We start from the raw sequence: 115,343 nt of genomic DNA, 5'->3' as shown, positions 1-115,343 counted from the left end.
CCACTGCCCTGCAGATCGCGTTCGGTACGGCCGAGCGTCGGCAGGATCAGGGCGCGCGCGCCCGTGACCACGTGCGAGCGGTTCAGCTTGGTCGACACGTGCACGGTCAGCCGGGCGCGCCGCATGGCCGCCTCGGTGACCTCCGTGTCGGGGGAGGCGGCGACGAAGTTGCCGCCCATCGCGAAGAACACCTTCGCCGCGCCGTCGCGCAGCGCCCGGATCGCCTGTACGACGTCGAAGCCGTGCTCGCGCGGCGGCGCGAACCCGAACTCCTTCTCCAGCGCGTCCAGGAAGGCCGGGGCGGGCCGCTCGAAGATGCCCATCGTGCGGTCGCCCTGCACGTTGGAGTGGCCGCGCACCGGGCACACGCCCGCGCCCGGACGGCCGATGTTGCCGCGCAGCAGCAGGAAGTTGACCACCTCTCGGATGGTCGGGACGGAGTGCTTGTGCTGGGTCAGGCCCATCGCCCAGCAGACGATGGTCCGCCGGGAGGCGAGCACCATCCGCAGGGTCTCCTCGATCTGCGCGCGCGTGAGGCCGGTCGCCGTGAGCGTCTCGTCCCAGTCGGCGGCCTTCGCGGCGCCGGCGAACTCCTCGTACCCATGGGTGTGTTCCTGCACGAACGCCTCGTCGACCGCGCCGTCCGTCTCCAGGATCAGCTTGTTCAGGAGGCGGAAGAGGGCCTGGTCGCCGCCGATGCGGATCTGCAGGAACAGATCGGTGAGCGCGGCGCCCTTGAGCATGCCCTGCGGGGTCTGCGGGTTCTTGAACCGCTCCAGGCCGGCTTCGGGCAGCGGGTTGACGCTGATGATCTTCGCGCCGTTGGCCTTGGCCTTCTCCAGTGCCGAGAGCATGCGCGGATGGTTCGTCCCCGGGTTCTGCCCCGCGACGATGATCAGGTCGGCCTTGTAGAGGTCCTCCAGCAGGACGCTGCCCTTGCCGATGCCGATGGTCTCGGAGAGCGCCGAGCCGGACGACTCGTGGCACATGTTCGAGCAGTCGGGAAGGTTGTTGGTGCCCAGCTCGCGCGCGAAGAGCTGGTACAGGAACGCAGCCTCGTTGCTGGTCCGCCCCGAGGTGTAGAAGACGGCCTCGTCGGGGGAGCCGAGGGCGGAGATCTCCTCGCCGATGATGTCGAAGGCACGCTCCCAGCTGAGGGGCTCGTAGTGCTCCGCCCCCTCGGGGAGGTACATGGGGTGCGTGAGCCGCCCCTGCTGCCCCAGCCAGTAGCCGCTCCTGGTGGCCAGGTCGGCGACGGAGTGCGCGGCGAAGAACTCGGGTGTGACCCGGCGCAGGGTGGCCTCCTCGGCCACCGCCTTGGCGCCGTTCTCGCAGAACTCCGCCTTGTGCCGGTGGTCCGGCTCCGGCCAGGCACAGCCCGGGCAGTCGAAGCCGTCCTTCTGGTTCACACGCAGCAGGGTCAGCGCGGTGCGCTTCACACCCATCTGCTGCTGGGCGATGCGCAGGGTGTGCCCGATGGCGGGCAGCCCCGCCGCCGCATGCTTCGGCTCCGCGACCTGCGGCGCGTCCTGAACCGGATCACCCGTGGGCGGCTTCGTCGCCATCGCACGCTCCCCTTCGACTGCGTGTGAGTAGTACGGTCCCGATCCTCCCACGGGCCACCGACAGGCCGGGGTGCCGGGCCGACCCCGGCAGGGGCCGCCGCCGACCTGGAGAGGTGGGCCTGTCCTGCCGGGGCTTCAGGGACGGGCACGGTGGGCCTGCTCTGCCGGGGCTTCAGGGGCAGGAGCGGTAAGCCTGCCCTGCCGGGGCTTCACGCACACGAGCGGTGGGCCTGCCTTGTCAGGGGGCGGAGCGTGGCCGCTCCTTTCTTCCCCGGTGCGGGCGGGGGCGCGGCACCAGGTGCCGTCAGGCCGGCTGCGGCTTGTGGCTGTCGAGCAGCTTGGCCATCAGGGCCTGGAGTTGCTGCCGCTCGGTGGTGTCGAGGCCGGCGAGGAGTTCGTCCTGGACGGCGTCCTGCGCAACAACTTCTACATGCAGAACCTCCTCATGCCGGCACCCGCGATCGCGGCGACCGGCGGCTTCGGCTCCTCCGCCGGTGCCGGGCAGGTCGGCTTCGTCGACACCCGCGACGTGGCGGCCGTGGCCGCGCGGATCGTCGCTTCGCCCCGCCCGCACCTCGGGAGGACCTACCTGCTCACCGGGTCCGAGCTGCTGTCCTATGCCGACGTGGCGGCGGCGCTCGCGCGGGTGCTCGACCGTCCGATCGTGTTCAGCGAGCGCACGAGAGAGGAGGACGAGCGGGCGATGATGAGCGTGGGTGTGCCGGAGGCGACGGCCGCGATGAACGCCCACGCGGTCAGCCTGATCGCCGCGGGCGAGGCGGCCTGGCTGTCCGGGGACCTGCCGGCGATCCTCGGCAGGCCGGCCCGGACGTTCGCGCGGTTCGCCGCCGACCACGCGGCCGCGTTCTCCTGAAGCCCTGCGCCGCCTGCGCTGCCTACTCCACCCGTTCCGTCTGCTCTGCTCGTTCTGCACGGTTCTGCCCGTTCCGCAACGCTCGCTCTTCCCGGACCGCCCGCACTGCCCGGACCGCCTGCACTGCCCGCACCGCCCGCTCTGCCGAGCTGCATGTGCAGAAGCTCCACGGCCCGGGCGGAGCCGCCCGCACCGGAGTGTCAGTGGGCCGTGGCAGGATCGGGGGCGTGGCAGAGACAGCATCGAAGAAGACCGACAAGACCCCCGGCGACACCCGACCCCGGCTGATGCTCATGGACGGGCACTCGCTGGCCTACCGCGCGTTCTTCGCGCTGCCCGCGGAGAACTTCACGACCGCGACGGGCCAGCCGACGAACGCGATCTACGGCTTCGCGTCGATGCTGGCCAACACCCTGCGTGACGAGGCGCCCACCCACTTCGCGGTGGCCTTCGACGTCTCCCGCAAGACCTGGCGCTCCGAGCAGTTCACCGAGTACAAGGCGAACCGCTCCAAGACCCCGGACGAGTTCAAGGGCCAGGTCGAACTGATCGGTGAGCTGCTCGACGCGATGCACGCACCGCGCTTCGCCGTCGAGGGCTTCGAGGCGGACGACGTCATCGCCACGCTCGCCACCCAGGCCGAGGCCGAGGGGTTCGAGGTGCTGATCGTCACCGGCGACCGCGACTCCTTCCAGCTGGTGACCGAGAACACGACGGTGCTGTACCCGACGAAGGGCGTCTCCGAGCTGACCCGCTTCACCCCGGAGAAGGTTCTCGAGAAGTACGGATTGACGCCCACCCAGTACCCGGACTTCGCGGCCCTGCGCGGCGACCCGTCCGACAACCTGCCCGGCATCCCCGGGGTCGGCGAGAAGACCGCCGCGAAGTGGATCAACCAGTTCGGCTCGTTCGCCGAGCTGGTCGAGCGCGTCGACGAGGTCAAGGGCAAGGCCGGGCAGAACCTCCGCGACCACCTGGAGTCGGTCAAGCTCAACCGCGTCCTCACCGAGCTGGAGCGCCAGGTCGAGCTGCCGAAGACGGTCACCGACCTGGAGCGGGCCGCGTACGACCGCAAGGCCGTCGCGATGATCCTGGACACCCTGGAGATCCGCAACCCGTCCCTGCGCGAGCGGCTCTACGCCGTCGACCCGGGCGCCGAGGAGGCCGAGGTCGCCCCGGTCGCGGCGGACGGCGTGGAAGTGGACGGCGAGATCCTCGGCAGCGGCGAGCTGGCCCCCTGGCTGGCCGAGCACGGCACCGGGGCCCTCGGTGTCGCCACGGTCGGCACCTGGGCGCTGGGTACCGGCTCGGTCGCCGAGGTCGCCCTTGCCGCGGCCGGGGGAGCGGCCGCCTGGTTCGACCCCGCCGAGCTGGACGAGGCCGACGAGAACGCGTTCGCGGCCTGGCTGGCCGACGCCGCCCGGCCCAAGGTGTTCCACAACGCCAAGGGCGCCATGCGCGTCTTCGCCGAGCACGGCTGGAGCATCGAGGGCGTGGGCATGGACACCGCGCTCGCCGCCTACCTGGTCAAGCCGGGCCGCCGCTCCTTCGACCTGGATGCGCTGTCCCTGGAGTACCTGCACCGCGAGCTGGCCCCCGCCGCCGCGGCCGACGGCCAGCTGGCCTTCGGCGCGGACGACGGTGCGGAGGCCGAGGCGCTGATGATCCAGGCCCGTGCCGTGCTCGACCTGGGCGATGCCTTTGCGGACCGCCTCCAGGAGGTCGGTGCCGCCGATCTCCTGCAGGACATGGAGCTGCCCACGTCCGCCCTGCTCGCCCGCATGGAGCGCCACGGCATCGCGGCCGACCGCGCGCACCTCGAGGCGATGGAGCAGATGTTCGCCGGGGCCGTGCAGCAGGCCGTGAAGGAGGCGCACGCCGCCGCCGGCCGCGAGTTCAACCTGGGCTCGCCCAAGCAGCTCCAGGAGGTCCTCTTCGGCGAGCTGGCCCTGCCCAAGACGAAGAAGACGAAGACCGGCTACACCACGGATGCCGACGCCCTGGCCTGGCTCGCCACCCAGACCGACAACGAACTGCCGGTCATCATGCTCCGCCACCGTGAGCAGGCGAAGCTGCGCGTCACGGTCGAGGGTCTGATCAAGACCGTCGCCGGCGACGGCCGTATCCACACCACCTTCAACCAGACGGTGGCCGCGACCGGCCGCCTGTCCTCCACGGACCCGAACCTGCAGAACATCCCGGTCCGCACCGACGAGGGCCGGGCGATCCGCCGCGGCTTCGTGGTCGGTGAGGGCTTCGAGTCCCTGATGACCGCCGACTACAGCCAGATCGAGCTGCGGGTGATGGCCCACCTCTCCGAGGACGAGGGCCTGATCGAGGCGTTCACCTCGGGGGAGGACCTGCACACCACGGTCGCCTCGCAGGTCTTCTCGGTCGGGCGGGACGCGGTGGACGCGGAGATGCGCCGCAAGATCAAGGCGATGTCGTACGGCCTGGCCTACGGCCTCTCCGCCTTCGGTCTCTCCCAGCAGCTGAACATCGAGGCGGCGGAGGCGCGCGCCCTGATGGACACCTACTTCGAGCGTTTCGGCGGCGTACGGGACTATCTGCGCCGGGCCGTCGACGAGGCGCGGGCCACGGGCTACACGGCGACGCTCTTCGGGCGCCGCCGCTACCTCCCCGACCTCAACAGCGACAACCGCCAGCGCCGCGAGGCGGCCGAGCGGATGGCCCTGAACGCGCCGATCCAGGGCACGGCGGCCGACATCGTCAAGATCGCCATGCTCCATGTCGACCGGGCCCTGCGCGAGGCGGACCTCAAGTCCCGCATGCTCCTCCAGGTCCACGACGAAATCGTCCTGGAGATCGCCCCCGGCGAGCGTGCGGCCACCGAGGAGATCGTCCGCCGCGAGATGGCCTCCGCGGTCCACCTGAGGGCCCCCCTCGACGTCTCGGTGGGCGTCGGCCCCGACTGGGAGTCTGCGGCGCACTAGCCTCCGGCAGCCCGCCGAAGGGCGTTGTCCCACCCCGGGACAACGCCCTTCACCACCCTGCGCCCGACCCCGCGCCCCACCCCGCGCCCCCGGGCCCTGCCGTGCGCACGGACAGGCACCGAGGTGCTCCTCGCACACCGGCCCGTACCTCTCCGCCGCGACGGCGATCCGCCCCCACCCCACATCCCGGCGGCGCCGAACCCACGGCACCACCCGGCGTTATTCACCACCCAGCGATCTTCACCAACGGGCGTTCCTCACCACCCGCCGCTCTCCGGCACCCTCCGCTCTCCGGCACCCGCCGTTCTCCAGCCCCCACCGTTCTCCAGCCCCCGCCGCTGGTCACCACCCAGCGCTCTTCAGCATCGGGCGCCGGCCACCACCCGGCCTTGCTCACCACCCCGCGCCCACCCCCGAACCGGCCGAACCCCCAGAGGGCGTGTCACTCACGTGGCCCCCGCCAGAACGCCTCCCGAGCCCCGCAGCCGCAACACTGCGGGCATGGGTATACGCATGCTCCACCGCCGGACGCCCGAGGCACGCAACGGCCCGCCGGCGTGGGCGGACACCGCCTCGGCCCAGGCCACGCCTGCCTCGCCGGTCCCGCCGCTCGCGGCCGACGCAAGCACCGCCCGCATCCCCGTCGACCTGGCCACGACGGCCCGCAGGGCCATGGCGGGCCTGCGGCGCCGGCTCGCCGCCCGGGCCGCCTGGGCCGCCCGGGCCACCCGGGCGGGGGGCGCCGCCCCCGACTGGCGCGTCCGGGCGGACCTGGCCCGTGGCTACCTCGCGCTCCTGCTCACCCTGATCCCGAGAGCCCGTCCGCGGCGCACCCTCACCGTCTTCGTGGCCCCTGTCCTCGCGGCTCCCGTCACCGGGCCACCGGCCGGCCCCGCTCCGCACCGGCCACCCCGCCGGGACCGCCCGGAACCGGGGCCGGGCGCCACATCCTGACCCCGGCGGCGTACACCAGGACCCCGAGGACCAGCCCGGTGCCCACCCCGAAGCACAGCGTGGGCACCAGATCCCACGGCCGGGCGTTCGCACCCCGGTACTCCCACCACTGCGACGCCCGCTGCACCGCCCCCGCCAGGGCGCAGCCGCCGATCACGGCGACGGCCCGCCACCGGTCTCGTACGGACAGCACGGGCACCCCCGCCGGCTCACCGCCAGGCGCCCGCCGCAGCGCAGCTGACAGCCACACGGCGATCACCACGGCGGCCACCGCGGACGTGCCGTACTGCAGCCACGAGTACAGCGGCATGCCCGCCGGGCTCCGCCGGAGGGCCGGAACCAGCCGCGACCCCCACCGGTCGTGATGCGTGAACGCGTCCCACACGGCATGCGTCAGCGCGCCGAGCACCGCGGAGACGTACCAGCGCAGCACGGAAGCGGCCCGTACGGGCGTGCGTGGCGCACCGCAGCGCAGCAGTGCCGCCGGACGCCCCTGCCCGGCCCGGGGCAGCAGCGCCACCAGCGGCTCCCGGACGAGCAGCCACAGCCCCACGAGCGCCCAGGAGATGAGCACGTCGACGCCCACCACACCGGCGAAGGAGTGGGTGACCGTCCCGAACTCCATCCCGCCCGGCAGGACACTCGCCGCGTAATAGGTCATGTCGGGCGCGAAGGAGCCCGCGACGAGCACGGCGGGTGCCAGCAGGCCCCGGCCGCGGCCGTCCTGCCGGATGGCCGGCAGGACGGCCGCCGCATGGCTGAGCGTGAACGGCAACAGGGCCCCCTGGAACACATCGCCGGCGTCGTACCGGAACCGGTGGTCACGTCTGTCCAGTATGCGTGCGTGCCGCCCCCGGACGGCCGGAGCAACGGAAGTTGGCCAATCGGTGAAAACCGGGCATGAACGGGTCCCCATGCACGGCAAGTTGTCGTAGGGTCACCTGGGTTGCCGGCCCGGACGCACGGCCGGATGCATGTCACACGGATACAAGGACGGCACAGGGGCAACCAGAACGCCTGGTCGACCGTCACACCAGGGCGAAGCATTCGGACGGAGAAGGACGCCACCGCGTCCACGGGAGGGTTCACTCTATGGCGGCGCAATTCGGCAGGCGGCTGCGCAAGGGAGCGGCGACCACCGCCGTGGCCGCAGCGGCGGTCGCGGCTCTGTCCGCGTCCCAGGCTCCGGGAGCGACCGGCGAGGACCACGGCAGACAGGCGCCGGCCGGCGCCAGCAGCGCCCCCGTGCCCGACGCGGCCTCCGACGGCAACGCCACCGGCAACTCGCCGTACTACACGGACCTCCCGCCCCTCAACAGCCCCAACCCCAGCCCGTCGCCCACCATCAACACGCCGGTCTCCCGGGGTCCGGCCGAGGCCGGAATCCCTGCCACGGTCCTCGACGCCTACAAGAGGGCCGAGGCCGAACTGCGGTCCTCCAAGCCGGGCTGCAACCTGCCCTGGCAGCTCCTCGCCGCCATCGGCAAGGTCGAGTCGGGTCAGGCGCGGGGCGGCCGCGTCGACGCGAACGGCACGACGCTGGGCCGGATTCTCGGCCCGCAGCTCGACGGCAACGGCTTCGCGCTCATCAAGGACACCGACCACGGCGAGTACGACGGCAACAGCAGCTATGACCAGGCCGTGGGTCCGATGCAGTTCATCCCGTCCACCTGGGCCTGGGCCGGCCGCGACGGCAACGGGGACGGCAAGGCGGACCCCAACAACGTCTACGACGCCGCGCTCGCCGCCGGTCACTACCTGTGCCGCAACAACTGGGACCTGTCCGGCGAAGCCGGTCTGCACAGCGCGATCCTCAGCTACAACAACTCGCAGGACTACCTGAACCTGGTCCTGAGCTGGCTGGAGTACTACCGCAAGGGCACCCACACCGTGCCCGACGGTACCGGCGGCGTGCCCTCCCACCGCAGCGACAACGGCACTCCGAAGCCCTCCGACCCGCCGAATACCGGGCCGAACCCGCACAAGCCGGGCGGCGGCAAGCAGACCCCCGCCCCGAAGACGCCGAAGCCCCCCAAGACGCCGAAGCCTCCAAAGACGCCGAAGCCGCCGGTCCCCCCGCAGACCCCCTCCGACACCGTGGACCACCTGGAGGACGCGGGCACCGCGAAGCTCACCGCGATGGCCGGTGACACCTTCGGCCAGCGGATCGGCACCCGCGCGGAGACCAAGGCGGGCAAGGCCGTCGGCAAGGTCAGGATCCGGTTCACCATCACCGGCGACACCGACGCCACCTTCGCGGGCGGCGAGACCATCGCCACCATCGCCACCGACGCCAAGGGCGTGGCGCTCGCGCCGGCCCTGCAGGCGGGCGAGAAGACCGGCAGCTTCAAGATCACCACCGCCGTCGTCGGCCGCAAGACCAAGGGGGTCGACTACGCGGCCACCGTCACCGCACGCGCCGCCGACACCCTCGCCCGCACCAGCGACACCCCGCTGACCTGCGCCCCGGGCGGCGAGTTCGCCGACCAGGTCCAGGTGAAGGCGACGTACAAGGGTGCCGTCGCGGACAAGGTCGCGGCCACCGCCACCCTGATCAAGGCGGCCGACGATGCCACCGAGAACGACAAGGGCCCCTACTTCAAGGACGCCGACGGCAAGACCGTGCGCACCCTCACCGGCCTGCAGACCGACGACAAGGGCCTGCTCACGCTGCCGAAGCTGTACGCGGACGACACCACCGGCACCTTCCTGCTCCGCATCACCACCCCCGGCGGCGCGACCCTCACCGTCGAACTGACGGTCGCCGCGGCCGACACCTCGGCCGACCCCTCGCCGAGCCCGTCCGCGACCTCCTGACGGCACGGACGACACCCAGGGCCACAGGGCGCCCCCTCCGCCGCGGAGGGGGCGCCCTCGTCCGTGTGCGCAATCTGTTCTCATCTCGGCCGCCCGTTGCTACGGTGCCCGCCTCGCCTGACGAACCATCAGGAACCATTGGAACCGTCCGCCTGGAGGCCCCGCATGCGTGCCCTGATCGCCGCCGCGACCGGTCTCGCCCTCGCGCTCGCCCTGGTCCTGGCGATGACCGCCATGGGCGCGCCGACGGGCCGGACGTCCCCCAAGCCGCTGCTGACGACGGTGCCCTCGCACCCGTAGCAGCGCCCGTCCGGGAGGGAGGCCGGAATGCGCCGCAAGGCAAGCCTGGTCCTGCTCGCCTGCGCCGTGTTCTTCGCGGCGCTGTCACCGTTGCTGCGCTGGTACGCCTTCCCGCGCCTGGCCAGGATCCCCGCGAACCAGTACCAGGACATGGTCCTGGAGGCCAAGGGCGCCACCCTCCTCGACTACGGCACCATGCGCGCGAAGAAGGTCTCCAAGGTCACCATCGTCCAGACCCTCAAGGGCGATGTGGAGGCCGCCAAGAAGATCGAGAAGACCGCGGGACGGCCCGTGGTCGTCTGGGACGGCCTGTCCTACGTCCAGGGCCCGGACGGCAAGATGGTCTCCCGGATCCCCGAGCGCTACATCTTCGACGCCCACAGCCAGGATCCCGTCCACGCCAGCGGCGAGGCGGTCGACGGCGACCCGGTCAAGCGGGACGGCATCGAGTTCAAGTGGCCCTTCCTGACCCAGAAGCGCGACTACGAGTACTTCGACGCGCAGACCCGCACCACCAGCCCCATCCACTACAAGGGCACCCGGACCTTCCGCGGCGTGAAGGTCTACTACTTCGAACAGACCATCCCCTGGACCAGGGTTCCCTTCCCGAAGGCCATGCCGGTCCAGGGCATCACCCCCGAGTCGGTGGCCAGGACCGGCACCACCCGCTGGTACAGCACGGTCCGCAGGTTCTGGGTCGAACCGGTCACCGGAGCGCCCGTGTACGGCGAGGAACTGCACAAGGAGGAGCTGCGCGGAGGCACCCTGCTCGGGGGCCGGGCCAAGGTGACGGCGTTCGCGGGCGACGTGAAGATGCGCGAGGACTACATCGAGCACACGGTCGCCCTCGTCAAGCACAACCGCACCCTGGTCCTGATGCTCACCTCGTACCTGCCCTGGGGCTCCCTGATCCTCGCCCTCCTGCTCCTCTCGCTCGCCCTCTACCTGGAGGCCCGTGGCCGCCGTCCCGGGGACCCGGCCCCCACGGAGGCGGCAGAACCCGAACCGGTCAGCGCCTGAGCCGCGCATTGGTGTGCCGCGTGGGCTCGGCCGTCGCCGGGTCCTCTGGCCAGGGATGCTTCGGATAGCGCCCGCGCAGCTCCGCGCGCACGCCCTTGTAACCGTCCCTCCAGAAAGAGGCGAGATCGGCCGTGACGGCGGCGGGCCGCCCGGCGGGGGACAGGAGATGCACGAGCAGCGGCACCCCTGCCACGGCCGGTGTCTCCCGCAGCCCGAACATCTCCTGCAGCTTCACCGCGAGGAGGGGCCGCTCAGGATCCCCGTAGTCGATCCGGATTCTGGACCCACTGGGTACGGTGATCCGTTCGGGCGCCAGCTCCTCCAGCCGGGCGGCCTCCCCGCTCGCCCAGGGCAGCAGCCGCGCGAGTGCCTGCCCGGCGTCGATCCGCCCGAGATCGGCCCGCCGCCTGGCCCGGCCCAGCTCCGGTTCCAGCCATTCGTCCACGCGCGCGTGCAGCGCCTCGTCCGACACGTCCGGCCAGGGCTCCCCGAGATGCGCGCGCAGGAACGCCAGCCGCTGCCGCAGCCCCTCCGCCTCCGGCGACCACCGCAACAGCCCGAACCCCTCCTGCCGCAGCCCCTCGATGAGGGCGCCGCGCACCAGACCCGGATCCAGGTCCTTCAGGGGCCGTACGGCCAACTCGACGGCCCCCAGCCGCTCGACACGCCGGGCGACGACGTCCCCGTCGGCCCAGTGCACCTCGTCCCGCTCCGCCAGGAGCGGAGCTGCGGCGGCCCGCGCCACCTCCTCGTGCACGGCCGCCGCAAGCCGCACGCGCGCGTGCCCCTTCCCGCCGGGCCGGTCGGCGACGGCGACGACGATCCACGGCGCCCCGCGCAGGGCCGACCCCTCGGACAGCTCGGCCCGCGTTCCGGACACCATCAGATACGACCCGCCGTCGAGCCTGGCGACCCGCTCGGGAAAGGCGAGAGCGGCGACGAGCCCGACGATCCTGTCGTCACCGGAGCCAGGCCCGGTCTGGACGTCTCCCGGTGGCCGACGGCCATCGGCGGCCGGGCGGGCAGGCTCCGAGGAGACGGCCCGCAGCCGCCGCACCTCGCCGCGCCACCGCGTGCCGTAGGCGTCACCGCCGTGCCGGGCACGCCGCAGAGCGCCGGAGAGATCATCGCCGTACTCCCGCGGCACCTCCTCCGACAGCAGAGCGACGACCTCGGCGCCCTCACCGGAAGTGCTCAGCAGGGCCCGCCCCAGCCGGGGGTGCAACCCCAGCCGGGCCAGCCGCGCACCCCGCTCCGTCGCCCGTCCGGCGGAGTCCACCGCCCCCACGGCCGTCAGTACGTCCCGCGCCGCCGCCATCGCCCCACCGGGCGGCGGATCCAGCAGCGCCAGCCCCGAGGCGTCCGGATCTCCCCAGCAGGCCGCCTGAAGGGCGAACGCGGTCAGGTCGGCCACCTTGATCTCCGGCGCCGGGAACGCCGTCAGACGACCGTCCTCGGCCTCGGCCCAGCACCGGTACACCGCACCCGGTGCCTCACGCCCGGCCCGCCCCGCCCGCTGCCGGCCGGCCGCGCGCGACGCCCGTACCGTCGCCAGCCCGCTCAACCCGCGCGCGTGATCCACCCGCGGCTCCCGCGCCAGCCCCGAGTCGACCACCACCCGCACCCCGGGCACCGTCAGCGAGGACTCCGCCACCGACGTCGCCAGCACCACCCGGCGCCGCTGCCCGGGCACCAGCACCGCGTCCTGCACGGCGGCCGGCGCCCGCCCGTGGACCTGGAGCACGTCCACCGCCCCCAGACCGCCGAGCTGCCCCGCCACGCGTGCGATCTCGCCGGTACCGGGCAGGAAGCACAGCACGTCACCCTCCCGCTCGGCCAGCGCCCGCCGCACCACCGATGCCACATGGGCCAGCAGTGCAGGATCGACCCACATGCCGTGCGGTGGCCGCGCGGGACGCACGGGCGGCGCCCACAGCACCTCCACGGGGTGCGAGACACCCTCGGCCTCGACCACCGGAGCATCGCCCAGCAGCCGCGCCCAGCCCTGCGCGTCCGTGGTCGCCGACGCGGCCACCAGCCGCAGCTCCGGCCGCAGCGCCTGCCGCACGTCGCACAGGAACGCGGCCGCCGTGTCGGCGTCCAGATGCCGCTCGTGGCACTCGTCGAGCACCACCGCATCGACACCCGCCAGCTCCTGGTCCCGCTGCAGCCGCTGCAGCAGCACACCGGTGGTCACGACCTCCACGCGCGTGTGCCGCCCCACGACCCGCTCTCCGCGCACCGTGTACCCGACGCTCTCGCCGGCCTTCTCGCCCAGCAGCCACGCCATCCGGCGGGCCGCCGCCCGGGCCGCGATCCGCCGCGGCTCGGCCACCACGACCCGCCGCGCGGGACCGCCGCCGACCAGTCCCGCGAGCACCAGCGGCACCAGCGTCGTCTTGCCGGTGCCGGGCGGCGCCACCAGGACGGCGGCGCCGTCCGCGTCCAGGGCTTCGGCGAGTGCGGGCAGGGCGGCGCGCACGGGGAGCGCGTCCAGAGCGTCGTAACGGATCACGCCCCTAGTGTCGTACGAGGGGAACCAGCGTCGTACGAGGGGAAAACGCCCTTCACGCGCGCGTGCACGCACTTCCTTCGGCGTGCACGAACTTCCGAGTCACGCGGTTCCTTCCGCTCCTTCCGCGTACGTGCACGCGCGCGTGCACGTACGCGGAAGGAGCGGAAGACGAGGTCAGTCCCGCTCGCACACGAAGATCGCCGTACCCGGGATCAGGTTTCCGCGCAGCGGGGACCAGCCGCCCCACTCCGCGGTGTTCCAGGCCGGCCACTCCGGCTCCACGAGATCCACCAGCCGGAAGCCGGAGGCCACGACGTCCCGGACGCGGTCGCCGAGCGTCCTGTGGTGCTCGACGTACACCGCGCGGCCCTCCTCGTCCTGCTCCACATAGGGCGTGCGGTCGAAGTAGGACGAGGCCACCGACAGGCCCTGCGGACCGGGCTCGTCCGGGAACGCCCAGCGGATCGGGTGCGTCACCGAGAACACGAACCGGCCGCCGGGCCGCAGCACCCGGCCCACCTCGCGCAGCACCAGCCGCGGGTCGGCCACGAACGGCAGCGCCCCGTACGCGGAGCACGCCAGGTCGAAGGAGCCGTCCGCGAAGGGCAGCGCGGCGGCGTCGGCGCAGACGAGGGGAAACGATCCGCCGATGCGCAGGGCGTGCTGGAGCTGGCGGTGCGAGACATCCAGCGCCACCGGGCGGGCGCCCTGGGCGGCCAGCCAGCGCGAGCACTGCCCCGCGCCCGCGCCGATCTCCAGGACGTCCTTGCCCTTCAGCTCCTCCGGCGGACCGAGCAGCTCGGCCTCCACCTCGTCCAGGCCCTCCGGGCCCCACACGAAGCGGTCGTCGCCGAGGAACGTGCCGTGCTCGGTCTGGTACTCGTCGGCGTTGCGGTCCCACCAGCCACGGTTGGCCCGGGTGCTCTCCGCGACCCCGGCCTCACGTCGGGTGGCTTCCGGCTCGAATCCCTCAGGGTCGAGCGGTTCCGGCTCTTGGATGATCGGCTCCCTCGTCGTACTCTTCCGTCCAACCCGCCGGGCGTGTGTCGCGGAAGGGGTGCCGCAGCCCTGCGGGGCCTTCTGGGGCGAATCTTGTGCCGGGTATGCGGCGATCCGCCCCGGGTGTGCGCCTTCGCGCATTGACCCTGTCCGGCTGCCCCCGTATGCTACAAGTTGCGCTGCGGGCCTGCGCACCTCAGACGTAGCAGGCTGCGCTCGCATCTGTTGTATGTCCCCTCGGTTGTCGAGGCGCCATCACCAGTTTCTGGTGAGGCGCTTCCTTGGCTGTCCGGCTTCTTCAGAGCGATACGGGCTCCCGGCGTAGCAGTACCTACGACTTCAATGTCCGTACCGGAGCCCTTTCCCACATGACGAGCAGCACCGAGACCACCGCCACCACCCCGCAGGTTGCGGTCAACGACATCGGTAACGAGGAAGCCTTCCTCGCCGCGATCGACGAGACGATCAAGTACTTCAACGACGGCGACATCGTCGACGGCGTCATCGTGAAGGTCGACCGGGACGAGGTCCTGCTCGACATCGGTTACAAGACCGAAGGTGTCATTCCGAGCCGCGAGCTCTCGATCAAGCACGACGTCGACCCGAACGAGGTCGTCAAGGTCGGCGACGAGATCGAGGCCCTGGTCCTTCAGAAGGAGGACAAGGAAGGCCGCCTGATCCTCTCGAAGAAGCGCGCCCAGTACGAGCGTGCCTGGGGCACCATCGAGAAGATCAAGGAAGAGGACGGCATCGTCACCGGTACCGTCATCGAGGTCGTCAAGGGTGGTCTCATCCTCGACATCGGCCTCCGCGGCTTCCTCCCGGCCTCCCTGGTCGAGATGCGTCGCGTCCGCGACCTCCAGCCGTACGTCGGCAAGGAGCTCGAGGCCAAGATCATCGAGCTGGACAAGAACCGCAACAACGTGGTCCTGTCCCGCCGTGCCTGGCTGGAGCAGACCCAGTCCGAGGTCCGCCAGACGTTCCTCACGACCCTCCAGAAGGGTCAGGTCCGCTCCGGTGTGGTCTCCTCGATCGTCAACTTCGGTGCCTTCGTGGACCTGGGTGGCGTCGACGGTCTGGTCCACGTCTCCGAGCTGTCCTGGAAGCACATCGACCACCCGTCCGAGGTTGTCGAGGTCGGCCAGGAGGTCACCGTCGAGGTCCTCGACGTCGACATGGACCGCGAGCGCGTCTCCCTGTCGCTGAAGGCGACCCAGGAAGACCCGTGGCAGCAGTTCGCCCGCACCCACCAGATCGGCCAGGTCGTGCCCGGTAAGGTCACGAAGCTGGTTCCGTTCGGTGCGTTCGTCCGCGTGGACGAGGGCATCGAGGGTCTGGTCCACATCTCCGAGCTGGCCGAGCGCCACGTGGAGATCCCGGAGCAGGTCGTCCAGGTCAACGACGAGATCTTCGTCAAGGTCATCGACATCGACCTCGAGCGTCGTCGCATCAGCCTCTCGCTGAAGCAGGCCAACGAGGCCTTCGGTGCCGACCCGGCCACGGTCGAGTTCGACCCGACCCTGTACGGCATGGCCGCGTCCTACGACGACCAGGGCAACTACATCTACCCCGAGGGCTTCGACCCCGAGACCAACGACTGGCTCGAGGGCTACGAGACCCAGCGCGAGGCGTGGGAGCACCAGTACGCCGAGGCGCAGACCCGCTTCGAGCAGCACCAGCAGCAGGTCATCAAGTCCCGCGAGGCCGACGCTGCCGCTGCCGCCGAGGGTGGCGAGGCTGCCGCTCCGGCCGCTTCGGGTGGCGGTTCGTACTCCTCCGAGGGTGCGGACACCTCCGGTGCCCTGGCCTCGGACGAGGCCCTGGCCGCGCTGCGCGAGAAGCTGGCCGGCGGCCAGAGCTGATCGCGGGCCGCTGGGCTTAGCCAGTAGCTGACTGAGGGGCCGCACCTTTCGAGGTGCGGCCCCTCAGACTTTTTTCGGGACTTGCGATCACTTTTCGGATGCAGGCCGCCGGTGGCTTGCCGCGCAGCCCCAGGGGCGTCGCCCCGTCGCCCCAGGGATGCCGCTCCGGTCCTTTGCAGGAAGTGACCGGGACGCCTGCCCCCTTCGGGAAACGATCGGGGTGTCGCCCCGTCCCTTCTCAGGAAGTGACCGGTCTCAGGAAGTGTCCGGTCTCAGGAAGTGTCCGGTCTCAGGAAGTGTCCGGTCTCAGGGAGTGAGCGGAATGTTCGTCAGGCCCTTGCCGCCCGTCACCGTGTTGCTGCTGTAGACCGTCGTCCTGCAGCCGGAGCCGTTGTCGGTGACGTCGATCGCCAGCCGGGTCGAGCCGGTGGCGCCGGTCAAAGTCGACTTGTTGTTCTTGAACACCGTGCCGCAGCCCCAGCCGGACTGCTGGGTGTGGGTCTGGTAGCCGTCGTTGCTGGTGTTCGTCCCGGTGTTGCCCTGGACGAGGACGTCGTTGCCCTTCACATCGACCCAGGAGTCGTCGTAGTTGGCGCCGGTCAGCCCGCTGCCGTCGAAGGTGTTGCCGACGATCTGCGCGCCCGTCGTGCCCTCCTTGATGTCCACGTTCTCGCCGCCGACGCCGGGGCCGATAGTGTTGTCCAGGATCTGGATGCGGTCGCTCCTGTCGGACAGCGTGTTCGCGGTCCCCACGTGGACGCCCTCGCCCATGCCCCGGCCGTCGCGCCCGGTGTCGTAGATCCTCGCGCTCCTGATCACGCCGTCCGTGCTGGAGTCGCGGAAGTGCACGCCCTCCATGTCGAGGCCGTGCACCGTCACACCGTCCACCACGACACCCTCGGCCGTGTCGATCACGATGCCCTTCTGACCGCCGGTCACGGTCAGCCCGCTGACCGTCCAGTAGGACGCGCCGTTCAGGTGCAGGCCGTAGCCGCCGCTCGCGGAGAGCACGGCCTTCGGCGAGCCGGTGAGGGTGATACGGGACCCGGCCGTGGCCGGCGCGGTCGCCTTGAAGTTGCCGGTGTACGTGCCGTCCGCGAGGTGGATCGTGTCTCCCGGCTCGGCGCTGCCGAGCGCGGACTTGAGCTGGGCCGCGGTGCCGACCTCGATGGTCGAGGCGGCCGGGGCCGGGCTCGCGCAGAGGAGCAGGCCGCCGGTGGCGGTGGTCGCGGCGAGCAGGGAGGTGAGCAGCGTACGCGTGCGCATGGGGGGCCTCCTGTCGTACGGACACTGAATCCCATACATGAACGATGTATGTGGATGTGAACGCCAATCTTCGTGAAGGTACGGACCGGATGACGGGGCGTCAAGGTGCGCGGCACGAGAGGCCTGATCAGCGGCACGACGCGGGAATGCGCGCGCCGCAAGGCACGTTGTGAAGGAGGAACACGAGGAGGAGCGGTCACAGTGCTTGATCCGCAGGGTTTGTACGCATGGGAGCCGAAGGGCCTGGCCGTCGTCGACATGGCGCTCGCCCAGGAGTCGGCCGGACTTGTCATGCTCTACCACTTCGACGGATACATCGACGCGGGTGAGACCGGCGACCAGATCGTCGACCGGCTCCTCGACTCTCTGCCCCACCAGGTCGTGGCGCGCTTCGACCACGACCGGCTCGTGGACTACCGGGCCCGTCGCCCGCTGCTGACCTTCACTCGGGACCGCTGGACCGAGTACGAGGAACCCAGCATCGAGGTCCGGCTGGTCCAGGACGCGACGGGGGCGCCCTTCCTGCTGCTGTCCGGCCCCGAACCGGACGTGGAGTGGGAGCGCTTCGCCGCGGCCGTAAGGCAGATCGTGGAGCGGCTCGGCGTGCGCCTGTCCGTGAACTTCCACGGCATCCCCATGGGCGTCCCGCACACGCGCCCCGTGGGTCTCACCCCTCACGGCAACCGCACCGACCTCGTCCCCGGCCACCGCAGCCCCTTCGACGAGGCCCAGGTGCCCGGCAGCGCCGAGTCACTGCTGGAGTACCGCCTGATGGAGGCCGGGCACGACGTTCTGGGTGTCGCCGCGCACGTCCCGCACTACATCGCCCGCTCCGCGTACCCCGACGCGGCGCTCACTGTCCTGGAGGCCGTCACGGCCGCCACCGGCCTGGTGCTGCCCGGTATCGCGCACTCCCTGCGCACCGACGCACACCGCACGCAGACGGAGATCGACCGGCAGATCCAGGAGGGCGACGAGGAACTGACCGCGCTCATCCAGGGTCTTGAACACCAGTACGACGCCGCCGCGGGCGCCGAGACCCGCGGCAACATGCTCGCCGAACCGGTCGACATCCCGTCGGCCGACGAGATCGGGCGGGAGTTCGAGCGGTTCCTGGCGGAGCGGGAGGGCGACAGCTAGGGCGCCAGTCCGGCAGGATCCGCCGGCCCCGCCCCGCCCCGCCCCGCCCCGGTCCCGGGACCGGCCGGCCGGGCCGGACGGCACCGGCCGGTGCCGGGGAGGGCCCTGTCCGTGCCAGGGCCTAAGCTTCCGCTCATGCTGAAAGTGGGCCTGACCGGCGGCATCGGTGCCGGCAAGAGCGAGGTGTCACGGCTGCTCGTGGAGCACGGGGCCGTGCTGATCGACGCCGACCGCATCGCGCGTGAGGTCGTCGCGCCCGGAACACCCGGCCTCGCGGCCGTGGTGGAGTCCTTCGGCCAGGACGTCCTCGCCGCGGACGGCAGCCTGGACCGGCCGAGACTCGGCTCCATCGTGTTCGCCGACCCCGGAAAGCTGGCCGTCCTCAATGCGATCGTGCATCCCCTGGTGGGCGCCCGCTCCCAGGAGTTGGAGAGCGCCGCGGCCGACGACGCCGTCGTGATCCACGACGTCCCGCTGCTCACCGAGAACCGCCTGGCACCGCTGTACGACCTCGTGATCGTCGTCGACGCGAGCCCCGAGACCCAGCTCGACCGGCTCATGCGGCTGCGCGGGACGACCGAGCAGGACGCACGCGCGCGTATGGCGGCTCAGGCGACCCGTGAACAGCGCCGGGAGATCGCCGACATCGTGATCGACAACGACGTACCCCTGGACGCGCTGCGCAAGCGCGTGGCGGAGGTCTGGGACCAGCTCGTGCGCCGGGCACATGCGTCCCGGACGGCAGCGGAGGGCGGCCCGTAGGGCGACGGTGGAGCGTAGCAGCAGGCCGGCATGCGTCTCGGACGGCAGCGGAGGGCGGCCCGTAGGGCGACGGCGGAGCGTAGCAGCAGGCCGGCACGCGTCCCGGACGGCAGCGGGGGACGGCCCGCCGGGCGGCGGCGGGCGCGGAATAGCAGGCCGCGTCAGGGCGTTGAACCCTCGCAGTGAGGGAAGGACTCTGCCGTGCCCGAGACCAGCGGTTCGACCGGACGTACTCCGGAGACGCACGTCATCGATTTCCGCGCCGCCGAGCAACTGCTCAACGCGCGGGATCCGCGGGGCGCGGTGAAACTGCTCGACGGAGTCATCGCCGCCCACCCCGAGAACACCGCGGCCCGTCTGCTGCGCGCGCGTGCCTTCTTCGCCGCCGCTCAACTGCGGCCCGCCGAGCTTGAGTTCACGATCGTGCTGGAGCGCGAACCGGACAACGCGTTCGCCCACTTCGCGCTCGCCCGCACCTACGAACGCCAGGGCCGCCCCGACCAGGCCAAACGCCACTTCCGGCTGGCCGCCGCGCTCGACCCCAACCCGCGGTACCTGAAAGCGGCCCGCTTCGACTCCTGACCGACGGCGAGCCCGTGCCGGGTCAGGGGTGGCGGTGCCGCGGCGGCCCCGGAGGGGGCGGACCGCTGTCCGGCGGCCGATACGGCGGCACGTCCCGGCCCGGCTGATAGTGCGGACCCTGCCGGATATGCCGGAGGATCATGGTCATGTCGATGGTGATCACCACCCACAGCACCCCGCAGGCGGCCGCCCAGCCGGGGCGCCCGACCAGTGCGAACGCCGCCGTGCCGAAGATCGCCCAGACCAGCCCCCACACACTCAGCCACAACCGCGCCCGCAGTGCACTGCGCGCGGTCGCCGGCTCACTGCCCGTACGCATCGGATCACCACTCCTCCCTGCAACGTACTCTTCATCGAGGGCATGCACCAACGACGTTCGTCCAAGGGGGGATGCACCGTGCTGCCGGACGCCGACGACCTGCCCGAAACGCTCCTCGACCTGGCCGTGCCGCACGAGGACATCAACGAACTGATCGCGCTGCGGCGCACGGTGACGGGTGACCCGGGCACGCTGAGGCTCCTCGAGGAGTGCGTCGAGGAACTCCTCCGGGACCAGGGGGAGACCGAGCGCACGCCCCGCCTCGGCGAGCTGCTGGCGTCCGCCCCGGCCGCACTGAACGGCATCTTCGCCGTGTACGTCTTCCTCGCCGCTCTCCCGCACACGCTCGCCCGCCACCGCGAACGGGGCATCCCGCCCGAGATCTCCCGGCGCACCCTGGCCGACCTGGGCCGTCACCTCGCGGTGCACCGCAGGCGGCACGGCCGGGCCGGTGTGCAGTCGCCGCGCTGGCTCGCCCACCACTTCCGCGGGGAGCTGTACCAACTCGGACGGCTCCAGTTCGAACGGGCGCGGCTCGGACAGCACACCGCGCCGGTGATCACGGCGGCCGGCCTGGACGCGGCACCGGGCACGCCCTGTCTGAACCTCCACATACCCGACTTCCACGGTCCGCTGACGCCGTCCGCCTGCGACCGTTCGCTGGACCTGGCCCGGGGGTTCTTCGCTTTGCACTTCCCCGAGGAGCACGTCGAGGCCGTACTGTGCCATTCCTGGCTGCTCGACCCGCAGTTGAAGCAGTACCTTCCCGCCCGGTCCAACATCGTCCGCTTCCAGGAGCGGTTCCGTCCCGCCCGGCAGGACACGGAGCCGGCCGACACCGAGTCCGTCCAGTTCGTCTTCGGCGACCCCGATCTGCCGGTCGCCCAGCTGCCGCGGCGCACGTCCGTGGAGCGTGCCGTCGGTGACCATCTGCGGGCGGGAGGGCACTGGTACATCGGGCACGGATGGTTCCCGCTGTGGGGTGAATGACTCGAACGGGTGAACCGGGGCCGGGTGGGAACGGGCGTGCGGAGGCTGCCCGTTGTTCGGGCATGACAGTCGAAATGCGTGAGGGACACGACGGAACAGGACCCGGTGCGATCACCCCGGACGGTTGCGCGGTCGACCTGTACACGCGGCTACCGGTGGGCGACGAGCCGGACGTCATCGCCGCAGCCGTGCCCGCTGGGGCGCACATCCTGGAGCTGGGCAGCGGAGTGGGCCGCGTGACCCATCCCCTGCTGGAGCGCGGCTTCACGGTCACGGCGGTGGACGAGTCCGCCGAGATGCTCGCCCGCGTCCGCGGGGCACGGACCATATGCGGCCCGATCGAGGACCTGGACCTGGACGAGAGATTCGACGTGGTGATGCTCGCGTCGTTCCTCGTGCACAACGGAGACCTCCAGGTGCGCCGGGGCATGTTGCGCACCTGCGCCCGTCATGTGGCGGAGGGCGGCTGTGTACTCATCCAGCGGGAGGGCGAGGACCATCACACCGACGTACCGAGGGAGCGGGTCGATCCGAGCGGTTTCACCGTGCGGATCGAGTCGTCGGAGCCGGTCGGCGACGGGGTCCACTCGGTACGCGCCGAGTATGTGTTCCCGGACGCGGTCTGGACGCAGACATTCCTTGCCCGGCCCCTGACCAAGAAGCAGTTCGAGGAGGCACTGGCGGAAGCGGGACTTCTGGTGGACGCGTATCTGACTCCGGACGGGATGTGGGTGAGAGCGGTACCGGCGGGCTGAGGGGCGATGCGTTCCCGGGGCCCGGCCGGTCCCCCTCGGTGACAGCAAGCGGGACCGCTTCCCATAGGAGACCCTCATGTCCGAGACCACCGCCGCCCCGCCTCTCCCGCTTCCCCAGCCGCCTCCGGGACCGACCGCCGTCCCCCCGCCCGGATCGCCCGGCGCACGGCGCAGGTGCTGCTCGCGGGAGGGTGCGGAGCCGGGGATGCGGTGGGATGCGCGCCAGGTCCTGCCGTCTACCGGCTCCGGGGCCGCCTGCCAGGCCCGCCGTGTCCTTGCGGCCCGCCCGTTCTGCCCACTCCGCCCTGCTCGCCCGGCCCACCCGGTCCGTTGGGCCCACCCAGTCCGTTCGGCCCGCCGAGTCCGCCCGGCCCACCCAGCCCGCTCGGGCCGCGCAGCCGCTCCAGCTCGCGGCGGTCCCGCTTGGTGGGGCGGCCGGTGCCGCGGTCGCGGAGACCGGCCGGGGCCACGGCCTCGCGGGGCGGGGGAGGCGGGGAGTTGTCGATGTAGCACTGGACGGCCACCGGAGGGCCGACGCGCTTGCGGATCAGACGCTTGACGATCACGACCCGTTCCCGGCCCTCGTGTCGCAGGCGCACCTCGTCGCCGACGCGTACGGAGTGGGCGGGCTTCACACGGTCGCCGTTGACGTGGACGTGCCCGCCACGGCAGGCGGCGGCGCCCAGGGAGCGGGTCTTGATCAGGCGGACGGCCCAGATCCAGCTGTCGATCCGTACGGTCTCGCCCTGGCCCGGCCCGGCGGCCTCGGCGGCAGCCGCTGCGGCGGCCCCGGGACCGGCCGGCTGGGCGTCGGCGGGCCCGGAGTCCGCGGCGTCCCCGGTGTCCCGGGCGTCCCAGGCGTCCCGGGCGGGGATGGTGCCGTCCGGGACGCCGGTGTCACGGTGAACGTTCTCGTCCGCATCCTCGGAAGCCATGCCCCGACCTTAACCCGCTGGGCCGGGACGGCCGGAGGATTTTGGCGGGGGCTGCTCCGGCCCTGAGAGCCGCCGCAGTGCGCCCGGCCCACAACCACGCCGACACCCGGGAAGCCGCCGCGCTTCCGCTCCCTCCCGTGTCACGGTTCGCCCTGCTCCCGGCCTCTCCCTGCTCCCGGCCTCTCCCTGTTCCCGGCCGCTCCCCGTTCCCGGTTCACCCTGTCACCGGTCACCCCGCTCCCAGGTCACCCCGCTCCCAGGTCACTCCGCTTCCCGGGTTCACTCCGCTCTCAGGTCACTCCGCTCCCAGGTCGACCTTGTCTCCTCCCCGGTCGATCCCGCCCCCGGTCCACCCCGCTCCCGCGGGTGCCCCGGCATACGGTGGCGTCATGGACGACAGCAGTGCCCTCGACCGGCTTGACCGGCTCGGTCGGCTCGACCGGCGCGTGGCGGGCTGCCGGGCCTGTCCCCGGCTGGTCGAGTGGCGCGAGGAGGTGGCACGGACCAAGCGGGCCGCGTTCGCCGAGTGGACGTACTGGGGGCGGCCGGTGCCCGGCTTCGGACCGGTCGACGCCCGCCTGGTGATCATCGGGCTGGCGCCCGCCGCGCACGGTGGCAACCGCACAGGCCGCATGTTCACCGGCGACCGCTCCGGAGATGTGCTCTACCAGGCGCTGTACGACGTGGGGCTGGCCTCGCAGCCGACGTCCGTCAGCGCCGACGACGGTCTGCAACTGTACGGAGTCCGGGTCACCGCGCCCGTGCACTGCGCGCCGCCCGCCAACAAGCCCACGCCCGGCGAGCGCGACGCATGCCGCCCGTGGCTGGTCCAGGAGCTGAGGCTGCTGCGTCCGGCGCTCCGGGCCGCCGTCGTGCTCGGCGCCTTCGGCTGGCAGGCCGCACTGCCCGCGTTCGCGGAGGCGGGCTGGCCCGTGCCCCGGCCCCGCCCCGTCTTCGCCCACGGCACCCGAATCGCCCTGGGGGACCTGGACGTCTTCGGCTGCTTCCACGTCAGCCAGCGCAACACCTTCACCGGCCGGCTCACCCCCGAGATGCTGCGCGAGGTCCTGCGCACGGCGGCCGACGCGGCCGGACTGTCCCAGGTGCGCTGACGAGGCACCTTCGGCCGGAGCGGGCACCAACCGCTGGACGGAGCCTGACGGTATGCCGCCGGAGGCGATCGCCGACTTGTACAACGCGCTTTGCTCGATGAGGAGTTGGGGCACGGCACGTACTGCCGGGCGTGGGGGCGCGGCCGGGGTCGTCGGCCGGTTGCACGCCGGAGATCAGTAGCCGGAGCGACTCAAGTCCGTCAGGGCCGCCACTCGTGTCAGGGCCTCCGCATGCGGCAGAGCTGTCACCCGTGTCGGGACGGCCGCATGCGGCAGGGCCGCCCCACCTGTCACGGTCGCCACGCGTACCGCACGTCCGGCTCCCGCTCCTCGTTGCCGCTGCCGTCCGTGTGCTCGACGGCGACGAAACCGTGCCGCTCGTAGAAGCGGTGGGCGGGTGTGTTGACCTGGAAGGTCCACAGGTCGAGCCCGCCCGGACTGCGCTCCTTGGCCAGCGCGACGAACCGGTCGCCGACGCCCCGGCCACGCCAGTCCGGGGCGAGGTACAGCTGGGACAGCAGGTCCCCGGCGAGCACCATCATGCCCACGACGCCGTCGTCGGCCGCCTCCGCCACCCAGGTCTCCCGCGAGGGCACCACGACCTCCCGGATGTAGTCGCGGACCTCGTCGTCGGAGTGTGCCCTGACGACCGTGGGCAGGGCGGCGGCGTAGGACCGCAGCCAGACATCGGCGACGGCGGCGGCATCCGGACCGGTGGCCCGGCGCAGAGCCACCTCCGTACCGGCTCCCGCGCTCACGGACGGGCGGCCTCGGGAACGACCGCCGTGGCCGTGATCTCCACCAGCTGTCCCGTGTACCCGAGGCAGGCCACACCGAGGAGGGTCGACGAGTGGGGTCCGGCACTGAGCCCCGACGCCTCGACCACCTCCCAGACGGCGGAGAGCACCGCGGGCTCGCTGCTGACGACATACACCTCGGTCGACACGACGTGTGCCAAGTCGCTGCCGACCGCGTGCAGTTGCTCCCGCAGATTGCCGATCACCTGCTCGGCCTGCCGCACGGGGTCCCCGACACCGACCACCTCCCCCTTCTCGTCGAGCGGCACGGCCCCGGCGAGGAAGGCGAGCCTGGTGCCGGCCTCGACGACGGAGACGTGCGAGTAGGTTGGCGGCGGGAAGAGAGCGGGGGCGAGTACGCGCTGGATCATGGAAGCTGCTCCTACGACGCTCAGAGGACAACTTCCTGATGATCCGCCGCGTCCGGCTCCGACCGCACCCGATTTATCGGGCGCAGCGGGTGCAGTGGGAGCAGCGGCGGCAGCGGGAGCCGCTCCTGCCGGTCCTACGGGCCGATAATCCCTGGGATTCCGTGCGTTGTCGCTGCTACCGTCCCCGGCGTGGCGAAACTCAACCAGATCATCGCAGTCGAGAAGGGCGTCAAGTCCAAGGCGCAGCAGGACCTGACGTCCGCTCACCAAGGCTTGCAGAAGCCGGCTCTGCTGGCCGGTATCGCGAGGACGTACCAGCCGAAGGACGAGGAGGGCGAGCAGCTGCCGCCCGAGTCCACCCGGGTGCAGGTGAAGGCCGAGGACGTGCTGCGCGAGACCGCGACGATCCTGACCCGGCTCTTCGACGTGACCGCCACCAAGGACTGGGCCAACTGTGCGGCCCGCGCCGATGTGAAGGTCGAGGGCCGGGTGCTCGTCGCCGACGTACCGGTGTCGTACCTGCTGTTCCTGGAGAAGCAGCTCGCCGACCTCAACACCCTGGTCCGCAGGCTGCCGGTCCTGGACGCCTCGGAGTCCTGGGTGCAGGACCCCTCCACCGACGCGTGGAAGACCGAGTCCGTACGGACGCTGCGCACCAAGAAGGTGCCGCGCAACCACGTCAAGGCCGAGGCCACGGAAAAGCATCCGGCGCAGGTCGAGGTCTACTACGAGGACGTGCCGGTCGGTTCCTGGACCACCGTGAAGTTCTCCGGAGCCCTCCCGGCCCGCCGTGTCAATGAACTCCTCGACCGCGTGGAGAAGTTGCAGCAGGCCGTGAAGTTCGCCCGTGAGGAGGCGAACGGCGTCGACGTCGTCGACCAGCGGGTCGGTGATGCCGTGTTCGGCTACCTCTTCGGATGAGGACGACTCCGCTATCCTGAAGACTCCCCGGTCCTTGGTGACCGGGGTGCGCGAGGAGCGCAAGCTGAAGCTGAAGCTTGTCGTGATGGGCGGTCCCCCGGCTGAAGGGCGGACCGCGTTCAATCTCAGACTCTCGCTCCAGACTCAGCATTCGCCGCCGATCGCCGGAACCACCGGGCCCGGACCCCGGTACGCCGAGATGCTGGTTCAAGTCCAGTCCGCGCAGCTCGATGCGTGGTGGTCCAAAGGCAGGACGCGGCGTCATGAGACTGATCCGGGCTCTCCGACGGGCCGGCGTGCGTACATGGGCGGCATCACAGGGCCCGGGGGCAGGCTACGCCCCCGGGTCCGCTCCCGTTTTCGGCCCGGAAGAATTGCGTTCATAAAGAAACCACCCTCCCCGGCACCTTTCACCTCCCCGAAACGTGATCGCTGCGTTTGCTCAAGGAACGCGATCTATCGTGGGCGGCACACCCCACAGCCCGGCCACCGTCGTCCGAAGGCCCACCCCCGCCCTCGTATGAAGCAGGAGCCCCGTGTCGCGCCCCGCCGCACCGTCACTGCCCCCCTGGCTCGCCCACGCGTTCCGCACCCAGCGCGGGCCCGTCCCCTGGAGCGCGGTGACCCGTGGCGCGCTCGCCGCCGGGCCACTGCTGCTCGCCGGTGTGCTCGGCGGCCGGGTCGCCGACGGTGTCCTCGCCGCCATCGCCGCGATGCTCGCCGGCATCAACGACCGGCCCGGCAGCAGGCGGGCCTCCGTCAGGCGGCTCGGCATGCCGGCGACGGCCGGGGCCCTGGGGCTGCTCGTGGGGTCGTACGCCGGGCAGCAGCTTTCCGCCGTACCGCTGACCCTGCTGCTCACCGTGCTCGGACTGGCCGCCGGAGGCATCAGCGCTGTCGGGCCCGTCGCCTCCGCCGCCGGGACACAGCTGCTCGTCACCGCCGCCATCGGCGCGGGGATGCCCGCGGCCGAGAGCGGCTGGCAGCGGGCCCTCGCCTTCCTCGCCGGGGCCGGCTGGCTGCTCGCGCTGCGGCTGGTGCTGCCCACGCCCGGTTCGCTCGCGGGGGGATTCCGGTTCGACGGGGAGCGGGAGGCGGTCGCCGATGTGTACGACGCCGTCGCCGCGCTGCTCGATGCCGTGGGCGGCCCGCGGGCCACCGCCCGGCGAGCCGCGCTCACCGCCGCCCTCGACCATGCCCAGGACGCCCTCGCCGGACCCCGGCTGCGCCGGTACGCAGGCTCCGCCGCCGAGCGCCGGCTGCACGCCCGGTACGCGGCCGCGCTGCCCCTGGCCGAGGCCGCCACCGCCCTCGCCTGGGTGGGCGAGCCGCTCTCCGCGCGGTCGGCGGAAGGGCCCCGGCGGCTCGCCGCAGCGGTCCGCGGCAACAGCGGCACCGGTCCGCTGCCCGCCCCCAGCCGGTCCGTTCCCGCCCTGCGCGCCCTCGACGACGCCCTGCTGCGCGCCGCCGAGGCCTTCGACCGGGCCGAGGCCGGCGACCACCGGCCGCTCGTGAAGGATGCCGCGCGGGCCGAGGCCGGCGACCACCGGCTGCTCGTGCGGCGGCTGGATGTGAAGGACGCCGTGCGGGCCGCGCTCGGCGCCGGCGGGCGCGAGTACGGGCTGCGCGTGGCCCTCTGCTTCGGAGCCAGCGCCGCCATCGCCCAGGCCCTGCACCACACCCGCTGGTACGGGCAGCACCAGCACTGGTACTGGCTGCCCGCCACCGCCGTCTTCCTGGTCAAGCCCGACCTCGGGCCGCTCGCCTCACGTGTGCTGTGCCGGGCCGCCGGGACCGTGCTCGGTGCCCTGGTGTTCGCCGGGCTCGCCGTGCTGCTGCCCCGCCCGGAGGGGCTGATCGTGCTGGTCGCGGTGTGCGGGGCGCTCGTCCCGGTCGCCACCCGGAACTTCGCCGCCCTGACCGCCGTCGTCACCGTCCTCGTCCTCGCCCTGGTCATGGCCGGCGGCGAGCCGCAGGCCTCCGTCAGCCGGATCGGCGAGACGCTGCTGGCCTGTGCGATCGTGCTGGTCGTCGGACATCTGCCGATGCCGGGGGAGCGCGGCGGCGGGGTGCGCGCCCGGCTCGCCGCCGCCGGGAGCGCTGCCCACGTCTACCTCGTGCACGTCCTGAGCGAGTCCGGCGACCGTGCCGAGCGGTGGGTGCTGCGCCGCGACGCCTACCGCACCCTCGCCGAGGCCCGTGCCGCCATCGCGCTCGCCGCCGCCGAACTGCCCGCACTGGCCCGGCACACCGAGGGAACGGACGCCGTCGCAAGCGTCCTCGAAGGGCTGGTCGACACCGCCACGGCCTGCGCCGTGCACCTCGACGACACCGGCGGCCTCACCCCCCGGCACACCCGGCAACTGCAGGAACTGCTCGGCGAGCTGGAGAAGCGCCGCGCGTGGGTCGGAGCGCCGGCAGCCGCATGACACCCGGATACGCGGACCGGCTCACGCCGCGGCCCGGCACCGTCGTACGTTGGGTCCCATGAGCGCCTCTCCCGCCGAGCCCATGAGCGCCTCTCCCGCCGACCTCGTCATCAGCGGCTGCACCGTCCTCGTGCACGACGAGGAGGAGCGGATCGCCTTCCGCGAGGACGCCGCCGTCGTCGTGTCCGGCGGGGTGATCGCCTCGGTGACCACCGCGGCCGCCGCGGCGGGCCTGGCGGCCGTGGAGCGGATCGACGCGCGCGGGCAGGTCGCCATGCCCGGACTCGTCAACTGCCACACACACGCGCCGATGGCCGCCCTGCGCGGACTCGCCGAGGACCTGCCGACCGAGGAGTGGTTCAACGACGTCGTCTGGCCCGTCGAGTCCAACCTCACCGAGAAGGACGTGGAACTCGGGGCCCGGCTCGCCTGCGCCGAGATGATCCGCGGCGGGGTCACCTGCTTCGCCGACCACTACTTCCACATGGACGTGGTCGCCGGTGTCGTCACCGAGTGCGGACTGCGCGCCCATCTCGGCGAGGCCTACTTCTCCACCCAGGGCCCGCGAGGGCGGGAACGCTCACTGGAGTTCGCCCTGAACCACCGAGGCGCCGCCGACGGGCGCATCACCACCGCCCTCGCCCCGCACGCCCCCTACACCGTCACCGACGCCGACCTCGCCGCCACCGCCGACCTCGCCCGCGCCCACGGCCTGCCCGTCCACCTCCACGCCGCCGAGAACCGCGGCCAGACCGACACCAGCCTCGCCCGGCACGGCGTCACCCCCGTGGAAGTCCTCGACCGCACCGGACTCCTCGACACCGACCTGCTCATCGCCCACGGCACCGGCATCATCGAGCGCGACCTGCCGCTCCTCGCCCGCACGGGCGGCCGTACGGCGGTGGCGACCGCGCCGCGCGGCTACCTCAAGTTCGCCTGGCCCGACACCACCCCGGTACGGGCCCTGCGCGCGATCGGCGTCCCCGTCGGACTCGCCACGGACGGCGCCGCCTCCAACAACTCCCTCGACGTGTGGGAGTCGATGGCCCTCACCTCCCTGATCCAGAAGTCCACCGAGGGGGATCCGCGCTGGCTGACCTCCCGGCAGGCCCTGCACCACGCCACGCTGCAGAGCGCCCGCGCGGTCGGCCTCGGCGCGAGTGCCGGCAGCCTCGCACCCGGCAGGCGCGCCGACATCATCCTGGTCGACCTCACCGGCCCGCACACCCAGCCGGTCCACGACCTCGCCGCCACCCTCGTGCACAGCGCCCGCTCGGCCGACGTGCGCACCACCGTCGTGGACGGCCGCGTACTGATGCGCGACCGCGCCCTGCTCACCCTCGATGTGCCCGAGATCGTGGGGGAGTTGGGGCGGAGGCTGCCCGGCCTGGTCGACCGGAGTCATGGGCGGCGCATCCAGGAATACGACACCTGAGTCCGCGTAGGCTGCCTGCCATGGATCTCGCGGACGGCCTCACCGACCACCCCTACGACGTCTACCGACGCCTGCGTGACACCGCCCCCGTGCACCGCTTCACCGGACCGGACGGCACCCCCGCCTGGCTCGTCACCCGGTACGAGGACGTCAGGGCCGCGCTCGCCGACCCGCGGCTCTCGCTCGACAAACGGCACGCCGCGGCGGGCACGTACAAGGGGTTCTCCCTGCCGCCCGCCCTCGACGCCAACCTCCTCAACATGGACCCGCCCGACCACACCCGCATCCGCCGCCTGGTCGGCCGCGCCTTCACCCCGCGCCGCGTCCAGCAGCTCCGCACGCCGATCCGGCGCACCGCCGACCGGCTCCTCGACGCCTTCGGCCCGCACGGCACCACCGACCTCGTCGCCTCCTACACCGCTCCGCTGCCCATCACCGTCATCTGCGACCTGCTCGGCATTCCGGAGGCGGACCGGCTGGACTTCCGGCAGTGGACGGACGGCCTCACGGCCCCCGACCCGGCCCGCCCCCAGGCCGCCAAGGAGGCGATGGCGGCCATGCTCGACTTCCTCACCCTGCTGGTCGAGGCCAAGCGCCGGGCGCCCGCCGACGACCTCCTCTCCGACCTGATCGCCGTACGCGACGAGGGCGACCGGCTCGACGAGCACGAGCTGTTGTCGCTGGCCTTCCTCATCCTCTTCGCCGGGTACGAGAACACGGTCCAGCTCATCGGCAACTCCGTGCTCGCCCTCCTCCAGCACCCGGACCAGCTCGCCGCCCTGCGCAGGGACCCGGGGCTGCTCCCCACCGCCGTCGAGGAGTTCGCCCGCTACGACGGTCCCATGCTGCTCGCCATGCGCCGGTTCCCGGTCGAGGACGTGACGATCGCCGGGATGACCGTCCCGGCGGGCGAGACGGTCTGGGTGTCCCTGTCCGCCGCCGACCGCGATCCCGACCGCTTCCCCGACCCCGACCGTCTCGACCTCTCCCGCGACGCCTCGGGCCAGCTCGCCCTCGGCCACGGCATCCACTACTGCCTGGGCGCCCCGCTCGCCCGCGTGGAGACGGAGATCGCCCTGGCGGCCATGCTCGAACGGTTTCCCGGACTCGCCCTGGCCGACGCGGAGTTGCGGTGGCGCCGCTCGCTGCGGGCGCGAGGGCTGGTGGCACTTCCGGTGACCTACTGAGGCTCGGGCCGGGGCGGCCGGAAACCATCGGCGAGGGGCCGCCTCGAAGGTGCGGGGAAAAGTGACGGGAAAGAATCTCCGCGCGCAGCGATGAGTTCCGTATCCAACGACGGTCACCACCCCGAACCGACCGTCGACAGGAGGGCCCATGTCGCTTCCGGAGATCGTCTCGCGCGAGCAGTGGTGCGCGGCGCGCGAGGAGTTGCTGCGCAAGGAGGAGGCGGTCAGCAGGGCGCGGGACGTACTGAGCGCCGAGCGGCGGCGGCTGCCGATGGTCGAGGTCGACCCGGAGTACGTCTTCGAGGGCGGCGACGGCAAGGCCACCCTGCTGGACCTCTTCGAGGACCGGGTCCAGCTCGTCGTCCACCACTTCATGTTCGCACCGCACTGGGAGACGGGCTGTCCGTGCTGCGCGGCCTTTCTCGACCAGGTCGGACACCTCGCCCATCTGCGGGCCCGGAACACCTCGTTCGCGGCCGTGTCCCGGGCGCCGTTCACCCGGATCCTGCCGTTCAAGGCGCGGATGGGCTGGACGGTGCCGTGGTACTCGTCCTGCCACAGCGACTTCAACCGCGACTTCGAGGCCACCGTGGAGCGGGACGGGGAACCGGTCGAGCGGCCGGGCCTCAGCTGCTTCCTGCGGGAGCGCGACCGGGTCTTCCACACCTACTCGGTCCACGACGACGGCCTGGACGGCCTCGGAGCCACCGCCGGCCTGCTCGACCTGACCGCGCTCGGCCGCAGCCCGCAGGGCAGCGACCGGCTCCGGTATCACGACGAGTACGACGACTGACGCGGCATCGGCACGGACGGCTGACGCGCATCGGCACGGAAGACTGAGGCGTATCGACGCATACGCCTACGCCACGCACACGCACAGGTGCGAGGACGGCGACCGAAGCGGCGAACGCGTGTCAGCAATGTCTCAGTCCCGTCACCGGGCGAGCCGTTTCCCTGATCCAGAGCGTTGTCTTCCACAAGCACGACGTTTTCTGGAGGTGCGAGATGGTGAACGGGCGAACCGTGCTCGAGTGCTTTCCCGCCGGTGGCCCGCGCGGATCGTGGCCCGCGGAGGAGTTCGCGCACGCGCGACGACTCGAAGGACTGCCCGCCGAGGTCGTCATGGATCTCGCCACGGACAGGTTCCTGGTGATCGTGCGGGGCGGCGACGGCGCGGAATGAGGCGGCTCAGGCCGGCTTCGGGGCCGGGACCTTCGCCGTGAACTGCTCGGCCTGGAGCGTGTACAGCTCCGCGTAGACACCGCCCCTGGCCAGGAGTTCGTCCGGGGTACCGGACTCCACCAGCCGTCCGTGTTCCAGTACGTGCACCAGGTCGGCGTGGCGGACCGAGGCCAGCCGGTGGGTGATCAGGACCACGGTCTGACCGCTGCCTGCCAGCGCCCGGATCCTCTCGAACACCTCCAGCTCGGCCCGTGCGTCCAGTGCCGCGGTCGGCTCGTCCACGATCAGGATGCGTCCGCGCCGGTAGGCGGCCCGGGCGATGCCGAGGCGCTGCCACTGGCCGCCGGACAGCTCATGCCCTCCGCTGAAGTGACGGGCCAGCAGAGTGTCGAGGCCGCGCGGCAGGTCCGCGACCACCTCCTCGGCCCCCGCCTCGGCGACCGACGCGGCCAGGCGCTCCTCGGTCAGGGGTGCCGACGAGCGGCCGACGGCCACGTTCACCCGGGCGGTGAAGGGCCAGCGCTTGAAGTCCTGGGCCACCATCGCGATGCGCTCGGCGAGCAGCCGCCGGTCGGCGCTCGCCGTGTCGGCGCCGTCCCACAGGATCCGGCCCCGATCCGGGGTGTACAGGCCCGCGAGCAGCTTGACCAGGGTGGTCTTGCCCGAGCCGTTCTCGCCGACGAGCGCGATGATCCGGCCGAGAGGGAGGGAGAGCGTCACGTCGTCGAGGGCGGGCCGGGTCGACTCACCCGGATAGCTGAACGTGACGTTCTCGAAGCGGACCTCCGCAGGGTCCTCGGGCAGCGCCAGGCCGCCCGCCGGGATCGCCCGTTCGGCCGCCTCGGTGTACAGCCGCTGCAGATCGCCCACGAACAGGGCCTCCTCGTGCAGCTGGTTGATCTCCAGCACCAGCGTGTCCAGACTCGCCGAGCCGGTCCGGATCGTGATCACCGCGGTTCCCGCCACCGACAGGGCCATGGCGCCGGCCAGCAGGAGCACGCCGAGCGTGGCGTACGTCGCGAGGGTCGCAAGACCCGTCCAGGCGGCCGCGATCAGGCCGGTTCGGGCGGCCAGCCCGGACAGCCTGGCCTGTTCCGCCTCCGCGGTCTCCGACATGGACCGGAAGTGCCGCAGCAGGAACGGGCCGACGCCGTGCACCCGGATCTCCGGGGCGGCGGCCGGCTCGGTCAGCAGGCTGCCGATCAGATGGCCGGCGCGGGCGTGCTGCACCCACGTGTGGAACGACTCGTAACGGCGGCGCGCGTTGGTCAGGGCGCCCCAGGCGCTGGGCAGGGTCATCGTGACCAGCAGTGGCAGCAGCGCCGGGTGCAGCGCGGTCAGCACGCCGGCGGCCGCGATCAGGGAGATCACCGCGTTGATCACCCGGGCGCCGTACGTGATCATGCGGCGGGCGGACTGGGCGCCGTACTGGGCGGTGTCCAGCAGCTTGTGGAAGGCGTGATCCTCGATCGCGGCCAGCTCCACGTTCGCCGCCCGCTCCAGGTACAGCTCGGTCGCCACCCGCTCCACCTTGGGCTCCAGCCGTCCGGTGGCATAGGTCGAGGCGGCCCGCAGCAGGGCTCCGACCAGCATGACGGCGGCCATGACGGCCAGGGCGGGTGCGGCATCGCGCAGCCGCTGCCCGATGCCGGGCCCGGCGAGCAGTTTCCCCAGCGCGCTGTTCACGGCCAGCAGGCTCACCGCCTGGGCGGCACCCCGGCCCACCTCGGCGGTCAGCACGATGCGCGCGGCCCGCGGGTCCGCCTTCCGGGCCAGCCGGAGGCTGGACGCCAGCATGCCGGGCAATCTGACCAGCATCGCCCGGAAGCTCAGCTCCAGAAAGGCGTCCGCATGCTCGTTCCAGCCCATGTCGTACCGCAGCGGCCCGCCGAACAGCAGCCGCTCCGACGCCGAGACCTCAGGCTCGCCCGCCTCGCGTCCCTTCCCCACCGCACACCCTCCCCGGGCCATGACCGAACGGCCACTATCCCGGGCGGTGCGGTGGAGGGGCAGGGCGCGAGAGGGGGTATTGAGGGGCGCGAAGGGGGTGCGGCGTCCGTCGAAGATTGCTGTGGCCCACCCCACCTCACGGGTGAGACCGGCGCAGCACGGGTGTGAGACAGGCGCAGCGGCGGGTGTGAGGCAGACGCAGCACGGGCGAGACAGGCGCAGTGGCGGGTGTGAGGCAGGCGCAGTACCGGGTGCGAGACAGGCGCAGCGTCACGCAGGGACGGCGTTGGACCAGTCCGGTGCGGTGCCCGTCACCCGGCACAGGGCAAGGTACAGCGGGATCGGCGGGGTGTAGGGGACCGTGCCTTCGGGGCGGTGGATCAGGCGGGCGGTGGTGGGAACCAGAGCGCCGGGGGCGTAGTGGGAGGGGGCCGGCCAGGGGAGGGCGTAGTCGGAGTCCGACGGCACGATCCACCACCAGTGCGCGCCGTCGGCGTACACGCATCCCACCCGCGGCAGCCGCGGCAGGATCAGCGGTCCGAGGCGGTCGGGCACGGCTACGGAGTCACAGCCGAGCGGCGCCGTCATGCCCTCGGGGACCGGCAGCCGGCGGACCGTGTCCGACGTGTGCCGGCGGCGTCCCAGGTGGACCAGGGTGTCCAGGCCGAACGGCCGGGCGGAATCGCCGACGCCGCTCACGGCCGCTCCCCTGTGCGGTGCTGTTGTGCAGGTCCCGCCCCGTGCCGGGCCTGCCCGTAGCGCTGCTCCACCGGTCCCGTCGCGTTCCGGGCCTGCTCGCGGCGCTGCTCCACCAGTCCCGCCGTCCCGTTCCGGGCCTGCCCAGGGCGGTGTGACTCCGGTCCCGTCCCGTTCCGGGCCTGCTCGCGGCGCTGCTCCACCAGTCCCGTTCCGTACCGGGCCTGTCCGTGGCGCTGTGGCTCCGCTTCCGTTCCGTACCGGGCCTGTCCATGGCGCTGTGGCTCGGCTTCCGTCCCGTGCCGGGCCTGTGCTTCCTCCTCCTCGCCCGGACCGGGCGTGGGGCCCGGTTTGGAGCGGGCGCCCCAGCCCAGGTCGTTGCGCAGCTCGACGGTGCCCTGGGCGGCGTCGGTCTGGCGGGCCAGCTCGGCCCAGACCAGCAGTCCCGGGCCGTGCTCATGGGCTCCCCAGGCCCGGCACAGCGCATCGACGAGGAGCAACCCCCTCCCGTGCTCCTCGTCGGGGCGCTGCGGGGACGGGTGGGGCTCTCCGGGGGCACAGCCCTCGTCGTGCACGGCTATGCGCACCATGTCGTCGTGGTCGTGCAGCTCACAGACGACGCGACTGCTCGCGGTGTGCACGATCGCGTTGGTGACCAGCTCGGAGATGACCAGAGCCGCGGTGTCGCAGGTGTCCGCGCACACCGACCAGCCGGTCAGCCGGGCGCGCGTCAGACGTCTCGCCTGAGCGGGGGAACCCGGATGTGCGGCCAGCTCGAAGCGGAACCGGCGCTCGGCAACGCCCCCATGAGGGGCTGTTCCCGTAGCGGCACCGAGACCGGGACGGTCTGCGGCGGCGTCTGTTCCTAAGGGCGCGGACGGAATCACGCTTGCCACTATCTCCCCGCCGCGAACACTTGGCAAGTGTCACTCTGAAAAATGCAGAGTGCAGTGTGACTCGGTCAAAGGCCGTGGCACACTGCTCGCAACAGCACCTCGAGCGGCGCCAATTGGGACAGTCGGTGATCCGGCCGGATCTTCGAATACGTCTTCGAACGGCGCCGCAGGGCTGTCGGGATTCTTTTGCCGGAGCGGATTCTTATGTCGGAGGTGGAGCGTGAGCGAACCGCGGTCCGCGCCGACCGTGGGCCAGGTGGTCCTCGGCCGGCGCCTGCTGGACCTGCGGGAACGCGCCGGGCTCAAGCGTGAGGAGGCTGCCCGTGTGCTCCGCGTCGCCCCCGCCACCGTCCGCCGCATGGAGATGGCCGAGGTCGCCCTCAAGATCCCCTATGTGCAACTGCTGCTGAAGGCCTACGGGGTTCCCGAGGACGAGGCCGGCGTCTTCGTCCAACTGGCCGAGGAGGCCAACAAGCCCGGCTGGTGGCAGCGGTTCCACGACATCCTGCCGGGCTGGTTCTCCATGTACGTCAGCCTGGAGGGCGCGGCCGGCCTCATCCGCTCCTACGAACCGCACTTCGTCCCCGGCCTGCTCCAGACCGAGGACTACGCGCGCGGAGTGCTGAAGTCGGGTGCCATCGGCCAGACGAGCCCCGACGACATCGAGCGCCATGTCGCCCTGCGCATGCAGCGCCAGGAACTGCTCACCCGTCCCGATGCCCCCCGTTTCTGGGCGGTGATGGACGAGACCGCCCTGCGGCGCCCGGTCGGCGGCCCCGAGGTGATGCGCGCGCAGATCGACCGGTTGCTCGAGGCCACGAAGCTGCCCCATGTGACGCTCCAGGTCGCCCCGTTCGCCAACGGGCCGCACCCGGGGACGTACGGACCGTTCGTGCTCTTCCGGTTCGCCATGGCGGAACTGCCGGACATGGTCTACAGCGAATACCTGACCGGCGCCGTCTACCTGGACGCGCGCTCCGAAGTGGCGACCCATCTGGAGGTCATGGACCGTATGGCGGCGCAGGCCGCTACGGCACAACGCACGAAGGAGATCCTCCAGGATCTCCGCAAGGAGCTGTGAATGGATCGCATCGAGCCGCGCGGCCGTGTCTACAACGGCATGCCCGCGCGGGAGTTGGGCAGCGAGGGCTGGCACAAGCCCTGGAGCGGCGGCAACGGCGGCAACTGCCTGGAGGCGATGAAGCTGGCCGACGGCCGGATCGCCGTACGTCAGTCGACCGATCCGGACGGACCGGCGCTGATCTACACCACCGACGAGATGACCGCCTTCATCGAGGGCGCCAAGGCGGGGGAGGCCGATTTCCTGCTCTCCTGAAGTGCCGGTGCCCGGTGTTGCCCACTCGCGTTTCCTGCCGTGATGCCGACTTGCTTGAGTACTTGTTCATTCATTGCGCCGGCCGCCTGCAGCGGGGGAGGGGCCCAGCCGCCGGCGACCACGGCCACCGCAGCGCGTGCGCACGTCGCCGCCGCCGGCCCCGGTCCGGTCTCTGACCTCACGCAGGCGGGAGCACCCCGCACAGCGCCTCCAGAGCCGCTCCGTAAGCGTGTTCCGGGGGTGTCGCATACCCGACCACCAGACCGTCGGGGGCCGGCATCTCCGTAGCCGGGTGCCGGAAGGCGGCGAGCCCGTCCAGGGCGACCCCCTGCCAGGCGGCCGCTTTCACCGCGGACCGTTCGGTGCCTGACGGCAGCCTGAGCACCGCGTGCAGCCCGGCCGCGATGCCGGTCACCTCGACGTGCGGTGCGTGCGCGGCGAGCGCCGCTGTCAGCCGGTCACGCCGACGCCGGTAGAGCTGCCGCATGCGCCGCACATGACGGTCGTAGGACCCGGAGACCACGAAGTCCGCGAGAGCGAGCTGGTCCAGCACGCTCGCCCACCCCTCGCGCTCGCCCTTGGCCGCGAGTACGGGTCCGACATACCGCTCGGGCAGCACCATCCAGCCCAGCCGCAGCGCCGGGGACAGACTCTTGCTGACCGAGCCGATGTGGATCACCCGCTCCGGGTCCAGGCCCTGGAGCGCGCCGACGGGTCTGCGGTCGTACCGGAACTCGCCGTCGTAGTCGTCCTCCAGGACCACCGTCCCCCGCGCGCGTGCCCAGTCGATCACCGCCGCCCGGCGCTCCGGGTGCAGCGGGCCTCCGGTCGGGAACTGGTGCGCGGGCGTGAGCAGCACGGCCCGCTCCCGCCCCAGCCCGTCCACCCGGGCCCCGTGCTCGTCCAGCGGTAGCGGTACGGTCCGCACGCCCGCCGCGGCGAGCAGCCCCCGGTGGAAGTCCAGCCCGTACGCCTCCACGGCCAGCGGACCGCGCAGCACACCCCCGCCGCCCTGTCCGAACAGCAGCCGCAGCGCGTGCGCGAAGCCGGAGCAGACCACGATCCGGTCCGGCTCGGTCCGCACCCCCCGCGCGCGTGCCAGGTACTCCGTGAGTGCCTCCCGCAGCTCCCGGCGCCCGGCGGGAGCACCCGGCCCGAACGCCTCGCTGGGTGCCGACTGCAGGGCTCTGCGGTACGCCGCCGACCAGGCCGCCCGCGGAAAGGCCGATGTGTCCGGCGTGCCCTGCCGCAGGTCGTGCCGTGGTCCACGCGCGCGTGGCGGTGCCATTCCGGACGCCCGCTCCGCTCCGGATGTCCGCTCTGCTCCGGACACTCGCTCTGCTCCGGACACTCGCTCCGCTCCGGACACTCGCTCCGCTCCGGACGCCCGCTCCGCTCCGGCCGCTCGCTTCGCAGGGGGCAGCGGCTCGGCGCGGTCGGCGACCCGCGTCCCGGAGCCCTGCCGCGCGGTCAGCCAGCCCTCCGCGACCAGCTCCGCGTACGCGTCCGCGACGGTGTTGCGGGCCACTCCCAGGTCGGCGGCGAGCGAACGGTACGGCGGCAGCCGGGTGCCGGGCGCCAGCCGCCCGCTGCGCACGGCCTCGCGCAGCGCCCGGATCAGCGCCGCCCGCCGCCCACCGGGCCCCGACAGTTCGAGGTGCAGGTCGGCACCGATGCGCTCCGCAGAATTGACCCATGATTCCGGCACGAAAATGAACCCTACAGCCGGTCTTTCGAACTCGTAGGTTGGAGCACATGACGACGAAGAACACGATCGACACCGCGACCGCCGCCACGTTCACCACCCTCCCCGCCGCCGGCACCGACGCCGCGATCGCCGGGGCCGGCACGGCCCGCACCCGCCTGGACTTCGGGAAGACGGCCCCGAAGGCCTTCCGTGCCCTGATCGGCTTCGACGCCGCCGCACGCGAAGGCCTCGACCCGGCCCTCGTCGAGCTGATCCAGATCCGCGCCTCGCACCTCAACCACTGCGCCTACTGCCTCCACATGCACACCAACGACGCCCGCAAGGCGGGCGAGAGCGAGGACCGGCTGCACATGGTCGCGGTCTGGCGCGAGGCCCGGCACTTCTTCACCCCGAAGGAGCAGGCCGCACTCGCCCTGACCGAGGCGATCACCCTGGTCGCCGACGCGGGCGTCCCCGACGCGGCCTACGAGGAGGCGGCCGCCCACTTCGAGGAGTCGGAACTGGCCCACGTGCTCGCCCTGATCCTCGCGATCAACACATGGAACCGCGTGGCCCTCGCGACCGGGAAGGTGGCGGGCACGGACGAGCGCCGCCGCTGAGCCGCCGCCGCTGGGTCTTCGGGTCGGCGGGCGAAGGCTCATCGGTTCCGCGCCGATGTCCCGACTCCTGGCGACTCCATACGCCCCCTGGAGACTCCTTACGACCCCGGGGACCGCTGACGACGCCCGTCGGCTTCTCTCGGCTCCCGTCGGTCACACGGCCATCGGGCGGTCGTACGGCGAGATCGGCGCCGGCAGCCGTGAACTCCCTGTCAGGTAGTGGTCCACGGCTGCCGCCACCGCCCGCCCCTCCGCGATCGCCCAGACGATGAGCGACTGACCGCGGGCCGCGTCCCCGGCGGCGAACACGCCGACGACGTTGGTCGCGAAGCCGCCGTCGCGGGCGATCGTGCCGCGCGGCTCCATCATCAGCCCCAGCTGATCCACGAGCCCGTCCTCCCGGTCGGGCCCGGAGAAGCCGAGTGCGAGCAGTACCAGGTCGGCGGGCAGCGTCCGCTCCGTGCCCAGCACCGGCTGCCGCCGCTCGTCGACCTCGACCAGGTGCAGGGACCGCACATGCCCATCGTCGTCCCCGGTGAAGTGGAGCGTGGACGCCGCGAACAGCCGCGCGTCCGCGTCCGCCGCCGGGGCCGTCCGCAGGTCCCGTGCCTCCTCGTGCGCGGCGGACAGCCGGTAGATCTTCGGGTACGTCGGCCACGGCTCGGTGTCCTCGTCGCGCCCGGCACCGGGCTGTGCGTAGATGTCCAGCTGGGTGACGGACGCGGCCCCCTCGCGCACCGCGGTGCCCAGACAGTCGGCCCCGGTGTCCCCGCCGCCCACGATCACCACATGCCGGCCGGCCGCGGACAGCGGTGAGACCTCCAGATCCCCCTCACACACCCGGTTGGCCAGCGGAAGGTACTTCATCGCCTGGTGTATACCGTCCAACTCCCGGCCCGGCACCGGAAGTTCCCGCCACGCCGTCGCACCCGTGGCCAGTATCACCGCGTCGTAGCGCGCCCGCAGATCCGCCGCCGGAACGTCCCGCCCGACCGCCGTCGACGTGCGGAACTTGGTCCCCTCGGCCCGCATCTGCTCCAGCCGTCGTTCCAGATGCCGTTTCTCCATCTTGAACGCGGGGATGCCGTAGCGCATCAGCCCACCGAGCCGGTCGTCCTTCTCGTACACGGCGACGGTGTGCCCCGCCCGGGTGAGCTGTTGCGCCGCGGCGAGCCCGGTCGGCCCCGAGCCGATCACCGCGACGGTCTTCCCGGAGAGCCGATCGGGCGGTCGCGGCGGGGTGAAACCTTCCTCCCAGGCCCGGTCCGCGATCGCGCACTCGACGTTCTTGATGGTGACGGCCGGCTGGTTGATCGCGAGCACGCAACCGGCTTCACAGGGCGCCGGACACAGCCTTCCGGTGAACTCGGGGAAGTTGTTCGTCGCGTGCAGCCGGTCGCTCGCCGCCCGCCAGTCCTCACGGGAGACCAGGTCGTTCCACTCCGGGATCAGATTGCCCAGCGGGCAGGCGTCGTGGCAGAAGGGAACGCCGCAGTCCATGCAGCGGTCCGCCTGCTTGCTGATGATGGGCAGCAGCGCCCCCGGGACGTAGACCTCGTCCCAGTCCCGGACCCGTTCCTCGACGGGCCTCCGCGCCCACTCCTGGCGCGGCGTGGTCATGAACCCCTTGGGATCGGCCATGGTCGTCTTCCTCGCGTACGGGTACCGGGAGGTACTGGCTGTACGACGGGCCGTGCCTCATCGGGCGGCACTCTTTCGGCCACGATACGTCGCCGCCGACACCCGCGCAGAGGGGCGGACAGCGCTTTCCGAAGAGCGCTCTCCTCAGAACGGAGCTTGCCGCCCCCTGCCGGAGTCGTGTGGTGCCGGGGCGTGCGGTGCTGTGGCCTCGGGGCGTCGGGGGCGTGCGGTGCTGTGGCCTCGGGGCGCCGGAGTCCTGCGGTGCCGGAGTCCTGCGGTGCCGTAGTCGCGGCGTGCCGGAGTCCTGCCGAGCCGTGGAGCTCGGGACCGGAGGCGCCGTACCTGCGCGGTCTTCCGCCGGCGTCCGCGCTCAGCCGACGTCGGCCGTCTCGCCCCACGCTCGCAGTACGCTCTCCACCGTCCCCGCTATCCGCCGCCGTGCCTCGTACCTCGGCACCCCCCTCATCAGCAGCTGGTCGTACGGCGTGTCGACATGCCGTACCGCCGCGACGACCGCGGAGATCACCGCCCCCTCCGACAGCGCCCGCCCGGCCGCGCTGCGCCCGACCCGCCCGCTGCCCCGCACGGACGCGTGCGCCGCGATGGCCCGGGCCCGCTCGTGCGGACATCCGGGGTAGAGCCTGAGGATCTCCGCCGCGAACGCCGCCGCGAACCGCTCGTCCTCCGCCGCCCTGCGCCGCGCGTCCCGCGCCCTTCGCCGACGCCTGGCCTCGGCGTCCGCCAGACACCGCGCCTCCGCCCGGGCCAACGCCGGTTCCTCCACGAGCACGCCCTGGCGTTCGTACCGGCTCCTGCGCCGGTTGAACCGCACCACCACCACCGACAGGGTGCTCTCCTCCCGTGCCCTGCGGGTGAGCGCCGTGTCACCGCGCGGCAGGAACACCAGATGCGCCAGGTCGGTGCAGACGAGGCAGCGCGGTGCCCCGTCCTCGAGCATGAGCAGCGACAGCGGTCCACGCCGGCACCCGGCACAGCGCTTGCTCCGCAGAGGCTGCACGACGACAAGTCCGCCAGGAAGGAGGGGAGTTGCGTAACGCGCCATACGCGGTTCTTTCCCCGTCACGGCCCCCGGCTCCCACGCCGGCCCACTCAGCCTTTTCGCCGGTCTGTCTCTCCGCTCCCGCCCCTTGCTCTCCCCTTTGATCTGCTCCTTGTCCGTCTCCTTGTCCTTGTCCGTCTCCTTGTCCTTCTCCTTCTTTCCTCCGCGTCCGCCCGGTTTCCTCCGCGTCCGCCCGCCGATGTTGAGCACCGGCGCCCGCGCGCGGTGCCGCACCGGCGTGGCGATCTCGTCCGTCGCTGCCACCGCCACTACCGGCGCCGCCACCGCGGTCTCTTGGGCGCCGCTCGGCCCTGGTACCCCCCTCGCTGTCCTGTTCGTGGCCCGCCGGGCCCAGGGACACCACCCCTGACCACGGTCCATGCCCGGCGTCGCCGTCCGGAGTCCGGTCGGCCGTCGTTCCCGTGCCGCGGCAGGGCCCTCCTGCGGTGGCCCACCGACCCCACCCGGCATCATGGGCGTTGTGCGACTGGAAGCGATCACCTGGGACCGGCTCGCCGAGCTGCTGGCCGACCGGCTGCTCGAACTGAAGCCGGCCGACGGGAGTGCCTGGCCCCGCGTCGGCTTCGACGGGGCGCCGGCCGCCGGCCCGGGCGACCTCGCCGAACGTGTCGCCGAAGCGCTGCGCGTGCGGGGCAGGCCCTCGCTGGTCGTCGACGCCGAGGGCTTCCTGCGCCCCGCCTCGCTCCGGCTGGAGCACGGGCGCCGGGACGCGGAGTCGTACTACAGCGGCTGGTTCGACACGGGCGCCCTGTGGCGCGAGGTCTTCGGCCCGCTCGACCCGGGAGGGAACGGCCGTGTCCTGCCCGATCTGTGGGACCCGGCGACCGATCGCGCCACCCGCAGCCCGTACGTCCTACTCCCGCCCGGCGGAGTCCTGTTGCTCCACGGCCCCCTCCTCCTGCGCCACTGGTTCCCCCTCGATCTCACCGTCCATGTCTTCCTCTCCCCGGGCGCCCTGCGCCGCCGCACCCCGGAGGCCGACCACTGGACGCTGCCCGCCTTCGAGCGCTACGAGGCCGAGACCGATCCGGCCGCCGTGGCCGACGTCCTCGTACGCGCCGACGACCCGCGGCACCCCGCCTGGAACGGCTGATCCGACGGATCCCTGCTTCCCGGCGTGCGCGGTCAGAGCCAGCCGTTGCGCCGGAAGCCCCGGTACAGCGCGAGGCAGCCCGCCGCCATGACGCCCATGACGAGCGGATAGCCGAACCGCCAGTGCAGCTCCGGCATGTGGTCGAAGTTCATGCCGTAGACCCCGCACACCATCGTCGGCACGGCGATCACCGCCGCCCAGGCCGTGATCTTCCGCATGTCCTCGTTCTGCGCGACCGTCACCTGGGCGAGGTGTGCCTGCAGGATGGAGTTGAGCAGTTCGTCGAACGCGGCTATCTGCTCCTTGGCCCGCATCAGATGGTCGAGCACGTCCCTGAAGTAGGCCTGGATCTCCGGGTCGACCACGCGTATCGGCCGGGTGGCCAGGTCCTCAACCGGGCGGCCGAGGGGCACCACCGCCCGCTTCAGTTCGAGGAGTTCACGCTTCATCTGGTAGATGCGCCCGGGGTCGGCCCGCGCGCCGTTCTCCGAGAAAACGTCCGCCTCGACCTGGTCGATGTCGGCCTGCACCGCGTCCGTGACGTTCAGATAGTCGTCCACGACGTGGTCGGCGATCGCGTGCAGCACCGCCGCCGGCCCCTTGGCGAGCTGCTGCGGGTCCGCCTCCAGCTCCTCGCGCAGCGGACCCAGTGAGCCGTGCCGCCCGTGCCGTACCGTGATGACGAAGTCCTCGCCGATGAACACCATGATCTCGCCGGTGTTGACCACCTCGCTCGTCGCCGTCAGCTGTTCGTGCTCGACGTAGCAGACGGTCTTGAACACCGCGAAGAGCGTCTCCCCGTACCGCTCCAGTTTGGGACGCTGGTGGGCCTCCACCGCGTCCTCCACCGCCAGCGGGTGCAGGTCGAACAGCTCGGCGATGCCGGCGAACTCACGGCCCGTCGGCTCGTGCAGTCCCAGCCAGACGAACCCCTCGCCGCTCTTGCGCACCTTCTCCACGGCATCCACGAGGTCGGCGCACTCCGGCACCCGGACGCCGTCCTGGTAGGTCACGCAGTTCACGACCGAGGAACCCAGCGGCGACCGGGCGGGGTGGCTCAGGTCCACGCGCGGCCGCCGCCGGGCCAGCCGCGCCACCTTGCGCAGGCCGCCGACCCTGCCCAGCCCCGTGACCTTCCGCAGATTCCCTGCCATGGACATCTGGATCTCCTCGCGTGGATCGCCTCGCGCAGCGCTTCCGCGCCTTGACCGGCAAGTGTGCCAGCCGGGTGCAAAGCGCGGGTAAGCCTGTGGGAACAGCCTGTTCCGCTTTGTTCCTGCCTGTGGACGACGAGCCGGGCGCTCAGGACGACCGGGACGACCAGGACGACCAGGACGACCGGGATGACCGGGATGACCGGGATGACCGGGACAACTGGGATGACCGGGACCACTGGGATGATCGCCGTATGACGCAATCGGACGGGTATCTCCTGGACAACCGGCAGACCGAGGCGGGACAGCGCTTCGACGCCTTCGCCTCTCTCTTCGATCCGACGACGTTCCGGCATCTCGAAGCGCTCGGGATCGGGCCGGGCCGGAAGTGCTGGGAGGTCGGGGCCGGTGGAACCTCGGTCGTGTCCTGGCTCGCCGAGAAGGTCGGCCCCACGGGCAGGGTCGTCGCCACCGACCTCGACACCTCGATCCTCGCCGGCGTGGCCCGTCCCGCGGTCGAGGTGCGCGTCCACGACGTGGGCACGCAGGAGCCGCCCGGGGAGGGCTTCGACCTGGTGCACGCCCGGCTGGTCCTCGTCCATGTCCCGGACCGTGCAAAGGCCCTGCAATCCATGATCAAGGCGCTGCGGCCCGGCGGACGGCTGCTGATCGAGGACGCCGACCCGGCCCTCCAGCCCCTGCTCTGCCCCGATGAGTACGGCCCCGAGCAGCAGCTCGCCAACCGGCTGCGGCACGGCTTCCGCAAGCTGCTCGCCGACCGCGGCGCCGACCTGTCGTACGGCCGCAAGCTCCCGCGTCTGCTCCGCGAGGCCGGGTTGCAGGAGGTGGAGGCCGACGCCTACTTCCCCGTGACCTCGCCCGCCTGCACCGCCCTGGAGTCCGCCACGGTCCGGCAGATCCGCGGCCGGCTCGTCACCGCGGGCCTCGCCACCGACGAGGACATCGACCGCCACCTGGCCAACGTGGAAGCGGGCGCCATGGACCTCGTCACCGCACCGATGATCTCGGCCTGGGGCCGCAAGGCCTAGAGGGCCGCATCCGGGCGGCGGGCCCGGCCCCGCACCCGGTCGTGGCCCGGCGCCCGGCTGTCGCTCTCCCGGTGCGGAGGTCTGCCGCCCACCCGTTCCACCGCCCGGGCACCGGCCCCGCACCCCCGTGCCGCCGCCTCCTCCGGATCCGCACCGGCAAGCAGGGCGGCGAGGAACGCACCGGTGAACGCGTCACCGGCGCCCGTCGTGTCGACAGGCGTCGCCGGTGTGGCCGGAACCCGGGCGACGACGGCCCCGGAACGGGCCACCAGCGCCCCGTCCGCACCCGACTTGGCCACCACCAGCGGGACCAGCCGGCTCAACTTGGCCGCCGCGTCCGCCCAGTCGGGCAGACCCGTCAGCAGGCACGCCTCGTCCCGGCTGGGCAGCAGCGCGTCCAGTCCGTCCGCGAACGCCAGGAACCGGTCCACCCCGAGCGTCACGAGGAAGCCCGCCGACGCCGGATCCAGGCTGACCGGCACGCCCCGGGCGCGTGCCGCCGCGAGGGCCACCTCGGCGAGCGCCCGGCTCGGCTCCGAGAACAGCAGGTAGCCCGACAGATGCAGCCGTGCGACCCCGTCGAGCAGCGCGTCCGACCAGTCGGCGGGTTCGAGCCGCAGGGACGCCCCGCTGTCGGTGAGAAACGTCCGCTCGGCCGCCGCGCCCGCGTCGACGAGGCAGATCACCGTCCCGGTGGCCGCCTGCGGGTCGACCACCAGCCGGGGCCGCACCCCGGCCGCCAGCAGCTCCCGCTCGTGCCACTCCACGGCGTCCGCACCCACCCGGCCCAGCAGCCGTACCTGCGCACAGCCCGCGTGAGCCGCCCAACAGGCCACGTTGGCACCCGCACCGCCCGGCAGGGCCCGGATCGAGGCGGCCGTGTCGGTGCCGGCCGCCAGCGGCCCCCGGTGCCGGGCGACGACGTCCGTGACGACGTCCCCGACGACCAGCAGCGCCCCGCCCCGGCCGGAGGTCACCCCCGGGTCCACGCCGTCGCGATCCGCGCCGCCAGCCGCACATTGCCGCGCACCGCGGCCAGATTGGCGCTCAGCGAGGCGCCGTCCGTGTGCCGGACCAGGTGGTCGAGGAGGAACGGCGTGACCGCCTGGCCGGTGATCCCCTGCTCCTCCAGGGCCCGCAGTGCGTCGCCGAGCACGCGCGCGTGCAGTCCGGGATCGAGCTGCTCCTCCTGCGGTACGGGGTTGGCGACGATCAGCGCCGATGCCGCGGCGCCGAGCGCGTCCTGCGCCCGCATGACGTCCGCGACCTGCTCCGGGCTCTGCAGCGTCCAGTCGACCGGGTGTCCGGAGTCGGACAGATAGAAGCCGGGGAACCGGTCGGTGCGGTATCCGGCGACTGACACGCCCAACGTCTCCAGCCGCTGCAGGGTCGCCGGAACGTCCAGGATCGACTTCACGCCCGCGCACACCACCGTGATCCGCGTCCGTGCCAGCAGGCCCAGGTCGGCGGACTCGTCCTGCGTCACCGTCCACTCCCGGTGCACACCGCCCAGCCCGCCCGTGGCGAAGATCCTGATGCCGGCCAGCGCCGCCAGCTGCGCCGTCGCCGACACCGTGGTCGCCCCGCTCACCCCCGCCGCCACGGCCGGCGGCAGGTCACGGTGGCCCAGCTTGCGGATGCCGTCCTCGTTCGCGACCCGCTCCAGCTGTTCCTTGTCCAGGCCGATCAGCGGGTGCCCGTCCAGTACGGCGATGGTCGCGGGCACCGCGCCCTCCTGCCGCACCGCGTCCTCCAGCTCCAGCGCCACCTGCAGATTCCGCGGACGCGGCAGCCCGTGCGCGATGATCGTGGACTCCAGGGCCACCACCGGCCGCCGCGCGTCGATCGCTGCCCGGACTTCTTCCGACACCACCAGCACCACGTGCCCGCCTCCTGTCCGTCGGTCCTTCCTCATCTCTGGCGGGCGGCACGCCCGGCTAAACGCTTGCGGTCTGTGGGGGACACCACCAGCCTGGGCCGCATGACGAACCACATCATGCGTCTCGACCACGTCGTCCTGTGGGTGTCCGACCCGGTCGCGGCAGCCGGCTTCTACGAGAACGCGGTCGGCCTGGAGCCCCTGAGGGTCGCCGAGTTCACCGAGGGAGAGGTGTCGTTCCCCTCCGTCCGCGTCAACGAGGAGACCATTCTGGACCTCGCGCCGCGCGGCATCGCTGAGCGCATGAACATGCTCCCCGGCTCGGCCGACAGCGCGGGCCACCCCGTCAACCACGTCTGCCTGTCCCTGTCGTCCGCCGACTTCGACGCCCTGCTCGCCCGCCTGGACGCGCACGGCGTCCCCGTGACCGACATCGGCCACGACTCCTTCGGCGCCCGCGGAAAGGCCACCCGCAGCTTCTACTTCCGGGACCCGGACGGAAACGTCTTCGAGGCCCGGCACTACTCCTAGCCCGCTGTCAGAACAGCGGCTCGGGCAGCACACCCTCCAGCGCGAGCAGCTTCCGCTTGGTCTCCAGGCCACCCCCGAAGCCGCCGATGCCGCCGCCGCTCTCCACCACCCGGTGGCACGGCACGACGACCGGCAGCGGATTGGCGCCCATCGCCGCGCCCACCGCCTGGGCCCCGCCCGGCTGCCCGACCCGCCCGGCCAGATCGCCGTACCCGACCACGGTGCCGTACGGGACGCCCGAGGCCAGCTCGCGCAGCACCTGACGGTTGAATCCCGAGATCAGCGACCAGTCCAGGGGCAGGTCGAAGTCGTGGCGCTCGCCCGCGAAGTACGCCTTGAGCTGCCGTATCGCCTCTGCCAGCACGGGCGAGTCCGGGTCCTCGGCGGGCTCGGAGCCCAGCCGGGCCGCCAGTCGCTCCAGCGTCCGCTCGCGCACCGCGTCCGTGGCGTGGAAGACGACGTTGACCAGTCCGTCTCGGGTCGCCGCCAGCATCAACGGGCCGATGCCGGTGTCCACGACGGCCCACACCACCTGCTGCTCGCCCTGCCCATGGCTGTCCATGTGCCCACCGTACGACCCGCCACTGACAGCGCCCTCCGCACCGGGAGCACGCTCAGTTCGCCCCCAGCGCCGCACGGACCACGTCGGGCTTGTTGGAGATGAGCCCGTCGACGCCGTAGCCCGCGACCTTCCGGGCGCCGGCCGCGTCGTTCACCGTCCAGGCGAACACACCGAGCGGCCTGCCGTGCGGTCCCTCGACGGAGTGCACGCCGCAGACGTAGACCTTGGAGATCGAGCCGTACGACGGATTGATCAGATCGGTGAAGCGCGCGTACTCGTGCAGCTGCGCCACGGACGGCTTGCCGAGGTAGGCAGTGGTGAGCGCCGGCTTCAGCTCGTGGACGGTGCGCACGCTGTCGGCGCTGAAGCTCTGCACGATCAGCCGCGCGAGGTGCTGCCCGTCCAGCCAGCCCTCGTTGCCGAGGAGCTTCAGCGTCTGCTGTTCGATGCCGGGGTACAGCTCCGGGTTCTTGATCTCCAGGAGCAGCTTCTCGTGGTTGTGCTCGACCCGGCGCATGTACTGCTCCAGGGTCGGCACGCGCGTACCCGCGTAGGCGGGGGAGAACCAGCTGCCCGCATCCAGCCGGGCGATCTCGGCCGCGGTGAAGTCCTTCACTTTCCAGGGCGCCCGGCCCGGGAAGACGTCCTTGACGTTCGTGGTGCGCTCCAGGCTGTCGTCGTGGATGACGACCAGCTCGCCGTCCTTGGTGCGCTGGACGTCGTTCTCCACCCAGGAGAAGCCGAGCCTCGCGGCCTTGTCGATGGAGGCCAGGGTGTTCTCCGGAGCGTAGGCGGAGGCTCCGCGGTGGGCGATCACCGTGGGCTGGCCGGACTCGCCCGCCCGGGCGACGGGCGTGGGGCTGAGCAGGGCGGCCGCCCCCAGGACCGCCGAGGCGATGGCGGCGACTACGCGCGCGTACATGCGTGCTCCTCGCGTCGAGCGAATACCGACAGCACCAGCTTGACAGCAGAGGGTCAGCTATACCCGGGCGCAGGACGGCCACACATTGCATGGAGATGTCCAGGTCCGTTCACCGATGCCGCACAAGTGGGGCAAGGCCGTGTTTCTTTGCCGGAAAATCGTTCGACCATTCCGGTGGGGGTCATACTCTCTGCGTCAACCCCGACCGCCGCCGCGGTCCTGGGACGGGGGCGCATTTCAGATATTCCGGGACGCAAGAGGGCGGAAGGGCAGCCGCGCATGCAGGGCACGGTCGATGGATTCAGCTACGGGGTCGTCACCCCGTTGGTGGCCTTTGTGATGGCCTGCCTCGGTGGCGCCCTCGGCCTGCGCTGCACCACCCGGTCCCTGCTGGTCACACACTCCCGGCGGCCCGCCTGGCTGGCCCTCGGCTCGGCCGCCATCGGCTCCGGCATATGGACCATGCACTTCGTCGCCATGATGGGTTTCACCATCGAAGGGGCGCCGATCCACTACGACGAGCCGATCACCTACGCGAGTCTCGGCCTCGCCATCGTCATGGTGGGCGTCGGCATCTTCATCGTCGGTTACCGGGGCGCCACCGGCACCGCCCTGTACACCGGTGGCACGATCACCGGCCTGGGCATCGCCTCCATGCACTACCTCGGCATGGCGGGCATGCACTTCGACGGGCGGTTCACGTACAACACGTTCACCGTCGCCGCCTCCGTCGTCATAGCGGTGGTGGCCGCCACCACCGCCCTGTGGGCCGCCGGACGCGTCCGGGGCTTCCTGTGGAGCGTCGGCGCGAGCCTCGTGATGGGTCTGGCCGTGAGCGGCATGCACTACACCGGCATGGCCGCCCTCGACGTCCACCTCCACGGCACCTCGGGCGCGGGCGCCAGCGGCTCGCCGGCCTCGGCACTCGTGCCCATGCTGATCGGCCCGCTCGTCTTCCTGCTCCTGGCCGGCGTCGTCGTGCTGTTCGATCCGCTGATGGTCATGGGCAGGACCGCCGGAACCGGCGTCGAGGACAAACCGGGCGTACCGGCCGCCGCCGTCGCCTCCCACCACGACCGTCACCCGCTCCACTCCGGTGCCCGGCCGCTCCGCCACCCGGGGTACCACGAGTCCCGCACCCCGCAGAACCGCTGATCGGGACCCACTGTCAGTGGGGGGTCGTACGGTGGATGGCATGCGGCCCGTTTCCCACATCGAACGCACGGTGGCGCCCTTCGAGGTCGTCAGCCCCTACCAGCCCAGCGGCGACCAGCCGACGGCCATCGCCGAGCTGGCCAAGCGCATCGAGGCAGGTGAAGAGGACGTAGTCCTGCTCGGCGCGACCGGTACCGGCAAGTCCGCCACCACGGCGTGGATGATCGAGAAGCTCCAGCGCCCCACCCTGGTGATGGCGCCGAACAAGACCCTGGCCGCCCAGCTGGCCAACGAGTTCCGCGAGCTCCTCCCGAACAACGCGGTCGAGTACTTCGTCTCGTACTACGACTACTACCAGCCCGAGGCCTACGTCCCGCAGTCGGACACCTACATCGAGAAGGACTCCTCGATCAACGAGGAGGTCGAGCGCCTGCGCCACTCGGCGACGAACTCGCTGCTCACACGCCGTGACGTCGTCGTGGTCGCCTCGGTGTCCTGCATCTACGGCCTGGGTACCCCGCAGGAGTACGTGGACCGGATGGTCCCCCTCAGGGTCGGCGACGAGATCGACCGCGACGACCTGCTGCGACGCTTCGTCGACATCCAGTACACACGCAACGACCTTGCCTTCACCCGGGGCACCTTCCGGGTCCGCGGCGACACCATCGAGATCTTCCCGGTCTACGAGGAGCTGGCCGTCCGCATCGAGATGTTCGGCGACGAGATCGAGGCGCTGTCCACGCTGCACCCGCTCACCGGCGAGATCATCAGCGACGACCAGCAGCTGTACGTCTTCCCCGCCTCGCACTACGTCGCAGGGCCCGAGCGCATGGAGCGGGCCGTCAACGACATCGAGAAAGAGCTGGGGGAGCGCCTGGCGGAGCTGGAGAAACAGGGCAAGCTGCTGGAGGCCCAGCGCCTGCGGATGCGCACCACGTACGACATCGAGATGCTCCGCCAGATCGGCAGCTGCTCGGGCGTGGAGAACTACTCGATGCACTTCGACGGCCGCTCGCCCGGCTCCCCGCCCAACACGTTGATGGACTACTTCCCGGACGACTTCCTGCTCGTCATCGACGAGTCCCACGTCACCGTCCCGCAGATCGGGGCCATGTACGAGGGCGACGCCTCCCGCAAGCGCACCCTGGTGGAGCACGGTTTCCGCCTGCCCTCCGCGCTGGACAACCGGCCCCTGAAGTGGGAGGAGTTCCAGGAACGCATCGGGCAGACGGTCTACCTGTCGGCCACTCCGGGCACCTACGAGCTGTCCCGCGGGGACGGCGTCGTCGAGCAGATCATCCGCCCCACCGGCCTCGTCGACCCGGAGGTCGTGGTCAAGCCCACCGAGGGGCAGATCGACGACCTGGTGCACGAGATCCGCAAGCGCACCGAGAAGGACGAGCGCGTCCTGGTCACCACGCTCACCAAGAAGATGGCCGAGGACCTCACCGACTACTTCCTGGAACTCGGCATCCAGGTGCGCTACCTGCACAGCGACGTCGACACCCTGCGCCGCGTGGAGCTGCTGCGCGAGCTGCGCGCCGGCGAGTTCGACGTCCTGGTCGGCATCAACCTGCTGCGCGAGGGTCTCGACCTGCCCGAGGTGTCCCTGGTGGCGATCCTCGACGCCGACAAGGAGGGGTTCCTGCGCTCCGGGACCTCGCTGATCCAGACGATCGGCCGCGCGGCACGCAACGTGTCCGGCGAGGTCCACATGTACGCCGACAAGATCACTCCGGCGATGGAGAAGGCCATCGAGGAGACCAACCGGCGCCGGGAGAAGCAGGTCGCCTACAACAAGGCCAACGGCATCGACCCGCAGCCGCTGCGCAAGAAGATCAACGACATCGTCGCGCGGATCGCCCGCGAGGAGGTCGACACCGAGCAGCTGCTCGGCTCCGGCTACCGCAAGCTGAAGGACGGCAAGGGCGCCAAGGCCCCCGTCCCGTCGCTCGGCGGCAAGGCGGCCAAGGGCGCGAAGGCCGGCAAATCCGCCAAGGGCAAGGCGGACGCCGCGGTCCCCACGGACCGCCCGGCGGCCGAACTCGCCGCACAGATCGAGGAGATGACGGATCGTATGCGCGCCGCCGCGGCCGAGCTGCAGTTCGAGATCGCCGCCCGGCTGCGCGACGAGGTCTCCGAGATGAAGAAGGAACTGCGCCAGATGCGGGAAGCAGGCCTCGCCTGAGCCCTCACGACCCTGCCGGACCTCGGCATATGCGCCCAGTGTTGCAACACCGACACAAAGCGCGGGCCGGGGTTCGGCACTGTCGGTGCCCCTGCGTAGGGTTCTTGACACCGCGCAGTGCGCGACAACAGGGGAAGACCGAGAGGGGAACCAGCCGTGTCCGTCAACTTGACCAAGGGTCAGGCCATCAGCCTGGAGAAGAAGGACGGGGCCGTCCTGACCGCGGTCCGCATGGGCCTCGGCTGGCAGGCGGCGAAGCGGCGCGGCCTGTTCGGCTCGCGCACCCGTGAGATCGACCTTGACGCCTCGGCGGTGCTCTTCGCCGAGAAGCAGCCGGTCGATGTCGTCTTCTTCCGTCACCTGGTGAGCGACGACGGTTCCGTGCGCCACACCGGCGACAACCTCGTCGGCGGCGTCGGGCAGGGCGGTGACGACGAGGCCATCCTCGTGGACCTGCAGCGCGTCCCGGTCCACATCGACCAGATCGTCTTCACCGTGAACTCCTTCACGGGCCAGACCTTCCAGGAGGTGCAGAACGCCTTCTGCCGTCTCGTCGACGAGACCAACGGCCAGGAACTCGCCCGCTACACGCTGGCCGGCGGCGGCGAGTACACCGCGCAGATCATGGCGAAGGTGCACCGGGCCGGCTCGGGCTGGACGATGACCGCCCTGGGCACTCCGGCCAACGGCCGCACGTTCCAGGACCTGATGCCGGCGATCCTGCCGCACCTGTAGGACGCCCACTCGACCGGGCAGGCGCGCACGACAACACGACACAGGGGGCGACGGCGATGACGGCCGAGCTGGTGCGGGGACAGAACCACCCGCTGTCCCAGGTCCGGTTGGAGGTCCGGATCTCGGCCGCAGTGCCGGTCCTGGCGGGTGCCACGCTCGGCGACGAGCGTGGCACCGTGCACGGCGCTCCGTGGGTGGCCCACCCCGGCGCCCCCGCTCTGCCCGGCATCGAGGTCTCCGGGCAGGCCGCCACCGACCACCGTCTGGCCGTCGATCTGGCCGCCCTGCCCGAGGCGGTCCACCGTGTGTCGGTGCTGCTCGCCCTGCCCGAGCGGCCGGGGGGCCCGCTGCGGTTCGGCGCGGTCGCCGCTCCGACGACGGTGGTCACGGGCCTCGACGGCACCGGGATCGCGCGCTTCACCCTCACCGGTCTGGACGCCGAGTCGGCTGTCGTCGCCCTGGAGCTGTACCGCCGGCAGGGCGCCTGGAAGGTACGCGCGGTGGGTCAGGGCTATGCCGGGGGTCTCACCGCGCTCCTCGCCGACCAGGGCCTGCCCGAGGCCGGCGAACTCGCGGCGCACATCCAGGAGGCGGTGACACGGAGCCTGGCCCGCGCGATACCGGCACCGCCACCGCAGCACGTCCCGGACGCCGCGGCACCTGCGCCGACGCCGTCGTACGACACTCCGGACACGCACGGCGTACCGGCCTCCGGCAGCCCGGTCGACTACGCGCACCCCGCCCGCCGTACGCACACCGCCCCGCCCACGCCCCCGCCCACTGCGGGGCCGGCCCCGGACGGGCAGCCCGCCCAGCCTGTGGCGGGTGACGCGGTGGGCTGGTCGATGGAGGAGCGGCTGTACAACCAGATCTGGGGCATGTTCGAGGACCTGGCCCGCACCACGGCCGCCTACCGCAGCGCCGTCGACTTCGCCGACTCCCGGCTGGAGAAAGAGCTCGACCAGGTCCTCACCGACCCGCGCAGCCGGCTCGGCGCGGCGGGAGACTCCGCCCGTGAGGCGGCTCACGCCCGGCACGCCCAGCTGGTCGACCAGGCCCGGGCGGCACTCGACCGCGACCTCGCCCAGCTCACCGCCGAGTCCGAGGTCGTCGAGCCCGCGCTCCCGCCGGCGTTCGCCCGCTGGGACAACCCCGTCTGGCACGGCTACCGCGCACCGGCCGAGCCGCCGATGGCCCTGCGGCTGGGCGATCTGCACCTCCCCGAGAGCGTCCCGCTGTGCATCCCGTTGCTGGTCAGGCTGCCGCTGGAACGGGGTCTGTGGATCGACAGCGGCACGCCGGCGGGCCCCGACGACACCGTCCAGGACCCCGCTGAGCTGCGCCTGCTCGCCATGGAGGCCGCGGTGGCGCTGGTGGCCCGGCTGCTCGCCGTCCACCCGGCCGGGGACTTCGCCGTGCAGGTCATCGATCCGGCCGGCGCCGGGTCCCAGGCGCTCCAGCCACTGATCCGGGCCGGGGCCCTGGTGGGGCCGCCCGCGACCGGCGCGGCGGGCGTGGCGGACACTCTGGGGCGGCTCACCCGCCATGTCGACCTGATGCAGATGGCGCTGCGGGGCGGCGCGGGCGAGTCGCTGCCGCCCGGCATCGACACCGCGCAGCAGCTTCTGATCGTCCATGACTTCCCGCACGGGTTCGACGACCGGGGCGTGACCCAGCTGCGCTATCTCGCCGACGAGGGTCCCGCGGTCGGCGTGCACCTGGTGATGGTCGCGGATCGCGAGGACGCCGAGGCCTACGGCCCGTTGCTCGACCCGCTGTGGCGTTCGCTCATGCGACTCACCCCCGTACCCGACGATCACCTCGCCGACCCCTGGGTCGGCCATGCCTGGACGTACGAACCCTCGCTGGTGCCGTCCGGGAGCAGCGTCCTTCAGCAGGTGCTCACCGAGGTGGCAGCAGCCCGTACCAAGCGTAAGTAAAGCGCCCCCGACCTGCTAATTTGGAAGTTTCTTTACTTATCACTTTACCTTTCCTTGGTCATTGGGGTATGGTCTTCCGTACGGAGGGGAGTACTCCCTGACTGCGACGCACCCGTCAGTACGGATCGACGAGGATCCCGGGACGTCGGCCCATCGCGGGTGGAAGAGACCTCCGGCAGCGACAACCCTGATGTTTGCCGTTACGTAATGCCGGAGGTGCAGTGGAAGTCTCCATGACCCTGTGGGGCCTGACCGTCGTGGGGCTGGCCGCCTTGATCGCGGTCGACTTCTTCATCGGGCGCAAGCCCCATGACGTGTCGATCAAGGAAGCCGGAATCTGGACCGTCGTCTGGATCGCCCTGGCCGGGCTCTTCGGCCTCGGCCTGCTCGTCTTCGGCGGCGGTCAGCCGGCCGGCGAGTTCTTCGCGGGCTTCATCACCGAGAAGTCCCTGAGCGTCGACAATCTCTTCGTCTTCGTCCTGATCATGGCGAAGTTCGCGGTGCCCTCGCAGTACCAGCAGCGGGTCCTGCTCGTCGGTGTTCTCATAGCCCTGGTCCTGCGGGCCGTCTTCATCGCGGCCGGAGCCGCCATCATCGCCAGCTTCTCCTGGGTGTTCTACCTCTTCGGCGCCTTCCTGATCTGGACCGCCTGGAAGCTCATCCAGGAGGCCCGCGTCGACGAGGAGGACGAGGAGTACGAGGAGAACAAGCTACTGAAGGCCGCGGAGCGCAGGTTCGGTGTGGCCGACCGGTACCACGGCACCAAGTTGTGGATCCAGCAGAACGGCAAGCGGGTCATGACCCCGATGCTGGTCGTGATGCTCGCCATCGGCACCACGGACGTGCTGTTCGCGATGGACTCCATCCCCGCGATCTTCGGCCTGACCCAGGACCCGTACATCGTCTTCACCGCCAACGCCTTCGCGCTCATGGGCCTGCGTCAGCTGTACTTCCTCATCGGCGGCCTGCTGAAGAAGCTGGTCCACCTGTCGTACGGCCTGTCGGTCATCCTCGGCTTCATCGGCGTCAAGCTGGTGCTGCACGCGCTGCACGAGTCGGGTGTCCACGTCCCCGAGATCAGCATCCCGGTCTCGCTCGGCGTGATCTGCGCGGTCCTGGTGGTCACCACGATCACCAGCCTGATGGCCTCCCGGAAGCAGGCGGCCGCCGAGGCTGCGCCCGGCGGGAGCGGCAGCGCCGCGAAGGACGGTGCCGACGCCCGGCCGTAGGGGACGCCTGCCCGGCCGCCCGACCCTGCGAGGCCCCGCCGCTCCGGCGCCGGGGCCTCGTGCAGAAAGGATGAGAAGGGATCAGGAAAGAACGGAATGCGAACCCCGTACGTGTCTGTAACCATCGCTGCATGATCACTCGGCTCCGGTCGCTCACCACGCAGTGGACGTTCCTCGTGCCGGTGCTCGCGGTCGTCCTGCTGATCTTCACCTGGGGCCGGGATCTGCCCGGCGCGGTCGTCGCGCTGGTGACCCTGGTCCTCGCCGGGGCCGTCCTGGCCGCGGTGCACCACGCCGAGGTGGTCGCCCACCGCGTCGGCGAGCCCTTCGGCTCGCTGGTGCTCGCCATCGCCGTCACGATCATCGAGGTGGCCCTGATCGTCACCCTCATGGCCGACGGCGGCGACAAGAGTTCCACCCTGGCCCGCGACACCGTCTTCGCCGCCGTGATGATCACCTGCAACGGCATCGTCGGACTCAGCCTGCTCGTCGCCTCCCTGCGCCACGGCACCGCCGTCTTCAACCCCGAGGGCACCGGAGCCGCGCTCGCGACGGTGGCCACCCTGGCCACGCTCAGCCTGGTGCTGCCGACCTTCACCACCAGCAAGCCCGGGCCCGAGTTCTCCACCGTGCAGCTGACGTTCGCGGCACTGTCCTCGCTCGTCCTCTACGGCCTGTTCGTGGCCACCCAGACCGTGCGGCACCGTGACTACTTCCTGCCGATCACCCGGCAGGGCGAGGTCATCACCGTGGACGACCATGCCGAGCCCCCGTCCGCGCGTGCCGCCTGGACCAGCCTCGGCCTGCTCGGCCTCGCCCTGGTCGGCGTGGTCGGCCTGGCCAAGGGCGTGTCGCCCACCATCGAGTCCGGAGTGGAGGCGGCCGGCCTGCACCAGGCCGTCGTCGGTGTGATCATCGCCCTGCTCGTGCTGCTGCCCGAGACCATCGCCGCGCTGCGTTCCGCCCGCCGCGACCGGGTCCAGACCAGCCTCAACCTCGCCCTCGGTTCGGCGATGGCCAGCATCGGTCTGACCATCCCCGCCGTGGCACTGGCCTCCGTCTGGCTGTCCGGACCGCTCGTCCTCGGCCTCGGCGCGACGCACATGCTGCTGCTCCTGCTGACCGTGGTGGTCAGCTCCCTGACGGTGGTGCCGGGCCGGGCCACGCCCCTGCAGGGCGGCGTGCACCTGGTGCTGTTCGCGGCCTACCTGGAACTGGCGGTCAACCCGTAGCACCGCCCGCCCGTTCAGCCCGTGGCCGGCTCCGCCACCGGCACGGGCACCGGCCGCGTCTCCGGCAGCAGCGCGAAACAGCCGAGGCTCAGCAGCGCCATGCCCGTCAGATACACGCCCACCCCCCAGGGGACGCGTCCACCGTGCTCCGCGAGGGCGGTCGCCACGATCGGGGTGAGCGCGCCTCCGAGGACCCCTCCGAGGTTGTAGCCGACTGCGGCACCCGTGCAGCGCACCCGCGCTTCGTACAGCTCCGGGAGATACGCGGCGGTCACCGCGAACATGGTGATGAAGGCGATCAGCGCGCCCAGGATGCCGAGGAACATCAGCAGCGGCTCGCCGGTCGCCAGCAGTGCGACCATCGGCAGCATCCACAGCGCGCACGCCGTGCATCCCGCCATGCACATCGGGCGGCGTCCGTAGCGGTCGCCGAGCAACGCCATGAGGGGCGTGAGCGCCCCCTTCACCAGCACGGCCGCCATGACGCAGGTCAGCATGACCGTGCGGCTCACTCCGAGCCGTTCCGTCGCATAGGCCAGCGACCAGGTCGTCACGGCGTAGAACACCGCGTACCCGACGGCCAGTGCCCCGGCCGTCAGCAGCACCAGCCGCCCGTGGTGCCGTACGACCTCGACGAACGGCAGGCGCGCGTGGTCGTCGATCTCCAGGAACCGGGGACTCTCCGCCAGCGACGAGCGCAGCCACAGACCGGCCAGCGCCAGCACACCGGCCCCCCAGAACGGCACCCGCCAGCCCCACTGCGCGAACTGGGCGTCGGACAGGGCGACCGAGAGCACGAGCATCACCCCGTTGGCGAGCACGAAGCCGAACGCGGGGCCCACTTGAGGGAAGCTCGACCACAGGGCCCGACGCCCCGGAGGCGCGTGCTCGGCGGTCAGCAGCACCGCACCGCCCCACTCCCCGCCGAGCCCCAGTCCCTGCAGGAAACGCAGGACGAGGAGCAGTACGGGAGCGGCCGAGCCGATGGACCCGTACGTCGGAACGCACCCCACCGCCACCGTCGAGGCACCGGTCAGCAGCAGGGAGACGACCAGCACCGGCCGCCGTCCGCGCCGGTCGCCGAGGTGCCCGAACAGCACCGAGCCCAGCGGCCGGGCCACGAAGCCCACCCCGAACGTCGCGAACGCCGCCAGCGTCCCCGCCACCGCGGAGAACGTGGGGAAGAACAGCGGCCCCAGGACCAGGGCCGCCGCGGTCCCGTAGACGAAGAAGTCGTAGAACTCGATCGCGGTCCCGACGAGCGAGGCGGCGGCGAGCCGCGGCATGGAGGGGGCCCTTACGGCGCGTACATCGTGCATGTCGCGTCAACTACCCACAGTGATCAGGGGTTACGGGGGCGCGCGGAGGTGATCACCGAGACCCTGGCGCGCGCCAGGCGGCCGAAGCGCGCGGACCGTCGCCCGCTGCGGGCACCGTGATAAACCGGGTCCGAGCGGCGGTCACCGACACACCGCCCCGAACGGAACGGAGGAACCGTGCCCCGCACCCTGGCCAACGCCCCGATCATGATCCTCAACGGGCCCAACCTGAACCTCCTCGGCCAGCGCCAGCCCGAGATCTACGGCAGGGAAACGCTCGCCGACGTCGAGGCGATGTGCGCCAAGGCGGCGGCCGCGCACGGCGGCACGGTGGACTGCCGGCAGTCCAATCACGAGGGGGAACTGGTCGACTGGATCCACGAGGCTCGCCTCCAGCACTGCGGGATCGTCATCAACCCCGGCGCCTACTCGCACACGTCGGTTGCGATTCTGGACGCACTCAACGCCTGCGACGGCATGCCCGTGCTGGAGGTGCACATCTCCAACATCCACCAGCGCGAGTCGTTCCGGCACCACTCGTACGTCTCGCTCCGCGCCGACGGCGTCATCGCGGGCTGCGGCGTGCAGGGCTACGTGTTCGGCGTGGAGCGGGTGGCCGCCCTGGTGGGGGCGGCGCAGGCCGACGCGTAGCCCACGCGGGACTACAGCCGGCCTGCCTCCACGATCCGCCGCAGGAAGCGCCGGGTGCGCTCCTGCTGCGGGTCGCCGAAGACCTGCTCCGCGGTGCCGCGCTCCAGCACGACCCCTCCGTCCAGAAAGCAAACCTGGTCGGCGACGTCCCGCGCGAAGCCCATCTCGTGCGTCGCCAGCACCATGGTCATGCCCTCGTCCTTCAGACCACGGACCACTTCCAGTACCTCGCCCACGAGTTCGGGGTCGAGCGCGGCGGTGATCTCGTCGAGCAGCAGCAGCCGGGGCCGTACGGCAAGGGCCCGCACGATCGCCACCCGTTGTTGCTGGCCGCCGCTCAGCCGGTCCGGGTAGGCATCCGCCTTGTCGCCGAGCCCGAGACGCTCCAGCAGCTCCCCGGCCCGTTCCTCGGCCTGCGCGCGGGTGGTGCCGTGCACCCGGCGGGGGGCGAGGGTGATGTTGTCCAGCACGGTCATGTGCGGGAAGAGGTTGTACGCCTGGAAGACCACGCCGATGAGGCGCCGGACCGCGTCCTGGTCGGCGCGCGGGTCGGTGATCTCCTCGCCGTCGAGCCAGATCGCGCCGTCGTCGATCTCCTCCAGGAGGTTGGCGCAGCGCAGCAGCGTGGACTTGCCCGAGCCCGAGGCGCCGATCAGAGCGGTCACGGTGTGCGGGGCGACCTCCAGGTCGACGTTCCGCAACACGACCGAGTCACCGAAGGTCTTGCGGACGGACTCCATCCGCAGCACGGGGGAGTCGTTCCGGGGTGCCGTGCTCATATCGATCCTCCCCCGGCCCGCCGCCGGTCCATCCTGGCCGTCACCCAGTCCGTGAAACGGGTCATCGGGATGGTCAGCGCGACGAACACCAGCCCCGCGACGATGTACGGCGTGTAGTTGAGGCTGCGACCCACGATGATGTCGGCCGCCCGTACGGCGTCCACCGCGCCGCCGATCGACACCAGACCGGTGTCCTTCTGCAGCGACACCAGGTCGTTGAGCAGCGGCGGCACCTGACGGCGTACCGCTTGGGGCAGCACGACGTAGCGCAGGGCCTGCCGGTTCGTGAGGCCCAGCGAGCGGGCCGCGGCCCGCTGCGAGGGGTGGATGGACTCGATGCCGGCCCGGAACACCTCCGCCACGTACGCCGAGTACGTCAGCGTCAGCGCGGTACCGCCCAGCAGCACCGGATCCACCGTCACACCCTGCAGCCGCAGCGCCGGCACGCCGAGGACGACGATCATCAGGTTGATGATCAGCGGCAGGCCGCGGAAGAAGTCCGTGTACGCCGCTGCCAGCACGCGCAGCGGGAAGAACACCGGGCCGCGCAGGGTGCGGGCGACGGCGATCAGCATGCCGAGGACCAGGACGGCGACACCGCAGACGAGCAGGAGCCGGACGTTCAGCCACAGCCCTTCGAGAACCCTCGGCAGTGCCTCGCGCGCGTACTGCCCGCTGAAGAACGTCTCTTTGGTGCGCGGCCAGCCCGGCGCGTTGACCACGACCAGGTAGAGCACGACGGCCGTGACCAGGGTCGACAGCGCCGCGACGGCCGTGGCGCGACGGGCCCGCACCCGCTTGTGGCGCTCGCGTTCCAGCCGCCGCTCGGAAGGCACGTAGCCGTCACCGGCGCCGGGCGACGCGCCCCCGGCGCCGCCGGTCATGTCGCCGTCGTCGTCCGCCCCTTCCGGCACGGACCCGCCCTTGGTGAGGGTCACTTGAGCACCGGCGCGTCGACGGCGTCGGAGAGCCACTGCTTCTCGATCCTCGCCAGCGTGCCGTCCTTGCGCAGGGCGTCGACGGCCCCGGTCACGCACGGGGTCAGCGCGCTGCCCTTGTCGAGCACGAGCCCGAACTGCTCCGGCGTGCCGCCCTGGTTCTCGAACTGGCCGACGATCTTCGCGTTCGTCACCTCGGCCGCCGTGATGTAGAACGCGGTCGGCAGGTCGGTGACGACTGCGTCGACCTGGCCGTTCTTCAGTGCCGACTTGGCCTGGTCGTTCTTGGCGTACACGGCGGCCTCCTGCTGAGGCTTCACCACGTCGGTGATGTAGTCGAGGCTCGTGGTGCCCACCTGGGCGCCCAGCTTGAGGTGCTTCAGGTCCGCGATGCTCGTCGCCTCGGCGGCCTTGCTGCCCTTCAGTGCGATGACGGCCTGGCGCACGTCGTAGTAACCGGAGGAGAAGTCCACGGCCTTCTTGCGCTCGGTGCTGATCGACACCTGGTTGATGTCGAAGTCGAACGTCTTCACGCCGGGCGCGAACGCCTTGTTGAACGGCACGCTCTGCCAGACCACCGCGTTCTTGCCGTAACCCAGTTGCTGCGCGACCGCGTAGGCGACCGCGGACTCGAAGCCCTTGCCGTTCGCGGGCTTGTCGTCCTTGAACCACGGCTCGTACGCCGGCTCGTCCGTCGCGATCGTCAGCTTCCCGGACGTCCTGGTGCCCAACTTGCCCTCGGTGCAGCTCTTTGCGCCGGAGCCGGACGGAGCGGCCGTAGCCTTGTCCTCGGGCTGCGGAGCACAGCCGACAGCGGTGGCGAGCAGGGCTATGGTGGCGGCGGCTACCGCGCGGCGCAGTGCGCGAGGGGCAGGGTGCATGGCGGGAGATTGGCAGCGAACCCCCCGTTTGTCCAGGTCGCGAGGTTCAGAGTCCGCATACTGGGAACCGGTGTTGCAGTCGTGTGAAACCTTCTCCTGAAGCGGCCCCGGCCTGGGCCGCCGGCCGAGGGCGGGGTGGGAAGACCGGCGGCCCATACCGCCCAGGAGCCGTCATCCTGTGCGGGGCCGGTACCAGTTGACCGCGTGGCCCGGCGCCCGGGGAGCGCGCATGCGCCCCCGGCGCGTGCGAAACGTTCACACGGGGCGCGCAGTGGAATGCGCAGGCCGCCGAGCCGGTGGGCGCCCCGGACCTACCACCCGCGCGCGTGCCACTCCGGCAGATGCGGCCGCTCCGCACCCAAGGTGGTGTCGTTCCCGTGCCCGGGGTAGACCCACGTCTCGTCCGGCAGCACATCGAAGATCTTCGTCTCCACGTCGTGGATCAGACGCGCGAAGGCCTCGGGGTCCTTGCGCGTGTTGCCGACGCCGCCCGGGAAGAGGCAGTCACCGGTGAAGACGTGCGGGTGGCCGTGCGGGTCGTCGTAGACCAGCGCGATGGAGCCCGGAGTATGGCCGACGAGATGGCGCGCGGTGAGTTCCACCTGGCCCACCCTGATGACGTCACCGTCGTCGACCAGGATGTCGGTGGGCACCGGGATACCCGGAGCGTCCTCCCGGCCGGCGTACGTACGGGCACCGGTGGCGGAGACGACCTCGGCGAGCGCCTGCCAGTGGTCGCCGTGCTGATGCGTGGTGACGACGGACGCGATGCCGTCGTCACCGATCATGGAGAGCAGCGCCCGGGCCTCGTTGGCGGCGTCGATGAGGAGCTGCTCGTCGGTGGCCCGGCAGCGCAGCAGATAGGCGTTGTTGTCCATCGGGCCGACCGCGATCTTGGTGATCATCAGGTCTTTCAGCTCGTGCACGTCCGCCGGTCCGCCGACCCTGACCTCTCCGCTGTACGTCATGGCGATCAGCCTATAGCCGGAGCGTGCCCGAGGGGCCGTCGTAGGCCTACAGCGGAGGCAGCTGCGGCAGTGCCCCGCCCGCCGTCTTCAGCGCGGCTCCGTCCCGGCGTCCGGCGAGCCAGCCCAGCAGGTCCGCCGGAGCGCCGCTGACGGTGATCTCCGGCTCGGCCGCCTCGCGTCCCGTGCTCCACGCGTGCGTGCCGTCCGTGACGCGGGTCGCCGGGACGCCGGGGCGCCCGGAGAACCGCTGCGCCAGGAAGTCGATCTCCCGCTCCGTGAACTCGGCCGGAAGATCCTCCAGCTCGTAGCCGACTCCGAGGTCGACATGGTGGAGCTCCACCTCGATCCGGCGCCGGAACGGAACCCGGGACGCGGAGTCGGTGACCCCGTTGCGCAGCTCCACCGTGCGGGTCCAGTCGGCCGGCGCCGCCCCCGTCTCCCGGAAGCGGGCCGCGCTCTCGCGCACGTCGGCGAGCTGGGCGTCCAGGGGGCGCGGGGCGTCCCGTTCGATGTCGGCGTCGCGCACCTCGGCGCTCGCGTACATGGGGCGGCCCTCGAGGACGTTCACGAGCGCGTCCGCGTTGCGGGCGAGGTGGGCGAGGACGTGTCCGCGGGTCCAGCCCGGAAGCCGTGACGGCTCGGCGAGCGACGCGTTGTCCAGTGCGGCGACAGCGGTGAGGAGCCGTTCGGTCGCGTCATGTACACAGGCCAGGTCATGAGCGTGATCAATCATGGGCCTGACCCTAGTCCCGCCACACCTTTGGGTGAAGGTGGTGAACCAGGCCCGCAAATCGAAAGCACGTGCTATATCGTCGAGGGCGGCGTCGGGCATGCTGGATGTCCGGGGGTTGTTATGCAACCGGGCAATCCGACCGGCGTTGTCAGTGGCTCCCCCTAGTCTCGAAGAAGCACGGGGGCTCCGGCCCCTGTCACTTCTCCCAAGAAAGGTGCGGACCGGCGTGGCCGACCGTCTCATCGTCCGTGGCGCGCGCGAGCACAACCTGAAGAATGTCTCGCTCGACCTGCCTCGTGACTCGCTCATCGTCTTCACGGGCCTGTCCGGGTCGGGCAAGTCCTCCCTGGCCTTCGACACGATCTTCGCCGAGGGCCAGCGCCGCTACGTGGAGTCGCTCTCCTCGTACGCTCGGCAGTTCCTCGGCCAGATGGACAAGCCCGACGTCGACTTCATCGAGGGCCTGTCCCCTGCGGTCTCCATCGACCAGAAGTCGACCTCGCGCAACCCGCGCTCGACGGTCGGCACCATCACCGAGGTCTACGACTACCTGCGTCTGCTCTTCGCGCGCATCGGCAAGCCGCACTGTCCCGAGTGCGGCCGACCCATCTCGCGCCAGTCGCCGCAGGCCATTGTGGACAGGGTCCTGGAGCTGCCGGAGGGGAGCCGCTTCCAGGTGCTCTCGCCGCTCGTGCGCGAGCGCAAGGGCGAGTTCGTCGACCTCTTCGCCGACCTGCAGACCAAGGGCTACTCCCGCGCGCGCGTGGACGGCCAGACCGTGCAGCTCTCCGAACCGCCGACCCTGAAGAAGCAGGAGAAGCACACCATCGAGGTGGTCGTCGACCGTCTCACGGTGAAGGACTCCGCCAAGCGCCGTCTCACCGACTCCGTGGAGACCGCCCTCGGCCTGTCCGGCGGCATGGTCGTGCTCGACTTCGTGGACCTCCCCGAGGACGACCCCGAGCGCGAGCGCATGTACTCGGAGCACCTGTACTGCCCGTACGACGACCTGTCGTTCGAGGAGCTGGAGCCCCGCTCCTTCTCCTTCAACTCGCCCTTCGGCGCCTGCCCCGAGTGCACCGGCATCGGCACGCGCATGGAGGTCGACCCGGAGCTGATCGTCCCGGACGAGGACAAGTCCCTGGACGAGGGCGCCATCCACCCCTGGTCGCACGGGCACACCAAGGACTACTTCGGGCGACTGATCGGCGCCCTCGCGGACGCCCTGGGATTCCGGACCGACATCCCCTTCGCGGGCCTGCCGCAGCGCGCCAGGAAGGCCCTGCTCCACGGCCACAAGACCCAGATCGAGGTCCGCTACCGCAACCGCTACGGCCGCGAACGCGTGTACACCACGCCCTTCGAGGGCGCGGTGCCCTTCGTCAAGCGCCGGCACAGCGAGGCGGAGAGCGACGCCAGCCGCGAGCGCTTCGAGGGCTACATGCGCGAGGTGCCCTGCCCCTCCTGCCAGGGCACACGCCTGAAGCCGATCGTCCTCGCCGTCACGGTCATGGACAAGTCCATCGCCGAGGTCTCCGCGATGTCGATCAGCGACTGCGCGGACTTCCTGGGCGAGCTGAAGCTCAACGCCCGCGACAAGAAGATCGCCGAGCGGGTCCTGAAGGAGGTCAACGAGCGGCTGCGGTTCCTGGTCGACGTCGGCCTCGACTACCTCTCCCTCAACCGCGCGGCCGGCACCCTCTCCGGCGGCGAGGCCCAGCGCATCCGCCTGGCCACCCAGATCGGCTCCGGCCTCGTCGGCGTTCTTTACGTCCTGGACGAGCCCTCCATCGGTCTGCACCAGCGGGACAACCACCGGCTGATCGAGACCCTGGTCCGGCTGCGCGACATGGGCAACACGCTCATCGTCGTGGAGCACGACGAGGACACCATCAAGGTCGCCGACTGGGTCGTCGACATCGGCCCCGGCGCCGGTGAGCACGGCGGCAAGGTCGTGCACAGCGGTTCCCTGAAGGAGCTGCTCGCCAACGACGAGTCGCAGACCGGTCAGTACCTGTCGGGCAAGAAGGCGATCCCGTTGCCGGACATCCGCCGCCCGCAGGACCCCTCCCGTCGGCTCACGGTGCACGGCGCCCGTGAGAACAACCTCCAGGACATCGACGTGTCCTTCCCGCTGGGCGTGTTCACGGCCGTCACGGGCGTGTCCGGATCCGGCAAGTCGACGCTGGTCAACGACATCCTCTACACGCACCTGGCCCGCGAGCTGAACGGCGCACGCAACGTCCCCGGACGGCACACGCGCGTGGACGGCGACGACCTCGTGGACAAGGTCGTCCACGTCGACCAGTCGCCCATCGGCCGCACCCCGCGCTCCAACCCGGCGACGTACACCGGTGTCTTCGACCACATCCGCAAGCTGTTCGCCGAGACCACCGAGGCGAAGGTCCGCGGCTATCTGCCCGGCCGCTTCTCCTTCAACGTCAAGGGCGGCCGCTGCGAGAACTGTGCGGGCGACGGCACGATCAAGATCGAGATGAATTTCCTCCCGGACGTCTACGTCCCCTGCGAGGTCTGCCACGGCGCCCGGTACAACCGGGAGACCCTGGAGGTCCACTACAAGGGCAAGTCCATCGCCGACGTCCTGAACATGCCGATCGAGGAGGCGACCGACTTCTTCGAGGCGGTCCCGGCCATCTCCCGCCACCTGAGGACGCTGAAGGACGTCGGCCTCGGTTACGTCCGGCTCGGCCAGTCGGCGACCACCCTGTCCGGCGGTGAGGCGCAGCGCGTGAAGCTCGCCAGCGAACTGCAGAAGCGCTCCACCGGGCGCACGGTCTACGTCCTGGACGAGCCGACCACCGGTCTGCACTTCGAGGACATCAGCAAGCTGCTCACGGTCCTGTCCGGCCTGGTCGACAAGGGCAACACGGTCATCGTCATCGAGCACAACCTCGACGTGATCAAGACCGCCGACTGGGTCGTCGACATGGGCCCGGAGGGCGGGGCCGGCGGTGGCCTCGTGGTGGCCGAGGGCACGCCCGAGGAGGTCGCCGGGGTCCCGGCCAGTCACACCGGCAAGTTCCTGCGCGAGATCCTCGGCGCCGACCGCATCAGTGACGCGGAGCCGGTGAAGGCGCCGCGCGGCGCGGCGGCCAGGAAGACGGCGGCAGCGAAGTCGACGGCGAAGAAGACGGTGACGGCCAGGGCCAACAACACGGCGACCAAGAAGGCCGCCGCGGCGACCAAGAAGGCTGCCACGGCCGCGAAGAAGGCGGCACCCGCGAAGAAGACGACGCGGGCCCGCAACACCTGAGAGCCGGCACGAGCACACCACGGACCGTGCTCTGACACGCCATCAAAAAAGACGGCGCCCCGCGGGAACTCCCCGCGGGGCGCCGCTCGTTCTCCCATCAGCCACCCTGGCCCTGCGGTGCGGCAGGCTGGACCGGTTCCGCGAACTGCGGTGTCCGGCTGCACCTTGACAACACCATCGAGATCACAGGTCGCCCAGCTCAGTCGCGTACGGCGGCTCCGCCCCCGCTCGTGAGCACGTGATCGCCGCCGCACGTGCCGCGAGCCGCAGCAGCCGCCGCCAGCCGTCCCCGCCCAGGCCGGCGAGGGCCTCCGGCGACAGCGCGTCCTGGTCGGACAGGCCGTGCAGCAGAGCCGCGTTCACCGTGTCACCGGCGCCGATGGTGTCCACGACCTCGACCTTCTCGCCCGGTACGGAGTACTCCGCGCCCTCCCGGGTGTGGACGGCAAGACCGTCGCCGCCCCGGGTGACCACGACGGCCGACGGTCCCGCGGCCAGCCACTCGCGCGGGGTGCCGCCCAGCCACTCGGCGTCCTCCGCCGACAGCTTCAGCAGCGTCACCGAGGGCAGCCAGCTCTTGAAACGCGCCCGGTAGGCGTCCGCGTCCGGGATCAGGCCGGCCCGGATATTGGGGTCGAGCGCGGTGAACAGGCCCTGTCCCGCAGCGGTCCGCAGCAGCTCCTCGTAGGCGCTCGCCCCCGGTTCCAGGACGAGCGAGCAGGTGCCGAAGGAGACCGCGCGGGTGCCCGCGGGCAGGCCGGCCGGGGCGGTGAACAGGCGGTCGGCGGTGCCGTCGACGTAGAAGGAGTAGGCGGCCGAGCCACCGGTGTCGATGGTGGCGACCGCGAGGGTGGTCGGTTCGGGGCCGCGCTGTACGCCCGACACGTCCACCCCCGCCCGCCGCAGCCCGTCGAGCAGAGCCTCACCGAAGGCGTCGTGCGACGTGCGGGAGCAGAAGGCGGTCGGGGAGCCCAGGCGGCCGAGGGCCACGGCGGTGTTGTACGGGCCGCCGCCGAGCGCAGGCCTCAGGTCCGCCAGAGCACCCGGGGCGTGCGGTACCAGATCGATCAGTGCTTCACCGGCGACGACGATCACAAGGCGGTTCCCTTCTCGGACAGCGTGGATGGTGCAGTGCTTCCGCCGGGCCCGTTCGGCCGGGGCCCGGCGGCCCCGTCCCGGTCTTCCGGGCACCCGCAGGAGGTGCGGTGGACGAAGGTGCAGGGCAGCCGCACGGTCCGGGCGGGCCGGTCCGGTGCGGCCAGCCGGTCCAGGAGCACCCGGACGGCCTGGGCGCCGATCTCCCTGCTGGGCTGGGCGATGGCGGTGAGACGGGGGGAGAAGAGGTCGGCCCAGGCGAAGTCGTCGAAGCAGCACAGGGCCATGTCCTGCGGTACGGCCAGGCCCTGCCGTTGCAGGGCGCGCAGGGCGCCGATGGTCATGGCGTTGTTGGCGGTGACCAGGGCCGTGGGCGGAGCCGGGAGGGAGAGCAGAGCGGCCGTGGCCTCCTCGGCGCCTGCCGACTCGGAGTTGCCGGACACCACGAGGTCCTCGTCGTGGGCGAGACCGGCGGCGACGAGAGCCTGCCGGTAGCCGGTGATCCGCTCGCTGGTGGTGCTGAGCCCGGGCAGCCCGGCGACCAGACCGATCCGCCGGTGGCCGAGCCCGGCGAGATGGGCGACGAGGCGGGCCATCGGACCGGCGCTCTCGGCACAGACCTGGTCGAACCAAGGCCCACCGGAAGAGGGCTGATCCGACGAGATCTTCTCGGACGAGACCGGGTCGGAAGAGGCCTGCTCGGACAAGGCCTGCTCGGACTGGACCTGGCCGGAAGGGAGCTGATCGTGGCACGGGCCGCTGGCGGCACGGTCGCCGGCCGAGAGCACACGGTCCAGGAACACCGTGGGCACGGAGTGGCGGCTGAGGTAGGCCACGAGGTCCTGCGGGTTCGCGGAGGGTGCGACGATCATGCCGTCCACCCGGCGCTCGTGGAGGAGCTGGACGACCTTCCGTTCGTGCGCGGGGTCGTCGTGCGGGTCGGCGATGAGCAGGCCGTAGCCCGCCTCCAGGGCGGCGGCCTCGACGCCCTGGAGGATCTCCGTGAAGTAGGGATTGCTGATCGCCGACACCGCGAGGCCGATGGAGCGGGTCCGGGAGGTCACCAGGGAGCGGGCAAGAGTGTTGGGCGTGTAGCCGAGGGCGTCGACGGCTTCCAGTACGGCCTGGCGGGTGTGGGGCAGCACCGGACGCGTGCCGTTGAGCACGTGGGAGACGGTCGCCACGGAGACTCCCGCGCTCCGGGCGACGTCCGCCATGGTGGGCATCGCGTTCCCCCTCACTGGACCGGCCGACCGCGCTGGACCGGCCGACTGCTCGACTGCCCGAACCCGCGCCCATGAGCCCCGGGCCCACGTGACCCGCGCCCGCATGAACCCGCGCCGGTACGGCTCGCACCCAGGCGACCCGCGCCCGCCCGGCGGCTCGGCTGCTGGCACCGCGTGATTGAGCCGCTGTGGGCTTCACCGCGGGAAGGTACCCCATCCAAAGGGCGCGCGTAAACGCTTACGCAAACGTTTACGCGCAGTCCTTCGCACCCACCATCCGCTACCCCTGCCCGCTCCTTCCCCCCGCTCTCTGCCGGCCCGCTTTCGTCCCCGGTCTCGGCCCCCACCCAGCCTTCGGCTTCCACCCCGCCTTCGGCCCCACCCAGCCTTCGGCTTCCACCCCGCCTTCGGCCCCACCCAGCCTTCGGCTTCCACCCCGCCTTCGGCTTCCACTCACAGCCCTGCCCCACCCCGCCCCCGCCTCGGCCGCACCCGTGGCCCCGCCCTCGGCTCGGCCCCACCCGGTCGCCCGCCCGTACTGCCCGGGTATCGTCGGCCTGCATACCCCCCTGACCAGTGGAGACGGAGTCCCTGATGTCCGCCCGACCGTCCCGTCCGTCTACGAGTCGCCGTACCGTCCTGCGAGGAGCCGCCGTGGCCCCGGTCGCCGGGCTCGGACTGGCCGCCTGCTCGGCCCCCGGCGGCGCCTTGGCCGCCGCGACCCCGACCGCGCCGGTCGACCTCGGTGCCGAGAGCGAGGTCGCCAAGGGCGGTGCCAAGCTCTACCGGGACCACAACGTGGTGGTGAGCCGGGACGGAAGCGGGGCCCTCAAGGCGTACAGCACCATCTGCACGCACGCGGGGTGCCCCATCAACAAGCTCCAGGGGACCACCCTGGTCTGCCCCTGCCACGGCAGTCAGTTCGACGCCGTGACCGGCAAGGTGGTCCAGGCGCCGGCCACCGAGCCGTTGAACGAGCTGCCCGTGAAGACCGCGGGCGGCAGGATCGTCGCCGGCCCGGGAGCCTGACCGGTCTCCTGCGGCCGAGAGCCGAGCTGTGTCCGTGGGTCAAGCTGTGCCCGTAGGCCGAGCTGCGGCCGAGAGCCGAGCTGTGGCCGTGGGCCAACCGCGTGCCGGGAGCCCAGCTGCGGTCGTGGGCCAGACCGCGGCCGAAAGCTGAGCTGTGGCGGCAGGCCGAGCCGTGTCGAGAGCGGCTCAATCCCAGTCCCAGGCGATCCCGAGCAGACCTGGCCGGATCCGGGGCTCGACCACGTGGACGCTGTGGTGCGGTCCGCTGACGGACAGCTCGTGGCGGCCGCTGCGCGGGGCCGCGGGCGAGTGCTGGGCGAAGCGATGGCAGCGGACCGGCAGCGCGGTGCCGTCGAAGCGCACCTGGAGCGCGTACTGACCGCCCGGAAAGCCGAAGCCGTGGACGTACTCGTGCGAGACCCCGGCCGTGCCGTCCTCGACGCCGTACCGGAAGAGGAAGGTGTCGCCGGAGCGCAGCCGGGTGCCGAAGAGGAGCTCGGCCACCAGCACACCGGTGTCCTGGTCCAGGCGGACCCGTCCCGTGCGGCAGTTCTCCAGGGCGTGCACCGTCATCGCGTGAGGGCTGCAACCGGGGTCGCCGTGGTGAACGGCGACGAAGCGGTCGACGCCGTCGCGGTGGGCCCGCACGATGTGGTGGGACTCGCGGCCCGCCAGCTGGCGGCGGGCACCGATCCGGACCCGTTCGTGGTGGCCCAGGGTGTGCAGTCCGCCGTCCAGGGACCAGCCCAGGTCGGTCTGGAGCCGGTTCAGGACGTCGGAGGCCTCGACCAGGGAACGGTACGAGCGGCCCGAGGCGCGGCCGGTGGCAGCGCCTTCGCCGGACTCCGTGAGCAGCCTGATCAGGGACTCGTCCGGCAGCTGGAGGATCTCCTCCAGGGCCCGCACGGCCCGCAGCGACTCCGGTCGCTGCGGGCGGCGGGCGCCCTGCTGCCAGTAACTCAGGCTGGTCACACCGACCTTGACCCCGTGGCGCGAGAGATGGTGCTGCACGCGCTGCAGCGGCAGTCCCCGGGCGGCGATCGCGGCGCGCAGCGCCACGTGGAAGGGGCCACCGCGCAGGGCCGTGTCCAGTTCCGCGGTGGGGACGTCCGCGTGCTCTATGGCGTGCAACATGCACAGGGGCCTTTCTGCGAGATGTCACGACGGCTGGTCAGACCGTTGGAGCGGGTCTGCGGGGCCACCCCCGTGGGCGCCGGGCGCCCATGCACGTGTCGCCGCGCACGTACGCCGGCGTCCACGGCCCCGAGTTCCCCCGCATTGAAGCGTGTTGACCAGACCCCGACAACACCTCGGACCCGGTCACGGCGTCTTCCTGGCCGAGCGGCGACCCCCGTACGTACGGGCCGGGGCCGGTGCCGCCCGTGTCATCGCCCGCCGGGGTGTGCCGCCGCACGGGTCCGAAGGGGTGCGGCATGGCCGGAATGCTGCACCACGGGGGTGCGCGGCGTGGGGACGCGGCCGACGGGCGCCGGACCGGGCGGCCGCGCCGGTGGGCGTTGTCCACAGGCCCGACGCGGTGTCGGTGCGCGCCAGTAGGGTGTGAGACATGGCCGATCCCTCCAGCTACCGCCCCAGGCCGGGTGAGATCCCGGACTCCCCGGGGGTGTACAGGTTCCGTGACGAGCACCGCCGGGTGATCTACGTCGGAAAGGCGAAGAGCCTGCGCCAGCGCCTGGCGAACTACTTCCAGGACCTGGCGAACCTGCACCCGCGCACCCGGACGATGGTCACCACCGCCGCGTCCGTGGAGTGGACCGTGGTGTCCACGGAGGTCGAGGCGCTGCAGCTGGAGTACTCCTGGATCAAGGAGTACGACCCCCGGTTCAACGTCAAGTACCGCGACGACAAGAGCTACCCGTACCTCGCGGTGACGATGAACGAGGAGTTCCCGCGCGTGCAGGTGATGCGCGGTCACAAGAAGAAGGGCGTCAGGTACTTCGGTCCGTACGGCCATGCATGGGCCATCCGGGACACCGTCGACCTGTTGCTGCGGGTCTTTCCGGTGCGCACCTGCTCCGCGGGTGTCTTCAAGAACGCCGCCCGCACCGGCCGCCCGTGTCTGCTCGGCTACATCGGCAAGTGCTCCGCCCCCTGTGTCGGCCGGATCACCCCCGAGGACCACCTGGACCTGGCCGAGGAGTTCTGCGACTTCATGGCGGGCCGCACCGGCACCTACCTCCGCCGGCTGGAGAAGCAGATGACGGAGGCGGCCGAGGAGATGGAGTACGAGCGGGCGGCCCGCCTGCGCGACGACATCGAAGCCCTGAAGAAGGCCATGGAGAAGAACGCGGTCGTGCTCGCCGACGCGACCGACGCCGACCTCATCGCGGTCGCGGAGGACGAGCTGGAGGCGGCCGTGCAGATCTTCCATGTGCGCGGCGGCCGGGTGCGCGGCCAGCGCGGCTGGGTGACCGACAAGGTCGAGGAGGTCACCACCGGCGCCCTCGTCGAGCACGCCCTGCAGCAGCTGTACGGCGAGGAGACCGGGGACGGCGTCCCCAAGGAGGTCCTGGTCCCGGCGCTTCCCGAGCCGGTCGAGCCGGTCCAGGAGTGGCTGACCGGCCGCCGCGGGTCGAACGTCTCGTTGCGCATCCCGCAGCGCGGTGACAAGAAGGCGCTCATGGAGACCGTGCAGCGCAACGCCCAGCAGGCCCTCGCCCTGCACAAGACCAAGCGCGCCTCCGACCTGACCACGCGCTCGCGTGCCCTGGAGGAGATCGCCGAGGCTCTCGACCTGGACAGCGCCCCCCTGCGGATCGAGTGCTACGACATCTCGCATCTGCAGGGCGACGACGTGGTCGCCTCCATGGTCGTCTTCGAGGACGGTCTGCAGCGCAAGAGCGAGTACCGCCGCTTCCAGATCAAGGGCTTCGCGGGTCAGGACGACGTGCGGTCCATGCACGAGGTGATCACTCGCCGCTTCCGGCGCTATCTCGCCGAGAAGGAGCGGACGGGGGAGTGGGCCGACGGCGAGAACACTCTCACCGACGGCCCCCTTACCGACGGCGACGGCCCCCTCGCCGATGGTGAGAGCCCTCTGGCCGACGGCGACCCGCTCACCGTCTCCTCCCTCAAGGACGACGACGGGCGCCCCCGGAAGTTCGCCTACCCGCCCCAGCTCGTCGTGGTCGACGGCGGTCAGCCGCAGGTCGCGGCGGCCCGGCGGGCGCTGGACGAGCTGGGCATCGACGACATCGCCGTCTGCGGGCTCGCCAAGCGCCTGGAGGAGGTCTGGATGCCCGGCGAGGACGACCCGGTGGTCCTGCCCCGCACCAGCGAGGGCCTGTACCTGCTCCAGCGCGTCCGCGACGAGGCCCACCGCTTCGCGATCACCTATCAGCGCACCAAACGCGCCAAACGCTTCCGCTCCGGCCCGCTGGACGACGTGCCCGGCCTCGGCGATACCCGCAAACAGGCGCTCATCAAGCATTTCGGCTCGGTGAAGAAGCTGCGGTCCGCCACAATCGAACAGATCCAGCAGGTGCCCGGCATAGGCCGCAAGACGGCCGAGACCATCGCCGCGACCCTCGCCCGGGCGGCCCCGGCCGCGCCCGCCGTGAACACGGCGACGGGAGAGATCATTGAGGACGAGGAACCCGATACGACGGGGGGTTCCTCGGGGGAGCCCGTAACCGCGGGCCTCCCGGACGAACGACGGGGGCAGGAGACATGAACGAGCACGACGCACAGCCAGCAGCGGACCGAGAACAGACAACCGCACAGGAACCGCAGCAAGCGGTCCAGGACGACGGAGCACAGGTGAACACGGACGCCGCACCGGCCGGCGCCCCCGAAGCGGCCATCCCCGAGCTGGTGATCATCTCCGGCATGTCCGGAGCGGGCCGGTCGACGGCCGCGAAGTGTCTGGAGGACCTCGGCTGGTTCGTCGTGGACAACCTCCCGCCGGCCCTGATCCCGACCATGGTGGAGCTGGGCGCCCGTTCCCAGGGCAATGTGGCGCGGATCGCGGTCGTCGTCGACGTCCGAGGCCGGCGCTTCTTCGACAACCTGCGCGAATCCCTCGCCGACCTCGCCACCCGGAACGTCACCCGGCGGATCGTCTTCCTGGAGTCCTCCGACGAGGCCCTGGTACGCCGCTTCGAGTCGGTGCGCCGCCCGCACCCCCTCCAGGGCGACGGCCGGATCGTCGACGGCATCGCGGCCGAGCGCGAACTGCTGCGCGAGCTGCGCGGCGACGCCGACCTGGTGATCGACACCTCCAGCCTCAACGTGCACGAGCTGCGCGCCAAGATGGACGCCCAGTTCGCCGGCGAGGAGGAGCCCGAGCTGCGGGCCACCGTGATGTCCTTCGGCTTCAAGTACGGCCTGCCGGTCGACGCGGACCTGGTGGCGGACATGCGGTTCCTGCCCAACCCGCACTGGGTCCCGGAGCTGCGCCCCTTCACCGGCCTCAACGAGGAGGTGTCGGCCTATGTCTTCAACCAGCCCGGCGCCAAGGAGTTCCTCGACCGGTACGCCGAGCTGCTGCGGCTGATCGCGACCGGGTACCGCCGTGAGGGCAAGCGCTATGTGACGATCGCCATCGGCTGTACCGGCGGCAAGCACCGCTCGGTCGCGGTGTCGGAGAAGCTCGCCGCGCGCCTCGCGGCCGAGGGTGTGGAGACGGTGGTCGTACACCGGGACATGGGACGGGAATGACGGAACGAACATCGCGGCTGAGCAGGCTGCGCCGGGTGGTGCCGGAGAGCCGCTCGAGCCGTGCCGCGGCCGAGTCGCGGGCGGCCCGCCCCGCCGAGGTCCGTGGCGGCCGGGCCCGCCGGCGCGGCGCCCAGCCCAAGGTCGTCGCCCTGGGCGGCGGCATGGGCCTGTCCGCCTCGCTCGCCGCGCTGCGCCGGATCACCGGCGACCTCACCGCCGTCGTCACGGTGGCCGACGACGGCGGCTCCAGCGGGCGACTGCGTGACGAGCTCGGTGTGCTGCCGCCCGGCGACCTGCGCAAGGCGCTGGCCGCGCTGTGCGGCGACGACGACTGGGGCCAGACCTGGGCCCGGGTCATCCAGCACCGCTTCACCTCCCAGGGCGACCTGCACGACCACGCGGTCGGCAACCTGCTCATCGTCGCCCTGTGGGAGCAGCTCGGCGACCACGTCCAGGCCCTGGACCTGGTCGGCAAGCTGCTCGGCGCCCACGGCCGGGTGCTGCCCATGTCCGCCGTACCGCTGGAGCTGCAGGCCCTGGTCAAGGGGCACGACCCGGCGCGCCCGGAGGACGTGGACACCGTGCGCGGGCAGGCGACCGTCGCCCTCACCCCCGGCGAGGTGCAGTCCGTGCACCTCGTGCCGCACGACCCGCCCGCCGTCCCGGAGGCCGTCGCGGCGGTCCTGGATGCGGACTGGGTGGTGCTCGGCCCCGGCTCCTGGTTCTCCTCGGTCATCCCGCACCTGCTCGTGCCCGAGTTGCTGGACGCCCTCACCGAGACCAAGGCACGCCGTGTGCTCTCCCTGAACCTCGCCCCGCAGCCCGGAGAAACCGAGGGCTTCTCACCGCAGCGTCATTTGGAGGTTTTGGGGCGACACGCCCCTAAACTCGCCCTGGACGTGGTGCTGGCCGACGAGGCCGCGGTGCCCGACCGCGACTCGCTCACCGAGGCCGCCAAGCGGCTGGGGGCCGCGGTCGAGCTGGCGCCGGTGGCCCGGACCGACGGCAGTCCCCGGCACGATCCGGAGCTGCTGGCCGCCGCGTACGACCGTATTTTTCGGATGCATGGAAGGATCGGCCCATGGCGATGACGGCAGCGGTGAAGGACGAGATCTCCCGGCTCCCCGTCACCCGGACCTGCTGCAGGAAGGCGGAGGTCTCCGCCATTCTGCGGTTCGCCGGCGGCCTTCATCTGGTGAGCGGGCGCATCGTGATCGAGGCGGAGCTGGACACCGCGATGGCGGCCCGCCGGCTCAAGCGGGACATCCTGGAGATCTTCGGCCACAGCTCCGAGCTGATCGTGATGGCGCCCGGCGGGCTGCGCCGCGGCTCGCGGTACGTGGTGCGGGTGGTCGCGGGCGGTGACCAGCTGGCCCGCCAGACGGGTCTGGTCGACGGCCGCGGCCGTCCGATCCGCGGTCTGCCCCCGCAGGTGGTCTCCGGGGCCACCTGTGATGCGGAGGCGGCCTGGCGCGGGGCGTTCCTGGCGCACGGCTCGCTGACCGAGCCCGGCCGCTCCTCCTCCCTGGAGGTGACCTGCCCGGGCCCGGAGGCCGCGCTCGCGCTGGTCGGTGCCGCCCGCAGGCTCTCGATCGCCGCCAAGGCCCGCGAGGTGCGCGGGGTGGACCGGGTGGTCGTGCGCGACGGGGACGCGATCGGCGCCCTGCTCACCCGCCTCGGTGCGCACGAGTCCGTGCTGGCCTGGGAGGAGCGCCGGATGCGCCGCGAGGTGCGGGCCACCGCCAACCGGCTCGCCAACTTCGACGACGCCAACCTGCGCCGTTCGGCTCGCGCCGCGGTCGCGGCCGGTGCCCGGGTCCAGCGGGCCCTGGAGATCCTCGGGGACGAGGTGCCCGAGCACCTCGCGGCCGCCGGGCGGCTGCGCATGGAGCACAAGCAGGCCTCTCTGGAGGAGCTGGGCGCGCTCGCCGACCCGCCGCTCACCAAGGACGCGGTCGCCGGCCGGATCCGCCGGCTGCTGGCGATGGCCGACAAGCGCGCCTCCGACCTCGGCATCCCGGGCACGGAGGCCAACCTCTCGGAGGAGCTGGCGGACAACCTGGCAGGCTGACCCGGCTGCCGTACCGGACGTGCCGGTGCGGCTGACCCGGCTCCCGTACCGGACGTGCCGGTGCGGCTGACCCGGCTGTCGTACCGATGTGCCGGTGCCGGCGCCCATTCGGGTGGTCGGCACCGGCGTTTGCGTGTCCATGAGGCGCCCTTGACTCGATCATGATGTGACATGAGCCTGGCAACCTGTTCGTCGCAGTGGCGAACCACCGCTAGGGGGGTTCATGAGACACAGAGCGAGATCGATCCTCGCTGTCGGCGCGCTCCTGATCGGGGCAGCGAGCCTTGCACCCATCGCCCAGGCGCAGAGCGGAAGTTCACCCCGTACCGACCCCGACGAGGTCAAGGTCTTCCGTGCCGACGTCACCCAGAAGCAGATTCCCCTGCTCCTCGAGGCCGGGCAGGACGGCCACGAACTCGGCGACCACGTGGCCCGGAAGGGGAAGACCGCCGTCGAGGTCTACCTCACCGACCGGCAGGCCGGAAAGCTGGAGAAGCAGGGTGTCACCCTCACCGAGCACACCCTCTCGGCCAAGACCGCGGCGCGCGTCGAGGTCGCCTCGCAGCACGTCTTCCGGCCCTACGGCGGAAGCGGCGGCCTCAAGGAGGAGGTCCTGCGGACCGCGCAGGCCAACCCCGGCCTCACCAAGGTCGAATCCATCGGCAGGACCGTCGACGGCCAGGACATCCTCGCGCTCAAACTGACCAGGAACGCGAAGCGGTCGAAGGACGGCTCCAGGCCCGCCGTGCTGTACATGTCCAACCAGCACGCGCGCGAGTGGATCACACCGGAGATGACCCGGCGTCTGATGCACTACTACCTGGACAAGTACACGACGGACCGGCGCATCAAGAAGATCGTCGACTCCACCGAGCTGTGGTTCGTCCTGTCGGCCAATCCCGACGGATACGACTACACCTTCAAGGACTCCACGACCCGCCTGTGGCGCAAGAACCTCCGCGACGTCAACGGCGACGGTGTCATCAGCACGGGTGACGGTGTCGACCTCAACCGCAACTTCGCCTACCGATGGGGCTACGACGACGAGGGGTCGTCCCCCAACCCGACCAGCGAGACCTACCGCGGCGCGAGCCCCGGTTCCGAGCCCGAGACCAAGGCCCTCGACGCCTTCGAGAAGCGCGTCGGGTTCACGTACGGCATCAACTACCACTCCGCCGCCGAACTCCTCCTGTACGGGGTCGGCTGGCAGGTCGCCACGCCCACTCCGGACGACGTGCTCTACAAGGCGCTCGCCGGCACCCCGGACAACCCGGCCATCCCCGGCTACCGCTCGCAGGTCTCCTCGGAGCTCTACACCACCAACGGCGAGGCGGACGGACACGCCGGGAACGTCAACGGCATGGCGATGTTCACCCCCGAGATGTCGACCTGCGAGACCGCGTCGAACGTCGACCCGAACGACGCCTGGAACCCCGACGACTGCCAGTCGGTCTTCAACTTCCCCGACGACGAGAAGCTGATCCAGCAGGAGTTCGAGAAGAACGTCCCGTTCGCGCTCTCCGTCGCCGAGACCGCCGTCCACCCCGACCGGCCGGTCTCCTCGGTCGGCCTGAGCGCCGCCGACTTCACCCCGGCCGCGTTCTCCACGTCGTACTCCCGCGGAGCCGACCAGCAGGTGTCCGTGGTCGTCCGCAGGGCCGTGCGCGACAAGGAACTCAAGTACCGCGTCAACGGCGGCCGCACCCGCGACCAGGCCCTGCGCCCCTGGAGGGGCGGCACGACCTACGGCGGCGCGGACAACCTCTACTTCGACGAGTACCGGGCCAAGGTGCAGGACGGCGAGCCGGGCGACAAGGTCGAGGTGTGGTTCACCGGCGAGACGAAGAGCGGCAGGAAGGTCTCCAGCTCCCGCTTCACCTACACCGTCGCCGAGCGGCCGAGCGCGGACACCCTCGTCGTCGCCGAGGAGGGCGCGGCCGCCGCACAGGCGCAGACGTACGTGGACGCGCTGAAGGCGGCCGGGCACAGGGCGATCGTGTGGGACGTGGCCACCCGGGGCGCCCCGGACGCGCTCGGCGTGCTCGGGCACTTCAGGACGGTCGTGCACTACTCGGGCGCGAGCGGCCCGGGCAACGCCACCCAGCTCCAGCTGCGCGCCTACCTCAACGAGGGCGGCCGGCTGATCGAGGCCGGTGAACTGGCCGGCGGCAGCGTCGACCTCGGCGACGGCACCCTGTCGGACGACTTCAGCCAGTACTACCTGGGCGCCTACTCGCGCACGTCGACGAAGGGGGCCACCGGCTTCACCGGCTCCGGTGCGCTCGACGGCTACACCGGCGTCCTCGGCGGCGCGCCCGGCAACCCGCTCGACAAGGCCGGTACCTACAGCGTCACCTCGGACGAGCTGCCCGCGGCCGGCTACCCGCAGTTCCGGAGCGCGGGTGCGGGCCGGTTCGCCGGGACCGTCAGCCCGTACGGCCCGTACGCCGGCTCCTCCATGGCCGCCGCCGTACACACCGACGACGCCTACAAGCGTCTCACCCGCACCATCGACCTCACCGGTGTCGCAGCCACCGCCAAACCCACTCTGCGCACCCAGCTGCTGTGGGACACCGAGCCCGGCTACGACCACGCGGTCGTCGAGATCCACACCGTCGGTGCCGACGACTGGACGACCCTCCCGGAGGCCGGCGGTGCCACGAAGACCGCCGTTCCGTCCGAGTGCGGAGCCGGGTTCCTGATCGGTGAGCACCCCTGGCTCAAGCACTACCTCACGCTCTCCGGCAAGGCCTGCACCGCGACCGGCACCACCGGTTCGTGGAACAGCCTCACCGGCAGCTCGGGCGGCTGGCAGCAGGTCAGCTTCGATCTGAGCGCGTACGCAGGGAAATCCGTCGAGGTCTCGATCAGCTACATCACCGACCCGGGCACCGGGGGACACGGCGTCCTCGCCGACGACGCCTCGCTCGTCGTCGGCGGCACGGCCAAGGAGACCGAGGGCTTCGAGACCTCCCTGGGTGCCTGGAGCGCGGCCGGGCCGCCCGCGGGCAGCCCGGCGGTCCTGAAGGGCTGGACGCGCACCGGAGCGCTCTTCCAGACCTACGGAGCGGTCACCACCAAGGACACCGTGCTGCTCGGCTTCGGCCTGGAACAGGTGCCCTCGGCGGCCGACCGGACGGCTCTGCTGAAGAAGGCGTTCGCCGCGTTCGGCGGATGAGCGGAGCCCCCGCTCGACAGGTGAGCGGGGGCCCTTCTCAACGGTGCGCGAAGACGGCACTCATCAGGTGAGCCGACCCGCTCACGAACGAGTGAAAAGAGCGTCAAGGCGCCCCGGCATTACGTATCAAATGACAGCGAAACGACCCCCGATCCGGGGCGGTCCGTACCCTACTGGCCGGTACGGACAGCCTGCCCGTGTATGCGGCATCTCGATGTCACTCAGGGGCCCCCAGAGGGGTAGGGTCGGGGGTGGTCGGGGACATCCCAAATACAGCTCGCCGGCACCGCATGGCCGGCGTACCAACGAGGAGATCGGTTCGTGACGATCCGCGTAGGCATCAACGGCTTCGGCCGTATCGGGCGTAACTACTTCCGCGCACTGCTGGAGCAGGGTGCCGACATCGAGATTGTGGCTGTCAACGACCTGGGTGACACCGCGACCACCGCTCACCTGCTGAAGTACGACACCATCCTGGGTCGCCTCAAGCAGGAGGTCTCCCACACCGCCGACACGATCACCGTCGACGGCCACACCATCAAGGTGCTCTCCGAGCGCAACCCGGCCGACATCCCCTGGGGCGAGCTGGGCGTCGACATCGTCATCGAGTCGACCGGCATCTTCACCAAGAAGGAAGACGCCGCCAAGCACATCGCCGGCGGTGCCAAGAAGGTCCTCATCTCGGCTCCGGCCAAGGACGAGGACATCACCATCGTGATGGGCGTCAACCAGGACAAGTACGACCCGGCGAACCACCACGTCATCTCCAACGCCTCCTGCACCACCAACTGTGTGGCGCCGATGGCGAAGGTCCTCGACGAGAACTTCGGCATCGTCAAGGGTCTGATGACGACGGTGCACGCGTACACGAACGACCAGCGCATCCTGGACTTCCCGCACAAGGACCTGCGCCGCGCCCGTGCCGCCGCCGAGAACATCATCCCGACCACCACGGGTGCCGCCAAGGCCACCGCGCTGGTCCTGCCGCAGCTCAAGGGCAAGCTGGACGGCATCGCCATGCGCGTCCCGGTCCCGACCGGCTCGGTCACCGACCTCGTCGTCGAGCTCGGCCGCGAGGTCACCAAGGAAGAGGTCAACGCCGCCTTCCAGAAGGCTGCCGAGGGCGAGCTGAAGGGCCTCCTCGAGTACACCGAGGACGCGATCGTCTCCTCCGACATCGTCAACGAGCCGGCCTCCTGCACCTTCGACTCCTCCCTGACCATGGTCCAGGAGGGCAAGAACGTGAAGGTCATCGGCTGGTACGACAACGAGTGGGGCTACTCCAACCGCCTCGTGGACCTGACGGTCTTCGTCGGCGGCCAGCTCTGATCGGTCGCAGCAGGCAGCTGATGCATTGACGCAGGGCTCGGGCAGCGCAGCGCCGCGCTGTCCGGGCCCTGACGTGCGTACAGACCGACCCGGCCGACCTGCGAAGATCAGGCCCCGTAGGATCAAAGAGCCCTCCTCAGGAGTTCCCTCTCATGAAGACCATCGACGAACTTCTCTCCGCGGGCGTGGACGGCAAGCGGGTCTTCGTCCGTGCCGACCTCAACGTCCCGCTCGCCGACGGCGTCATCACCGACGACGGCCGCATCCGCGCCGTCCTGCCCACCGTCAAGGCCCTCGCCGAAGCGGGCGCCAAGGTGGTCGTCGCCTCGCACCTGGGCCGTCCCAAGGGCGCCCCGGACCCCGCCTTCTCGCTGCTGCCCGCCGCCGAGCGGCTCGGTGAACTGCTCGGCGCGCCGGTCGCGTTCGCCCAGGACACCGTCGGCCCCGCCGCCCACGACGCCGTGGACGGCCTTGAGCCCGGCCAGGTCGCGGTCATCGAGAACCTGCGCTTCAACGCGGGCGAAACCTCGAAGGACGACACCGAGCGCGGCGAGTTCGCCGACCGGCTCGCGGCCCTCGCCGACGTCTACGTCGGTGACGGCTTCGGCGCGGTGCACCGCAAGCACGCCTCCGTGTACGACCTGCCGGCCCGCCTGCCGCACTACGCCGGCTACCTCATCGCCACCGAGGTCGGCGTCCTGAAGAAGCTCACCGAGGACGTCAAGCGGCCCTACGTCGTCGCGCTCGGCGGCGCCAAGGTCTCCGACAAGCTCGCCGTCATCGACCAACTGCTCGGCAAGGCCGACCGCCTGCTCATCGGCGGCGGCATGGCCTACACCTTCCTCAAGGCCAAGGGCTACGAGGTCGGCATCTCCCTCCTCCAGGAGGACCAGATCCCGGCCGTCACCGAGTACATGGAGCGCGCCGAGAAGAACGGCGTGGAGCTGCTGCTCCCCATGGACGTCGTGGTCTCCCGGGAGTTCCCGGACCTGAAGACCAAGGCTCCCACCGAGAACACCGTGGTCGACGCGGACAAGATCCCCGCCGACCAGGAGGGGCTGGACATCGGCCCCAGGGCCCGGGAGCTGTACGCCTCGAAGCTCGCCGACGCGGGGACCGTCTTCTGGAACGGTCCCATGGGCGTCTTCGAGCACCCCGACTACGCCGAGGGCACCAAGGCGGTCGCCCAGGCCCTCCTCGACTCGCCGGGCTTCACGGTCGTCGGCGGCGGTGACTCCGCCGCGGCCGTGCGCACGCTGGGCTTCGACGAGAACGCATTCGGCCACATCTCGACCGGTGGCGGCGCCTCCCTCGAATACCTCGAGGGCAAGACGCTCCCCGGCCTCGCCGCACTGGAGGACTGACCTCAATGGCTCCATCCAATCTCTCTGGGCGCACGCCGCTGATGGCGGGCAACTGGAAGATGAACCTCAACCACCTCGAGGCCATCGCGCACGTCCAGAAGCTCGCCTTCGCCCTGGCCGACAAGGACTACGAGGCCGTCGAGGTCGCCGTCCTGCCGCCCTTCACCGACCTGCGCTCCGTGCAGACCCTGGTCGACGGCGACAAGCTCAAGATCAAGTACGGCGCCCAGGACATTTCGGCGCACGACTCCGGCGCCTACACGGGCGAGATCTCGGGCCCGATGCTGGCCAAGCTGAAGTGCACCTACGTGGCCATCGGCCACTCCGAGCGCCGCCAGTACCACAACGAGACCGACGAGGTCGTGAACGCCAAGGTCAAGGCCGCCTACAAGCACGGTCTGACCCCGATCCTGTGCGTCGGCGAGGAGCTGGAGGTCCGCGAGGCGGGCAACCACGTCTCCCACACCCTCGCCCAGGTCGAGGGCGGTCTGAAGGACCTCCCGGCCGAGCAGGCCGAGACCGTCGTGATCGCCTACGAGCCCGTATGGGCCATCGGCACCGGCAAGGTCTGCGGCGCCGAGGACGCCCAGGAGGTCTGCGCCGCCATCCGCGGCAAGATCGCCGAGCTGTACACGCAGGAGCTGGCCGACAAGGTCCGCATCCAGTACGGCGGCTCCGTGAAGGCCGGCAATGTCGCCGAGATCATGGCGAAGGCCGACATCGACGGCGCCCTGGTCGGCGGGGCCTCGCTGGACGCGGACGAGTTCGTCAAGATCGTGCGCTTCCGTGATCAGTGAGCAGGCTGTGAGTAGGCGGTAGCGACGATCCGTCGTACCCTAGCGGGGGCATGGCTTCAAGCCGTGCCCCCGTCGTCCATCCGAATCCGAGGAAGTTGGTCCAGCCGTGGTTCTGGGGTTCTCGATCGCCCTGATCGTCTTCAGCCTGTTGCTGATGCTGCTGGTGCTGATGCACAAGGGGAAGGGCGGCGGCCTCTCCGACATGTTCGGTGGCGGCATGCAGTCGTCCGTCGGCGGCTCCTCGGTCGCCGAGCGCAACCTCGACCGCATCACCATCGTGCTCGGTGTGCTCTGGTTCGCGTGCATCATCGTTCTCGGCATGCTGATGAAGTCGAACGGCTGACATCGCACGGCCGGTTGACAGCACACGAACAGCCGAGCAGCGTCCCACAAGCACATACATTCCGCACGTAAGGCCCCATGTTCGGTACGCGCCCCTGAGCGCGGCCTATCATGGGGCTTGCGTCTGGATGTGGGGGTTGTAACTCCAATCACTGGACGCGCGTTGGGCCTTACGTAGACTGAGGCGCTCGCGGCGAAGTGAAACGCCGACTCGCTTCGCGGCACCATCACGCAGGGAGTTACGACCGTGGCAAGTGGCAACGCGATCCGAGGAAGCCGGGTCGGGGCGGGGCCGATGGGCGAGGCCGAGCGCGGCGAGTCCGCGCCGCGTCTGCGCATCTCCTTCTGGTGCTCCAACGGGCATGAGACCCAGCCGAGCTTCGCCAGCGACGCACAGGTGCCCGAGACCTGGGACTGCCCGCGCTGCGGCTTCCCGGCCGGCCAGGACCGGGACAACCCCCCGGACCCGCCGCGCACCGAGCCGTACAAGACGCACCTCGCGTACGTCAGAGAGCGGCGCAGCGACGCGGACGGCGAGGCGATCCTCGCCGAGGCGCTCGCCAAACTGAGGGGCGAAATCTAGGAATTTCGGTGCGGCCGGGCGCCTTCGGGTGTCCGGCCGGTGCCGTTTCCCTCCGCCGGTGTCCGGCCCGATGTCAGTGGCGCCCTTTACGGTTTTCGTGACGGCGAGAACCGTAAAGGGGGAATGGTGACGGGGGTCGGGACGGCGGTCGGGACAGGGGAGACGGGCAGGCTGCGCGCGCCGCGTGGCGTGGCGGATTCGGGCGGCTGTGGAGCGCTGCCGCGCTCTCCCCGTTCGGCGACGCGCTGCGTACGGCCGCGCTGCGCCTGCTCGCCGCCTCGCTGGCCTACCGCCCCCTGCTCATCGCGGCGGCCCTGGCGCTGACCACGCTGCAGACCCTGTTCGACAACGCGGCCACGGCCCTGCCGCCCTCCCCGGTGGACCGGCAGACCCTCGGCAGGGCCAACGCCCGTCTGCTCACCGGACAGAAGATCGCCGGCGGTCCGGCCGGGGGAGTGCTGAGCCGGCGGATCGCGGGCGGGATCGGCCAGCGGCGGACCGCGCTGCTCGCGGGCACGGTGCAGATCGGCGCCCTCCTCGTCATGGGCACCGTGCGCAGTCCGACCGCCCTGGTGGCCGCTCTCGCCGTCCTCGGCTGCACGGGCATGCCGGGGAACGTCAACACGACCACACTGATGCGGCAGCGCGCCCCCGCCGGCATGCTCGGCCGGGTCGGCTCCGCCTTCCGCACCCCGGCCGGAGCCCCGCTGGGTGCCCTGTTCGGCGGCGCCGTGGCCACCGCCTGCGGCCTCGGCGCACCGGCCCTGCTCACGGCCGCCTTCCCCGTCCTGTCCGTCACCGCGCTGATACCGGCGCGCAAGCCGGACGTACCTGTTGTTGCGCCGGACGACGACGTCACGACGGCTCGCGCCCCGGGGTGATCAATTAGGTTGGAACAGCTGGGACAGGCACGAAAGAAGGCTGAAGTCGGAAATGAACGCAGACGGCCGTACCAGGCTCAACCAGACGCCCGAGTGGACCGCTCTCGCCAAGCACCGGGAGGAGCTGGCCGGCACCCATCTGCGGGACCTGTTCGCCGCCGATCCGCGGCGCGGCGCCGGGTACACCCTTCAGGTCGGTGACCTGTACCTCGACTACTCGAAGCACCTGGTCACCGACGAGACGCTGCGGCTGCTGCGCGAGCTGGCCGCCGCGACGGACGTCTTCGGCCTGCGGGACGCCATGTTCCGCGGCGAGAAGATCAACGTCACCGAGGACCGGGCGGTGCTGCACACCGCCCTGCGCGCGCCGCGGGACGCCGTGGTCGAGGTCGACGGGGAGAACGTCGTCCCGGCCGTGCACGCCGTGCTGGACAAGATGAGCGACTTCGCCGGGCGGGTCCGCTCCGGCGCCTGGACCGGCCACACCGGCCGGCGCATCAAGAACGTGATCAACGTCGGCATCGGCGGCTCCGACCTGGGCCCCGCGATGGCTTACGAGGTGCTGCGCAGCTTCACCGACCGCGGCCTCACGGTCCGCTTCGTCTCCAACGTGGACGGCGCCGACCTGCACGAGGCCACCCGCGACCTGGACCCGGCCGAGACGCTGTTCGTCATCGCCTCCAAGACCTTCACCACCATCGAGACGATCACCAACGCGACCTCGGCCCGCTCCTGGCTGCTGGACGCGCTCGGCGACGAGAAGGCGGTCGCCCGGCACTTCGTGGCCCTGTCGACCAACGCGGAGAAGGTCACCGAGTTCGGCATCGACCCGGACAACATGTTCGAGTTCTGGGACTGGGTCGGCGGACGCTACTCCTACGACTCCGCGATCGGCCTGTCCCTGATGATCGCCATCGGCCCGGACCGCTTCCGGGAGATGCTCGACGGCTTCCGCCTGGTCGACGAGCACTTCCGCACCGCTCCCGCCGAGGCCAACGTCCCGCTGCTGCTGGGTCTGCTGGGCATCTGGTACGACAACTTCCACGACGCCCAGTCGCACGCGGTGCTGCCGTACAGCCACTACCTCTCCCGGTTCACCGCCTACCTCCAGCAGCTGGACATGGAGTCCAACGGCAAGTACGTGGCGCGGGACGGCAAGCGGGTCGAGTGGCAGACCGGACCGGTCGTGTGGGGCACGCCCGGCACCAACGGGCAGCACGCCTACTACCAGTTGATCCACCAGGGCACCAAGCTGATCCCGGCGGACTTCATCGGCTTCGCCGAGCCGGTCGCCGAACTGAGCGGTGAGCTCAGGGCGCAGCACGATCTGCTGATGGCCAACTTCTTCGCCCAGACCCAGGCCCTCGCCTTCGGCAAGACCGCCGAGGAGGTCCGCGCGGAGGGTGTCGCCGAGGAGCTGGTCCCGCACAAGACCTTCCAGGGCAACCGGCCGACGACGACGATCCTCGCCCGTGAGCTGACCCCGTCCGTGCTCGGCCAGCTCGTCGCCCTCTACGAGCACAAGGTGTTCGTCCAGGGCGCCGTCTGGAACATCGACTCCTTCGACCAGTGGGGCGTGGAGCTGGGCAAGGTCCTCGCCAAGCGCATCGAGCCCGCTCTGACCATGGGCGCCGAGGTGCCCGGCCTGGACTCGTCGACCAAGGCGCTCGTCGCCAGGTACCGGGAGCTGCGCGGCCGCAGCTGACCCTCAACCATGGCCGCCGCGGCGACTGTTCTGTGCGTTTTCGCTGGTCATCCCCTAAGGTTTCCGTTGAATGCAAGGGGAGGACGTGCGCATGAGGCGTCGGGGGTTTGCCGCGGTGGCCGCGGTGGCCGTACTGGGAATGTCGGCGGCGGGCTGCGGGAGCACGGACCGGTCGGCGGAGTCCAAGGACCGTGCGTCTGCGGCCGCGGACCGGCCGGCCGAGTCCAGGGACCGCGGGGCCGCGGCCACGGCGGAGGCCGAGCCGGCCTATCCCGGACTGAAGGACGTGCCGGCGCGGCTGGAGAAGGACGGGACGACCATCACGGTGGGCGACCCGCACGCCAAGGTCACGGTCCACCTGTACGAGGATCCGCGCTGCCCGGTGTGCAAGGAGTTCGAGACCGGCGGCGGCGGGCCGAAGCTGCGCGCGGCCACCCTCCGCCGGGAGGCGAAGACCCAGTACACCCTCGCCTCCTTCCTGGACGACCGGCTCGGCGGCAGCGGTTCGAAGAAGGCGGTCAACGCGCTGCGGGCCGCGCTGGACGCGGGCAGGTTCGCCGAGTACCACGACATGCTCTACGCCCACCAGCCCGAGGAGAGCGTCGACGGATTCACCGACGCCTACCTGCTCAAGCTGGCGGGGCGGATCGACGGGCTGCGCGGACCGGCCTTCGACTCGGCCGTCAGGACCATGAAGTACCGCTCGTTCGTGACCGCCGCGGAGAAGGCGTACGAGCGCTCGGGCGGGGCCGCGGAGCCCCAGGGGCCGGGCACCCCCACCGCCGAGATCAACGACGTGCGCATCCCGGCGGAGAACAACGGCGTGCTCTTCGACGGCAAGATCTTCGACATGCTGCTGGCCAGGATCCGGGAGCGGCCCGAGGCGTGGCAGGACGCCTCCTCCTGAGCCGCCCGGCCATCAGGCCACGGCGCTCAGCGTGTCCGCCAGCCGCCGGCGTGCCGCCCGGGCCGCGGGCAGGGCGGCCAGCGCGGCGGCCCCCAGCACGGCGCTCGCGCCCAGCAGGAGCAGCAGTCCGGGCGAGGGAGACCGGGCGATTCCGGCGCCGATGCCGCTGGAGCTGCCCTGGGCGTCGATCAGCCGGTGGGCCAGCGGCAGCCCCAGTGCCGTACCGGCGGCCGTCGCCGCCAGCGCCGTACAGCTGGTCGCCGTGACGGTGATCGCGGTGATCTGCCGGGGGGACATGCCGATCGCCCTGAGGGCCAGCACGTCCCGCTCGCCCTCCCGGATGCTCCCGCCGATCACGGTGAGCAGCTCGATGAGCCCGATGAGGGCGAGCACGGCGATCAGTCCGCTGACGACCGCGCGCAGCGGGGACAGCCCGTCGGCCGGGTTCGGCACGGCGTGCACGTCCAGGTGCCCGTGGCCGGCCGCGGCGAGTGCGGCCGCCACCCGCCGGGGGTCGGCGCCCGGGTGCAGGCGCAGCTGGTAGAAGGCCGGGGAGACCCGGGGGTCGTTCTCGCGGAGCGTGTCCAGGGAGGTCGTCACGACCCGGCCGGCGTTCTGCGGTTCGATGCTGCGGCCGACGATGTGCAGGATCTGCGGCTGGTCGCCCACCGTCATCCGCACCCAGTCGCCGACCCGTAGGTGCAGCAGGTCCAGCAGGCCCTGGCCGGCCACCGCCTCGTCCGGTCCGCGGGCGGCCCGGCCCTCGGCGAGCGTGTACGGGTACGGCCGGGTACGGGTGCCCAGGCCGCGCAGGGCGATCGTCCCGGTCTGGCCGGGGACCAGTGCGGCCATCTCGACGCCCGGATAGGCGTCGGCGACCCGGGGGTCCGCCGCCAGCAGGGACCGTACGTCCCGATCGTCCAGACCGCCGTCCGAGCGGACCGTGAGCGCCGTCGGCAGGCCCACCCGCTCCGGGCTGCTGTGGAACCGGTCGATGGTGGTCCAGGCGCTGAGCGCCACCACGATCAGCAGCAGCGGCAGTGTCAGCCGGGCCACTCCGGCCAGCGACCGGCCACGGCCCGCGAACGCCTTGTGGCAGCCGAGCACCAGCGCGGCCGGCAGGCGCAGTCCCAGGGCCTGACGGGCCAGGCCGGTCAGCCGCCCGCCCGCCGCGGCCGAGGGGCGCGGCACCGGAACCGGAGGCACCCGGCCCGCCCGCCAGGCCGCGAGTCCCGTCGTCAGACCGATGAACAGCACCGCGCCCACGGACACGGCGACCAGCGCCACGGTGTGCCCGGGCAGCCCCTGCCACACCGCCACCGCATCGCCGATCCGCCCGGGGACCCGGCCGCCCAGGCCTTCGGTGAGCGCCGCCGCGGCCAGCGCGCCGAGCATGGCGTAGGCGAGGTGCTGGAGCAGGAAGATCCGCACGACCTGGCCGGGGGTGAAACCGATCGCCTTCAGGACCGAGATGTCCCGCAGATGGCCGCGGATACGGGTGCCGATCGCCCCGTGCACGGCGAAGCCCGCGGCGGCCAGGGCGCCCAGGCCGAACAGGGCGAGCACCTGCCCGAGAAGCCGGTTCTCGCCCTGCGCCTCGGCCCGGGCCTGTTGCCAGGTGGAGACCTCGCCGACCGCGCCCGCCCCCAGCACGGTCACCGCGCGCTGCACCGCGTAGTCCGTGTCGGCCGGATCGGCCAGGCGCAGCCCCGTCACCTGGCCGCCGGGGGCGCGCACGGCGGACGGCAGCGCCCAGACGAGCCCCGGCTGTTCACCGGGGCTGTACCGGGGCTCGGCGCTGTCGGCGATGCCCTCGACGGTCAGGCTGCGGGCCGTGCCGGGCAGCGTCAAGGTGTCGCCGGGCTCGGCCAGCAGAGCCCGGGCCAGGCCGGCCTCCAGGACCACCCCGTCCGGCTCGGCCGGGTCCAGCCAGTGCCCCGCGGTGAGCAGCGGGCGGCCGACGGAGGGCGGCCGGGGCGTGCCGCGCAGCTCCACGGAGGCGCGGGTACCGCGGACGGCGACGGTGACGGACTCGGTGCGGTAGGGGCCGGCCACCGACTCGACGCCGTCCAGCCGGGCGAGCCGGCCCGCGTCGGCGGAGGCGGCCGTGTGGATCCACACGTGTGCCCCGTGGGCCTGGGTGAAGACCCGCTGCCAGGGGTTGGTGGCATAGCCGAAGAGGGCGGTGGCCAGCAGCAGCGAGGCCACGATGCCCGCGGTGGCGAGCGTGATGAACAGCGCCTCGCCGCGGTGCGTGCGCAGATCGGAATGGGCCCAGCGCAGGGTGGCTCGCACGGCTCAGTCCCCGCTGCCGGGCGCGGGCGGTCGGTGCGCCATCAGTCCCTCAGTTCCAGCACACCGGAGGTGCCGCTCCGGCGCGACGGCGTGCCGTCCAGTGCGGCGTCGTCGGCTATGCGTCCGTCGAAGAAGCTGATGACCCGGTCGGCGGCGCTCGCCAGCCGGGCGTCATGGGTGACGAGCACGATGCTCTGCCCGCGGCCGTGGAAGCGGGACAGCAGCCGCATCACCTCGCGGGTGCCCTTGCTGTCGAGGCTGCCGGCGGGCTCGTCGGCCAGCAGCAGCGGCGGATGGTTGACCAGGGCGCGGGCGAGCGCGACCCGCTGCTGCTCGCCGCCGGACAGCTCGCCCGGCATGCTGCGCTCCTTGCCCGTCAGACCCAGCTCGGCCAGGAGCTCCTCGCGCTCGGCACGGGCCCGCTTCGGCGGGGTGCCGGCGAGCAGGGCGGGCAGCTCGACGTTGTCGGCGACCGACAGGTTCGACACCAGGTTGAAGAACTGGAAGACGATGCCGATCGCCTTTCTGCGCTCCACCGCCCAGCGCGCCTCGCTGTAGGAGTCGGTGCACTCGCCGTCCAGCCAGATGCTGCCCTCGTCCGGCCGCTGCAGCCCCCCGAGCAGGTGCAGCAGCGTCGACTTCCCGGCCCCGGACGGGCCGGTGACCGCCACGAACTCGCCCCGCGCGACGCTGAGGTCGACACCGCGCACGGCACGCGCGGGCGCGCCCTCGCCGTGGTGGGTCTTCACCAGGCCCTCGGCCCGCAGCACAGGACGAAGCCCGTGTGCGGGAGGAATCTCATGCGCGGAAGGAACCCCATGCGCGGGAGGAAGCCCACGCGCAGGAGGACGGCCGTCGCTCACTCCAGCTCCTCCAGTTCCTCCTGGCACCGCTCCAGCCAGTCGAGATCGGCCTGCAGGTGCAGCATCGCGCCCTCGATGAGCAGATGGGCGATTCGGTTGTCCCGGTTCTCGGCCGCGGCCAGTTTCGACAGATTGCGCATGGTGTTGAGGTACTGGCGCCGTTGTCTGTTGATGAGGGCGATCTGTTCGGCGAGACCGGTCTGCGGGGCGAGGGCCAGTTTCATGAAGAACTCGTCCCGTACCCGCGGCTCGTCCTCGGTCTCCTCGAACCAGGCGTGCAGCGCCTCGCGCCCGGCGTCGGTGAGCTGGTAGACCTTCTTGTTGGGTCGGCTGGACTGCTCGACGTCCTCGCCCTCGATCAGTCCCGACTTCTCGAGGCGGCCGAGGGTCACGTAGATCTGGCCGACGTTGGGCTGAGGGTACGCGGAGCCCAGCAGGAGCTCAAGGTCCTGCTTGAGCTCGTATCCGTGGGCCGGGCCGCGCGCGAGGAGTGCCAGGAGGGGCAGGCGCACTCGTGCTGTCCTCCTGTCTGCTCAATGTGCTCCAGGCCCTAGTATCGCCCATACCTAACAGGTATAGATGGCCTCTGACCGCGAGCGAGGACGCCCGTGGCCGGGTGTACGTGTTCAGGGAGGAACCTATGCGGTGGATGCGCGCCGCCGGTAGGGGCCTCCTCGTTCTGGCCGTGGTCCTCACCGGGTACGTGGCCTCCGGCGCGCACGCCGACGAGGGCGCCCCGGGCGGACGCGGGCCGCTCACCCTGGCCACCGCCGGCGATCTCACCGGCTACCTCGGCCCGCTCCTGCAGGGCTGGAACCGCACCCATCCCGCGGAGAAGGTCACTCTCGTCGAGCTGCCCGACTCCGCGGACGAGACCCATGCGCAGATGACCACCGACCTGCGCGGCGGTGACCGGGGCCGGTTCGACGTCCTCAACATCGACGTCAACTGGACCTCGGAGTTCGCGGCGGCCGGCTGGATCCGCCCGCTGCCCCGGGACCGCTTCCCGCTGAAGAGCTTCCTGCCTCCGGTCGTGGACACGGCCACGTACGAGGGGCGGCTGTACGCCGTCCCGTATGTCACCAACGCCGGACTGCTCCTGTACCGCAAGGACGTCCTCGACAAGGCGGGCGTGCCGCCGCCGCGCACCTGGGCCGAGCTGGAGCACGATGCGAAGACCATCGCGCCCCGGTACGGCCTCGACGGCTATGCGGGCCAGTTCCTGTCCTACGAGGGTCTGACCGTCAACGCGGCCGAGGCCGTGTACTCGGCGGGCGGCACGATCCTCGGCGACGAGGGCACCCGGGTCACCGTCGACTCGGACGCCGCCCGCGAGGGCATCGGCTTCCTCGCCCGCGGTTTCCGCGAGGGCTGGATCCCCCGGAAGGCGCTGACGTACAAGGAAGAGGAGTCCAAGCAGGCCTTCCAGGACGGCCATCTGCTCTTCCTGCGCAACTGGCCCTACGCCTACGCCGTGGCCTCGGCCAGGGGCTCCGAGGTCGCCGGCCGGATCGGCGCCGTGCCGCTGCCCGGGCCGCACGGGCCGGGGACCAGCGTCCTCGGCGGCTCCAACCTGGCCGTCAACACACACGCCCGGCACCCCGATTCCGCGGCGCGGCTGATCGCGTATCTGACGAGCGAGGGTGTCCAGCGGCAGGTGCTCACCCGGGGCGCGCTGCCTCCGGTACGCGCCGCGCTCTACCAAGACCCCGATCTGGTGCGGCGGTTCCCCTATCTGCCGACCCTGCGCGAGGCCGTCCGCACGGCCGCCCCGCGCCCCAAGAGCCCGCACTACGACCAGGTCAGCCTGGTGGTGCAGGCGGTCGTGCACGACGCGCTCACCGGGCACGAGACGCCCGCGGCGGCGGTGCGACGACTGGCCCGGGAGCTGGCGGCCGTCTCCGGCCGATAGTTACTTGTTAAGTAACGCGGACATCTCATCTGGCTCCACGATGCCCCAGTAGGTCCGTATTCGTCACCCCAACTCGGCAGTAGCTACCGTTCTTTTCATTGACACCCTCGCGACATGCCTACCTAACATGCATGCATAACGGCTGGCTCGCAGCTGCCCTTCGCAAGAGACAGGTCAATGGGGTGAACAGGCACCACTGGTGGCGTGACGCGGTGATCTACCAGGTCTACGTCCGCAGCTTTCTGGACAGCACCGGCGACGGCATCGGCGATCTCGCCGGGGTCCGCGCCGGACTGCCGTACCTGAAGAAGCTGGGCGTCGACGGGATCTGGCTGAGCCCGTTCTATCCCTCGCCGCAGCACGACCACGGCTACGACGTCGCCGACTACTGCGACGTCGACCCGGTCTTCGGCGACCTCGCCGAGTTCGACCTGCTGGTGGCGGCCGCCCGGCGGATCGGCATCAGGGTGCTCCTGGACATCGTCCCCAACCACTGCTCCAGCGCGCACCCGTGGTTCCGTGAGGCGCTCGCCGCCGGGCCGGGCAGCGCGGCCCGCGCCCGCTTCCACTTCGCCGACGGCCGCGGCCCGGACGGCGCCGAGCCGCCCAACAACTGGCACGCCATGTTCGGCGGCCCGGCCTGGACCCGGATCACGGAGTCCGACGGCCGCCCCGGCCAGTGGTACCTGCACATGTTCACGCCCGAACAGCCCGACTGGAACTGGCGCACCCCCGAGGTCCCCGCCGAGTTCGACCGCACCCTGCGCTTCTGGCTCGACCGGGGCGTCGACGGCTTCCGCATCGACGTCGCCGCCGGCCTCTACAAGCACCCCGGGCTGCCCGACTCCGACGACCCGGAGGCCGACGCCCGCACCCGCGACTCGGTCAACCCGCTCGCCTGGAACCAGCCCGAGGTGCACGACGTGTGGCGGCACTGGCGCGCCCTGTGCGAGGAGTACGCGGCCCGCGACGGCCGCGAACGCCTCCTGGTCGGCGAGGTCTCCGTCCCCACCGCCCGCGAACACGCGCGGTACGTCCGTCCGGACGAACTGCACCAGGCCTTCTTCTTCGACCTGCTCGGCGCCCCCTGGGAGGCGGACGCCTTCCGCAAGGTCATCTCCGAGGCCATGCAGGACATCGCGGGCACCGGCTCCACGGTCACCTGGGTCCTCAACAACCACGACCAGGTCCGCACCGTCACCCGCTACGGCGAACCCGCCACCGGGGGCAGCGGCCTCGGCGCCGCCCGTGCCCGTGCCGCCGCGCTGCTGATGCTGGCGCTGCCCGGGGCCGCGTACATCTACCAGGGCGAGGAGCTGGGCCTGCCCGAGGTCGTCGACCTGCCCGACGACGTGCTCACCGACCCGATCTTCCACCGCACCGGAAGCCGCGCCCGCATACGCGACGGCTGCCGGGTGCCCCTGCCCTGGTCCGGGCAGGCCTCCCCGTTCGGCTTCACCTCCGGGGCCGAGGGCGCCAAGCCCTGGCTGCCCCAGCCGGAGTGGTTCGCCGAGCACGCCACGGACCGGGCCCTCGCCGACACCCGCTCCTTCTGGCACCTGTACCGCGACGGGCTCCAACTCCGCTCCTCGCTCCCCCAGTTGGGCGAGGGCACGCTCCACTGGCTGGACACCCCGCCGGGTGTCCTCGGCTTCGTCCGCGGCGACGGCCTCGTCTGCGCCGTGAACTTCGGTACGTCCCCCACGCCCGCGCCGGCCTCCGGCACCCCCCTGCTGTCCAGCGGTCCGTGCCCGGCCGGTGTGCTGCCCGGCTCCACGGCGGCCTGGTGGCTGAGCGACCTCTGATCCGCCCCGGTGTTTTCGGTCAACTCCCATTCCCCGAAGGGACATCAACGATGATGCGACGACGTACGACCCTGCTCACGAGCTGCACCGCCCTCGCCTTGGCCCTCGGCGCGACCGCCTGCGGCGGCGGCCCCGTCTCGGCCGGCGGTGGCGACAAGGCGCTCAGCGGCCAGACGGTCACCGTGGCCGGTGTCTGGTCCGGCAGCGAACAGAAGAACTTCCAGAAGGTGCTGGACGCGTTCACCGCGAAGACCGGCGCCAAGACCCAGTTCGTGTCCACCGGCGACAACGTCTCCACCGTCGTCGGCAGCAAGATCGAGGGCGGCAACGCGCCCGACGTCGTGATGGTGCCGCAGGTCGGCGTGCTCCAGCAGTTCGCGAAGAAGGGCTGGCTCAAGCCGCTCTCGCCGGCCGCCCAGCAGACGATCACCGCCGACTACGCGCCCGTCTGGAAGAAGTACGGCAGCGTCGACGGCACCCTCTACGGCCTCTACTTCAAGGCCGCCCACAAGTCCACCGTCTGGTACAGCCCCGACGCCCTCGCCCAGGCCGGGGTCGAGCCGCCGAAGTCGTACGACGAGATGCTCAAGGCGGGGCACACCGTCTCCGACTCCGGGCTCGCCGCCTTCGCCGTCGCCGGGCAGGACGGCTGGACCCTCACCGACTGGTTCGAGAACATCTACCTCTCCCAGGCCGGACCCCAGAAGTACGACGCCCTGGCCGCCCACCGGCTGAAGTGGACCGACCCGAGCGTGGTCCGGGCGCTCACCACGCTCGGCAAGCTCTTCAAGGACAAGCAGCTGGTCGCGGGCGGCCAGAAGGAGGCCCTGAACACCGACTTCCCCAGCTCCGTGGAGAAGGTCTTCGGACCCAAGCCCGAGGCCGGCATGGTCTACGAGGGTGACTTCGTCGCCGGCGTCGCCCACGACCAGTTCCAGAAGACCATCGGCAAGGACGCGAACTTCTTCCCGTTCCCGCCGGTCGGCGGCGGCACCGCACCGGTGGTCAGCGGCGGCGACGCCGCCGTGGTCCTCAAGGACGCCAAGAACGCCAAGGCCGGCATGAAGCTCCTGGAGTACCTGGCCACCCCCGAGGCCGCGGCCGTGTGGGCGAAGGCCGGCGGCTTCCTCTCCCCGAACAAGAAGCTCGACCTCGCGTCCTACAGCGACGACGTCACCCGGGCCACCGCCAAGTCCCTGGTCGGCGCGGGCGACTCGGTCCGCTTCGACATGTCCGACCAGGCACCGGCGGCCTTCGGCGGCACCAAGGGCGCGGGCGAGTGGAAGCTGCTCCAGGACTTCCTGCGCGACCCCTCCGACCCGAAGGGCACCGCGGCGGAGCTGGAGACCGCGGCGGCCAAGGCCTACCAGGACTGAGTGCGACGATGACCGCCACCACGCTCCTGTCCAAGGAGGCGGGCCCGCGGGCCGCCGGCGCGGCGCGCGTGCGCCGCAGCCGGCGGCGCGCCCGGACCGTCGCCCTGCTCTTCGTCTTCCCCGCCCTGCTCCTGCTTGGCGCACTCGTCGTCTACCCGGTGCTGTTCTCCGTCGGCCGCAGCTTCTTCGACGCCTCCGGCACCCGCTTCGTCGGCGGCGACAACTACACCGAGATGTTCCGCGACCCGGCCACGCTCAAGGCCATCCGGAACACCACGATCTGGGTGGTCGTGGCCCCGGCCCTGCTCACCGGCCTGGGCCTGATCCTGGCCGTGCTGGTGGAGAAGGTCCGCTGGGCGACGGCGTTCAAGCTGCTGCTGTTCATGCCGATGGCGGTGTCCTTCCTCGCCGCCGGCATCATCTTCCGCCTCGCCTACGACGAGGACCCGGACAAGGGTGTCCTCAACGCCGCCGTGGTCTCCGTCCACGACGCCTTCGCGGGGACCTCCTCGTACCCGACGGCCCGGGCCCGCGACGGGCAGGGGCTCACCCCCGGCCGGGACGGCTCGTACCTGACGCGTGCGGACCTGTCCCCGGGCCGCACGATCGCCCTCGGCCTGGTGGGCGTGCTGCCCAAGGACCTGCCGAAGGACGCCGCGCCGGCCTACCCGGCCGCGGCACGGAAGGCCGGCGCGGGCGAGGTGCGCGGTGTCGTCTACCTGGACTTCACCCCCGGCGGGGGAGGGAAGCAGGGCCGGGTCGACCCGAAGGAGAGCGGCCTGCCCGGGATGAAGGTCGAGGCGCTGCGCGACGGGAAGCAGGTCGCCGGCACCACGACCGCGGCCGACGGCTCCTTCCGCTTCTCGGGCCTCGACCGGGGCACGTACACGGTGAAGCTGCCCGGTTCGAACTTCGCGGCGCCCTACCAGGGCGTCTCCTGGCTCGGCCCCACCCTGGTCACCCCGGCGATCATCGGCGCGTACCTGTGGATCTGGACGGGCTTCGCGATGGTGCTGATCGGCGCGGGCCTGTCGGCCCTGCCCCGGGACGCGCTGGAGGCCGCGCGGGTGGACGGCGCCAACGAGTGGCAGATCTTCCGACGCATCACCGTCCCGCTGCTCGCCCCCGTCCTCACCGTGGTCTTCGTGACCCTCGTGATCAATGTGATGAAGGTCTTCGACCTCGTCTACATCATCGCGCCGGGGCCCGTGCAGGAGGACGCCACCGTGCTGGCCACCCAGATGTGGCTCGTGTCCTTCGGCGGCGGCAACAACCAGGGCCTCGGTAGCGCGCTCGGCGTGCTGCTCCTGCTCCTGGTGGTCCCCGCGATGGTCTTCAACGTCCGCCGCTTCCGAAGGAGCCAGCGATGAATCCGGCGATGAACTCGGCGACGAACACGGTCAGGCGCGGCCTGGGCAACGGTCTGGTGCAGGCCTTCCTGGTGGTGATCGGCCTGGTCTGGCTCACTCCGCTCGCGGGCCTGTTCCTGTCCTCGCTGCGGTCGGCCCAGGACACGGCGAAGGGCGGCTGGTGGACCGCCCTGGCCAGTCCCGGGCAGCTCTCCTTCGACAACTACTCGGCGCTGCTGAAGAACGCCGGGATGACCCAGGCCTTCTGGAACACCGTGCTGATCTCGGTGCCGGCGACCACCCTGGTCGTCGTCATCGCGGCGCTCGCCGGATACGCCTTCGCCTGGCTGGACTTCCCCGGCCGCGAACCGCTCTTCCTGCTGGTGGTGGCCCTGCTGGTGGTGCCGGTGCAGATCGGCCTGCTGCCGGTGGCCAAACTCTTCGGGCAGCTCGGCCTGTTCGGCACGATCCCCGGCGTCGTCCTCTTCCACGTCGCCTACGGCCTTCCCTTCGCGGTCTTCCTGCTGCGGAACTACTTCGCCGAGATGCCGAAGGAGATGCTGGAGGCGGCCCGGATGGACGGCGGCAGCGAATGGCGCATCTTCACCCGTCTGGTGCTGCCGGTGGGCCGCCCGGCCATCGCCAGCCTCGCCATCTTCCAGTTCCTGTGGGTCTGGAACGACATGCTGGTCGCCCTGCTCTTCGCCGACAGCTCGTCCCAGCCGCTGACCGTGGAACTCCAGTCCCAGATCCGCCAGTTCGGCAGCAACATCGACGTCCTGGCCCCGGGCGCGTTCCTGTCCCTGATCGTGCCGGTGGTGGTGTTCTTCGCGTTCCAGCGGCACTTCGTGCAAGGGGTGATGGCCGGATCGGTCAAGTGACGGAACCGGGAGGGCACACTCCATGTGCACCTCCTTCACAACAGGTCCATACCGTGTCGTGCATCCCTGGCGTGTCAGGACGCCCGAACTGATAGGGAGGTGGTTCCAGGGGGGCCTGTAAGGGTGGCTGCCCCTGCGCGCAGCCCAGGAGGTATCCCGCACATGGCCCATCAGCGCCCGACCATGCCGGCCGTCCTCGACGGCTGGCGGAACTCCCTGCTGGACATGGGCGGACGCAACCGGCTGCTGAACTTCCGCCACACCAGAACGGCGACCCTGGAGATCACCTCGCCCGGCGTCGACGCCCTCCTCGGGGACCTGTCCAGGGGCTGGGAGTTCGCGCCGGTCGCCGAGGGCGGCACCGGAGTCGCACTGGAGAAGGCCGACGACGAAAGGGGCGCCCCGGCCGTCCGGGGCGCGCGTCCGGGGCTCGTCACGCAGAAGGGCACCCAGGCCTCCCTGGACGCCGCGCTCTACCAACTGCGCCAGAAGTCCGGTCAGATGTACAACGACTACGGACTGTGGGTGCTGTGGCTCGGCGTCGGCATGCTCGACTGGCGCGAGGCCGGAGCCCAGGAGTCCAGCGCCGCGCCGCTGCTCCTGGTCCCGGTCGAACTGCGCACCGACGGCAGCCGCCGCTACCGCCTGCGCCCGGCCGAGGGCCAGGAACGCATCCACAACCCGGCACTCGCGGTGAAGCTGGAGCGGCTCGGTGTCGACTGGAGCCCCGTCACCGCGGCCGACGCGACCGACCTGTCCGGTGTCCTCGCCGCGGCCCGGACGGTCGCGGCCGGCCTCGCGGACTGGTCGGTGGCGGACCGCGCGGTCCTGGGCCTGTTCGCCTCGCACCGTGAGGCGATGTACCAGGACCTCCAGCAGAACGAGGAGCAGATCCTCGCCCACCCGCTGGTACGGGCCGTGGGCCTCGGACCCGACGCGGACGTGCCGGCCGACCTGATCGCCTTCGAGCCCCCCGACCCCGACCGCATCGACCAGGTCCAGCTGCCCGAGCGGACCCCGCTGGTCCTCGACGCCGACGCCTCGCAGCGGCAGTGCATCGCCGCCGCGCTCGACCGGCGCTCCTTCGTGATGAGCGGGCCGCCGGGCACCGGCAAGAGCCAGACCATCACCAACATGATCGCCGCGCTCATGCACGCGGGCCGCAGCGTGCTGTTCGTCAGTGAGAAGGCCGCGGCGCTCGACGTCGTGCGCAACCGGCTGCGGAGCGTCGGCCTCGGCGACTTCGTGCTGGCCCTGCACAGCGGCGACACCAGCAAGAAGGCGGTGGCCACCGAACTCGCCCGGGTGCTGACCACCGAGGCACGGGTCACCGGAGCGGCCGAACACGAACGGGAACGGGCCCGCAAGCTGCGCGAGGAGCTGTCCGCGTACGCCGCCGCCATGAACGAGCCGCGTGAGCCGCTGGGGCGCAGCCTGCACGACGTGCTCGGACGCCTGGTCCTGCTGGAGCAGTCCGACACCCCGAAGCTGCCGCTCGGCACCGGTGACGCCGAGGTCGTGCGCACGCTGAGCGCCGCAGCCGTGCAGGAACTCGCCACCGCGGCCCGGGCCGTCGCCCGCGCCTGGCGTCCCGCCGCGGAGGGAGAGGCGTTCTCCTGGCGCGGGCTGGTCGGCGACTCCGCCCACCATGTGGTCGCCGAGGCCGCCGAGGCACTCGACGCCCTGCTGACGGCGGCCGGACGCCGGCCCTTCGCCGCCACCCAGGACGAGCCCCGCACGGTACGCGGGATCCAGCAGCTCGTCCGTTCCCTGCGCGCCGGGCTCCCGGAGGCGACGGCCACCGGCGACGGCACCCTGCCCGACGACGCCTCCGCGCAGGCCGCCCAGCTCGCCGACCTGCTCGGCATGCCCAAGGCCGACCGCCCGGAGGCGGCCTTCGCGCTGTGCGAGCTGGCCGACCTGACCCGGGCCGGCCACCGCCCGCCCCGCGGCTGGTTCGAGCCGGACGCACTCGGCCGGGCCCATGCGGCCGCACGGGAACTGCGCACGGCCCTGGAGGCCGAGGCGGCGGCCCGCACGGCGGCCTGCGACGTCTTCGGCGACCAGGCGCTCACCGCCGCCGACCTGCCCGACCTGGTACGCCGCTTCACCGAACAGCACCGGGGCCTGATGGCCCGCTTCTCCGCACAGTTCAAGACCGACCGGGACCGGGTCGCCGCGCTCACCCGCACCGGTACCTGGGACAAGTCCCTGGTGGGCCGCCTGGAGCAGGCGCTCGTCTGGCAGCGGGCCGCCGCCACGGTGAACCGGCTGGCCGACGGCCACGCGGCCCTCCTCGGCCGGTACACCCCGCGCGTCCAGGACGCCTGCGCCGGCCTGGACGCGGCGCTGGCGACGGCCGACCGCATCGCCACACTGAGCAGCGGAACCGTACGCCGCGACCTGCTCGCCGAGCACCTCGCGGACGGCGCCGACACCGATCCCCTGCCCGCCCTGCTCGCGGAGAACGTCCGCAGATCGCTCGGGGCGTGGTGCGCGATCACCGCCGCCCGCGCGGAGCGCTGGAGCAGCGCCACGGCCGAGCTGCTCGACCTGTTCGACACGGACCGCCGTACCCGGCTCTCGCCCGCCCTGCTGGGTCCCCTGGAGCAGGCCGGGCAGGTCATCGGCGCGCTGGAGGCCGATCCGGAGGGCCCCGAGGTGTGGCGCGCCCACCTCGACGGCCTCGCCGTACTGGCCCGCTACGGAGCCGACGCCCTCGTGGCGGCCGCGGCCGAGCGCGGCCTGGACCCCGGGTGCCTGCCCGACGTGGTCGAACAGGCGCTCCTGCGTGCGTGGGCCGACGGCGTCCTCGCGGCCGACCGGCGCCTGCGCAGCACCCGCTCCGCCGACCTCGACGCGCGCGTCGCCGACTTCAGGGCGGCCGACCGGCGGCTGGTCGCCGCCGCGGGCGGTGCGGTCATCGAGGCGTGCAACAAGCGGCGGCCGCGCAGCTTCGCCGGAGGCTCGGGCGCCGTCATCGTCCGGGAGGCGGAGAAGAAGACCCGGCACATGCCGGTGCGCGAACTGCTCGGCCGGACCCGCGAGGTGGTGCAGGCCGTCAAACCCTGCTTCATGATGAGCCCCCTGACGGTCAGCCAGTTCCTGCCGCCGGACTTCCACTTCGACGTCGTCGTCTTCGACGAGGCGTCCCAGGTCCGGCCCAGCGACGCCGTGAACTGCGTGTACCGGGGCCGCGCCCTGATCGTCGCCGGTGACGAGAAGCAGCTGCCCCCGACCTCCTTCTTCGATTCCTCGGTGGACGACGACTCCGACGAGTACGCGCAGGACGCCCCGGACTCCTTCGAGTCGCTGCTGCACGCCTGCAAGGCCGGTGCCCTGCGGGAACTGCCGCTGCGCTGGCACTACCGCAGCCGCCACGAGAACCTCATCACCTTCAGCAACCACGAGTTCTACGACAACTCGATGATCACCTTCCCCGGACCCGTGGACGAGGGCAACGACGTCGGCGTCGCCTTCCTCGACGGCGGCGGTGTCTACGACCGGGGCGGCCGTCGGGACAACCGGACGGAGGCGGAGTTCGTCGCCCGCCGGGTGCTGCACCACTTCGACACCCGCCCCGACCGGACGCTCGGCGTCGTCGCGCTCTCCCAGGCCCAGGCCTCCGCCATCGACCTGGCCGTGCAGCAGGCCAGGCGGGCCCGGCCCGACCTGGACCACTGCTTCACCGAGGACCGTCTCGACGGCTTCTTCGTCAAGAACCTGGAGTCCGTGCAGGGCGACGAGCGCGATGTGATGATCATGTCGATCGGCTACGGTCCCGACGAACACGGCAAGCTCGGGCTCAACTTCGGCCCGATCAACAAGGGCGGCGGCTGGCGCCGGCTCAACGTGGCGGTCACCCGCGCCCGTTACCGGATGGAGGTCGTCGCCTCCTTCCGCGGCACCAGCCTGGCCGACAGCCCCAACGAGAGCGTGCAGTACCTGAAGCGCTACCTCGAATACGCCGAGAACGGCCCCTCGGTCCTCGCCCGCGACGTCGTGCAGAGCGACGCCGAACCGGACAGCCCCTTCGAGGAGTCGGTCCTCGCGGTGCTGCGCGGCTGGGGCTACCGGGTCCAGCCCCAGGTCGGTGTGGCCGGCTACCGCATCGACATCGGTGTACGCCACCCCGGGCTGCCCGGCGCCTATGCGCTCGGGATCGAGTGCGACGGTGCGATGTACCACTCCTCCAAGGCCGCCCGGGACCGCGACCGGCTGCGCGAACAGGTCCTGAACGGGCTCGGCTGGCGCCTGCACCGCATCTGGGGAACGGACTGGTACCGGGGCCGGACGGCCGCCGAACTGCGGCTGCGCGAGGCGGTGGAACAGGCGGTCGCCCAGGGGCCGCTCGCCGCGCCGGCAGCACCCGCGCCGGGCACGCCGCCCGCCTCCGCCCCGTCCGCTTCCGCCCCGCCTGCCTCCGCTCCGTCCGCCTCGGTCCTGTCCGGCTCCGCCCCGTCCGCCCCGTCCGAACCCCTGCTCTCCAGTCCGGGGGACGGCGAGGCGGCACCGGGTGCCAACGGCGCCGCCTCGGACGGACCGCTGCCGGCCGTACCGTCTCCCAGGACCCAGGAACAGCGGAAACAGCCGGAACAGCCGGACCAGCAGGAACCCGCCTACGAACGCGTCCCGGTGGACCTCGGCACGCAACGCCACTGGTGCACCCGGTACCGGAGCAGCACCGTGACCGTGCGGCCCCGGCACGAACTGCACACCGAGGAGGCCCGCCCCGCGCTGCGCGGACTGCTGTCCGCGGTGATCGAGGCCGAGGGCCCCGTCCACGAGGACCTGCTCGTGCAGCGGGCCCGGGAGGCTTGGGGGGTCGGCAGGGCGGGGAGCCGCATCCGGGACAACGTCCACGAGGTGGCCCGCGCCCTGGTCCGCTCGGGCCGTGCCATCGCCGACGGAGCGTTCTACGACACCCGGGACCGCGAGGCGCTGAGGGCCAGACGGCCCGAGGACGGCACCACGCCCCGCAGGATCGTGCACATCGCCCCGGCCGAACGCCGTCTGGCACTGTACGAACTGACCGCCGAGTGCCCGGGCATGTCCGAGGACGAACTCATCAAGCAGGCCTGCGAGTTCTTCGGCTGGCGCCGCACCGGCAAGGACATCCGCGACTGTCTCGTCTCGGACATCGCGGAGCTGCGCCGTCTGGGCCGGCTGGAGGGCGGGCCGGAGCGGGTCAACGCGGCGCGCTGAGCAAAGCAGGTACTGCGCAGGACAGGTACTGAGCAGAGCAGGCGCTGCGCAGGGTGCCGGCCGGCACCCAGATGGCACGTGCCGGGGGCGACCCAGGAAACCCCGCCGCACCGGACCGGGCGACGGGCCGATGCTTCGATGCGGCGGAGAGGGCGCGGGCGACGCGGGCGACGACGGCGACAAGTAGCGAGCAGGGCAAGTGCTGAGCAGGGCAGAGAGCGTCAGAGGGGCGGCACGTGTGCCGTGCCGCCCCTCTGCTCACCTGCTCATGTCAGCTGTTCACGGCGAAGCCGGCGGATACAGCGACCGCGGCAGCTGGGAGGCCGCGGCCGAGTCCAGCAGCCACAGGGTGCGCTGCCGGCCGCGCGCGCCCGCCGCCGGGGCCTGCACCTCGCCCGCGCCGGACAGGGCGATGGCCACGGCCTGTGCCTTGTCCTCGCCGGCCGCGAGGAGCCAGACCTCGCGGGCCGAGCGGATCGCCGGCAGGGTCAGCGAGACCCGGGTCGGCGGGGGCTTGGGGGCGCCGTGCACGCCGACCACCGTGCGCTCCGTCTCCCGGACCGCCGGCAGCTCGGGGAAGAGCGAGGCCACATGGGTGTCCGGGCCGACGCCCAGCATCAGGACGTCGAAGGAGGGGACCGCGCCGTGGTTCTCGGGCCCGGCCGCCTTGGCCAGTTCCGCCGCGTAGGCCTCGGCCGCCGCCTCCACGTCCGCACCGTGGGGGCCGTCGGAGGCGGGCATGGCGTGCACGCGCTCCGGGTCCACCGGCACGGCGTCCAGCAGGGCCTCGCGGGCCTGCGTGACATTGCGCTCCGGGTCGCCCTCGGGAAGGTAGCGCTCGTCGCCCCACCACAGGTCGAGACGGCTCCAGTCGACGGCGTCCCGGGCCGGGGCCGCCGCCAGCGCGGCCAGCAGGCCGTTGCCGTTGCGGCCGCCCGTGAGGACCACCGACGCCTGGCCCCGGGAGGCCTGCGCGTCCACGATCTTCGTGATCAGACGGGCCGCGGCGGCCTGTGCCATCAGTTCCTTGTCGTGGTGCACGACCAGCTGAGGGGTGCTCACTTCGCCGTCGCCTTCTTCGCCGGGGCCTTCCGTGCGGCCGCCTTCTTGGCCGGAGCCTTGGCGGCCCCGGCCTTCACCTCGGTCCCGCTCCCGGCCCGGGTCCCGGTCTTCGTCCCCGGTTCCGGTGCGGCAGCCTCGGCGTCGGGGCTCAGCCGCTCCACGCCGTAGCGCAGCGCCGACGCGTAGGTGTCGTCCGGGTCGAGCCGGCGCAGCTCCTCCGCGATCAGCTCGGCGGTCTCCCGCCGCTTGAGCGCCACCGCGCGGGCCGGCTGGCCCTCGATGGCCAGGGTGGCCAGCGAGCCGTCGGCACGGTCCAGGACGATCGGGCCGCAGCTGGTGTCCATGCGGACGGCGGTCAGGCCCGGGCCCGAGGACAGCGAGCGCTTGACGGGGACGTCCAGCCGGTCCGCGAGCCACATCGCCAGCAGCTCGCAGCTCGGGTTGAACTCCTCGCCCTCCACCTCGACGGCCTTCACCTCGCAGACCACCTGGTCCAGGGCCGCCGCCAGCATCGAGCGCCACGGCGTGATCCGGGTCCAGGACAGGTCGGTGTCGCCGGGCGTGTAGGCGTCGGCACGGGCGGACAGCTCCCGCACCGGCTGCTCGGCGGCATAGGTGTCGGTGACCCGGCGCTGGGCGAGCGCGCCCAGCGGGTCCTTCGCCGGGTCCAGCGGTGCGTTCACCGGCCACCAGACGACGACCGGGGCGTCCGGCAGCAGCAGCGGCAGGGCGACCGAGTCGGCGTGCTCGGACACCTCGCCGTACAGCCGGAGCACGACCGTCTCGCCGGTGCCCGCGTCCGCGCCCACCCGCACCTCGGCGTCCAGCCGGGACGTCGTACGGTCGCGCGGGGAGCGGGAGACGCGCTTGATGACCACCAGGGTGCGCGAGGGGTGCTCGCGCGAGGCGTCGTTGGCGGCCTTCAGGGCGTCGTAGGCGTTCTCCTCGTCGGTGACGATGACGAGGGTGAGGACCATGCCGACGGCGGGGGTGCCGATGGCGCGGCGGCCCTGCACGAGCGCCTTGTTGATCTCGCCGGCGGTGGTGCCGGTCAGGTCTATCTTCATGGCCGGCGCCAGCTCCGTCCGTCTCGTGCGAGCATCTCGTCCGCCTCGACGGGGCCCCAGGTGCCCGACGGGTACTGCGCGGGCTTGCCGTGCTTGTCCCAGTGCTGCTCGATCGGGTCGAGGATCTTCCAGGACAGCTCGACCTCCTCCGTACGCGGGAAGAGGTTGGCGTCGCCGAGCAGCACGTCCAGGATCAGCCGCTCGTACGCCTCCGGGCTGGACTCCGTGAACGACTCGCCGTAGGCGAAGTCCATCGACACGTCCCGGATCTCCATCGAGGTGCCCGGCACCTTGGAGCCGAAGCGGACGGTGATGCCCTCGTCCGGCTGGACCCGGATGACGATCGCGTTCTGGCCCAGCTCCTCCGTCGCCGTGTGGTCGAAGGGGGAGTGCGGGGCCCGCTGGAAGACCACGGCGATCTCGGTGACCCGGCGGCCGAGACGCTTGCCGGTGCGCAGGTAGAAGGGGACGCCCGCCCAGCGGCGGTTGTCGATCTCCACCTTGACCGCCGCGAACGTGTCGGTCTTCGACTTGGGGTCGATGCCGTCCTCTTCGAGGTAGCCGATGACCTTCTCGCCGCCCTGCCAGCCGCCCGCGTACTGTCCGCGCACGGTGCTGCGGCCCAGGTCCTTCGGCAGCCGGACCGCGCCGAGCACCTTCTCCTTCTCCGCGGCCAGCGCGTCCGCGCCGAAGGAGGCGGGCTCCTCCATGGCCGTGAGGGCCATGAGCTGGAGCAGGTGGTTCTGGATGACGTCACGGGCGGCGCCGATGCCGTCGTAGTAGCCGGCCCGGCCGCCGATGCCGATGTCCTCGGCCATGGTGATCTGTACATGGTCCACGAAGGACCGGTTCCAGATCGGTTCGAACATCGTGTTGGCGAAGCGCAGCGCCAGGATGTTCTGGACGGTCTCCTTGCCGAGGTAGTGGTCGATCCGGAACACCTGGTCCGGCTCGAACACCTCGTGCACGACCTTGTTCAGCTCCTCGGCCGACTTCAGGTCGTGGCCGAACGGCTTCTCGATGACCGCCCGGCGCCAGGAGCCACCGGTCTGGTCGGCCAGCCCGTGCTTCTTCAGCTGCTGGATGACCACCGGGAAGGAGCGCGGCGGCACGGACAGGTAGAAGGCGAAGTTGCCGCCCGTGCCCTGTGCCTTGTCCAGCTCCTCGATGGTGGCGCGCAGCCGCTCGAAGGCATCGTCGTCGTCGAAGGTGCCCTGGACGAAGCGCATCCCCTGGATGAGCTGCTGCCAGACCTCTTCACGGAACGGGGTGCGCGAGTGCTCCTTGACCGCGTCGTGCACGACCTCGGCGAAGTCCTCGTGTTCCCAGTCGCGGCGGGCGAAGCCCACCAGCGAAAAGCCCGGCGGCAGCAGACCCCGGTTCGCGAGGTCGTACACCGCGGGCATCAGCTTCTTGCGCGACAGGTCGCCCGTGACACCGAAGATCACCAGGCCCGACGGCCCCGCGATGCGCGGGAGCCGTCGGTCGGCGGGGTCACGGAGCGGGTTCGCTCCGGAGCCGGAAAGGGGTGACAAATCAGCCCTCCGAGGGGGCGAGGCGCTGCAGCTCCGCCTCGGTCGACTTCAGCAGGTCGTTCCAGGAGGCCTCGAACTTGTCGACGCCCTCGTCCTCCAGCACCTGGACGACGTCGTCGTACGAGATGCCGAGCTTCTCCAGCGCGTCGAGGTCGGCGCGGGCCTGCGCGTAGGTGCCGGTGATGGTGTCCCCGGTGATCTCGCCGTGGTCCTCGGTGGCCTCCAGGGTGGCCTCCGGCATGGTGTTGACCGTGTTCGGCGCGACCAGCTCGGTGACGTACATCGTGTCCGAGTAGGCCGGGTCCTTCACACCGGTCGACGCCCACAGCGGACGCTGCTTGTTGGCGCCCGCGTTCTCCAGCGCGTTCCAGCGGTCGGAGGAGAAGACCTCCTCGTAGGCCTGGTAGGCCAGACGCGCGTTGGCGATGGCGGCCTTGCCGCGCAGCGCCTTGGCCTCGTCGGTGCCGAGGGTGTCCAGCCGCTTGTCGATCTCGCTGTCCACGCGGGACACGAAGAAGGACGCCACGGAGTGGATCTTCGACAGGTCGAGACCCTTCTCGCGAGCCTTCTCCAGACCGGAGACGTACGCGTCCATCACGGCGCGGTAGCGCTCCAGGGAGAAGATCAGCGTGACGTTGACGCTGATGCCGCGGCCGATGGTCTCGGCGATCGCGGGCAGGCCCGCCTTGGTGGCTGGGATCTTGATCAGGGTGTTGGGGCGGTCGACGAGCCAGGCCAGCTGCTTGGCCTCGGCGACGGTCGCCCGGGTGTTGTGCGCGAGACGCGGGTCCACCTCGATGGAGACCCGGCCGTCCTGGCCGTCGGTGGCGTCGAAGACCGGGCGCAGGATGTCGGCGGCGTCCCGGACGTCCGCCGTGGTGATCATGCGGATGGCCTCTTCGACGGTGACCTTGCGGGCGGCGAGGTCCGCGAGCTGCTGCTCGTAGCCGTCACCGCTGCTGATCGCCTTCTGGAAGATCGTCGGGTTGGTGGTGACGCCCACGACGTGCTGCTGGTCGATCAGCTCGGCGAGATTGCCGGACGTGATCCGCTTGCGCGACAGGTCGTCCAGCCAGATCGCGACGCCTTCCTCGGAGAGGCGCTTGAGTGCGTCTGTCATGGAATTACATCTCCTACGTGTCGTATGTGAAGCGTCAGCGCTGGGCGGCGGCGAGGGATTCCCGGGCCTTGGCGGCCACGTTCTCGGCAGTGAAGCCGAACTCGCGGAAGAGCACCTTGCCGTCGGCGGAAGCACCGAAGTGCTCCAGGGAAACGATGCGTCCGGCGTCCCCGACGTACTTGTGCCAGGTGAGGCCGATGCCCGCCTCCACCGCGACGCGCGCCTTCACGGCCGGCGGCAGCACGCTGTTCCGGTACCCCTGGTCCTGCTCCTCGAACCACTCCACGGACGGCATCGACACGACCCGCGTCGGCACCCCGTCGGCCTGCAGCTGCTCGCGCGCCTCGACGGCCACGTGCACCTCGGAACCGGTGGCGATCAGGATGACCTGGGGCTCGCCGCCGTCCGCCTCGAACAGGACGTAGCCGCCCTTGGCCGCGTCGTCGTTGGGCTCGTAGACCGGCACGCCCTGGCGGGTCAGCGCGAGGCCGTGCGGGGCGCCCTTGCCGAACTCCTTGGTGTAGCGCGAAAGGATCTCGCGCCAGGCGATGGCGGTCTCGTTGGCGTCGGCCGGACGCACGACGTTCAGACCGGGGATCGCGCGCAGCGAGGCCAGGTGCTCGACCGGCTGGTGGGTCGGGCCGTCCTCGCCGAGACCGATGGAGTCGTGCGTCCACACGAACGTCACCGGCAGGTGCATCAGGGCCGACAGACGCACCGCGTTGCGCATGTAGTCGGAGAACACGAGGAACGTGCCGCCGTAGATACGGGTGTTGCCGTGCAGGGCGATGCCGTTCATCTCCGCGCCCATGGAGTGCTCGCGGATGCCGAAGTGGACCGTCCGGCCGTACGGGTTCGCCTCCGGCAGCGGGTTGTCCGCCGGCAGGAAGGAGCTTTCCTTGTCGATGGTCGTGTTGTTCGACCCGGCGAGGTCGGCGGAGCCGCCCCACAGCTCGGGGACGATCGCGCCGAGCGCCTGCAGCACCTTGCCGGAGGCGGCACGCGTCGCGATGCCCTTGCCCGCCTCGAAGACCGGGAGCTTCTCCTCCCAGCCGGTGGGCAGCTCGCCCTGGCTGATGCGGTCGAATTCGGCGGCACGCTCGGCGTTGTTGTCGCGCCACTCCTGGAAGGACTTCTCCCACTCGGCCTTGGCCTGGCGGCCGCGGTCGAGGGCCTCGCGGGTGTGGCCGAGCACCTCGGCGGAGACCTCGAAGGTCTTCTCCGGGTCGAAGCCGAGGACGCGCTTGGTGGCCGCGACCTCGTCGTCGCCGAGCGCCGAGCCGTGCGCGGCCTCGGTGTTCTGGGCGTTCGGGGCCGGCCAGGCGATGATCGAGCGCATCGCGATGAAGGACGGCTTGTCCGTCACCTTCTTCGCGGCCTCGATCGCGTTGTAGATGGCGTGCGGGTCGAGGTCGCCGTCCGGCTTCGGGGCGATCCGCTGCACGTGCCAGCCGTAGGCCTCGTACCGCTTGGCGGTGTCCTCGGAGACGGCCGTCTCGGTGTCGCCCTCGATCGAGATGTGGTTGTCGTCCCACAGCAGGACCAGGTTGCCGAGCTCCTGGTGACCGGCGAGCGAGGACGCCTCGGCGGAGATGCCCTCCTGCAGACAGCCGTCACCGGCGATGCAGTAGACGAAGTGGTCGAAGGGGGACTCGCCCTGCGCGGCCTCGGGGTCGAACAGACCGCGCTCGTAGCGGGCGGCCATGGCCATGCCCACCGCGTTGGCGACGCCCTGGCCGAGCGGGCCGGTCGTCGTCTCGACACCCTTGGTGTGCCCGTACTCCGGGTGGCCGGGGGTCTTCGAACCCCACGTTCGGAAGGCCTTCAGGTCGTCCAGCTCCAGGCCGAAGCCGGCCAGGAAGAGCTGTGTGTAGAGGGTCAGGGACGAGTGGCCGGCGGACAGCACGAAGCGGTCGCGCCCGACCCACTGCGGGTCGGCCGGGTCGTGCCGCATCACCTTCTGGAAGAGGGTGTAGGCGGCCGGCGCCAGGCTCATCGCCGTACCGGGATGGCCGTTGCCGACTTTCTGTACGGCGTCGGCGGCCAGGACACGGGCGGTGTCCACGGCCCGCTGGTCCAGCTCGGTCCAGTCAAGGTCTGTGGTGGTCGGCTTGGTGCTCACCCTGGGTCAGGGCTCCTCTCCACATGTCGGGCGCCGGTCTTCGGGGCATGCCCCGCCCGGCCGCCGGTGCGCTTCTACCCACCGGCCGGGTTGAGCCTACCCCCGTGAGGACGTGCATTTTTTCGAGTGATTCCAGACTGCCGGGAGTCCGCGCGATCCGCCTCCCGACTGGCCGAGAACGCATTCGGCACATGAATACGGAGCCGCTCATCTGACCGCTCAATCGAGCCCTGTGACCCCTCGGATGGGACGCCCGCCAACACGACCCCACCCCCGCGAAGGCCGAGGTATGGGCAACGTCTAAAGTGGCGTGGTACGCGCGAGCCTTTACCGGTACTTCACACGGGGAGGCTTGCTGGGATGTCTCTGTCAGGGGTGTGCGTGACGGCCGTCGAATCCCGCCCTGGGGGCACCTCCCAGGCCCTTAAGGCTTTGGGGGAGGGTGCGCTCGGGGCGAGCCAGGGCCCGATTCACCGGCCGTTCGGGGCCCGTGTCAAGGCGTTCGTGGCGCTGACCAAGCCGCGGATCATCGAGCTGCTGCTCATTACCACCGTTCCGGTGATGTTCCTGGCGCAGCAGGGTGTGCCCGACCTGACGCTGGTCCTGCTGACCTGCGTCGGCGGCTACCTCTCCGCCGGCGGCGCCAATGCGCTGAACATGTACATCGACCGGGACATCGACGCGCTGATGGACCGCACATCGCAGCGTCCGCTGGTGACCGGCATGGTCAGCCCGCGCGAGTGCCTCGCCTTCGGCATCACCCTGGCGGCCGTCTCGACGCTGCTGTTCGGATTGACCGTCAACTGGCTGAGCGCCTGGCTGTCACTCGGAGCGCTCCTCTTCTACGTCGTCGTCTACACGATGATCCTCAAACGGCGTACGTCCCAGAACATCGTCTGGGGCGGCATCGCCGGCTGCCTGCCGGTGCTGATCGGCTGGTCCTCCGTCACGGACTCCATGTCCTGGGCGCCGGTCATCCTCTTCCTCGTCATGTTCTTCTGGACGCCGCCGCACTACTGGCCGCTGTCCATGAAGGTCAAGGAGGACTACGCGCGCGTGGGTGTGCCGATGCTCCCGGTGGTCGCCTCCAACAAGGTGGTCGCCCGGCAGATCGTCATCTACAGCTGGGTGATGGTCGCCGTCTCCCTGCTGCTGACCCCGCTCGGCTACACCGGCTGGTTCTACACGGTGGTCGCCCTCGCGGCGGGCGGCTTCTGGCTCTGGGAGGCGCACGGCCTGCAGAACCGGGCGAAGGCCGAGGCGACGGGCGCGAAGCTGAAGGAGATGCGGCTGTTCCACTGGTCGATCACCTATGTGTCGATCCTCTTCGTCGCCGTCGCGGTGGACCCCTTCCTGCGCTGACGCCCGTCCTTCCTGCGCTGCCACACGTTCCTCCAGCGTCGACGCCCTTCCTTTCCGGGCCGACGCACGTCCTTCCTGTGCCGACGCCCGTCCTTTCCGGGCCGACGCACGTCACAGGGACCTGCCCTCGCCAGCCGATCTACCCGTGAGTAGCATCCAGGTCATGGCAGACACGCAGCAGGTTGACCCGAAGGCCGAGCGCAAGGCGGCCCGGCTCGCCCACCAGATCAGCGCCTTCGCGAAGGCGCACGGCGGCGCCGAGGGCCAGGTGGCCCACATCGGCGAACGCGGCGCCCGCATCGTCCTGGTCGGCGAGGACGGCGGCTGGGGCGACCTGGTGGCCCCCAGCACCGAGATCGCCCGGCAGGCGGTGGAGAAGTCCGGCATCACCGTCCACGAGTCCTTCGACGGCGAGTTCGCGGCCAAGGTGACGACGGGCCCGTACGAGTGGAAGCGCATGGCCGGAATCCAGGTCGGCGGCCCGTCCAACCGCTGAGCGGCCGCCCTCGGGGGGCGCGGGGCGGCGGCGAACCGCGGCTGCGCCGCGTGGGCGCGGTCACGCCGGGGCCGCCCGTACCCGCCGGACGACCCGTGCTCCCGGGCCGGACCGCGACCTCGAACCCGTTCACCCGTTAGGACCTGTAAGCAAGGCACAGCGTCCCGCGGGAGCCGGAATGATCGAAACACCGTCCCTCGTGGACCAGTACTGCCACGGAGTGCTCCGCACCGAGCTGGGCCTCGGCACCTTCGAGGCCCAGCTGGCCCGCACCGAGGGCCCGCCGGCGGCCGGCACCACCCTCTTCGACACCCAGACCGGTTTCGCCGTGCGGCGCTGGTGCCCCCCGCTGCTCGGCCTGGAACCGCACTGCACACCCGCCCGCTATCTCGCCAGACGCCGTGAACTGGGCGTCCTGGAGGCGGGCCGCAGGCTGCTGCGCGGCAGCGGCATCACGACGTACCTGGTCGACACGGGCCTGCCCGGCGACCTCACCGGCCCCGCCGAGATGGCCTCGGACGGCAGTGCCCAGGCCCGCGAGATCGTCCGGCTGGAGCTGCTCGCGGAGCAGGTCGCCGACACCTCCGGCACGGTCGAGTCGTTCCTCGCCAACCTCGCCGAATCGGTGCACGGCGCCGCCGCCCAGGCCGTCGCCTTCACCTCCGTCGCGGGGCTCAGACACGGCCTGGCCCTCGCGCCCGAGCCGCCCGGGCCGGGCGAGGTGCGCGGTGCGGCGGCCCGCTGGCTGGCCGGGCGGCGGGTCGGCGGCCGGCTGAGCGACCCGGTGCTGCTGCGGCACCTGCTGTGGATCGCGGTCGCCTCGGGGCTGCCGCTCCAGCTGCACGCCGGGCTGGGGGAGCCGGGCTCGCGCATCGACCGTACGGACCCGGTCCTGCTCACCGACTTCGTCCGGGCCACCGCGGGCCTCGGCACCGATCTGATCCTGCTGCACGGCTATCCGTACCACCGGCACGCCGCCCACCTGGCCGGCGTCTTTCCGCATGTGTACGCCGACTCGGGCGCCGCCCTCGTCCGTACCGGTGCCCGCGCGGCCACGGTCCTCGCCGAGATCCTGGAGCTGGCCCCCTTCGGCAAGATCCTCTTCTCCAGCGGTGCCCACGGCCTGCCCGAGCTGCACGTCGTCGGCGCCCGCCTGTTCCGCGAGGCCCTGGGCAGGGTGCTGGGCACCTGGGTCGCCGAGGGCGCCTGGAGCCTGGGGGACGCGCAGCGGGTGGCCCGGATGGTCGCCGCGGACACCGCGCGACGGGTGTACGGGCTGGGGTGAGGTCTGTACGGCCGTCCGGGCGCCGGACCCCACCGCGTACGGGTGACTCAGGCGTGCGTGCCCGCCGTCACCTCGGCCGAGGGGCCGGGCAGGTCCAGGGCGGCGGCCTCCGGGCGTTCCCGCAGGGACAGCAGGACGCGCAGCACGCCGATCCAGACCAGGCACGAGCCGAACATGTGGAGGCCGACGAGGGCCTCCGGCAGGTGCGTGAAGTACTGGACGTAGCCGATGACGCCCTGTCCGAGCAGGATCAGGAACAGATCGCGGGTGCGGTCGAGGGGACCCTTGGGGGCGTCGACGGCCTTGAGGACGAACCACAGGGCGAAGGTGAGCGTCACCACGATCCAGGCGAGCACCGCGTGCAGCTTGCTGACCGTCTCCCAGTCGATCGGGATCCGCTCGACCTCCTTGGAGTCGCCCGCGTGCGGCCCGGCCCCGGTCACCACCGTGCCGGCCGCGATCAGCAGCACCGACGCGGCCACCAGGAACCACACCAGCTGCTGCACGGCCCGGCCGACCAGCGGCCGCGGCGCCTCGTCGCCCTCGCGGGTGCGCTGCCACGTCAGCGTGGCGACGGCGATGAGCCCCGAGGAGAGCAGGAAGTGCGCGGCGACCGTGTACGGGTTCAGGCCCACCAGGACCACGATGCCGCCGAGCACCGCGTTGCCCATGACCACCCAGAACTGAGCCCAGCCCAGTCGGGTCAGGCTGCGCCGCCACGGCTTCTCGGAGCGGGCGGCGATGATCGCCCAGCCGACGGCCGCGCACAGCACGTACGTCAGCATGCGGTTGCTGAACTCGACGATCCCGTGGAAGCCCATGGCACGGGTGGTCGTCAGCGAGTCGTCGGTGCAGGTGGGCCAGGTCGGGCAGCCCAGGCCCGAGCCGGTCAGGCGCACGGCACCGCCGGTGACCACGATGACCACCGCCATGACGAGCGCGGCGAGCGCGGCCCGGCGGACCGTCCGGGGGTCCGGGGTCCAGCGGTCGGCGATGAAGGCGAGCGGGTTGCGCAGGGCCGCTACGACGTCGGCGTGGGTCAGCTTTGGCACGCGCACCATCGTAGGCCGCCGCTTGTGCACACTTTCACGAGGGTCCCGCCTCCGTGCCCGCGTCCGCCGGAGGAACCTGCGGGTGCCCGCGTCCGCCGGAGGAACCTCCGGGTGCCCGTGCCGCCCGGTGAACTCCCGGGTGCCCATGTCCACCGGAAGGGCTACGGGTGTACGCGTCCACCGGAGGAGCCTCCGCGAGTCCGTGTT

The 115,343-nt window shown here is 71.5% G+C and carries 93 protein-coding genes and 1 pseudogene (1 of these 94 cut by a window edge); 56 read left to right on the top strand and 38 right to left on the bottom strand.

Going from position 1 to position 115,343, the window contains the following annotated elements:
* Window positions 1–1,565, bottom strand: the 5' portion of a protein-coding gene (locus ACZ7P3_RS17455) for an FdhF/YdeP family oxidoreductase (protein ID WP_472082470.1). Its footprint begins 748 nt before the window's first position; the window shows 1,565 of its 2,313 coding nt (coding positions 1–1,565); its start codon is at window positions 1,563–1,565; the stop codon falls past the left edge of the window.
* Between the two features lie 322 nt (window positions 1,566–1,887).
* Between ACZ7P3_RS17455 and ACZ7P3_RS17450 the strand changes: the two genes are divergently transcribed.
* The 3 genes from ACZ7P3_RS17450 (at window position 1,888) to ACZ7P3_RS17440 (ending at window position 6,347) form a co-directional block, all read left to right on the top strand.
* Window positions 1,888–2,439 (top strand): Rossmann-fold NAD(P)-binding domain-containing protein, encoded by a 552-nt coding sequence (locus tag ACZ7P3_RS17450; protein WP_472082468.1) that lies wholly within the window; start codon window positions 1,888–1,890, stop codon window positions 2,437–2,439.
* Between the two features lie 227 nt (window positions 2,440–2,666).
* Entirely contained in the window at window positions 2,667–5,393 is a 2,727-nt protein-coding gene (polA, locus tag ACZ7P3_RS17445; RefSeq protein ID WP_472082466.1) for a DNA polymerase I, read from the top strand.
* A 501-nt stretch (window positions 5,394–5,894) separates the two neighbouring features.
* Window positions 5,895–6,347: a hypothetical protein gene (locus ACZ7P3_RS17440; protein WP_472082465.1), complete on the top strand. Its 453-nt coding sequence runs from the start codon at window positions 5,895–5,897 to the stop codon at window positions 6,345–6,347.
* On the opposite strand, the gene ACZ7P3_RS17435 is transcribed toward ACZ7P3_RS17440, so the two are convergent.
* Window positions 6,265–7,122 carry a DUF4184 family protein gene (locus ACZ7P3_RS17435; RefSeq protein ID WP_472082463.1) on the bottom strand — a complete coding sequence of 286 codons (858 nt, stop codon included), beginning with the start codon at window positions 7,120–7,122 and terminating at the stop codon, window positions 6,265–6,267. The two genes, ACZ7P3_RS17440 and ACZ7P3_RS17435, sit on opposite strands and share 83 nt — an antisense overlap.
* A gap of 317 nt (window positions 7,123–7,439) precedes the next feature.
* Here ACZ7P3_RS17435 and ACZ7P3_RS17430 point away from each other — a divergent pair, with 317 nt between their 5' ends.
* The 3 genes from ACZ7P3_RS17430 (at window position 7,440) to pgfA (ending at window position 10,484) form a co-directional block, all read left to right on the top strand.
* Window positions 7,440–9,164 (top strand): lytic transglycosylase domain-containing protein, encoded by a 1,725-nt coding sequence (locus tag ACZ7P3_RS17430; protein WP_472082462.1) that lies wholly within the window; start codon window positions 7,440–7,442, stop codon window positions 9,162–9,164.
* 165 nt (window positions 9,165–9,329) lie between these two features.
* On the top strand, window positions 9,330–9,464 hold the full coding sequence (locus ACZ7P3_RS17425; RefSeq protein WP_208901447.1) for an SPW_0924 family protein: 135 nt from the start codon (window positions 9,330–9,332) through the stop codon (window positions 9,462–9,464).
* A 27-nt stretch (window positions 9,465–9,491) separates the two neighbouring features.
* Window positions 9,492–10,484, top strand: coding sequence for a cell envelope lipid trafficking protein PgfA (gene pgfA, locus ACZ7P3_RS17420; protein ID WP_472082460.1), 993 nt, complete (start codon window positions 9,492–9,494; stop codon window positions 10,482–10,484).
* Here the strand turns inward: pgfA and hrpB are convergent.
* Entirely contained in the window at window positions 10,474–12,999 is a 2,526-nt protein-coding gene (hrpB, locus tag ACZ7P3_RS17415; protein ID WP_472082458.1) for an ATP-dependent helicase HrpB, read from the bottom strand. The two genes, pgfA and hrpB, sit on opposite strands and share 11 nt — an antisense overlap.
* Before the next feature lie 174 nt (window positions 13,000–13,173).
* Window positions 13,174–13,998: a class I SAM-dependent methyltransferase gene (locus ACZ7P3_RS17410; RefSeq protein ID WP_472082979.1), complete on the bottom strand. Its 825-nt coding sequence runs from the start codon at window positions 13,996–13,998 to the stop codon at window positions 13,174–13,176.
* 368 nt (window positions 13,999–14,366) lie between these two features.
* Here ACZ7P3_RS17410 and rpsA point away from each other — a divergent pair, with 368 nt between their 5' ends.
* The gene (gene rpsA / locus ACZ7P3_RS17405) at window positions 14,367–15,860 is read left to right on the top strand and encodes a 30S ribosomal protein S1 (protein ID WP_116151726.1); all 1,494 of its coding nucleotides are present in this window, start codon (window positions 14,367–14,369) and stop codon (window positions 15,858–15,860) included.
* 306 nt (window positions 15,861–16,166) lie between these two features.
* Here rpsA and ACZ7P3_RS17400 read toward each other — a convergent pair whose 3' ends face one another.
* On the bottom strand, window positions 16,167–17,126 hold the full coding sequence (locus ACZ7P3_RS17400) for a right-handed parallel beta-helix repeat-containing protein (protein ID WP_472082456.1): 960 nt from the start codon (window positions 17,124–17,126) through the stop codon (window positions 16,167–16,169).
* A gap of 201 nt (window positions 17,127–17,327) precedes the next feature.
* Between ACZ7P3_RS17400 and ACZ7P3_RS17395 the strand changes: the two genes are divergently transcribed.
* The 3 genes from ACZ7P3_RS17395 to ACZ7P3_RS17385 all read left to right on the top strand — a co-directional run bounded on the left by ACZ7P3_RS17395 (window position 17,328) and on the right by ACZ7P3_RS17385 (window position 19,610).
* Window positions 17,328–18,266, top strand: a complete 939-nt coding sequence (locus tag ACZ7P3_RS17395) for a PAC2 family protein (protein WP_472082454.1) — start codon at window positions 17,328–17,330, stop codon at window positions 18,264–18,266.
* Between the two features lie 135 nt (window positions 18,267–18,401).
* On the top strand, window positions 18,402–19,028 hold the full coding sequence (gene coaE / locus ACZ7P3_RS17390) for a dephospho-CoA kinase (RefSeq protein WP_472082452.1): 627 nt from the start codon (window positions 18,402–18,404) through the stop codon (window positions 19,026–19,028).
* Between the two features lie 201 nt (window positions 19,029–19,229).
* Window positions 19,230–19,610 carry a tetratricopeptide repeat protein gene (locus tag ACZ7P3_RS17385; protein ID WP_472082450.1) on the top strand — a complete coding sequence of 127 codons (381 nt, stop codon included), beginning with the start codon at window positions 19,230–19,232 and terminating at the stop codon, window positions 19,608–19,610.
* 22 nt (window positions 19,611–19,632) lie between these two features.
* Here the strand turns inward: ACZ7P3_RS17385 and ACZ7P3_RS17380 are convergent, their stop codons facing one another.
* Window positions 19,633–19,929, bottom strand: coding sequence for a DUF6343 family protein (locus ACZ7P3_RS17380; protein WP_472082448.1), 297 nt, complete (start codon window positions 19,927–19,929; stop codon window positions 19,633–19,635).
* A 78-nt stretch (window positions 19,930–20,007) separates the two neighbouring features.
* Between ACZ7P3_RS17380 and ACZ7P3_RS17375 the strand changes: the two genes are divergently transcribed.
* Together ACZ7P3_RS17375 and ACZ7P3_RS17370 are read left to right on the top strand one after the other, a co-directional pair.
* Window positions 20,008–20,919 carry an acyltransferase domain-containing protein gene (locus tag ACZ7P3_RS17375; RefSeq protein WP_472082977.1) on the top strand — a complete coding sequence of 304 codons (912 nt, stop codon included), beginning with the start codon at window positions 20,008–20,010 and terminating at the stop codon, window positions 20,917–20,919.
* Between the two features lie 74 nt (window positions 20,920–20,993).
* Window positions 20,994–21,674: a class I SAM-dependent methyltransferase gene (locus tag ACZ7P3_RS17370; protein WP_472082446.1), complete on the top strand. Its 681-nt coding sequence runs from the start codon at window positions 20,994–20,996 to the stop codon at window positions 21,672–21,674.
* A 236-nt stretch (window positions 21,675–21,910) separates the two neighbouring features.
* On the opposite strand, the gene ACZ7P3_RS17365 is transcribed toward ACZ7P3_RS17370, so the two are convergent.
* Complete coding sequence (locus tag ACZ7P3_RS17365) at window positions 21,911–22,609, bottom strand: RNA-binding S4 domain-containing protein (protein ID WP_472082444.1); 699 nt, start codon at window positions 22,607–22,609, stop codon at window positions 21,911–21,913.
* Window positions 22,610–22,998: 389 nt separating this feature from the next.
* On the opposite strand from ACZ7P3_RS17365, the gene ACZ7P3_RS17360 reads away from it, so the two are divergent.
* The gene (locus ACZ7P3_RS17360; RefSeq protein WP_472082442.1) at window positions 22,999–23,721 is read left to right on the top strand and encodes a uracil-DNA glycosylase; all 723 of its coding nucleotides are present in this window, start codon (window positions 22,999–23,001) and stop codon (window positions 23,719–23,721) included.
* A 290-nt stretch (window positions 23,722–24,011) separates the two neighbouring features.
* Here ACZ7P3_RS17360 and ACZ7P3_RS17355 read toward each other — a convergent pair whose 3' ends face one another.
* Window positions 24,012–24,479 (bottom strand): GNAT family N-acetyltransferase, encoded by a 468-nt coding sequence (locus tag ACZ7P3_RS17355; protein ID WP_472082440.1) that lies wholly within the window; start codon window positions 24,477–24,479, stop codon window positions 24,012–24,014.
* Window positions 24,476–24,889 (bottom strand): RidA family protein, encoded by a 414-nt coding sequence (locus tag ACZ7P3_RS17350; RefSeq protein WP_472082438.1) that lies wholly within the window; start codon window positions 24,887–24,889, stop codon window positions 24,476–24,478. The genes ACZ7P3_RS17355 and ACZ7P3_RS17350 overlap by 4 nt, the downstream gene beginning before the upstream one ends.
* 189 nt (window positions 24,890–25,078) lie before the next feature.
* Between ACZ7P3_RS17350 and ACZ7P3_RS17345 the strand changes: the two genes are divergently transcribed.
* The 6 genes from ACZ7P3_RS17345 to ACZ7P3_RS17320 all read left to right on the top strand — a co-directional run bounded on the left by ACZ7P3_RS17345 (window position 25,079) and on the right by ACZ7P3_RS17320 (window position 32,043).
* Window positions 25,079–25,810: a DUF7873 family protein gene (locus tag ACZ7P3_RS17345; RefSeq protein WP_472082436.1), complete on the top strand. Its 732-nt coding sequence runs from the start codon at window positions 25,079–25,081 to the stop codon at window positions 25,808–25,810.
* Window positions 25,811–26,346: 536 nt separating this feature from the next.
* Complete coding sequence (locus ACZ7P3_RS17340) at window positions 26,347–28,239, top strand: FUSC family protein (RefSeq protein WP_472082434.1); 1,893 nt, start codon at window positions 26,347–26,349, stop codon at window positions 28,237–28,239.
* Between the two features lie 58 nt (window positions 28,240–28,297).
* The gene (locus tag ACZ7P3_RS17335; RefSeq protein WP_472082432.1) at window positions 28,298–29,674 is read left to right on the top strand and encodes an amidohydrolase; all 1,377 of its coding nucleotides are present in this window, start codon (window positions 28,298–28,300) and stop codon (window positions 29,672–29,674) included.
* Between the two features lie 20 nt (window positions 29,675–29,694).
* Window positions 29,695–30,861: a cytochrome P450 family protein gene (locus ACZ7P3_RS17330; protein ID WP_472082430.1), complete on the top strand. Its 1,167-nt coding sequence runs from the start codon at window positions 29,695–29,697 to the stop codon at window positions 30,859–30,861.
* A 148-nt stretch (window positions 30,862–31,009) separates the two neighbouring features.
* A complete protein-coding gene (locus ACZ7P3_RS17325) occupies window positions 31,010–31,654 on the top strand; it encodes a DUF899 domain-containing protein (RefSeq protein ID WP_472082428.1) in 645 nt (214 codons plus the stop codon).
* Between the two features lie 212 nt (window positions 31,655–31,866).
* Window positions 31,867–32,043: a hypothetical protein gene (locus ACZ7P3_RS17320; protein WP_472082426.1), complete on the top strand. Its 177-nt coding sequence runs from the start codon at window positions 31,867–31,869 to the stop codon at window positions 32,041–32,043.
* A gap of 6 nt (window positions 32,044–32,049) precedes the next feature.
* Here the strand turns inward: ACZ7P3_RS17320 and ACZ7P3_RS17315 are convergent, their stop codons facing one another.
* From ACZ7P3_RS17315 to ACZ7P3_RS17305, 3 genes and pseudogenes are all read right to left on the bottom strand, one after another.
* Complete coding sequence (locus ACZ7P3_RS17315; RefSeq protein ID WP_472082424.1) at window positions 32,050–34,014, bottom strand: ABC transporter ATP-binding protein; 1,965 nt, start codon at window positions 34,012–34,014, stop codon at window positions 32,050–32,052.
* Window positions 34,015–34,263: 249 nt separating this feature from the next.
* Window positions 34,264–34,692, bottom strand: coding sequence for a hypothetical protein (locus ACZ7P3_RS17310; RefSeq protein ID WP_472082422.1), 429 nt, complete (start codon window positions 34,690–34,692; stop codon window positions 34,264–34,266).
* A 251-nt stretch (window positions 34,693–34,943) separates the two neighbouring features.
* Window positions 34,944–35,612 (bottom strand): annotated as a pseudogene (locus ACZ7P3_RS17305) (ATP-binding protein); the annotation flags it as partial.
* A 193-nt stretch (window positions 35,613–35,805) separates the two neighbouring features.
* Here ACZ7P3_RS17305 and ACZ7P3_RS17300 point away from each other — a divergent pair.
* Entirely contained in the window at window positions 35,806–36,666 is an 861-nt protein-coding gene (locus ACZ7P3_RS17300) for a helix-turn-helix domain-containing protein (RefSeq protein ID WP_472082420.1), read from the top strand.
* On the top strand, window positions 36,667–36,921 hold the full coding sequence (locus tag ACZ7P3_RS17295; RefSeq protein ID WP_362680254.1) for a DUF397 domain-containing protein: 255 nt from the start codon (window positions 36,667–36,669) through the stop codon (window positions 36,919–36,921).
* A gap of 178 nt (window positions 36,922–37,099) precedes the next feature.
* On the opposite strand, the gene pdxR is transcribed toward ACZ7P3_RS17295, so the two are convergent.
* Complete coding sequence (gene pdxR / locus ACZ7P3_RS17290; protein WP_472082418.1) at window positions 37,100–38,629, bottom strand: MocR-like pyridoxine biosynthesis transcription factor PdxR; 1,530 nt, start codon at window positions 38,627–38,629, stop codon at window positions 37,100–37,102.
* Window positions 38,630–38,676: 47 nt separating this feature from the next.
* Between pdxR and ACZ7P3_RS17285 the strand changes: the two genes are divergently transcribed.
* The gene (locus ACZ7P3_RS17285) at window positions 38,677–39,228 is read left to right on the top strand and encodes a carboxymuconolactone decarboxylase family protein (RefSeq protein WP_472082416.1); all 552 of its coding nucleotides are present in this window, start codon (window positions 38,677–38,679) and stop codon (window positions 39,226–39,228) included.
* 153 nt (window positions 39,229–39,381) lie between these two features.
* Here the strand turns inward: ACZ7P3_RS17285 and ACZ7P3_RS17280 are convergent, their stop codons facing one another.
* Both ACZ7P3_RS17280 and ACZ7P3_RS17275 read right to left on the bottom strand, forming a co-directional pair.
* On the bottom strand, window positions 39,382–40,869 hold the full coding sequence (locus ACZ7P3_RS17280) for a glutamate synthase subunit beta (protein WP_472082414.1): 1,488 nt from the start codon (window positions 40,867–40,869) through the stop codon (window positions 39,382–39,384).
* Window positions 40,870–41,239: 370 nt separating this feature from the next.
* The gene (locus tag ACZ7P3_RS17275; protein WP_472082412.1) at window positions 41,240–41,932 is read right to left on the bottom strand and encodes a DUF2293 domain-containing protein; all 693 of its coding nucleotides are present in this window, start codon (window positions 41,930–41,932) and stop codon (window positions 41,240–41,242) included.
* Window positions 41,933–42,401: 469 nt separating this feature from the next.
* On the opposite strand from ACZ7P3_RS17275, the gene ACZ7P3_RS17270 reads away from it, so the two are divergent.
* Entirely contained in the window at window positions 42,402–43,043 is a 642-nt protein-coding gene (locus ACZ7P3_RS17270) for a nucleoside/nucleotide kinase family protein (RefSeq protein WP_472082410.1), read from the top strand.
* Between the two features lie 32 nt (window positions 43,044–43,075).
* On the opposite strand, the gene ACZ7P3_RS17265 is transcribed toward ACZ7P3_RS17270, so the two are convergent.
* Window positions 43,076–44,203 (bottom strand): magnesium and cobalt transport protein CorA, encoded by a 1,128-nt coding sequence (locus tag ACZ7P3_RS17265; RefSeq protein ID WP_472082408.1) that lies wholly within the window; start codon window positions 44,201–44,203, stop codon window positions 43,076–43,078.
* Between the two features lie 248 nt (window positions 44,204–44,451).
* Here ACZ7P3_RS17265 and ACZ7P3_RS17260 point away from each other — a divergent pair, with 248 nt between their 5' ends.
* Window positions 44,452–45,246 (top strand): methyltransferase domain-containing protein, encoded by a 795-nt coding sequence (locus ACZ7P3_RS17260; RefSeq protein WP_472082406.1) that lies wholly within the window; start codon window positions 44,452–44,454, stop codon window positions 45,244–45,246.
* Here ACZ7P3_RS17260 and ACZ7P3_RS17255 read toward each other — a convergent pair.
* Both ACZ7P3_RS17255 and ACZ7P3_RS17250 read right to left on the bottom strand, forming a co-directional pair.
* On the bottom strand, window positions 45,243–46,223 hold the full coding sequence (locus tag ACZ7P3_RS17255; protein ID WP_472082404.1) for a carbohydrate kinase family protein: 981 nt from the start codon (window positions 46,221–46,223) through the stop codon (window positions 45,243–45,245). The genes ACZ7P3_RS17260 and ACZ7P3_RS17255 overlap by 4 nt on opposite strands.
* Window positions 46,220–47,128: a pseudouridine-5'-phosphate glycosidase gene (locus ACZ7P3_RS17250; RefSeq protein ID WP_472082402.1), complete on the bottom strand. Its 909-nt coding sequence runs from the start codon at window positions 47,126–47,128 to the stop codon at window positions 46,220–46,222. The genes ACZ7P3_RS17255 and ACZ7P3_RS17250 overlap by 4 nt, the downstream gene beginning before the upstream one ends.
* Before the next feature lie 99 nt (window positions 47,129–47,227).
* Between ACZ7P3_RS17250 and ACZ7P3_RS17245 the strand changes: the two genes are divergently transcribed.
* On the top strand, window positions 47,228–47,656 hold the full coding sequence (locus ACZ7P3_RS17245) for a VOC family protein (RefSeq protein ID WP_472082400.1): 429 nt from the start codon (window positions 47,228–47,230) through the stop codon (window positions 47,654–47,656).
* Between the two features lie 7 nt (window positions 47,657–47,663).
* Here ACZ7P3_RS17245 and ACZ7P3_RS17240 read toward each other — a convergent pair whose 3' ends face one another.
* Together ACZ7P3_RS17240 and ACZ7P3_RS17235 are read right to left on the bottom strand one after the other, a co-directional pair.
* On the bottom strand, window positions 47,664–48,218 hold the full coding sequence (locus tag ACZ7P3_RS17240) for a methylated-DNA--[protein]-cysteine S-methyltransferase (RefSeq protein ID WP_472082398.1): 555 nt from the start codon (window positions 48,216–48,218) through the stop codon (window positions 47,664–47,666).
* A gap of 52 nt (window positions 48,219–48,270) precedes the next feature.
* Window positions 48,271–49,140 (bottom strand): glycerophosphodiester phosphodiesterase, encoded by an 870-nt coding sequence (locus ACZ7P3_RS17235; protein WP_472082396.1) that lies wholly within the window; start codon window positions 49,138–49,140, stop codon window positions 48,271–48,273.
* 279 nt (window positions 49,141–49,419) lie between these two features.
* Between ACZ7P3_RS17235 and ACZ7P3_RS17230 the strand changes: the two genes are divergently transcribed.
* The 6 genes from ACZ7P3_RS17230 to ACZ7P3_RS17205 all read left to right on the top strand — a co-directional run bounded on the left by ACZ7P3_RS17230 (window position 49,420) and on the right by ACZ7P3_RS17205 (window position 57,619).
* A complete protein-coding gene (locus ACZ7P3_RS17230; RefSeq protein WP_472082394.1) occupies window positions 49,420–50,295 on the top strand; it encodes an MHYT domain-containing protein in 876 nt (291 codons plus the stop codon).
* 40 nt (window positions 50,296–50,335) lie between these two features.
* Window positions 50,336–52,483 carry an excinuclease ABC subunit UvrB gene (uvrB, locus tag ACZ7P3_RS17225; protein ID WP_472082392.1) on the top strand — a complete coding sequence of 716 codons (2,148 nt, stop codon included), beginning with the start codon at window positions 50,336–50,338 and terminating at the stop codon, window positions 52,481–52,483.
* Window positions 52,484–52,639: 156 nt separating this feature from the next.
* Entirely contained in the window at window positions 52,640–53,218 is a 579-nt protein-coding gene (locus ACZ7P3_RS17220; protein ID WP_472082390.1) for a TerD family protein, read from the top strand.
* Window positions 53,219–53,274: 56 nt separating this feature from the next.
* A complete protein-coding gene (locus ACZ7P3_RS17215; RefSeq protein ID WP_472082388.1) occupies window positions 53,275–55,158 on the top strand; it encodes a TerD family protein in 1,884 nt (627 codons plus the stop codon).
* Window positions 55,159–55,379: 221 nt separating this feature from the next.
* The gene (locus ACZ7P3_RS17210) at window positions 55,380–56,387 is read left to right on the top strand and encodes a TerC family protein (RefSeq protein ID WP_472082386.1); all 1,008 of its coding nucleotides are present in this window, start codon (window positions 55,380–55,382) and stop codon (window positions 56,385–56,387) included.
* Window positions 56,388–56,518: 131 nt separating this feature from the next.
* A complete protein-coding gene (locus ACZ7P3_RS17205) occupies window positions 56,519–57,619 on the top strand; it encodes a calcium:cation antiporter (protein WP_472082384.1) in 1,101 nt (366 codons plus the stop codon).
* Window positions 57,620–57,633: 14 nt separating this feature from the next.
* On the opposite strand, the gene ACZ7P3_RS17200 is transcribed toward ACZ7P3_RS17205, so the two are convergent.
* On the bottom strand, window positions 57,634–58,905 hold the full coding sequence (locus ACZ7P3_RS17200) for an MFS transporter (RefSeq protein WP_472082975.1): 1,272 nt from the start codon (window positions 58,903–58,905) through the stop codon (window positions 57,634–57,636).
* Between the two features lie 210 nt (window positions 58,906–59,115).
* On the opposite strand from ACZ7P3_RS17200, the gene aroQ reads away from it, so the two are divergent.
* Entirely contained in the window at window positions 59,116–59,589 is a 474-nt protein-coding gene (aroQ, locus tag ACZ7P3_RS17195) for a type II 3-dehydroquinate dehydratase (RefSeq protein ID WP_472082382.1), read from the top strand.
* A gap of 11 nt (window positions 59,590–59,600) precedes the next feature.
* Here aroQ and ACZ7P3_RS17190 read toward each other — a convergent pair whose 3' ends face one another.
* From ACZ7P3_RS17190 to ACZ7P3_RS17170, 5 genes are all read right to left on the bottom strand, one after another.
* Window positions 59,601–60,368: an amino acid ABC transporter ATP-binding protein gene (locus ACZ7P3_RS17190; RefSeq protein ID WP_472082380.1), complete on the bottom strand. Its 768-nt coding sequence runs from the start codon at window positions 60,366–60,368 to the stop codon at window positions 59,601–59,603.
* Window positions 60,365–61,252 carry an amino acid ABC transporter permease gene (locus tag ACZ7P3_RS17185; protein WP_472082973.1) on the bottom strand — a complete coding sequence of 296 codons (888 nt, stop codon included), beginning with the start codon at window positions 61,250–61,252 and terminating at the stop codon, window positions 60,365–60,367. Before ACZ7P3_RS17185 ends, ACZ7P3_RS17190 begins: the two co-directional genes overlap by 4 nt.
* 50 nt (window positions 61,253–61,302) lie before the next feature.
* On the bottom strand, window positions 61,303–62,187 hold the full coding sequence (locus tag ACZ7P3_RS17180; RefSeq protein ID WP_472082378.1) for an ABC transporter substrate-binding protein: 885 nt from the start codon (window positions 62,185–62,187) through the stop codon (window positions 61,303–61,305).
* Between the two features lie 311 nt (window positions 62,188–62,498).
* Window positions 62,499–63,155, bottom strand: coding sequence for an MBL fold metallo-hydrolase (locus tag ACZ7P3_RS17175; protein ID WP_472082376.1), 657 nt, complete (start codon window positions 63,153–63,155; stop codon window positions 62,499–62,501).
* 46 nt (window positions 63,156–63,201) lie between these two features.
* Complete coding sequence (locus ACZ7P3_RS17170) at window positions 63,202–63,888, bottom strand: maleylpyruvate isomerase family mycothiol-dependent enzyme (RefSeq protein ID WP_472082374.1); 687 nt, start codon at window positions 63,886–63,888, stop codon at window positions 63,202–63,204.
* A gap of 226 nt (window positions 63,889–64,114) precedes the next feature.
* On the opposite strand from ACZ7P3_RS17170, the gene uvrA reads away from it, so the two are divergent.
* The gene (gene uvrA, locus ACZ7P3_RS17165) at window positions 64,115–67,162 is read left to right on the top strand and encodes an excinuclease ABC subunit UvrA (RefSeq protein WP_472082372.1); all 3,048 of its coding nucleotides are present in this window, start codon (window positions 64,115–64,117) and stop codon (window positions 67,160–67,162) included.
* A gap of 183 nt (window positions 67,163–67,345) precedes the next feature.
* Here uvrA and ACZ7P3_RS17160 read toward each other — a convergent pair whose 3' ends face one another.
* Both ACZ7P3_RS17160 and ACZ7P3_RS17155 read right to left on the bottom strand, forming a co-directional pair.
* A complete protein-coding gene (locus ACZ7P3_RS17160) occupies window positions 67,346–68,257 on the bottom strand; it encodes a carbohydrate kinase family protein (protein WP_472082370.1) in 912 nt (303 codons plus the stop codon).
* Window positions 68,254–69,483: a LacI family DNA-binding transcriptional regulator gene (locus ACZ7P3_RS17155; protein WP_472082368.1), complete on the bottom strand. Its 1,230-nt coding sequence runs from the start codon at window positions 69,481–69,483 to the stop codon at window positions 68,254–68,256. The genes ACZ7P3_RS17160 and ACZ7P3_RS17155 overlap by 4 nt, the downstream gene beginning before the upstream one ends.
* Before the next feature lie 594 nt (window positions 69,484–70,077).
* Between ACZ7P3_RS17155 and ACZ7P3_RS17150 the strand changes: the two genes are divergently transcribed.
* Window positions 70,078–70,512: a Rieske (2Fe-2S) protein gene (locus ACZ7P3_RS17150; protein WP_472082366.1), complete on the top strand. Its 435-nt coding sequence runs from the start codon at window positions 70,078–70,080 to the stop codon at window positions 70,510–70,512.
* Window positions 70,513–70,698: 186 nt separating this feature from the next.
* Here the strand turns inward: ACZ7P3_RS17150 and ACZ7P3_RS17145 are convergent, their stop codons facing one another.
* Complete coding sequence (locus tag ACZ7P3_RS17145; RefSeq protein ID WP_472082365.1) at window positions 70,699–71,646, bottom strand: hypothetical protein; 948 nt, start codon at window positions 71,644–71,646, stop codon at window positions 70,699–70,701.
* 433 nt (window positions 71,647–72,079) lie between these two features.
* Here ACZ7P3_RS17145 and uvrC point away from each other — a divergent pair, with 433 nt between their 5' ends.
* The 13 genes from uvrC (at window position 72,080) to ACZ7P3_RS17080 (ending at window position 88,349) form a co-directional block, all read left to right on the top strand.
* Complete coding sequence (uvrC, locus tag ACZ7P3_RS17140) at window positions 72,080–74,206, top strand: excinuclease ABC subunit UvrC (protein ID WP_472082364.1); 2,127 nt, start codon at window positions 72,080–72,082, stop codon at window positions 74,204–74,206.
* Entirely contained in the window at window positions 74,203–75,192 is a 990-nt protein-coding gene (gene rapZ, locus ACZ7P3_RS17135) for an RNase adapter RapZ (protein WP_472082362.1), read from the top strand. The genes uvrC and rapZ overlap by 4 nt, the downstream gene beginning before the upstream one ends.
* On the top strand, window positions 75,189–76,283 hold the full coding sequence (locus tag ACZ7P3_RS17130) for a gluconeogenesis factor YvcK family protein (protein ID WP_472082360.1): 1,095 nt from the start codon (window positions 75,189–75,191) through the stop codon (window positions 76,281–76,283). Before rapZ ends, ACZ7P3_RS17130 begins: the two co-directional genes overlap by 4 nt.
* On the top strand, window positions 76,274–77,263 hold the full coding sequence (whiA, locus tag ACZ7P3_RS17125; protein ID WP_030642347.1) for a DNA-binding protein WhiA: 990 nt from the start codon (window positions 76,274–76,276) through the stop codon (window positions 77,261–77,263). Before ACZ7P3_RS17130 ends, whiA begins: the two co-directional genes overlap by 10 nt.
* A gap of 223 nt (window positions 77,264–77,486) precedes the next feature.
* The gene (locus tag ACZ7P3_RS17120) at window positions 77,487–80,441 is read left to right on the top strand and encodes a M14 family metallopeptidase (RefSeq protein WP_472082358.1); all 2,955 of its coding nucleotides are present in this window, start codon (window positions 77,487–77,489) and stop codon (window positions 80,439–80,441) included.
* Window positions 80,442–80,762: 321 nt separating this feature from the next.
* Window positions 80,763–81,770, top strand: coding sequence for a type I glyceraldehyde-3-phosphate dehydrogenase (gene gap, locus ACZ7P3_RS17115; RefSeq protein WP_472082356.1), 1,008 nt, complete (start codon window positions 80,763–80,765; stop codon window positions 81,768–81,770).
* Window positions 81,771–81,922: 152 nt separating this feature from the next.
* The gene (locus ACZ7P3_RS17110) at window positions 81,923–83,134 is read left to right on the top strand and encodes a phosphoglycerate kinase (RefSeq protein WP_472082354.1); all 1,212 of its coding nucleotides are present in this window, start codon (window positions 81,923–81,925) and stop codon (window positions 83,132–83,134) included.
* A gap of 41 nt (window positions 83,135–83,175) precedes the next feature.
* On the top strand, window positions 83,176–83,931 hold the full coding sequence (tpiA, locus tag ACZ7P3_RS17105; RefSeq protein WP_472082971.1) for a triose-phosphate isomerase: 756 nt from the start codon (window positions 83,176–83,178) through the stop codon (window positions 83,929–83,931).
* 106 nt (window positions 83,932–84,037) lie between these two features.
* Window positions 84,038–84,274 (top strand): preprotein translocase subunit SecG, encoded by a 237-nt coding sequence (gene secG / locus ACZ7P3_RS17100; RefSeq protein WP_472082352.1) that lies wholly within the window; start codon window positions 84,038–84,040, stop codon window positions 84,272–84,274.
* A gap of 246 nt (window positions 84,275–84,520) precedes the next feature.
* Window positions 84,521–84,856, top strand: coding sequence for an RNA polymerase-binding protein RbpA (locus ACZ7P3_RS17095; RefSeq protein ID WP_003976875.1), 336 nt, complete (start codon window positions 84,521–84,523; stop codon window positions 84,854–84,856).
* Window positions 84,857–85,233: 377 nt separating this feature from the next.
* Window positions 85,234–85,737, top strand: a complete 504-nt coding sequence (locus tag ACZ7P3_RS17090) for a hypothetical protein (RefSeq protein WP_472082349.1) — start codon at window positions 85,234–85,236, stop codon at window positions 85,735–85,737.
* A 52-nt stretch (window positions 85,738–85,789) separates the two neighbouring features.
* On the top strand, window positions 85,790–87,442 hold the full coding sequence (pgi, locus tag ACZ7P3_RS17085) for a glucose-6-phosphate isomerase (protein WP_472082347.1): 1,653 nt from the start codon (window positions 85,790–85,792) through the stop codon (window positions 87,440–87,442).
* A gap of 91 nt (window positions 87,443–87,533) precedes the next feature.
* On the top strand, window positions 87,534–88,349 hold the full coding sequence (locus ACZ7P3_RS17080; RefSeq protein WP_472082345.1) for a DsbA family protein: 816 nt from the start codon (window positions 87,534–87,536) through the stop codon (window positions 88,347–88,349).
* Between the two features lie 12 nt (window positions 88,350–88,361).
* Here ACZ7P3_RS17080 and ACZ7P3_RS17075 read toward each other — a convergent pair whose 3' ends face one another.
* The 3 genes from ACZ7P3_RS17075 to ACZ7P3_RS17065 form a co-directional block, all read right to left on the bottom strand.
* Complete coding sequence (locus tag ACZ7P3_RS17075; protein ID WP_472082343.1) at window positions 88,362–90,644, bottom strand: FtsX-like permease family protein; 2,283 nt, start codon at window positions 90,642–90,644, stop codon at window positions 88,362–88,364.
* A gap of 41 nt (window positions 90,645–90,685) precedes the next feature.
* Window positions 90,686–91,414, bottom strand: coding sequence for an ABC transporter ATP-binding protein (locus ACZ7P3_RS17070; RefSeq protein ID WP_472082340.1), 729 nt, complete (start codon window positions 91,412–91,414; stop codon window positions 90,686–90,688).
* A gap of 89 nt (window positions 91,415–91,503) precedes the next feature.
* On the bottom strand, window positions 91,504–92,019 hold the full coding sequence (locus tag ACZ7P3_RS17065; protein WP_472082338.1) for a PadR family transcriptional regulator: 516 nt from the start codon (window positions 92,017–92,019) through the stop codon (window positions 91,504–91,506).
* 128 nt (window positions 92,020–92,147) lie between these two features.
* Here ACZ7P3_RS17065 and ACZ7P3_RS17060 point away from each other — a divergent pair, with 128 nt between their 5' ends.
* The 6 genes from ACZ7P3_RS17060 (at window position 92,148) to ACZ7P3_RS17035 (ending at window position 104,035) form a co-directional block, all read left to right on the top strand.
* On the top strand, window positions 92,148–93,419 hold the full coding sequence (locus ACZ7P3_RS17060; protein WP_472082336.1) for an ABC transporter substrate-binding protein: 1,272 nt from the start codon (window positions 92,148–92,150) through the stop codon (window positions 93,417–93,419).
* Between the two features lie 131 nt (window positions 93,420–93,550).
* A complete protein-coding gene (locus ACZ7P3_RS17055; protein ID WP_472082334.1) occupies window positions 93,551–95,224 on the top strand; it encodes a glycoside hydrolase family 13 protein in 1,674 nt (557 codons plus the stop codon).
* A 50-nt stretch (window positions 95,225–95,274) separates the two neighbouring features.
* Window positions 95,275–96,600: an ABC transporter substrate-binding protein gene (locus tag ACZ7P3_RS17050; RefSeq protein WP_472082332.1), complete on the top strand. Its 1,326-nt coding sequence runs from the start codon at window positions 95,275–95,277 to the stop codon at window positions 96,598–96,600.
* A gap of 8 nt (window positions 96,601–96,608) precedes the next feature.
* Complete coding sequence (locus tag ACZ7P3_RS17045) at window positions 96,609–97,970, top strand: ABC transporter permease (protein ID WP_472082330.1); 1,362 nt, start codon at window positions 96,609–96,611, stop codon at window positions 97,968–97,970.
* Window positions 97,967–98,830: a carbohydrate ABC transporter permease gene (locus ACZ7P3_RS17040; protein WP_472082328.1), complete on the top strand. Its 864-nt coding sequence runs from the start codon at window positions 97,967–97,969 to the stop codon at window positions 98,828–98,830. Before ACZ7P3_RS17045 ends, ACZ7P3_RS17040 begins: the two co-directional genes overlap by 4 nt.
* 162 nt (window positions 98,831–98,992) lie before the next feature.
* The gene (locus ACZ7P3_RS17035; RefSeq protein WP_472082326.1) at window positions 98,993–104,035 is read left to right on the top strand and encodes a DUF3320 domain-containing protein; all 5,043 of its coding nucleotides are present in this window, start codon (window positions 98,993–98,995) and stop codon (window positions 104,033–104,035) included.
* A gap of 279 nt (window positions 104,036–104,314) precedes the next feature.
* Here the strand turns inward: ACZ7P3_RS17035 and pgl are convergent, their stop codons facing one another.
* The 5 genes from pgl to tkt are packed head-to-tail and all read right to left on the bottom strand — an operon-like array spanning window position 104,315 to window position 110,941.
* Entirely contained in the window at window positions 104,315–105,097 is a 783-nt protein-coding gene (gene pgl, locus ACZ7P3_RS17030) for a 6-phosphogluconolactonase (RefSeq protein ID WP_472082324.1), read from the bottom strand.
* The gene (gene opcA / locus ACZ7P3_RS17025; protein WP_472082322.1) at window positions 105,094–106,164 is read right to left on the bottom strand and encodes a glucose-6-phosphate dehydrogenase assembly protein OpcA; all 1,071 of its coding nucleotides are present in this window, start codon (window positions 106,162–106,164) and stop codon (window positions 105,094–105,096) included. Before opcA ends, pgl begins: the two co-directional genes overlap by 4 nt.
* Window positions 106,161–107,699, bottom strand: coding sequence for a glucose-6-phosphate dehydrogenase (gene zwf, locus ACZ7P3_RS17020; protein ID WP_472082320.1), 1,539 nt, complete (start codon window positions 107,697–107,699; stop codon window positions 106,161–106,163). The genes opcA and zwf overlap by 4 nt, the downstream gene beginning before the upstream one ends.
* Before the next feature lies 1 nt (window position 107,700).
* On the bottom strand, window positions 107,701–108,819 hold the full coding sequence (tal, locus tag ACZ7P3_RS17015) for a transaldolase (RefSeq protein ID WP_472082318.1): 1,119 nt from the start codon (window positions 108,817–108,819) through the stop codon (window positions 107,701–107,703).
* A gap of 34 nt (window positions 108,820–108,853) precedes the next feature.
* The gene (tkt, locus tag ACZ7P3_RS17010) at window positions 108,854–110,941 is read right to left on the bottom strand and encodes a transketolase (protein WP_472082316.1); all 2,088 of its coding nucleotides are present in this window, start codon (window positions 110,939–110,941) and stop codon (window positions 108,854–108,856) included.
* Between the two features lie 375 nt (window positions 110,942–111,316).
* On the opposite strand from tkt, the gene ACZ7P3_RS17005 reads away from it, so the two are divergent.
* The 3 genes from ACZ7P3_RS17005 to ACZ7P3_RS16995 all read left to right on the top strand — a co-directional run bounded on the left by ACZ7P3_RS17005 (window position 111,317) and on the right by ACZ7P3_RS16995 (window position 114,084).
* On the top strand, window positions 111,317–112,303 hold the full coding sequence (locus ACZ7P3_RS17005) for a heme o synthase (protein WP_472082969.1): 987 nt from the start codon (window positions 111,317–111,319) through the stop codon (window positions 112,301–112,303).
* Window positions 112,304–112,466: 163 nt separating this feature from the next.
* A complete protein-coding gene (locus tag ACZ7P3_RS17000; protein WP_472082314.1) occupies window positions 112,467–112,799 on the top strand; it encodes a hypothetical protein in 333 nt (110 codons plus the stop codon).
* 178 nt (window positions 112,800–112,977) lie between these two features.
* A complete protein-coding gene (locus ACZ7P3_RS16995) occupies window positions 112,978–114,084 on the top strand; it encodes an amidohydrolase family protein (RefSeq protein ID WP_472082312.1) in 1,107 nt (368 codons plus the stop codon).
* A gap of 47 nt (window positions 114,085–114,131) precedes the next feature.
* On the opposite strand, the gene ACZ7P3_RS16990 is transcribed toward ACZ7P3_RS16995, so the two are convergent.
* Window positions 114,132–115,145 (bottom strand): COX15/CtaA family protein, encoded by a 1,014-nt coding sequence (locus ACZ7P3_RS16990; protein ID WP_472082310.1) that lies wholly within the window; start codon window positions 115,143–115,145, stop codon window positions 114,132–114,134.
* Between the last annotated feature and the right edge of the window lie 198 nt (window positions 115,146–115,343).

Source organism: Streptomyces sp. NPDC107581 (assembly GCF_055657175.1).
Note: the sequence above shows the minus strand (reverse complement) of the source record. Positions and strands in the feature narration are given on the sequence as shown.

Coding starts and splice junctions, on each gene's coding strand:
- ACZ7P3_RS17200 (WP_472082975.1), bottom strand. CDS start 58,905: ATGCCGCGGCTCGCCGCCGCCTCGCTCGTCGGGACCGCGATCGAGTTC.
- rpsA (WP_116151726.1), top strand. CDS start 14,367: ATGACGAGCAGCACCGAGACCACCGCCACCACCCCGCAGGTTGCGGTC.
- ACZ7P3_RS17055 (WP_472082334.1), top strand. CDS start 93,551: ATGCATAACGGCTGGCTCGCAGCTGCCCTTCGCAAGAGACAGGTCAAT.
- ACZ7P3_RS17320 (WP_472082426.1), top strand. CDS start 31,867: ATGGTGAACGGGCGAACCGTGCTCGAGTGCTTTCCCGCCGGTGGCCCG.
- pgi (WP_472082347.1), top strand. CDS start 85,790: ATGAACGCAGACGGCCGTACCAGGCTCAACCAGACGCCCGAGTGGACC.
- ACZ7P3_RS17260 (WP_472082406.1), top strand. CDS start 44,452: ATGACGCAATCGGACGGGTATCTCCTGGACAACCGGCAGACCGAGGCG.
- ACZ7P3_RS17280 (WP_472082414.1), bottom strand. CDS start 40,869: ATGGCCGATCCCAAGGGGTTCATGACCACGCCGCGCCAGGAGTGGGCG.
- tal (WP_472082318.1), bottom strand. CDS start 108,819: ATGACAGACGCACTCAAGCGCCTCTCCGAGGAAGGCGTCGCGATCTGG.
- ACZ7P3_RS17270 (WP_472082410.1), top strand. CDS start 42,402: ATGGGCGTTGTGCGACTGGAAGCGATCACCTGGGACCGGCTCGCCGAG.
- ACZ7P3_RS17425 (WP_208901447.1), top strand. CDS start 9,330: ATGCGTGCCCTGATCGCCGCCGCGACCGGTCTCGCCCTCGCGCTCGCC.
- ACZ7P3_RS17315 (WP_472082424.1), bottom strand. CDS start 34,014: ATGGCCCGGGGAGGGTGTGCGGTGGGGAAGGGACGCGAGGCGGGCGAG.
- ACZ7P3_RS17370 (WP_472082446.1), top strand. CDS start 20,994: ATGCGTGAGGGACACGACGGAACAGGACCCGGTGCGATCACCCCGGAC.
- ACZ7P3_RS17060 (WP_472082336.1), top strand. CDS start 92,148: ATGCGGTGGATGCGCGCCGCCGGTAGGGGCCTCCTCGTTCTGGCCGTG.
- opcA (WP_472082322.1), bottom strand. CDS start 106,164: ATGAAGATAGACCTGACCGGCACCACCGCCGGCGAGATCAACAAGGCG.
- coaE (WP_472082452.1), top strand. CDS start 18,402: ATGCTGAAAGTGGGCCTGACCGGCGGCATCGGTGCCGGCAAGAGCGAG.
- ACZ7P3_RS17155 (WP_472082368.1), bottom strand. CDS start 69,483: ATGCCCACCATGGCGGACGTCGCCCGGAGCGCGGGAGTCTCCGTGGCG.
- ACZ7P3_RS17240 (WP_472082398.1), bottom strand. CDS start 48,218: ATGGACAGCCATGGGCAGGGCGAGCAGCAGGTGGTGTGGGCCGTCGTG.
- ACZ7P3_RS17325 (WP_472082428.1), top strand. CDS start 31,010: ATGTCGCTTCCGGAGATCGTCTCGCGCGAGCAGTGGTGCGCGGCGCGC.
- ACZ7P3_RS17180 (WP_472082378.1), bottom strand. CDS start 62,187: ATGCACCCTGCCCCTCGCGCACTGCGCCGCGCGGTAGCCGCCGCCACC.
- ACZ7P3_RS17400 (WP_472082456.1), bottom strand. CDS start 17,126: ATGCGCACGCGTACGCTGCTCACCTCCCTGCTCGCCGCGACCACCGCC.
- ACZ7P3_RS17365 (WP_472082444.1), bottom strand. CDS start 22,609: ATGGCTTCCGAGGATGCGGACGAGAACGTTCACCGTGACACCGGCGTC.
- tpiA (WP_472082971.1), top strand. CDS start 83,176: ATGGCGGGCAACTGGAAGATGAACCTCAACCACCTCGAGGCCATCGCG.
- ACZ7P3_RS17190 (WP_472082380.1), bottom strand. CDS start 60,368: ATGAGCACGGCACCCCGGAACGACTCCCCCGTGCTGCGGATGGAGTCC.
- ACZ7P3_RS17230 (WP_472082394.1), top strand. CDS start 49,420: ATGCAGGGCACGGTCGATGGATTCAGCTACGGGGTCGTCACCCCGTTG.
- ACZ7P3_RS17330 (WP_472082430.1), top strand. CDS start 29,695: ATGGATCTCGCGGACGGCCTCACCGACCACCCCTACGACGTCTACCGA.
- ACZ7P3_RS17045 (WP_472082330.1), top strand. CDS start 96,609: ATGACCGCCACCACGCTCCTGTCCAAGGAGGCGGGCCCGCGGGCCGCC.
- ACZ7P3_RS17360 (WP_472082442.1), top strand. CDS start 22,999: ATGGACGACAGCAGTGCCCTCGACCGGCTTGACCGGCTCGGTCGGCTC.
- ACZ7P3_RS17035 (WP_472082326.1), top strand. CDS start 98,993: ATGGCCCATCAGCGCCCGACCATGCCGGCCGTCCTCGACGGCTGGCGG.
- ACZ7P3_RS17215 (WP_472082388.1), top strand. CDS start 53,275: ATGACGGCCGAGCTGGTGCGGGGACAGAACCACCCGCTGTCCCAGGTC.
- ACZ7P3_RS17380 (WP_472082448.1), bottom strand. CDS start 19,929: ATGCGTACGGGCAGTGAGCCGGCGACCGCGCGCAGTGCACTGCGGGCG.
- ACZ7P3_RS17275 (WP_472082412.1), bottom strand. CDS start 41,932: ATGGCGCGTTACGCAACTCCCCTCCTTCCTGGCGGACTTGTCGTCGTG.
- uvrC (WP_472082364.1), top strand. CDS start 72,080: ATGGCCGATCCCTCCAGCTACCGCCCCAGGCCGGGTGAGATCCCGGAC.
- ACZ7P3_RS17430 (WP_472082462.1), top strand. CDS start 7,440: ATGGCGGCGCAATTCGGCAGGCGGCTGCGCAAGGGAGCGGCGACCACC.
- ACZ7P3_RS17285 (WP_472082416.1), top strand. CDS start 38,677: ATGACGACGAAGAACACGATCGACACCGCGACCGCCGCCACGTTCACC.
- whiA (WP_030642347.1), top strand. CDS start 76,274: ATGGCGATGACGGCAGCGGTGAAGGACGAGATCTCCCGGCTCCCCGTC.
- ACZ7P3_RS17235 (WP_472082396.1), bottom strand. CDS start 49,140: ATGTACGCGCGCGTAGTCGCCGCCATCGCCTCGGCGGTCCTGGGGGCG.
- ACZ7P3_RS17335 (WP_472082432.1), top strand. CDS start 28,298: ATGAGCGCCTCTCCCGCCGAGCCCATGAGCGCCTCTCCCGCCGACCTC.
- ACZ7P3_RS17110 (WP_472082354.1), top strand. CDS start 81,923: ATGAAGACCATCGACGAACTTCTCTCCGCGGGCGTGGACGGCAAGCGG.
- ACZ7P3_RS17120 (WP_472082358.1), top strand. CDS start 77,487: ATGAGACACAGAGCGAGATCGATCCTCGCTGTCGGCGCGCTCCTGATC.
- ACZ7P3_RS16990 (WP_472082310.1), bottom strand. CDS start 115,145: ATGGTGCGCGTGCCAAAGCTGACCCACGCCGACGTCGTAGCGGCCCTG.
- ACZ7P3_RS17145 (WP_472082365.1), bottom strand. CDS start 71,646: ATGTTGCACGCCATAGAGCACGCGGACGTCCCCACCGCGGAACTGGAC.
- ACZ7P3_RS17295 (WP_362680254.1), top strand. CDS start 36,667: ATGGATCGCATCGAGCCGCGCGGCCGTGTCTACAACGGCATGCCCGCG.
- uvrB (WP_472082392.1), top strand. CDS start 50,336: ATGCGGCCCGTTTCCCACATCGAACGCACGGTGGCGCCCTTCGAGGTC.
- ACZ7P3_RS17245 (WP_472082400.1), top strand. CDS start 47,228: ATGACGAACCACATCATGCGTCTCGACCACGTCGTCCTGTGGGTGTCC.
- ACZ7P3_RS17040 (WP_472082328.1), top strand. CDS start 97,967: ATGAATCCGGCGATGAACTCGGCGACGAACACGGTCAGGCGCGGCCTG.
- ACZ7P3_RS17080 (WP_472082345.1), top strand. CDS start 87,534: ATGAGGCGTCGGGGGTTTGCCGCGGTGGCCGCGGTGGCCGTACTGGGA.
- ACZ7P3_RS17050 (WP_472082332.1), top strand. CDS start 95,275: ATGATGCGACGACGTACGACCCTGCTCACGAGCTGCACCGCCCTCGCC.
- ACZ7P3_RS17350 (WP_472082438.1), bottom strand. CDS start 24,889: ATGATCCAGCGCGTACTCGCCCCCGCTCTCTTCCCGCCGCCAACCTAC.
- ACZ7P3_RS16995 (WP_472082312.1), top strand. CDS start 112,978: ATGATCGAAACACCGTCCCTCGTGGACCAGTACTGCCACGGAGTGCTC.
- ACZ7P3_RS17170 (WP_472082374.1), bottom strand. CDS start 63,888: ATGATTGATCACGCTCATGACCTGGCCTGTGTACATGACGCGACCGAA.
- ACZ7P3_RS17185 (WP_472082973.1), bottom strand. CDS start 61,252: ATGACCGGCGGCGCCGGGGGCGCGTCGCCCGGCGCCGGTGACGGCTAC.
- ACZ7P3_RS17130 (WP_472082360.1), top strand. CDS start 75,189: ATGACGGAACGAACATCGCGGCTGAGCAGGCTGCGCCGGGTGGTGCCG.
- ACZ7P3_RS17205 (WP_472082384.1), top strand. CDS start 56,519: ATGATCACTCGGCTCCGGTCGCTCACCACGCAGTGGACGTTCCTCGTG.
- ACZ7P3_RS17440 (WP_472082465.1), top strand. CDS start 5,895: ATGGGTATACGCATGCTCCACCGCCGGACGCCCGAGGCACGCAACGGC.
- ACZ7P3_RS17000 (WP_472082314.1), top strand. CDS start 112,467: ATGGCAGACACGCAGCAGGTTGACCCGAAGGCCGAGCGCAAGGCGGCC.
- ACZ7P3_RS17175 (WP_472082376.1), bottom strand. CDS start 63,155: ATGACGTACAGCGGAGAGGTCAGGGTCGGCGGACCGGCGGACGTGCAC.
- ACZ7P3_RS17150 (WP_472082366.1), top strand. CDS start 70,078: ATGTCCGCCCGACCGTCCCGTCCGTCTACGAGTCGCCGTACCGTCCTG.
- pgfA (WP_472082460.1), top strand. CDS start 9,492: ATGCGCCGCAAGGCAAGCCTGGTCCTGCTCGCCTGCGCCGTGTTCTTC.
- rapZ (WP_472082362.1), top strand. CDS start 74,203: ATGAACGAGCACGACGCACAGCCAGCAGCGGACCGAGAACAGACAACC.
- ACZ7P3_RS17265 (WP_472082408.1), bottom strand. CDS start 44,203: ATGTCCATGGCAGGGAATCTGCGGAAGGTCACGGGGCTGGGCAGGGTC.